Origin of the sequence: Pseudomonas azotoformans (genome assembly GCF_900103345.1) — a bacterium.
Classification (GTDB): Bacteria; Pseudomonadota; Gammaproteobacteria; order Pseudomonadales; family Pseudomonadaceae; genus Aquipseudomonas; species Aquipseudomonas azotoformans.
This window is the reverse complement of record NZ_LT629702.1, coordinates 1494472-1605574: the sequence shown is the minus strand read 5'-3', so window position 1 is coordinate 1605574 and position 111103 is coordinate 1494472. Positions and strand designations below refer to the sequence as shown.

Below are 111103 nucleotides of genomic sequence, written 5' to 3'. Positions count from 1 at the left end.
ATGCCGGGTGAGGGGCAAAAACAGTTCCCAAACCAAAATCGCCCCCCTTGCAGAATGCGGCCTGTAGCTTGGTTGGTAGCTGCGAGTTAAGGAACGCCGATGGCTTCTAAGGTACTAGCCCGCTTGATTTTGCATAGCGGTCTTGAAAAGCGGCGAATGCGGCCATGTCCTCAGGATGGCCACGTCTTTTTCAGGCAGATCTATCTGTCCTTGAGCATGCATCGTAAGGGGGGGAATCAACTAGGTGCATAAAAGTAGTTCCGCAACCCAAAGCGGCCAGCTTGGTCTGTCTGCGTTACAGCCACTGGAAAATAGTGCTGCTGCGGAATTTATTTCGTCTCAATATATTGATTTTTTAAGAAAATAGTGTGGATTGCAAATCCGCCTACGCCGGTTCGATTCCGACCTCGGCCTCCACTCTTGAAAACCCCGTAGATTAACGTCTACGGGGTTTTTTATTGCCTGGGCGAAAGTACGGGCGTGCCGATGAAGGTTTTTGCAGGCCCGTCCCGCAGGCGTAGAAAAGCCCGCAATTGCGGGCCTCTTGCACACGACTTTCCGGCTTATTTAAACAGCCCACCGATTGCATTGATCGCATCCGCTGCCTTGTTCACGTTTTGTTGGTGCTGCGGGTTGGTATCCACTTGGGCCTGGGCGTTGTAACTGGCGTTACTGCAGCTTTTGTTTGTCTGGGTCAGCGCAGCTTGATAGGCGGTTGCGCGCAAGGTATCGCCCTTGGCATTGGCTGCATTGATGTTCGCCTGCAGGTCGCGGACCTGTTGCTGGCAGGATGAGGCGTTATTGGAGTAATTGGTATTATTGGTGGTGTTGTTTGCACCACCCAGAGCAGAGGACAGAGCCCCTGTCAGGGCACTCAAGTCAGCGGCTTGTGCGGATAGGGCGATCATACTGAACAGGGCGGCGGATGGAGCGAGCTTGGAAAGACGCATGGCAAACCTCAATGTTTTATTGTCTGCACGCGCGTGGCTCCCGAGCTGGTGCAGAGCAATATCCGTATAAAGGTGTGTGCTCGGTTGCGGCAAAATATTATTTGGTCAAATTTTGAGCTTCAATATTCAGTGTCAATAAATGTGAGTTCTTTCACGTTGTTCGTCGGCTGCGCGCCATTGGGGTATGCCTCCTGTGATTACAGGATTTCAGACCTGGCGATGCGCTGGTCTTTCACCTCACCTGCGTACGCGTGAAGCCTTTCCTGTTGCGCTGCCAGCAACGCGCAGATTTTCATCAGCGCCAGCGCCTCATCCGGCGTGCGATCGCTGGCGGCCAAAGCGGTCAACTCAACCACCGACCACCCGATCACAGCGGCCGCATCCTCCAGGTCGTAGAACAATTCCTGCTGTGCCGTTCTGGGGCCGTCGAGCCCCTGGATCAGTTCTTTCATTTATTGCCCCTCCCGCTTCAGGTCAAACTCCATGATATCCATCCCGATCTCCGCCGGATCGGTCTTGAAAGGAATTTCTCCCATCAAACGCCTGATGTGTCACAACGTCCAGCCCAGCCCCAATGCCTTGTGCAGTGAAGCAAAGTCCTTGAGCAACTCAGCGTCCCCGGAAATCCGGCTCTCCTGGGCCTGGTAGCGGGTGCGCTCCGCATCCAGCCAGTCCAGGGTGCTGGCGGTGCCCGCACGGTAGCGTTGGCGGGTCAGGTCTGCCGCTCGCACTGCCGAGGATTCCACACTGCGCAACAGCACCACGTTCTGGCGTTGATGGCCGTACCGCGCCAGGGCCACATCGGCGTCGCGCAGCGCACTCAGTACGACACTTTTGTACTGTGCGAGCGCTTCGTCGCGACCGGCTTCGGCGCCTTTGACGCTGGCGGCCACGCGGCCGAAGTCCAGGGCGTTCCAGGTCAGGCGCGGCAGGATCAGCCAGGTGCCGTTGTCTTTGCGGGCGAGGTGGCCGGGGTCGCCGGCGGAGAACGACAGGTCGCCCATCAGGCTGAGCTTGGGAAACCAGTCGGCGGTTTTCTCGCCGATCTGTGCGTTGCTGGAGGCCAGTTTGCGTTCGGCGACACGGATGTCAGGGCGGGCCTTGAGCAGGGCGGCGGGGTCTGCCACGGGCACCACGCCGGGGATGGCGGGCAGGGCTTTGGCGGTGGCGAGACGGCCGTCCAGTTCACCGGGCTCCTGGCCGCAAAGCAGGCCGAGTTGGTCCAGGGATTCAACGATGGCGGCTTGCAACGGCAGGCGTTGGGCCTGGGTGTTTTCTGCCTGGGTGAGGACTTGTTCCAGTTGCAGCTGTGAGGCCACGCCACGGCTGCGACGTTGCTGGGTCAGGTCGAGGGCCTGGTTTTCGATGTCGACACTGGCGTCGACCAGGGCCAGGCGTGCCTGTTGGTCGCGCAGGTCGGTGTAGGCCTGCACCACTTCGGCGGCCAGTTGCACCTGGGCGTCCGCCAGTTGCGCCTGGGTGGCGTCGGCTTCGGCCTGCGCGGCCTCGACCGCACGGCGCGTGCCGCCGAACAGGTCAGCCTCCCAACTGGCATCGAAGCCGGCCAGGTAGAGCGTCAACGGGCCGCGACCGCCACCGCCGCCACCCAGTGCGGAGGTGTCGGGGGAGCGCAGTTTGAGCATCGCGGCGTCGCCGGTGACCTTGGGCAGGGCGTCGGCCCGTGCACCGCTGAGGCTGGCGCGCGACTGTTTCAGGCGGGCCTGGGCGGTGGCGATGTCGGGGCTGTTGTTCAGCGCCAGGTCGACCAGTTCATTGAGTTGCGGGTCATTCAACGTTCGCCACCACTGCGCCACGGCCGGTGCGCTGGGCGCTTTGTGATCGGCGTGGGGCAGGTGCCCGGCGGCCAGGGTTTTCGGCGCGGCGTCGGGTGCGCCCGAGTAGTCCGGGCCCACGGTGCAGGCCGATAGCAGGCCAACGGTCAGGAGCAGAGGAAACGAGCGAGCAATCATGGCTGTACCGTGCGCTTTTTAAGGATGAAGATCAGGGGCAGGCACGCCAGCATTGCGAGTCCCAATACGTAGAACGAGTCGTTGTAGGCCATCACCGAGGCTTGGCGGGCGATGTCATTGGCCAGTTGGGCCATGGCTTGTAACGAGGCGCTGGAGGCGTCGCCGGTTTGTGCCAGGTAGCTGGCGGTGTTACTGGCCATGTGGTCCTGGGTCAATTGGCTGTTGGCCAGGATGCCTTCGCGCAGCCGGTCGTCATGGAAGTGGCTGCGCCGGTCCATCAATACGCCGAGCAGCGCCAGGCCGATGGTGCCGCCAAGGTTGCGTGACATGTTGTAGAGCCCGGCCGCATCGCCGGCGTCCTTGGTCTCGACCGAACGCATGGACAGTTGGCTGAGGGGCATCATCACCAGGATCTGCCCGAAGCCACGCAGCAACTGCGACCACACAAAATCATGGCCGACGCTGTCGGCGGTCAACAGGGTGTCCACAAAGCAACTGGCCCAGTACAGCAGCAGGCCTGCGCCGACCATCCAGCGCAGGTCGTAGCGGCCGAGCATCCGCGGCAGGATCGGCATCAGCAAAAACGCCGGAATCCCCGACAGCAGCATGATCGCGCCGGATTGCTGCGCGTTGTAGCCGGACAGAATCCCGAGAAATTGCGGCACCAGATACGCCGTGCCATACAGCCCGGCACCCACCGCCGTACCGATCAGCAACACGCTGCCAAAGCTTTTGTTGAGCACCAGTGGCAGGCGCAGGATCGGCGTACTGGAGCGCAATTGCCCCACGGCAATCAGGAAAAACCCGGTGACCGTGGCAATGCTCAGCCACACGATCAGCAGCGAGTCGAACCAGTGTTCGCGCTGGCCTTCCTCAAGCACCACGGTCAGCGAACTCAAGCCCATGGCCAGCCCCAGAATGCCCAGCCAGTCGGCGCTGATAAAGCGCTGCAGGTTCATGCGTTCGCTGGGCAGGCCGGTGATCAGCAAGGTGATCAGCGCGATGCTGATGGGCAGGTTGAGAAAGAAGCACCAGCGCCAGTTGATGTTCTCCGTCAGCCAGCCGCCGATCACGGGGCCGAGCAAGGGACCGAGGATCACGGTCATGCCGAACATCGTGGTGCCGATGGCCAATTGGTGGGGCGGCAGGCGCGTGCGCACGATGGTCTGCGCGGTCGGGATCATCGCGCCGCCGGCGAAGCCCTGGCCGATGCGCCCGGCACTCATCGCGCCGAGGCTGGTGGACAGGCCGCAGAACATCGAGAACAGGGTGAAGGTGAGTGCGGTGCCGATCAGGAAGCGGCGCAGGCCGAAGACCCGGGTCAGCCAGGCCGCGAGGGGGATCATGACGATTTCCGACATCAGGTAGCCGGTGGCGATCCAGGTGCCTTCGGTGCCGGTGGCGCCGATCTGGCCCTGGATCTGCGGCAACGCCGAGTTGGTAATCGACACATCCAGGGTTGCCAGCAAGGCGCCGAGTGCACCGGCGGCGACGGCGATCCAGTCGGTCAGCGAGGCGTTGCGCGGTTTCTGCGCGGCGACCCCGGCCATGATCGTCTCAGCCATGGTTGGCGTCTGCTGCGTGGGTACGGGTGTCGACCTCCACCGTGGCCGAGAGGCCCGGCATCAGTGCAGCGCGCAGGTCGTCCGGCACGTCCAGGGCAATGCGTACCGGCACGCGCTGCACGATCTTGGTGAAGTTGCCGGTGGCATTCGACGGCGGCAGCAAGGCGAACTGCGCGCCGGTGCCCGGGGCGAGGCTGTCGATGTGGCCTTGCAGGTCGCGACCGGGCAGGGCGTCGACGTGCACGGTGACGGTCTGGCCGGGACGCATGGCACCGATCTGGGTTTCCTTGTAGTTGGCGGTGAGGTAGATCGCGCTGATCGGCACCACCGTCAACAAGCGCGTGCCAGGTTGCACGTACTGGCCCACGCGTACGCCACGGTCAGCCACGCGACCGTCCAGCGGGCTGCGGATGACTGCGTCGTCTACATCCAATTGGCGTTGCGCTTCGCTGGCCTTGGCCACGCCCAGTTGCGCCTGGGCCTGCTTGAGCTGGGCCTGCAGCGTGCCGTAGCGGGTCTGGCTGGAACGCAGCGCTGCGTGCTTGGCCGCCACGGTGCTGCGGGCCTGTGCCAGTTGGTTGTTCAGTTGGGCCAGGCGCTCTTCGGGTTCGGCGCCGGAGCGGGCCAGCGGCGCGTAGCGGGCGACTTCGGTCTGCGCATGTCGCGCATCGGCTTCGGCACCCTGCAATTGGGCGCGGGCTTCGGCGATGGTCGAGTCCTGTTGCACTAGGTCGGCCTGGGCCTTGGCGAAGTCGGCGTTGCGCGCGGCGATGGTCGCCGTGGCTTCGTCGCTCACGGCCTGGTACTTGCGCGCATCCAGGCGCACCAGCACGTCACCACGCTTGACGTTCTGGTTGTCGCTCACCAGCACATCGGCCACGTAGCCGTTGATCTTTGGCGCCACGCTGATGCTGTCGGCTTGCAGGTAGGCGTCGTCGGTGGTCTCGATAAACCGCCCGGTGATCCACCACCAGGCGCCCCACGACACGCCCGCCAGCACGGCAACGCCGGCCACGCCGAGCAGGATGCGCCGGGCCTTGCCGCGTTGACCGTTGACGGTTTCTTCAGGCATGACCTGAGGGGAAGGAGGTGCAGCCGACATCGAGGTCACTCCAGATTTATAACGGGTGGAATAAATTCCTTTTTTCGCGAATTTTTGTCAACTGGTATATTTTGGTCCGGTATTCGAAGGGAGCTGCACATGGCACGACACAAACCTGCCGCCGAGGGTGGTTACCAGCGCGGCGAAGAAACCCGCGCCCGCATCATCGAGGCCGCCGTCGAGGTGTTTGGCGCGCGTGGCTACGATGGCGCGTCCACGCGTGATATCGCCACGGCTGCCGGCGTCAACGCGCCTGCGATCCAGTACTACTTCGATGGCAAGGAAGGCGTGTACCTGGCGTGTGTCGAGCACTTGATCATGCTGCTGTGGCACAAGATGTCGCCGTCGGTGGAGGCGGCGGAAAGCGTGCTGGCCGATGCCGATTGCGGCGACAGCGCGCTGATCGACGCCTCGCTGGGCATTCTCGGTACCGTGGTTTCAACCATCCAGGACAGCCCGCAAACCACGGCATGGCGTGCGTTCATGGATCGCCACCAGGCTGGGTTGTGCCCGCAAAGCGCGACAATGGCCTTCGAGGAGCGGTTCAAGGCGCGTATTGCGCGGGTCATCCGCCAACTGATCGCGCGCGTGGCCGGCCTGGCGCTGGAGGATGAGCGCACGGTGATCCACTCCATGGCGCTGTTTACCCAGGGCCTGGCGTTCCGCATACAGAAGCCCAAGTTGCTGGAAGCCTTGAAGTGGAGCGAAGTGAACCAGAAGGAGATGGAACGGGTGCGGGAGGTGGTGCTGATGCAGGCGCGGTTTACCCTGGAAGGGCTGGCCCGGCACCGGGACCAGCAACTCTTCCGTTAATCGGCGGTTGCCGCTTACTTGCCGCCTGTCACATCGAGGAAGGTCCCGGTGATGAACGATGCTTCCTTACTGGCCAGCCACAGGATAGCGCGCGCCACCTCTTCGGGTTGGCCGCCACGGCCCATGGGAATGCTGTCCTTGACCCGGTCCACGCGACCTGGCTCGCCGCCGCTGGCGTGCATGTCGGTGTAGATATGCCCAGGCCGTACGCAGTTGACGCGTATGCCTTCACGGGCGACCTCTTTGGACAAGCCGATGGTGAATGTCTCCAGGGCGCCCTTGGAGGCAGCGTAATCGACATACTCGTTCGGGCTGCCTAGCCGGGCGGACGCCGAGGACACGTTGATCACGCTGCCACCCGTGCCGTTGTGGCGCAGCGACATGCGTTTCACCGCTTGCTGCGCGCACAGCATCGGGCCGATGGCGTTGATCGCGAAGACGCGCTGCATGCGGGCGAAGTCGAGGTCTTCAAAGCGCGATTGCAGGGCAATGATCGCGGCGTTATTGACCAGCACGTCGAGACGGCCAAACGTCTGGTCAATGGCAGCGAACAACTGCGCGACCTGTTCAGGGTCCGCATTGTCGGCACGAATGGCCAGGGCACGCCGCCCCATCGCTTGCACATCCGCCACCACGCCGAGTGCGGCTGCTTCGTTGCTGACGTAGCTGATGGCGACATCGTAGCCTTGCGCCGCCGCAAGCCGTGCGGTTGCTGCGCCGACACCGCGGCTGCCGCCGGTGATCAGAATCAGCGGTGTTGCAGAGACCTTGTCCATTGCTTGAACCTCCTGTGAGGGGTGAAAGATCAACCTATCAGCATCGTGCCGATCGCAATGACCAGGCACGCCAACACTTTGCGCACAGTCAGTGACTCGCCCAGGAAGCAATAACCGATCAATGCCGCGAACAGCACGCTGGTTTCGCGCAGGGCCGAAACGGCGCCCATCGGCGCGTGGGACATGGCATAAATAACAATACCGTAGGCCAGCAGGGACACCAGCCCCCCGATCAAGGCCGTGATGACGCCGGGGCGTGGTGCGAAGAGGCTGCGTGTGTCGCGCAGGCCGATGTACACCAGTGGCATCAATACGCCCCAGAGCGCACACATCCATACGGTGTAGGCCAGCGGTGCGCCGGACAGCCTCGCGCCAATACCGTCCGTGACGCTGTAGGCCGCAATGAAAAAACCTGTGCCCAGGGCGTAGGGCAGGCTGGGCACCGCCAGCCTGCGCTGTCTGAAGGCCAGTGAAATAATGCCGCCCGATACCAGCACGATGCCGATCAGCGCGTTTGTGCTGACCGTTTCACCGGCAAACACCAATGCGCACAGCGTGATCAGAATGGGTGAGGAGCCGCGGGCAATCGGGTAGGTCTGCCCCAGGTCGCCCACCTTGTAGCTTCGCACCAGGAACAGGTTATAGCCCACGTGCAACAAGCCCGACAGGATGGCGTAGGGCCAACTGGCTGGCGCGGGAGGGGCGAGAAACAAGGCTATTACACTGCTGGCGATGGCGACTGCCACGCACATCATGGTCATTGACCACAGCCTGTCGGCGCCGACGCGCAACAATGCATTCCAGCTTGCATGCAAGAGGGCGGCGAAGAGGATGAGTAGAACGATGGGTAAAGGCATGCGCCATGGTAAACACCACAAGGGCGTGTCTAACAGCGAAGTCTTTTCATCCGGTCATGAGTGATTCTTCATGCATCACTGATAATTCTGCTGTGCCTGCATCGACTCGGCCAACAACCAGTTACGAAAACTGATGATATGCGGCTGGGTTTCGATCCCTTTGGGGCACACAAAGTAGTAGCCGACGGGCGACGCGAACGGCAGCTCAAACAGCCTGACCAGGCGGCCGTCGTTGATTTCCGCTTCGACGTGGCCGCTTCGCGCCAGCGCAATACCTTGGCCCAGCAGCGCCGCCTCGATGGTCATGTTGGTGTCAGCGAACCTGACGCTTTCCTTGAGGGGGGCAATGCTGACGCCGATATGCTCGAACCAGGCTTCCCACTTGGGCACCAGGTCTGCGCCATCCCGCGTCAGCAATGGGTAACGCAGCAGCTCGGCCGGCTCGTGGGGAGCGCCGAAACGCTTGAGCAGGTCGGGGCTGGCCACCGGGAAGATCTGCTCGCGGAGCATGAACTCCGAGTGCAGGCCGGGGTAATTGCCGTTGCCCAGGCGGATGGCCACATCCGCGTCTGCGCTGGAGAACTTGATGGCCTTGTCGCTGGTCTCCAGCGTGATCAGGATTTGCGGATGTTGCTGCGACAGGCTGGGCAACCTGGGCAGCAGCCATTTCAAGGCGAACGAATACGTGGTGCTGACCTTCAGGCGAACCCGGCCTTTTTGTTCCCTGAGGTCAGCCAGCGTGGCCTCAAGGTTCATGAAAAACTCGCGCACAATCGGCGCCAGTGCGGCCCCGGCTGGAGTCAGCCGCAACGCCTTGCCGCGCTGGAACAACTGCAGGCCCCACAGGTCTTCGAGGTGCTTGAGTTGGTGGCTGACGGCGCTCTGGGTCACATGCAACTCTTCTGAAGCCGATGTGAACGTCGCGTGCCGGGTCGCGACTTCGAAAGCACGCAGCGTGGCGGTGGGTGGCAGGTCTCTCATGGCTGGGTTCCGGGTAGGGGGCTGGCGATCAATCAGCATGAATACCGGCTCATGGTAATGGATTCGCAGGCTTTCACAGAAGCCGCAGACCCTGGCCTTGTGAATTGTTGTGAAGCACAGATTAATGGCCCATTGCCCATGCTAACGTCTGCTCCTGGCTATCGTCAGCACGACGATTCGATTCGTACCATCAGGGGAGCAGCGCCGATGTCTACCACCGTAACGCCCGCCGGCAGTGGGGCAAACACGCCTAAAGCGTCACCGTCGGTGTTCGATGACAAGTTGAACATCGCCAAGTCCAGCAAAGTGATCGCCGACTACATGCGCCAGACCGGCAAGTCAGCCATTACCAAGCAGGAACTGACCCAACTGGCCAACAACGCCTCGGGCAAGGTGCCGGCCGAAGTCTCCGATGCGGCCAAGTACATGGAGCGTCATCCTGACGTCTTCACCGCCATCGAAACCCACGATGTGCCGGGTGCCGATAACCTCTCCGGTGTGTGGAACTTCGATTGGGCCGCCAACGGTGGGCTGAACGGCACGTCGACCGATGCGATTGCAAAAATGCAGGACACCTTCGATTTCGCGATTGCCAAGTCTGCGCAGATCACTGAGATTTCCACGGGTAAAAAAGCCGAGCTGGATTCGACCAAACAGCGGCCGCAGAACTAAAACAGCAGTTTGTACCGTCGACCCTACAAACCCTACCAACGGGTTACACGATAGCCGTGACGCACTTGGGTTTGCACTGTCATACCCAGCGAGAAGTCAATCTCGTCAAGTAAGAGAGTGTAGTCATGAAGTTGAGTTATCTAACCAAGGCGGCTGTGGTGGTCGCGCTGTTATCGACCTTGTCCGGCTGCTGGATGTTCATGCCGCCGGGTGGTGGCGGTGGTCACGGCGGTGGCGGGCATGGTCAGGGCGGCGGCCCTGGCCCTGGCGGCGGACCGCGTTAACCGATAGGCCAGACAGGCAAGCCGTGAAGCACGGCTTGCCTGTTTTTTTGCCTGCGATAAACCCAGGGCAAAGAAAAGCCCGCGTGGGGAGCGCGGGCTAAAGGGATGTTCATTAGGAGCTGAAGCCACCCTAGGCGCTTGTCTGTGAAAGGTTTGTGAAAACCCTGGCAAAAAAGTGTATGCCTCAATCCGGCCCTGGCTGTACGGGGCAGGGCAGCCGATAACCCTCTACTGTCGCAGGCATACCCCCGTCGTTTGGATGCCGCGTCATGTTCATGTCTACCAGCCTGTTGTCCGCCTTTGTGCTGTTCGCCTTCGTGTCCTCGATCACGCCCGGACCCAATAACACGATGCTGCTCGCCTCCGGGGTGAACTTCGGCTTTCGCCGCTCGATGCCCCACGCATTGGGGATCAGCATCGGGTTCATGCTGCTGGTGATTTCGGTGGGGCTGGGGCTGGGCGAAGTGTTCAAGGTGTTCCCGTGGGCGTACACGGTGTTGCGCTACGTGGGGGCTGCGTACTTGCTGTACCTGGCGTGGAAGATCGCGACGGCGGGTGGGATGTCCGACAGCGCAGATGAGCAGGGCAAACCCATGACCTTTCTCGGCGCGGCGGCGTTCCAGTGGGTAAACCCCAAGGCCTGGATCATGGCGCTGGGCGCAATCACCACCTACACGCCGGCCGAAGGCTACGTCACCAATGTGCTGGTGATTGCACTGGTGTTCGCCGTGGTCAACCTGCCCAGTGTGTGCGTATGGGTGGGATGTGGCAGCGGCTTGCGCAATGTGCTGCGTGAGCCGCGCTGGTTGCGCCTGTTCAACTGGACGATGGCCGGGCTGCTGGTGCTGTCGCTGTACCCGATGCTGTTTGCCGGCTGAGGGTCAGACCGGCGAGATGGTGGCTAGCAGGCCGATGCCGATGGTCAGCACCAAAAAGCCGAACAGGAAAAGTGCCATCTTGGTCATAAGGCCTCCGAAGGGAAGGGAGTAGGGATGTGGCCATTGTCCGCCCAGACGGCGTTTCGATACAGACGCAGATAGCAAAGAAAAAACCGTATCAGATGCGCTTGCCGCTGTTCAGCCGGGGGCTTGCAGCGCGCGCGACTGTTTCAGGATCAGCGCCTGAGGTAGCTAAGTCTTTAAGTAGAACAGGCGATAACTACTTTGTGGTGAGCGGGCTTGCCCCGCGCTGGGCTGCGAAGCAGTCCCAAAACCAGCAGCCACAGAGTGCCTGATTCACCGCATTCCCCCTTCCAGGGTCGCTTCGCAACCCAACGCGGGGCAAGCCCGCTCGCCACAGCTACAGTGTTCGCCCTTAATGGCGTGGTATCAGCCAGATATGGCCGGTTTTTCAAAGACCTGGCGATAACTACTTTGTGGTGAGCGGGCTTGCCCCGCGTTGGGCTGCGAAGCAGCCTCAAAACAGCGACCGAAGAGTGCCTGACTCACCGCATTCCCCCTTCCAGGGTCGCTTCGCAACCCAACGCGGGGCAAGCCCGCTCGCCACAGTTGCAGTGTTCGCCCTTAATGGCGTGGTACCAGCCAGATATGGCCGGTTTTTCAGAGACCTGGCGATAACTACTTTGTGGTGAGCGGGCTTGCCCCGCGCTGGGTTGCGAAGCAGCCCCAAAACAGCGACCGAAGAGTGCCTGATTCACCGCATTCCCCCTTCCAGGGTCGCTTCGCAACCCAACGCGGGACAAGCCCGCTCGCCACAGCTACAGTGTTCGCCCGTAATGGCCGGTTTTTCAAAGACCTCAACAATAAGAGTGGGCCAACCCTCGATGGAAAGACGTCAATTCAGCGGTGGCATGAAAGGCAAGAACCTGCGCTACCTCAACGAAACCCAACAGCGGGCGTCGGTCACCCGCGTCGGCTTCCTGTTGCTTGAACATTTTTCCCTGCCGGCATTCACCCAGACCCTCGACACCTTCGTCACCGCCAACCTGCTGCGCCCCGAACTGTTCGCTTCGCGCACCTTCGGCTGTGACGATGGCGAAGTCATCAGTGACCTGGGCCTGGTGATTCGCCCCGATGCGCGCCTGGATGCCGGGGCATTGCACGACCTGGACCTGCTGGTGATCTGTGGTGGTTTCCGTACCGAACTCAAGGCCGGCGAAGCCTTCATCCACCTGTTGCACACCGCCGCCGAACAGGGCATCAGCCTTGCGGGGCTGTGGAACGGCGCCTGGTTCCTTGGGCGCGCCGGCCTGTTGCAGGGCTATCGCTGCGCTATTCACCCCGAACACCGTCCGGCGCTGGCGGAAGTCTCCAAGGCGGCTCACGTTACCAGCGAACCCTACGTGATCGATCGCGACCGCCTCACCGCTTCAAGCCCATCCGGCGCCTTCCACATGGCGTTGGACTGGATCAAGGGCCTGCATGACAAGGCCCTCGTTGAGGGCATCGAAGACATCCTGGCCTTCGAAGAGTCGCGCTACCGCCGCATCAAACCCACCGAAAACGTCAGCGTCAGTGCGCCATTGCGTGAAGTGGTGAAACTGATGGACGCCAACCTCGAAGAACCCCTGGAGCTGGACCAACTGGCGGTCTACGCCGGCCGTTCGCGGCGCCAGTTGGAGCGCTTGTTCAAGGAACAACTGGGCACCACTCCGCAGCGGTACTACATGGAGCTGCGGGTGACCGAGGCGCGGCGGCTGTTGCAGCACACCGAGCTGTCACAGGTGGAGGTGCTGGTAGCCTGCGGGTTTGTGTCGCCGAGCCATTTCAGCAAGTGCTACAGCTCGTACTTCGGATATCGCCCCTCGAAGGAGAAGCGGTTGGTCAAGTAAAGTGCTGACTCACTCTCTTTCAAGGATGACAAATGTCTCTCACGCTTTTGGATCGTTACCGTGGCAGCCTGCTGGGCTTGGCCTGTGGCGACGCAGTGGGCACCACTGTTGAATTCATGCCTCGCGGCACATTCCCAGCGGTCACCGACATGGTTGGAGGAGGACCGTTCAACCTGAAAGCGGGCCAATGGACGGACGACACCTCGATGGCGTTGTGCCTTGCGGAAAGCCTGGTGCGTAAAGGTGGTTTTGATGCAGCTGACCAGATGGGGCGATACCTGAACTGGTGGAAGTGGGGTTACCTGAGCTCTACCGGTGATTGCTTTGATATAGGCATGACCGTGCGCACGGCGCTCACGGCGTTTGAGTCGCAAGGTGATCCGTTTGCGGGTTCGACAGAGCCTTTTTCCGCAGGCAACGGTTCGATGATGCGCCTCGCGCCGCTGGTGCTGTTTTACTTTCCAAACCTGCAAAGCGTTGATGACTTTTCCCGAGAAAGCTCCCGTACGACTCACGGAGCCCAAGAGGCAATCGAGTGTTGCGTGGTGTTGGCGAGAGCCATCGGTAACGCGTTGAGTGGAGCAACGAAGGAGCGTCTGTTGAATATCTCTTGCGCGGGTCTTTCTGCGCCCAAAGTCGTAGCGATTGCCCAGGGGGAGTATTGCAACAAGACCCGTGCGCAGATAACGGGTTCCGGTTACGCCGTGGCGTCATTGGAGGCGGCGCTGTGGTGCGTAAAACATACTGACAGCTTCGCCGACGCGGTGTTGGCTGCCGCGAACCTGGGTGACGACGCTGACACTACTGCCGCCATCGTTGGTCAGTTGGCGGGTGCATATTACGGCGTGCAAGGCATCCCGACGGGTTGGCTGGACAAGCTTTGTATGCGTGATGAAATTGAGGAAATGGCTGACGCACTCTACAGCATGGCTGCTCAAACCCCATGATTAAGCCCCCCGCTTGTGTGACCAGCGGACTTGCTGTGACCAGCGGGCTGCTGTGGCGAGCGGGCTTGCCCCGCGTTGGGCTGCGCAGCAGCCCCAATAGAAAACACCGCCGCCTCTCAGACAGAACGCGGTGTTTGTTTTCAGGGCTGCTTCGCAGCCCAACGCGGGGCAAGCCCGCTCACTACAAAAACCGCGTTGTCAGAAGCGGTCCAGGCGATAAGGCGTGAGTAACGGTGTTTGACCCTTGCTCGCCAATTCCCTAATCATCTCCGCCGTCACCGCCGCCTGCGTCAACCCCAGATGCTGGTGCCCGAACGCAAGCAGCACCTTGCCGTCACACACCCGGTCAATCACCGGCAACGAGTCTGGCAGCGATGGCCGAAACCCCATCCACGGTGTGGCACCCTCTGCGTTGAGTTCATCCCGAAACAACCCCTTGCTCAACCGATGCAACTGCCAGGCACGCTGCATATTTGCCGGGCGCTTCAGGCCGGCGAATTCCACCGTGCCGGCCAGGCGCAAGCCGTCGGTCATGGGGGTCATGATGAATTTGCGCTCCAGGGAGGTGACGGCAAACGGCAGGCGATGCGGCTCGTGGGGCAGCATCAGGTGATAGCCGCGTTCCGTGTCCAGCGGGACTTTTTTGCCGGTGAGGGCAGCGGTGAGTCTGGCCGAGTGGGCGCCACAGGCAATCAACACCTGGCGTGCGCTCAGGGTGCCTTGGTCGGTGGTGAGGGAGACGCCGTGTTCCTCAACCCGTCCATCCAGTACCTGGCGCTTGAGGAACTGTACGCCACTGGCCTGGGCAGCCTCGACCAGTTCGCACACCACCTGGTACGGGTCGAGGAAGTGCCCGGTGCTCGGGAAAAACAGCCCGCCCTGGATGCGCTCGCTCAACTGCGGCGCAGCCTGGCGAATGGCATCGCCGCTCCAGAACGCCACGGGCACCTGCTGCGCTTGCATGCGTTGCTGCAAGGCCTGGAGCGCGTCGCGTGAGTCCGCTCGCTCGAACACCAGCAGCGAGCCGTTCTCACGCAGCATTTCCGAGCGCCCGATGCTGTGCAGCAGGCGTTGCCACGCACCCAGGCTGCCTTCGTTGAGCACGCGAATAGCTGCGACGGTACGCTGATAGCGCGCCGGACGCAGGTTCAACAGCAGCCGCAGGAACCAGGGCAGGGCGCGCGGCAGGTATTTCCAATCCAGGCGCAGCGGGCCCATGGGGTCCAGCAGCATGCCGGGCAAGCGCTTGAGGATCGACACGTCGGCAATCGGGAACACCTGTTCGGTCGCCAGGTGCCCGGCGTTGCCATAGGACGCGCCCATGCCGGGTTCCTGTTGATCGACCACCACCACGTGCCGGCCCTGACGCGCCAGTTGCAGGGCGCAGGCGACGCCAATGATGCCGGCGCCGACTACGACGATATCGGGATCGGACATCGCTTATGCCTCTCTCTGGCCATCGAGAAGGCGTCGCAGCAGCAACGGGTTGCCGTGCTGGAGCGCGGCCGGCAGCAATGCATCGAGGAAATCCTGATAACACACTGGCCGCAAGAAACGCTGAATCGCCGCCGTGCCCACCGATGTGCTGCGCGCATCCGAGGTGGCCGGGAAGGGGCCACCGTGGACCATGGCATCACATACCTCAACGCCAGTCGGCCAGCCATTGACCAGCAAGCGACCGGCCTTGCGCTCCAACACTGGCAGCAGGGCCTTGGCATCGGGAAGGTCGTTCTCATCCATGTGTAACGTGGCGGTGAGTTGGCCTTCGAGATGCTCGGATACTTGGCGCACTTCTTCATTATCGACGCAGACGACCAGCAGTGACGCGGCGCCGAACACTTCCGCTTGCAGATGTTCATTGGCCAGGAACGCCTGCGCCTGGGTCACGAACAGATGGGCCTGGCCCTGGTTGGGGCCTGTCGCCGGCAAACCCTGTGCGGCAACCTTGGCATGTTCAGCGAGTGCGCCTACGCCGGCAGCGTAGGCACTGGCAATGCCCGGCGTGAGCATGGTCTGTGCCCCACAGGTCGGCAGCAAGCCACTGGCCAGGCTGATGAAGCGATCCAGGGCTGGGCCTTGCACCGCAATGACCAACCCCGGGTTGGTACAGAACTGCCCGGCGCCTTGGGTCAACGACGCCACAAAACCCTGGGCCAATGCTTCACCCCTGGCCGCCAACGCTGCCGGAAACAGGTACACCGGGTTGATCGAACTCATCTCCGCGTAGACCGGAATCGGCTCTGGCCGTGCCTGCGCTGCCTGGATCAACGCCAGGCCACCGCTGCGCGAGCCGGTAAACCCGACGGCCTTGATGCGCGGGTCGGTGACCAGCGCAATACCGACCTCACGGCCCGAACCGTACAACAGCGAAAAAACACCCTCCGGCAGACCGCACGCCTTGACCGCCTTCGCCACCGCACGCCCCACCAGTTCACTGGTGCCCGGGTGCGCGCCGTGGGCTTTGACGATGACCGGGCAACCGGCAGCCAGCGCAGAGGCGGTATCCCCACCGGCCACGGAAAAGGCCAATGGAAAGTTGCTGGCGCCAAACACCGCGACGGGGCCGAGCGCGATATGGCGTTGCCGCAGGTCTGGACGGGGCAGGGGCTGGCGTTGCGGTTGTGGGTTATCGACCCGCACATCCAGCCATTCGCCGGCACGCACGGTGCGGGCGAAGGTGCGCAGTTGCCCGCAGGTGCGCGCCCGTTCGCCCTGGATACGTGGGCGGGGCAGGCCGGTTTCGGCGACGGCGCGGTCGATCAGTTCATCGCCGAGGGCCTCGATGTGCGCGGCAATGGTCTCAAGGAAAGTGGCGCGGGCCTCCAGAGAGGTTTCGCGATAGGCATCCAATGCCGCCCACGCCAAGGCGCAGGCCTGGGTGACATGCTCGCCGTTGCCGCCGAGGTAGGCCGGTTCCAAGGCGGTATCGGTGGCGGGATTGATCGCCCGGATCGCTTCGCGAGTGCCGGCAGTAGCGTGCTGACCGATCAGCATCTTGCCCGTCAGAGTCATGGGGATTTCCTGAAAAAAAGAGGGTTGGCCGCTGCGAGAGCCGCAGCGGCGCGCAAGGGTTCAGGCGACGTTCTGTTCCGCCGACCAGTTGGCGTACCACTGGCGGAACAGGGCGTACTGGTTCTCTGCGTAACGACGCTGGGCATCGCTGAGGGCATCGGTTTCGTTGAAGTGCAGGGCGTAGCCCTTGTCACCGTTCAACACCATCAAGTGCTTGTAGTACAGCACCAGGTCGCAGCCTTCGTCGAAGGACGACAGCACCGCCAGCGCGGCCTCCAGCTCACGCGCCTGGCGGCGGGCCTTGGCATCGCCCTTGGCGGCTTTTTTACTCAGGGCCACCAGTTGCAGCACTTCCCGAGGCAGCGCGTTGCCGATGCCAGTGATGGCGCCGGTGGCATTGCAGTTGACGAAACCGTGCACCACCTGGGTGTCGACCCCGACCATGAGGGTCACGCTGTCGTCCTGGGAGGTGATGTGTTCGGCGGCGTAGCGCAGGTCGGCACCGCCACCGAACTCCTTGAAGCCGATCAGGTTCGGGTGTTCGCGGCGCAATTCGAAGAACAGGTCGGCGCGGGTCGCGAAGCCGTAGTACGGGCTGTTGTAGATCACCGCCGGCAGGTTGGGCGCAGCCTTGAGGATTGCCGAGAAGTGCGCCTTTTGTGCGGTGGCGGAGGCACCCCTGGACAGCACACGCGGGATGACCATCAAGCCATGGGCACCGACCTTGGCGGCGTGGGCCGCGTGGGCCACGGCTTCACGGCTGTTCACCGCGCCGGTGCCGACGATGGTCGGCACGCCGGCCGCCACCAGCCGTGCCACGCCTTCCTGGCGTTCGGCCTCGGTGAGCAACGGCCAGTCGCCCATGGAGCCGCAGTACACCACGGCGCTCATGCCGATATCGATCAGCTCGCGGCCTTTGGCGACCAGGGCGTCGAAGTCCGGCTTGCGCTCAGGCGTGCACGGGGTCATCAGGGCAGGGATGCAGCCGGTGAAGATGTTGTCGCTCATGGTGTTCACTCCAGTTTCCAGTAGGGGGAGGGCTCAGATGCCCCAGGCAAAAGGGTCTTGCGGGTCGATCAGCAAGGTGCTGTCGGCGGTCATGTGGGCACGGCCGGTGATGAAGGGGCGCACACGTTCGCCGTCCCATTCATAGCGGCCTTCGAATTGGCTGCCGGTGATGCTGGCTTGCACCCAGGTTTCGCCGGGCGCGAGTTTTCCATCGGCGGCCAGGCAGGCCAGCTTGGCGCTGGTGCCGGTGCCGCAGGGCGAGCGGTCGTAGGCTTTGCCGGGGCACATCACGAAGTTGCGGCTGTCGGCGTGGTCGTCGTCGGCGAACAGTTCGATATGGTCGATCAGTGCGCCATCGGCGCCGTAAATGCCTTGGTCTTCCAGGGCCTTGAGCATTGCCCAGGTGTAGTCGGTGAGGGCGTCGACGTTGTCCATCTGCAGGCGCTGGCCATGTTCCGACACCAGGAAAAACCAGTTGCCGCCCCAGGCGATATCGCCCAGCACTACGCCATGGCCCGGCACGTCCACCGCCACCTGTCGGCGATGACGATAGGCGGGCACATTGCCCAGGGTCACGGCGCCATCCGCGTGCAGCGTCGCTTCCACCAGGCCGACGGGGGTGTCGATGCGGTGCACGCCGGGGGTGATGCGACCCAGGTGATGCAGGGACGCGACCAGGCCAATGGTGCCGTGGCCACACATACCGAGGTAGCCGGCGTTGTTGAAGAAGATCACCCCGCAGATGGCACCGGGCGTGACCGGCGCGCAGTACAGCGCGCCGACCAGCACATCATTGCCTCGCGGCTCCAGGATGCAGGCGCGGCGCCATTGGTCATGCTCGGTGCGCAGGTGGTGCAGCTGATCGGCAATCGTGACGCCTTCCAGCGCCGGAAAACCGCTCATCACCAGGCGCGTCGGTTCGCCGCCGGTATGGGAGTCGATCACGTGCAATCGCTTCATAAAACGCTCCTGAATCAGTAAGTGGCGGGCGTCAGCTGGGCGTGAGGCTCGTCAACCGCTTCGCTTTCATCGGCTTCGTGTTCCAGCCGAACCAAGTGAGCTGGCACGCCAGTGGCGGCGCCCCAGTAGTAAATGCCGAGTGCGCATGCCGCGACCACAAGGGTGTCGAGCGGATGGCTGAGCACACCGATGCCGCCAAAACTGCCGAGCTTGGACAGCAGGATGGTCACCGCGTAGAAGCCGATCAGCCAGGCTGAGGAACGCACTTGCTGCTTGAGGTCGAGGTGCGCGGTCGGCACCCAGCGCGCGCACAACAGGTACACCACGAACATCAGGATTTGCAGGCCGAGCAGCCAGGACACCGTGCCCCAGCCGGACCAGTACACGATCAACGAGGCGATGATGAACGACAGCGGACCGAGCAGCGCCATGCCCTTGACCCGAAACGGTCGCACCATCTGCGGTGCATTGCGGCGCAGTGCGGCGACGGTCACCGGGGCCACGGCATAGCTGAGGATCAACGCGGCGGACACTACATTGATCAGCGCTTCCCAGGACGGGAACGGCAGGGTCCAGAACACCGACAAGGCAAACGTCAGCCACAGCGCCGGGCGCGGAATGCCGGACTTCTCGTCGATACGCGTGAAGATCTTGAAGAACGTGCCGGTCTGCGCCCAGCCATACACCACCCGCGGCGTGGCGTTCATGTAGATGTTGCCGCAGCCGCTGGGGGAGATCACCGCGTCGGCGACCACCAGGTAGGCCAGCCAGCCCACGCCCAATGCCAAGGCTATATCCCGGTAAGGCAGCGCCAGTTCCTTGCTTATCCCGGCCCAGCCTTTGGCGAGCATTTCCGTGGGCACGCCGCCCAGGAAGGCGGTTTGCAGCAGCACGTAGATCGCGGTCGACAGCAACACCGAGAGGATCAACGCAATCGGAATCGTGCGCTGCGGGTTCTTCACTTCACTGGCCACCGAGATAATCGGCGTGAGGCCCAGGTAGGCAAAAATCACCCCGCCCGCCGACACCGCCATCTCGATCCCGGACAGGCCGAACGGCGCAAAACCCTGTACCTGAAAGTTCGCCGGCTTGAAGAAGGTGAACAGCACACCGATCACCAGCAACGGCACGATGAACTTGAACACGCTGACCAGGTTATTGGCGATGGCGAAGGTCTTCACGCTGCGGTAATTGAGCACGAAAAACAGACAGAGCAGGGCGAACTGCACCAGCCAGCCGAGGGTGGTCGGGTCGCTGGAACCGACCTTGGTCAGCTCGGGAAACCAGGCCGCTGCGTATTGGCGCGAGGCGACCACTTCGATGGCGACCAGGCTGGAAAACGCGATCAGCGTGATAAAGCCCATCAGGTAGCCCAGTAACGGGCCATGGGAGTAGACCGGGTAGCGCACCACCCCACCGGCGCGGGGCAGTGCGGCGCCCAACTCGCAGTACACAATGCCCAGCAGCAACACCGCGAACCCGCCAATGAGCCAGGAAATGATCCCCGCCGGGCCGGCAATGGCCGACACATGACTGGCGGCGAACAACCAGCCCGAACCGAAGATGGCCCCCAGCCCGATAAAGGTGAGGTCCATCAATGAAAGTTGTTTCTTGAACTTGCCTTGACCTGACATAGCGTCGCCTTCTTGTGAGTTATTGGATAGGCATGCAGTGGCCATACAGTGAACTCACGGGCGGCGGCGCGATTGATGTTTTTTGCCGACATCGATGACGAAATCGGCACAGTTTTCGTGGCTCGACAGGGCGCCGGGCATCGTGCAATCTGCGTGCGTCGAGGCACTCAATGGGGATCGAAAGTCATGTTGCAGACTGCGTTTGCGGCCCTGTGCCAAGGGGATGAAGCGAATCGACCCCACAGCATCGAGCAGCTCCTGGCCGGTGTGGTGCAGCTGTTGCCGATGCTGGATGTGATCCCCAATGCGGCGATTTTCATCAAGGACACCCAGGCCCGCTATCTCCTTGCCAACCGTACGTTGGTACAGCGCTGCGGCCTCAAGCAGCTGCAACCGCTGCTGGGCAAGACCAGCGCGCAAGTCTTCCCCGCGCAACTGGGGCCGGGTTACACCGAACAGGACCGCCGCGTGCTGGAGCAGGGCTTTGTCCTGGAAGACCAGCTTGAACTGCACCTGTACGGCACCCGTGAACCCGGCTGGTGCCTGACCCACAAGTGGCCGCTGTACAACCACCTCGGCGCGATCATCGGCCTGGCCGGCATCTCGGTCGATTTGCAAACCGCCAGCGAAAGCCACCCCGCCTACCAACGCCTGGCCGCCGTGGACGCGCATATCCGTGCGCACTTCAACCGCCGGGTCACCCTGGGTGAGTTGACCCGCATCGCCGGGATTTCCGTGGCGCAGTTGGAGCGTTACTGCAAACGCGTGTTCCACCTCACGCCCCGGCAGATGATCCAGAAAGTGCGGCTGGAACACGCCCATCGGTTATTGCACAGCGACCTGCCGATCACCGAGGTGGCGCTGCAGTGCGGGTACACCGACCACAGCGCGTTCACTCGGCAGTTCAAGGCCTCGACGGGGTTTACGCCGAGGCAGTATCGGCAGGCGACGGCTGATTCGAGCGCTTTGACCAACGGCCTTTAGCCGGCGACGACGCTCATTCCTCCATCCGCCATGACCACTGAACCGACCAGGTAGGAGGCGCGGTCAGAGGCAAGAAATGCGACCACTTCGGCGATTTCTTCCGGTTGCGCGGCGCGCTTGATGGGGCTGGTCTTGCCGTGTTCCGCCAGGAAGGCCGGTCCGTCGGGCACAACGCTGTCGAGTATGTTCGTGACAACATCCCCGGAACCCACGGCGTTCACCCGAATGCCCTGCTCGATGACCTCAAGTGCAAGCGTGCGTGTCAGTTGCGTCAACGCGCCTTTGGATGCGGCGTAGGCGGCGATGCTGGGAAAGGCCTGGTAAGCCGCGTAAGACGCGATGTTGACAATGGCGCCGGAGCCATTGGCAATCATGGCTTTGATCGCCTCGCGGGAATGCAGGAAGGCGGCAGTCACGTTGACGTTTTGGATGTGCTCCCAGTCGTCCCGCGTCATATCGACCACCCGCTTGTTAATGATGATCCCGGCATTGTTCACCAGGATATCCAGACGCCCGAAATGCTCGATGGCCAGCGCGACCGCCTGCTCTGCGGCACCGTCCCGGGTGATGTCGGCCACCAGGGGAATAAGCCCTGGACGCCCCAGTGTGCGGACCATCGGGTTTTTGTCTTCGGCGATGACCTGCGCGCCGCGTTGGTGCATCAGTTCTGCGACGGCGCGGCCGATACCGCTGGCTGCGCCTGTGATGAGTACGACTTTTCCGGCAAACTCTTGATTGATAGTGCTCATTGGATGAGGCCTCCTGATGGGTTCACAGCACTTGCGCGCTGCGTGAGGGGGCACTGTCCGTCTTTGGCCGTGACAAATCTGAAGGTGTTTTGCGAGACTATCGCGGTTGTGCTTTTTTATCGCGGGTAGTCGGCTTCCAGCTCTCAAGCAGGTCCTCAAATGAACAGCTTCCGATCAACCGAAGAGTTTTCAGGCCCGGCACGGATTGCGGCAGAACAGATGCCGCGATACCTGCCTCATAGCGCCTGCGCAGGGCCGACACATTGGTTGCATCCTGATGTGCAAATGCAGGTTTACACCCACCGCAGCACCCTGCGCGATCTTGTCGTGCCGGCAGTGGCGGAGCCGCTTCTGGTCCTTGTACTGTCGGGCGCTGCGCGGGTCGAGGAGCGTGAGCGCGGGCAGGGCTGGCGGGTCAGCGACGTGGCAGCAGGTGATTTTTTTCTGACCAGGGCCGATGAGCCCTACGAAATGCGCTGGCAGACCATGGGGAGCGACGATTTCAAGGTGGTCCATCTTTACCTGAGCCAGCGCCTGTTGGATCTGGCCGCTACGGACATTCAGCAGGACGCCAGCCAGGTGCGTCTGCTGGAGCTTTCAGGGGCAAACGACTCGCATGTCGAGCGTCTGGTCAGGTGTATTTACGAAGAACTTGCCCAGCGTTCAACGCCGAGCGTGCTGTGTGCAATAGGCCTGGCGCAGGCACTCGCGGTGCACCTGGTTCGACAGTATCGGGATGATGCAGGTGTGAAAGGCCGCAATGCCTTACCGGCCTATCGCCTGCAACGTGTCATCAGGCGCATGCAAGCGTCGCTCGATACTGACCTCAGCATGCCGACATTAGCCCAGGAAGCAGGCTTGAGCCGTTATTACTTCAGCCGCCTGTTTCAGCAGGCGACAGGTCATTCACCGTCGCAGTTTTTCATTCAGTTGCGCATGACCCGAGCCCGCGAACTGTTGTCGAGCACCGATCAGAGCATCATTCAGGTGGCGCTGGACGTGGGGTACGGCAGCCCTGCGCATTTCGCCCAGGTATTCCGGCGTCACACCGGGATGACGCCACGCGAGTATCGCAAGCAATAGCCCCCCCGACCGAGCCCGAACCGGCAATACCGGATTCAATGCAACGAATGGCCCCCTGACGCCTCATATAAGGACAACCGATTGAAATCAGCCGGTTGGGCTGATTCACCACCACAGGTATCCGACTTATGACCGCGGCTGAAAACAACCATGTGAACTGGCTGGTGGAACAATCGATGCTCCACGCGGCCCGCCAGCGCGCCAAGCTCTATTCGGGCCAGGGCCGGTTGTGGCAGCAGCCTTACGCGCAGACCCGGCCTCGGGATGCTTCGGCGTTGTCGTCGGTATGGTTTACCGCCTACCCGGCGTCAATCGTGACCCGAGAAGGCGGTACGGTGTTGGAGGCGTTGGGGGATGAGGCGCTGTGGCATGCCTTGTCGAAGATCGGCATCCAGGGCATCCATAACGGCCCGCTGAAAAAATCCGGCGGTTTGAGCGGTATGCAGCACACGCCGACCATCGACGGCAATTTTGACCGCATCAGTTTCGAGATCGACCCGCAACTGGGCACCGAGGCGCAGTTGCAGGCGTTGACGCGCATGGCGGCGGCGCACAATGCGGTGATCATCGACGATGTGATCCCGTCCCACACCGGCAAGGGCGCAGATTTCCGCCTGGCCGAGATGGCGTACGAGGACTACCCCGGCCTGTACCACATGGTGGAAATCCGTGAAGAAGACTGGCCGTTGCTGCCCGACGTCGCCGAAGGGCGCGATGCGCAGAACCTCAGCCCGGTGCAGGTCGATGCATTGCGCGACAAACACTACATCGTCGGCCAGTTGCAGCGGGTGATCTTCTTCGAGCCCGGCGTCAAGGAAACCGACTGGAGCGCCACGGACGTGGTGCTGGGCGTGGATGGCAAGCCGCGTCGCTGGGTGTACCTGCATTACTTCAAGGAAGGCCAGCCATCGCTGAACTGGCTGGACCCGACTTTCGCCGCGCAGCAGATGATCATCGGTGATGCGCTGCATGCCATCGACGTGATGGGCGCGAAGATCCTGCGCCTGGACGCCAACGGTTTCCTCGGCGTGGAGCGCAAGCTGGACGGCACGGCCTGGTCCGAGAGCCATCCGCTGTCGATCACCGGCAACCAGTTGCTGGGCGGGGCGATTCGCAAGGCCGGCGGTTTCAGTTTCCAGGAACTGAACCTCACCGTGGACGACATCGCGTCCATGTCCCATGGCGGTGCCGACCTGTCCTATGACTTCATCACCCGTCCCGCCTACCAGCACGCGTTGCTGATGGGCGACGCCGAGTTCCTGCGCCTGATGCTGCGCGAGATGCACCGCCAGGGCATCGACCCCGGCTCGCTGATCCACGCGTTGCAGAACCACGATGAACTGACCCTGGAACTGGTGCACTTCTGGACCCTGCATGCCCATGACACTTTCCTGTACCAGGGCCAGACCTTTCCCGGGAACATTCTGCGCGAGCATATTCGCGAACAGATGTACGAGCGCCTGGCGGGTGAACATGCGCCGTACAACCTCAAGTTCGTCACCAACGGTGTGTCCTGCACTACCGTCAGTATCATCACGGCGGCGCTGGGGATTCGCGACCTGGATGCCATCACCCAAGCGGATACCCAGCAGATTCGCCAGATCCATTTGTTGTTGGTGATGTACAACGCCATGCAACCGGGGGTGTTTGCCTTGTCGGGCTGGGACCTGGTGGGGGCGCTGCCGCTGGCGGCGGAAGAGGTCGAGCACTTGATGCAGGACGGCGATACGCGCTGGATTCATCGCGGTGCTTATGACCTGGTGGATTTGAACCCGGATGCCGAATTGTCCGCCGGCCAGATGCCGCGCTCGAAAAGCTTGTATGGCAGCCTCAACAGCCAGTTGCAGGACCCCGAGTCGTTTGCTTCGCAACTGCAAAAAATCCTAGCGGTGCGCCGTGCCTACGACATTGCGGCCAGCCGCCAGATCCAGGTGCCGGAGGTGCAGAACCCGGGGTTGCTGGTGATGGTCCACGAATTGCCCGCCGGCAAAGGCATACAAATCACCGCGTTGAACTTTGGTGCCACGCCGATCACTGAGACCCTGTACTTACCGGATATTGGTGCGGGGATGGTGGTGGATATCATCAACGAGCGGGTCGAAGGCGATCTGACGGCGGAGGGTGAGTTTACGATCACGCTGGATGCCTATGAGGGCCTGGCGCTGCGGGTGGTGAGCAACTCGCCCCTGTAATTGTAGGAGCGAGCTTGCTCGCGAAGAACGTCAACGATAACGCGTGCAGCCTGAATGCACGCGGTGCCTTTGAGGTCTTCGCGAGCAAGCTCGCTCCTACAGGTTGCAGGTAACTCAGTACAGCTGCGGCACGATAAGCTCCGGCGGCGTAGGGCTGCGGGAATAATCTTCCTGCCTCACGCGTTGCGGCAACTCGATCACCGGCAGCTGCACTTCTTCATAGGGCATCTGCCCGAGCAAATGGTGGATGCAGTTGAGGCGGGCCTTCTTCTTGTCATCGGCTTGCACCACCCACCATGGCGCTTCAGCGATGTGGGTGCGTTCGAGCATGATTTCCTTGGCCTTGGTATAGGCTTCCCAGCGCCGACGGGATTCCAGGTCCATAGGGCTGAGTTTCCACTGCTTGAGCGGGTCGTGAATGCGGCTGAGAAAGCGCAGGTGCTGTTCCTGGTCGGAAATCGAAAACCAGTATTTGATCAACTGGATGCCGGAGCGGGCCAGCATGCGCTCGAACTCCGGCACGCTGCGGAAGAACTCTTCGTACTGGTCGGCGTTGCAGAACCCCATGACCTGCTCGACGCCGGCGCGGTTGTACCAACTGCGGTCGAACAGCACGATTTCGCCGGCGGCCGGCAGGTGTGAGACGTAGCGCTGGAAGTACCACTGGGTCTGTTCGCGGTCGTTCGGCGCGGGCAGGGCGGCCACCCGGCAGACCCTGGGGTTCAGACGTTGCGTGATGCGCTTGATCACACCGCCTTTGCCGGCGGCATCCCGCCCTTCGAACAGGATCACCACCTTGTGGCCGGTCTTGACCACCCAGCTTTGCAACTTCACCAGCTCGCCTTGCAGGCGGAACAGTTCGCTGAAATAAATCCTGCGCGCCGCTTTCTCGCTGCTTTCACCGACGTGTTCGTCAAACAGCGCGTTAAGGTCGTGACCGTCTTCGGACAATTCCAGTTCCAGCTCTTCGTCGCTGTGGTCCAGCAGTTCACGGTGGATGCGTTGCATCAAGGCGTCTTCGATTGAGGACATGGACGGAACTCGCGTGGTGGGAGATGGCAAAGTCTTAGTCTCAATTTGTTACGAACCAATGACGTCAAAATGCCTGATTGCGGTGGGAGAGGGGGACAACCAGGCGTTTTGCCACTCCACGTTCATAAAACCGTAACAAGATTGTTGCAGAGTTCTCCAGCCCGTAATTCACAAGGATTTTCCTGAATGAAACGTCTGATGAAGTCTGCTGCACTCGCCGTTGCGGTTTCTCTCAGTGCCACCTCGGTGTTTGCTGCCGAGAGCATCCGTCTGACTGGTTCCGGTGCGAGTTTCCCTGCGCCGATCTACCTCACCTGGTTCAAGGATTTCAGCAAGAAAACCGAGGGCGTTACCGTTGACTACCAATCCAAGGGTAGTGGCGCAGGTGTACAGGACTTCCTGAACAAAACCGTCGATTTCGCCGCCAGCGACTCGGCCATGAAGGACGAAGACATCGCCAAGGTGGCCGAAGGCGTGCAACTGCTGCCGATGACCGCGGGTGAAATCGTGCTGGCCTTCAACCTGCCGGGCAACCCTAAAGAGCTCAAGTTGCCTCGCGACGTGTACTCCAACATCTTCCTGGGCAAGATCACCAAGTGGAACGATCCGAAGATCGCCGCCGCCAACCCAGGCCTGAAACTGCCAGAGCTGCCGATCACCGTGGTGGTGCGTGCAGACTCCAGCGGCACCACAGCGGTATTCACCAAGCACCTGTCGGCGATCAACCCTGAGTTCCAGAAAGACCTGGGCGAAGGCAACACCGTCAACTGGCCTGCCAGCGACAAGTTCATCAAATCGCCGAAGAACGACGGCGTGACCGCCACCGTACGCCAGACCCCGGGCGCCATCGGTTATATCGAATACGGTTTCGCCAAACTGGCCAAGGTTGACTTTGCCCAGCTGCAGAACAAGGCCGGCAAGTATGTGGTACCAAACGCCGAAAGCGGTGCAGAAGCCCTGGCTGCGGTGAAAATGCCGGAAAGCCTGGTGGCCTGGCTGCCGGATCCGGATGGCGCCAAGTCCTACCCGATCACCTCCTACACCTGGATGATCTTCCGCAAGGACAACGGCAACCCGGCCAAGGCCAAGGCCATGCGTGAAATGGTCGAGTACAGCCTGACCGAAGGCCAGAAAATCGCCGACTCGATGGGCTACATCCCGCTGCCTAAATCGGTAGTCGACCAGGTTCGCAAAGCTTCCGCCAACATCCAGTAAGGCTCGCCACGCCACTCCCGGCATGGGCTGTCAGCCATGTCGGGAGCGATCCCCCCTTGTTCCGGAATCAACCAATGAACAAACCCTTTGTCGTACCGGTCAACCCGGATTCTGCGTGCCAGCCACCCTCTACCAAGGATTTCGTGGTTGACCGCACCTTCCGTGCGCTTGCACGCATAGGCGTGGTGTTGGTGCTGGCGCTGGTCTTCGCGCTGGTCTTCGAAGTAGGGCGCAAGGCACTTCCCGGCATGGAAAAGCACGGTTTCGATGTGCTGTTCGGCAGTGTCTGGGACGTTAACCAAGGCAAGTACGGCATTTTGCCAGCTATTTGGGGCACGCTTTACAGCGCCCTTATCGCGTTGCTGATCGCGGGTTTCTTCGGCGTCAGCATGGCGATTTTTCTCACCCAGGATTTCCTGCCAGCCAAACTGGCGGCGGTGTTCCGCACCATCGTCGAATTGCTCGCGGCCATCCCCAGCGTGGTCTACGGCCTGTGGGGCATCTACGTGGTGATCCCGGCCATCCGCCCGCTCACCGCGTGGCTGAACAGCGAACTGGGCTGGATTCCTTTTTTCGGCACGTCCCTCAGCGGGCCGGGCCTGTTACCGGCCGCGTTGGTGCTGGCGATCATGATTCTGCCGACCATCGCTGCCGTTTCCCAGGACGCCCTCACGGGTGTACCGATGAAAACCAAGCAAGCCGCCTACGGCATGGGCACCACTCATTGGGAAGCGATCCTCAAGGTGATGGTGCCGTCCGCTGCGACTGGCATTTTCGGTTCGCTGGTGCTGGGTCTCGGTCGTGCCCTGGGTGAAACCATGGCCCTGGCCATGCTGGTCGGTAACGCCAACAACATCTCGCTGTCGCTGTTTGCTCCGGCCAACACCCTCGCGGCCTTGTTGGCGCTGAACTTCCCCGAAGCCGGGCCCAACGAGATCGAAGTGTTGATGTATGCCGCCCTGGTGCTGATGTTCATCACGCTGCTGGTGAACATCATCGGTTCGATGATCATGGTCTACGCCCAGCGGGGGACTAAATAATGACTGACCTTTCTACGCCGATGACGGCCATGCCGAGCCTACAGCGCCGGTTCGAAGGCCGTGCCCTGCGCAGCCTGGTGCTGACCACCCTGGTGTGGTTTGGCGCGCTGCTGGCCAGCGTGCCGCTGATTTCCGTGCTCTACATGCTGATCACCCGTGGCGGTGCGCGCCTGAGCCTGGAGGTGTTCACCGAACTGCCACCTACCGGTTTCGAGACTGGAGGCGGTTTTGGTAATGCCATGGCCGGTACCTTCGTGATGGTCGGTATTGCCGCCGCCATCGCGGTGCCGGTCGGCATCCTGGCGGCGATTTTCCTCGCGGAATTGGGGCCGGACAGCAAGCTGGCGAACGCCTCGCGCTTTGCCGCCAAGATGCTCACCGGCTTGCCATCGATCCTGGCGGGCGTGTTCGCCTACGCCCTGGTGGTGATGACCACCGGCACATACTCGGCCCCGGCCGGTGGCGTGGCATTGGCCGTGCTGATGCTGCCGATCGTGGTGCTGACGGCGGAAGAGTCGATGAAGATGGTGCCCAAGATCATGAAGGACGCCGCCTACGGCATGGGCTGCACCCGCTCGCAGGTGATCTGGAAAATCGTCTTGCCCACCGGCATGCCCGCGATCCTCACAGGCGTCATGCTCGCCGTGGCCCGCGCCGCCGGCGAAACCGCGCCGCTGTTGTTCACCGCGCTGTTCAGCAACTACTGGATCTACCACGACGGCAGCCTGGCGGTGATGAATCCGACGGCGTCCTTGGCCGTGCTGATCTACAACTTCTCCGGCATGCCGTTCGACAACCAGCTGGAGCTCGCCTGGGCGGCTTCGTTGGTGCTGGTGATGATCGTGCTGGTCGTGAATATCGTGAGCCGTATTTTCGGCAAGCCCAAGTACTAAGAACGGGAGCATCTGAATTTTGAACATGTCAACTGCGCAAGTAGCCGCTCCGTTTATCACCCAGTCGCCTGTGGTCATGGACTGCAAGCTGGACAAGATTTTCTACGGCAATTTCATGGCGGTGCGTGACAGCCATGTGCCGATCGAGAAAAACAAGATCACCGGCTTCATCGGCCCGTCCGGCTGCGGCAAGTCCACGGTGCTGCGTAGCCTCAACCGCATGAACGACCTGGTGAAGGGCTTCCGTTTCGAAGGCCATGTGCACTTCCTCGGCCAGGACGTGTACGGCAAGGGCGTTGACCCGGTGGTCGTGCGCCGTTACATCGGCATGGTATTCCAGCAGCCGAACCCGTTCTCGATGAGTATTTTCGACAACGTGGCCTTTGGCCTGCGCCTGAACCGCTACAAAGGCGACCTCGGCGACCGCGTCAAGCACGCCCTGCAAGGCGCTGCGTTGTGGGATGAGGTCAAGGACAAGCTCAAGGTCAGCGGCCTGTCGCTGTCCGGCGGCCAGCAGCAACGCCTGTGCATCGCCCGCGCCATCGCCACCGAGCCGGAAGTGCTGCTGCTGGACGAACCCTGCTCGGCACTCGACCCGATTGCCACGCGCCGGGTGGAAGAGCTGATGGTCGAGTTGAAGAAGGACTACACCATCGCCCTGGTCACCCACAACATGCAGCAGGCGATCCGTGTGGCCGATACCACCGCGTTTTTCTCGGTGGACATCTCCCAGGGCACCCGTACCGGGTACCTGGTGGAAATGGGCGCGACCACGCAGATCTTCGAAAACCCGCGCGAACAAATGACCGGGGACTACATCAGCGGCAAGTTCAGCTGACCCGCCATTCATCGTTTTTCAGGATTGCCAATGACTGCAACACGTCGTCTTGATTTGCTCGCCATCGAACGCGCCCTGCGTGAGGTCCAGAGCCGTTTTGCCCAGCTCAGCCGGGACTTTACCGAGCCACGCGACCCGCTGACGGACGAAGTGCTGCAGAATGTGCTTGAAGGCTACGCCCTGATTGACGACTATGTGGCGCGCGGTGTCGATCTGTTCGACCTTCAGCAGCTGAACCTGATGCTGGAGATCAACGCCACCGTGCTGTGCGGCACGGACCCGGTACGCAGGCGTGAATACGCCCAGCACCTGGCGGCCACCGAAGTGCATTTTTTCAATAATGTCGAAGGTGGCATCAAGGATTTGTACAACTGGTACTGCAAGCACCACAGCGAGTCGGTGTGGAAGCGCGCAGCCGGGGTGTATGTGCGGGTGCTCAGCAAGCCGCAGTTGTTCATTGAAGGCAACCACCGCAGTGGCTCGCTGATCGTCAGCTACCTGTTGATGCGCGAGGGGTTGGCGCCGTTCGTGTTGACGCTGGACAACGCCGAGGGCTATTTCAACCCGTCTTCGGTCATACGCAACTCCGCCAAGCATGGCGTAATGGCCTTGTACGAATTGCCCAAGATCAAGAAAAAATATGCCGCGTTCCTGGAAGATAAGGCCCCTGATCCAATGGAGTTTTTCCTGAGCGACACACCTGTGCCTGTGTATCAGGGAAATCAATGATGGGAAGGTACCCAGTGCTCGACACAATCAAGCGGGTGTTCAAGCGTCAACGCATCCGTATCTCGTTCGATATCGATGACACGCTGGCCTGCCAGCTGCACCACAGCGCGACCGAACACAGCCGCTTGCCGGCGTGTGTGCACCGTTGGCTGGGTGAGCCGCTGCGCAGCGGCACCCGCAAGCTGACCCGCGAGCTGCGCCGCCAGGGCTGCAGCGTGTGGGTCTACACCTCGTCGGGCCGCACGCCGTCGTACATCCGTCGTTGGTTGCTGCTGTATGGCATCCATGTGGATGGCGTGGTCAACAGCGTGCGACACAACCAGGCTCTCACCGAGCGTGGGCTGACGAGCACACCGTCGAAATTCCCGCCTGCCTTCGATATCGACTTGCATGTCGATGATTCCGAGGGCGTGCAGCTTGAAGGCGTCGACCATGGTTTTCGCGTGGTAGTCGTCGACCCGGAAGACGAGCAGTGGGCGCAACGGGTGCTGGATGCGGTTGCGCAGGTCCAGGCGCAGCTTGCCCGGCAGCAACCGCAGCGGCACAAGGTGCCGGTGCGGGCGTATCCGGGGTTGACGCTCAACGGTTGACACAAAGGGAGCGACTGAGTGATCAGTCGCTCCCTTTTTCTTACTGGGCGCTCAACGCCCCAAGAAACTCGGTATGGCGCAACACCTTCGAAAACATCGGCAGCGTGAAGTTTTCGGCGGCCTTTTGTTGTTCGTCGGTGAAGGTGGCGGTGCAGTCGCTCAAGGTCACCACGTTGTAACCCTTCTCATAACCTGACCGCACCGTGCCCTCGACACAGCAATTGGTCAGGAACCCGGCCACCACCAGGTTCTGGACACCATTGTTGCGCAGCACCAGATCCAGGCCCGTGGTGGTAAAACCATCCAGCCCGCGCTTGCCTTCCACGAGAATATCCCCGGGTTCACGGGTAATCGCCTCGCTGATTTCGGCCCCCCAACTGCCGGTACGAAACGCGCTGCCGTCGGCTACACCTTTGAGAATCCCATAGTCGCGCAATGCCAGCTCCGGATAGCCTTCGGCGAACTGGATGGGCAGGTGAATGATCTTTACGCCCAGTGTGCGCGCTTGTTGCACGGTGGTGGCGGTGTTGGCCAGCATGTCGGACTGATGCATCACGTCTTTGACCGCGTCATGGAACACACCACCCGGGGTGGTGAAGTCGTTCTGGAATTCGATCAGGACAAGGGCGGTGGCGTTGGGATTCATCTCGAGTCTCCGATAAGGGGGATCACTGCGGGTATTCAGCTACCAGCCGCCGGGGAACCAGAGGCGGGCGAGCCTGACGTCTCGGATCAGGAACATCGCCTTAGCATAGTCGGCTTCAACATCAATGGGCAGCGACCCGCAGGCTCGTCAGGAAAGGCTGATGGTTCAGTAGGAATACAAGGCCTACAGTGTTAGATTCTTCGGGCTTCTCACCCCACAAGGACAGTGCAATGACCCGCTATTTCAAACATCCGGACAGTGACCAGGTTGAAGAGGTCGACGCCTTTCAGGTCCTGGCCGTATTGTTTCTCGGCCCTCTCTACCTGCTCTTCGCGGGCCTTTGGCGCCACTTGCTGATCTGGGGGGCCGCCCTCGGACTGGGCCTCTTGGCAGGCCCGCCCTGGGCGGCAATACCGATTGCAGTATTGCCCATCATCTACTGTTTCCTGATACGTAAAATCGTGGCAGGTGAGTATCTGAAGAAGGGCTGGGTCGAGGTGCCCGATCCAGCGCTGGCGCTCAAGAAGCCTGCGCCAGACGCTGCGTCTGTTACAGAGTAGCTACGTCAAAGTCGCCTTCGCCGGCCTTTTGAAGGATGAAGTCCGAATATACCGGCCCAGTTTCCACAGGCCGCTACCCAGAGCGGCCAAGGCAACGGCTACGAGCAAGTCGACCACCCCTTCGCCAATCTGCTCCGGCCTCACAAATCGGGAGAGCATCTTCACCGACGCAGTGACGATCAGGTAGACGGTCAATATCCAAAACACGGCAGACGTCGCGTAGACCGGTATCGACAGGGTTGTGCGTAGCCAGGTGGGGGAGTTGTGCATCAGCGATGACTTCCTTGTTGGGCTGAAGAGTCAGAGAGTCGTGGCAATAACCTGGGCCAACTGCATGTCAGACATTAGGGGCGCAGTGTAGTTTGAACGGTAGTAGCGCGATGCCTGTTCAAACTGCGCCCCACGGATCTCTCCCCCTGATCCGATATACGCAAGTGCATCGCTTCTGGAGGATTTGAACAGGTCAGGAATAGCGGAGGTTAACGCCAAGGCGCCGGAGGTCAGCACAAACGGAGCGACCGACGTGAGCATCAGCGCGGCCTGAAACGGGTTGTTGTTCTCGGCGGCCACGACTGAGTTGCCGAGCAATGCCAGGGCAATGATTGTAAGTGCCTTGCGTGAGTCCATTCTGCGATGTGTCCATTCCGTTGGGTGCGTCACAGTACCAGAGCGGGCGGGTTGCCGAGCAACAGGTCTCTTGGACTGGCTTCCAAAAGCTAATCTAGATCACTGATCTAACAAGCTTTTTTCATCCGTCCAGTTGTGCGATAAAGCTGTCTTGCGACCTTGCATCGAGGCGAAGGGATCTATATATTCCCAACCCTGCAACACGCGCTGCCGCCCGAATGGCGAAACTGGTAGACGCATGGGACTTAAAATCCCCCGCTCGTAAGGGCGTCCCGGTTCGATTCCGGGTTCGGGCACCATAGATATCAAGGGCTTGCCGGGGAAACCTGACGCAGGCCCTTATCTTTTTTAAGAACAAAAAAAGCCCCGGATCATCCGGGGCTTTTTTGCATGTGCGGCTTATACAAACGGCTGACCACTAAACCCCCGTGGCAAACGCTGCAACCCTGGCAAGTCCGTCAACCGTTGTGTCCATGCACTGCGCCAGTCGACGGCGGTGTGGCTCTTGGCCTTGCGATTGGCACGGCGGGCGGCATTGCGCTGGGTGCGGCGCGCTTCCTTGTAGGCTTCGGTATTGCGGCAGGTACGGCATTTGACCCGGTTCAGCTCGGTGCTGGAAGGCAGGTTGTTGCCGTGGTGACCACAGGCGAGGTGGCCGGCGACCTTGAAGTGAATGACCATGTAAGCGTCTCCTTCTTGGGGGTACGCGCATCGGTAGACCCACGATGCACGCGGGGAGGGCGGGGTAGTAAAACCCCGGCACCTAAGGTTACGACCCCAGGTGCAGCTCAGCGTTCGGTTGGGAGTATGGCCTGTTCAAGGTCGAGGTCGGACGTTAACCTGCCACCCACCCCATCCATGAAAGGAAGTGATGATGAGTGCCGACACCCTGCCGCAAGAGGGTAGCTGCCGTTGTGAACATGTACGTTTCAGCGTGAGTGCCGCCCCAGTGATCACCATGGCCTGTCACTGCACCGGTTGCCAGAAGATGTCCTCCAGCGCGTTCTCCCTGAGCGCGTTGATTCCCGCCAGCGGTTTTACGGTGACCCAGGGCTGCCCGGTGATCGGCGGCCTGCAGGGCGCGGACCGGCATTACTTTTGCCCGCACTGCATGAGTTGGCTGTTCACCCGTCCCCATGGCATCGATGAGTTCGTCAACGTGCGTGCGACTTTGCTGCATAACGCCAGTGCTTACGTACCGTTCATGGAAACCTGGACCTGCGAGAAACTGGCTTGGGTGTCCACGCCCGCCGTTGAAAGTTTTGCGCAATTGCCCGAACCTCAGGAGTTCCCGCGCTTGCTGCAGGCGTACGCTGAGTTCAGTCGATCAGCGCCAGCAAATCCGTAGTGCCCACATCCAGCCCGACTTGGGACAGCAGCGTGGTGGCCTGGCCCCGGTGATGGGTCTGGTGATTGAAGAAATGCACCAGCAGGCCGAAGAACGGCTTGTCGGCTGCGACGCCGCGCATGTTGCTGTAGTGCAGGCGCTGATCCAGGTCGGGCTCGCGCACGGCGTGGGCCCAGTCGATGATCAGTTGGTCCAGCCAGGCGCGGTAGGTGGCCAGTTCGCGGATATCGGCAAATGCCAACTGCCTCAGGTCGAGCGGTGCGGCAATCGCCTCCAGCGGCGCCAGCGCTGTGTAGCCGGCGGGGTGCCGGGCAAAGCGCTTGAGCCAGACGGTGTCGCCCAGCGCCAAATGGTTCAGTGTGCCGAGGATCGAGCCGAAAAATGCCTGGCGATCCATCGACAACTGCGCGTCCGACAACGTGTTGGCCGCGTCGTAGAGCTTGCGGTTCATCCACTGGTTGTAGTTGGCCATCAATGCGATGTGTTCAATCCGGTTCACGTGGGTGGTCTCTCGAAGGCGCGGTGACAGGATGATAAGCCGTGCCCGCCCGGCGGTCATGGTGTTCCGGCAAGGCCGGGCTATGGTTGTTAGACGCCAACACTGCGCCCTGGGAGGGTAGCACCATGAACACCAGCGACTTACTGGAACAACTCTTGCGCGCCGGGCAAGGTGGCCGTGCCTCCACAGGCGGCCTCGGCGGGTTGCTGGGCGGCTTATTGAAAGGCACCAGCACCGGCAATGCTTCAACCGGTGGCGGCCTGGGTGACCTATTGGGTGGCCTTGGCGGCATGCTGGGCGGTGCGACGGGCGCTCGTCCTGCCCAAGGGCGCACAGGCGGGATGAATTATGCGGCACTGGCCTCCCTGGGCATGGCCGCATTCCAGGCCTATCAAGCCTGGCAACGCCAGCAGGCCAACGCACCGCAGCAAGCCTTCCAGACAGTAGACCAGCTTGACGGCCCCGCCGCCGAAGCCCACAGCCACGCCATATTGCGTGCCTTGATCGCGGCGGCCAAGGCAGACGGGCGCATCGATGAGCAAGAGCAGCAGTTGATCTCCAATGAGCTGGGCCGGCACACCGACGACCCGCAATTGCAACAGTGGCTCGACGCCGAAGTGGCCAAGCCGCTGGATGCCGCAGATTTCGCTGAGTTTGCCAGCGACCCGGCCGTGGCGGCCGAGGTGTACCTGGCCAGTGTGATGCTGGTGGACGATCAGCAGGACGCCGAACGCAATTACCTGGACGACCTGGCAGGGCAGTTGCAAATCGACCCGCAATTGCAACTGCACCTGGAACAACAAGCCAAGGCCTAGAAACGCAGCGTGGCGCCGGTGGTCAACCACTGCGCCCGATCGCCGATCAGGCTGCGACCGACCACCAGGTCCACGTCGACGAATTCGCCCAAATGCAACCGGGGCCCGGCCTGCCAGGCCTGGTCGCCGCCTTCCTGGCCGTAGCGTTCGGCGATCAGCGTCAGCAACGGCGCCACCTGGTATTCAAAACCGGTGCCCCAGGTCAGGCGGTGTTTCTGGTCACCATCGTTGTAGGCATGGGACCAGCCGGCATTCAGGTTCAGCCGCAGGGGTGTCAGCGGTTGCCAGGTCAACGGGATATTGAAGTCCGCGCCATCAAACCCGTGATGACGATCCAGGGCAAAGTGCGCGCCGGCGGACAGGGCCAGTTCCAGGCCCAGAGCCTCCCGCGACCACAGCTGGGCCTTGAGCTGCGGGTTCACCTGGGTTTCTCCCTTGTCTGTGCTGGTTGCACGCGACAGGGCCGCGCCCCATTGCACCGACGGCAGCGCGGCGAAGGTGCAGGCCGGTGACAGCGTTTCTGTATGCGTACTGCTGTCGTGGCGGTTGGCGGTGTACCAGGCATCGACGTTGCATTCGCCTGGCGCGTTGATCGCGCCGTCGTCGACCACATAAGAGCCGCCGGCCGCGTGGGCTTTTGACAGCAAGGCAATCGCCAACAGGATGCCCAGGGTCAGGCCGATGAAGATCAAATTGCGCTGCAACGCGCGGCGTTTGGCCGGTGGCAGCAGCAGTAACGTGTGGCGTGCACCGCGGTAGTGACGCGCACGGTATTTGGCGAACCCGTCCTGACGGGCTGGGGTGTGTTTTTTGTGCATGATGCACCTCGCATGAATTCAGCTTTCTACGGTCAGTACCGAAATGCCGCTGGCTTTGGCCTGGCACACCAGCTCGCTGGTGTCGTCCCCGCCGGGCAGGGCGATGACCACATCGGGGCGGCTGTCGGTCAGCATGAAATGGTTGCGCTGGCGTTCCGCCTGTTTGCCGTGGCGTTGCCAGTTGGGCGGGTAGCGCACCACATCGATGCCCAGTTCCCGTGCCCATTCCTCGATGTCACTGCCGAGGAATTGATTGCCGCCGTGGATCAATACCTGCACCGGGCGCAGGCGGTGGTAAGCGTCCAGCACCTGACGGGACATTTTGGTGTCGGCGTAATGACGACCTGCACAGATCAAGACGCGCATAGGGTGTTTCCTTGTAGTGCACGGTGGCGGCCGGGCGACCGCCACCGTTTAAACGGCGGGAGAGATCAGTACCACTGCTTGAAGCGGCGGATGTAGATCGTCTTCATCAGTTGGGCCACGCAGCAGTAGCTGAGCAGAGTGCCCACCAGCCATGGGAAGTAGGCCAGCGGCAGCGGTTGCAGCCCCACCAGGGTGCCCAGCGGCGAAAACGGCACGTAGATCCCCAGTACGATCACCACGCAGGTCATCATCAACACCGGCCACGCGGCGGTGCTCTGGAAGAACGGGATCTTGCGGGTGCGCAACATGTGCACCACCAGGGTTTGCGAAAGCAGGCCCTCGATAAACCAGCCGGACTGGAACAGGGTCTGCATCTCGACGCTGTTGGCGGCGAACACGTACCACATCAGTGCAAAGGTGGTGATGTCGAAGATCGACGAGGTCGGCCCGATCCAGATCATGAACCGACCGATGTTCTTCGCATCCCACTTGCGCGGCTTGGCCAGGTATTCCTTGTCCATCTTGTCCCACGGCAGCGCCAGCTGGGAGATGTCGTACATCAGGTTCTGCAGCAGCAGGTGGATCGACAGCATCGGCAGGAACGGAATGAACGCACTGGCCACCAGCACCGAGAACACGTTGCCGAAGTTGGAGCTGGCAGTCATGTTCAGGTACTTCATGATGTTGCCGAAGGTCTCGCGGCCCTTGAGCACGCCTTCTTCCAGCACCATCAGGCTCTTTTCCAGCAGGATGATATCGGCCGATTCCTTGGCGATATCGGTGGCCGTGTCGACCGAGATCCCCACGTCGGCATCGCGCAGCGCCGGTGCATCGTTGATCCCGTCACCGAGGAAGCCCACGGTGTGGCCATTGGCTTGCAGCGCCTTGAGCACCCGGGATTTTTGCAGCGGTGTCAGCTTGGCAAATACCGTGCGTTCTTCCACGCGGCGCAGCAGTGTCGCGTCGTCCATGGCTTCGATTTCGGTGCCCAGCAGCGGCTGGCCTGGATCGAGGCCGACCTGGCGGCAGATCTTGCTGGTGACCACGGCGTTGTCGCCGGTGAGCACTTTGATCGCCACGCCAATCTGTTGCAGCGCGGCAATCGCAGGGCCGGCGGTTTCCTTCGGTGGATCGAGGAAGGTCAGGAAGCCCTGGATCACCAGGTTGCGCTCATCGGCCGTGGTGTATTGCTGACGCGCCAGGGATTTAGGGATGTGGCGGGTCGCCACCACCAGCACACGGAAACCGTCTTCGTTGTAGTCGTTGGCAATCGCCAGCAACTCCTCGCGGCGACGCTCATCCAGTGGCACCGCAGCGCCGGCTTCCATCACATGGGTGGAGATGCCCAGCATCTCTTCCACGGCGCCTTTGCACACCAACAGTTGATCGTCGGCAGCATCCTTGACCACGATCGACAGGCGACGACGGACAAAGTCGAACGGCAACTCATCGACCTTGCTGTAGGCAAACGGCAACTGGAACTTCGGATTACGTTCCGAGAACTCCACCACCGCCTGGTCCATCAGATTCTTCATACCGCTCTGGTGATGGCTGTTCAGCCAGGCCAGGGACAGCACCGCATCATCACGTTGGCCGAAGGCGTTGACATGGTGTTCGAGGATGATTTTGTCCTGGGTCAGCGTGCCGGTCTTGTCGGTGCACAGTACGTCCATCGAGCCGAAGTTCTGGATCGCGTTGAGGCGCTTGACCACCACTTTGCGCTTGGCCATGGCCGTGGCGCCCTTGGCCAGGTTGGCGCTGACGATCATCGGCAGCATTTCCGGGGTGAGGCCTACGGCCACCGCCAGGGCAAACAGGAACGCATCGCCCCAGTCACCCTTGGAGAAGCCATTGAGCAGGAACACGATCGGCACCATCACCAGCATGAAGCGGATCAGCAACCAGCTGACGCTGTTCACGCCCCGGTCGAACGCGGTTTGCACCCGCGAGCCGACAATCGCCTTGGCCAGGGAGCCAAAGTAGGTGCGTGCCCCGGTGGCCACGACGACAGCCTGCGCACGCCCGCTGACCACGTTGGTGCCCATGAAGCAGATATTGGGCAGGTCCAGCAGGTTGCCCTGGTCGGCGGCCATGGAACTGGCGGATTTCTGCGTGACATCGCCGAGGGTGTCGTACTTTTCCACCGGCAAGGCTTCGCCGGTCAGCACCGCCTGGCTGATGAACAGGTCACGGGACTCGATCAGGCGGATGTCGGCCGGGATCATGTCGCCCGCCGACAGCTGCACGATATCGCCGGCCACCAGCTCGCGCATCGGCACTTCCCGCAGGGTCGGTTGGGCGCCGACTTGCTCACGGCGCAGCACGGTGGCCGTGGTGCGGACCATGGCCTTGAGGGCTTCGGCGGATTTGGCCGAACGGTGTTCCTGCCAGAAGCGCAGCAGGCTGCTGAGCAATACCATGGTCATGATGATGATGACTTTGGTCGGGTCGGCGTCTTCGCCTTCCTGCATCGGCAGCCAGCAGTCGGTGAAGAAGCTGATGCCGCCCAGGGTCAGCAGTACATAGATGAACGGGTTGTTCAGTGCCTGCAGGAACTGCACGATGGCGTGAGGCGGCTTGTCATGCGCGACTTCGTTGTAGCCTTCGCGTTGCAGGCGCGCCTGGGCGTCCAGCTCGGTGAGGCCGTCTTTGGTGGCGCGGACGTTGGCCAAGGTGGCCGACAATCCGTTCTGGGCTTCGCGGGCGGCACGCATCGACAGTTTGGCGTCGGTGTTGCTGCTGCTCTTTTTGTTCAGTGGGGCGTTTTTTACGGCGCTCATGGTGTGTGCTCCTGTCGCCAATTTTTCGACAAAACATACCCGTTACCGGCCTGATGACAGGCGAGCGAAAGCATGCCGAGTCGCTAACTTCGCGATCGGTTTAAATAAGGTGTTCATATAACTTCTACAGCACCCGCTAACAGCGCGTTAATTAACTAGCGCGCAGCGGGCTGCTACTGGATGTGTTCATAAAGAACTCCAGAACATTAATCAGGAAGTTGCTGTTTCCAGCCGGGTCAGGCGGCGCGAGCGCTCACATACAGACCGAGCATCAAGCTGGCCTGGGCCAGGCTGGAAACCTTGGGTCTCTGTGGGTCTTGAGGGTCGGCGTGATCCCAGTGCTGGACCAGTTGGCCGCTGTCAGGGCAGATACGCCAATGCGCCAGCGGGTAGGCCGGGCGCACTTGAGGGGAGGGTGCAGCAAAGGCAGAGCGGGTAGGCGAAAAACCTACAGGCTCACGGCACAGCTTGGCACGCAGGGCGGCCGCGAGTGTGCGTACATCGGGCAAAGCAAGGGTTAGCAAGGTCATAACACACCTCGGGACCGGACGGGCGACCGGCGAGGCAGTTACGGTGGAGCATCAAGCTCTAGCGCAGCTTACCGGACCGGGGAGGCGAGTCCTGTCATGTTCTGGGTTTGGCGCCCGATGCCCGCCAAGGCGGTGCTCGGACAGCGACTAGATACTGTGTCCATTGGCTTCTTTTGTGAGGTTTAAAAAAGGCCCCAGTTGCAGGCACGGGCAATCTACTCAGGGCGATGCAGGATGTCAACGCTTAATGTATTAATTCATTACAAGTTCAGAGTTCGTTCAGATAGAAGGCCTGTTTCAGTTCTGCTTCGGCTGTATCGTTACTTGCACTAATTCAGCGTTGTGAGCAGTGAGCTAATTGTTTTGACGACGGAGATGAGCGGGCTTGCTGGTATCCTCCCTGGGGGGATATGATCAGGCTCCGTCGAAGGAGCCTCTCAATGAGCGAACATGTCCACCAAACCCATGAAGCCATCGTCAAACGCCTCAAGCGTGCCGAAGGTCATTTGCGCAGCATTACCAGCATGATCGAGGCGCAGCGCCCGTGCGTGGATATCGCCCAGCAACTGCACGCGGTGGAGAAGGCGGTCTGCCAGGCCAAGCGCACGCTGATCCAGGACCATATCGACCATTGCCTCGAAGGCAGTGTGACGCTGGATGGCCAGGCTTCGCTGGCTGAGCTCAAGCAACTGACCAAATACCTATAGGCAGCACGCCAGGGGGCGCCCATGTTCGATGTACTTGGCAACAAAACCTACCGTCGCCTGTTCTTCGCCCAGGTGATGGCCCTGATCGGCACCGGCTTGACCACCGTCGCCCTGGGGCTGCTGGTGTTCGAGCTGGCAGGTGATCAGGCCGGCACCGTGTTGGGGACCGCATTGGCGATCAAGGTGCTGGCCTACATCGGGGTAGCGCCGGTGGCGGCCGCCTTTGCCGAGCGCTTGCCGCGCCGGGCGATGCTGGTGGGCCTGGACCTGACACGCGCGCTGGTCGCGCTGGCGTTGCCCTTCGTCACCGAGGTGTGGCAGGTCTATCTGCTGATTTTTATGCTGCAGTCCGCTTCGGCGGCGTTCACGCCGACGTTCCAGGCGACCATCCCCGACATCCTCACCGATGAGGCGCAGTACACCAAGGCGCTGTCCCTGGCGCGCCTGGCCTATGACATGGAAAGTGTGGCCAGCCCGATCCTGGCCGCGATGCTGTTGAGCGTCATCAGCTTCCACAGCCTGTTCGCCGGGACCTCGATGGGGTTTGTGGTTTCGGCCCTGCTGGTGTCGTCGGTGCTTTTGCCGCAAGCCCAGGTGACGCTGCGGCGCGGTATCTATGACCGCACCACCCGAGGTTTGCGGATTTTTCTGGCAACGCCGCGCCTGCGCGGTCTGCTGGCACTGAACCTGGCGGTGGCGGCTGCCAGTGCGATGGTCATCGTCAACAGCGTGGTGCTGGTGCAGGCCGGGTTTGCCTTGCCGCAACGCTTCACGGCATTCGCGCTGGCCGCGTTTGGCGCCGGTTCGATGATGGCGGCGCTGGTGTTGCCGAGGTTGCTGGCGCGTCTCAGCGACCGTGTGGCCATGCTGTCGGGCGGTGGGCTGCTGATCCTGGGGCTCAGTGTAGGCGTGTATCTATCGGATTACCGGCAACTGCTGGTGCTGTGGTGGGTGCTGGGGCTGGGCTATTCCCTGGCGCAAACCCCGGGCGGGCGCTTGCTGCGCCGCTCCGCCCATGCCGAGGACCGGCCGGCGCTGTTTGCCGCGCAATTTGCGTTGTCGCACATCTGCTGGCTGGTGACGTACCCGCTGGCCGGCTGGCTCAGTGCCAACTTCGGCATGTCGCAGACGTTTGCCAGCCTGGCCTTTGTGGCCACCCTGGCATTGATCGCGTGCGCCAGCCTGTGGCGACCGGAGCATGAGCAAGCGGTGGTGCTGCATGAACACCCTGACCTGCCAGCCGGCCACCCGCACCTGGTCCACCCGGCAGCCGGTGTGCACAGACACGCGTATGTGATCGACGACCTGCACCGCCGCTGGCCAGCCTGATCAGAGGCCTTGCCAGGCCAGCAGCGCCAGGTAGATCAGCACCAGTCCACACGCGGCATAACTGATGCGCTGCCAAGTGGGCGAGGCGTTCTGACGCAACAGGTTGACCAGAGCGGCAATCAGAAAACATGACAAGATCGACGCGAGCATGAACCCGGCAAAGAACATCAGCGTCTGCCCGTGGCTGGGCGTGGTGCCGACAATCCCCGACAGCGCACTGCCCAGTGCGCCCCAGTAGACGATGTTCTTCGGGTTGGCCAGGGAAATTGCGGCGCCTACCGCCAGGGCATTTTGCCGGGTGCTGGCGGGCGCGCTGTCCGGTTGTGGCAGGTGCCAGGCATCGACCAGGCTGCGTACGCCCAGCCAGGCCAGGTACAACGCACACACCACCGTCAACGGCACACGCACCGCGTCATGCTGGATCAGCAGGGCGATCCCGGTCAGGCCGATCACTGCCCACACGGCATCGCCCACCAGTGAGCCGAACTGCACCAGCAGGGCCGGTGTAAAGCCATGCAGCAAGCCACGGCGCAGGGTCTCCGCGAGCACGGCGCCGGGGGAGAGGCAAAACACAAAACCGAATATCAGTGCATAAAAAAAGATCGTCAGCATGCCCGCATTTCCTTCAAGTGAGGCGGGGCAGTGTGAGGATGTGCAAACGCGGTGTCTTGGACCAGATTGCGCTGTTCAGCGTTTAACGGTGCTTTGGTAGTGGCCAGGGGTGATGCCGTAGGCCGCCCGGAAATGCCGGTTCAGGTGACTCTGGTCGGCGAAGCCCAGGTCGTGGGCCGCCTCGCCAGCGGGGACGCCATTGCGCAACAGGCCTTTGGCGCGACGGGTACGCAACTGCATGGCCCACTCCCGAGGCGTCAGCCCGGTTTCTTTCTGGAAGGCACGCAGCAGGTGGAATTTGGACAGCCCCAGTTCGCCGCCCAGGTGGTCCAGGGTCAGGGGTTGATGCAGGTGTTCGGCGAGCAATTCCTGGGCGCGGCTGATCAGAGGTTTGCCGAGGCTGGCGCTGCCGGGCAGGCGTACGCCGCTGATCTTGACCACCTCACCCAACAGCAGTACCAACGCGTCTTCATTCACGTCGCGAACCAGCGCGTCACCGCTTAGCGCTCCCTTGATCGCGGCGGCCAGTCGCAGGGCAAGCTCGGGCTGAACACACAAAGCACGGTCAAATTCCAGATGCACCAGCCCCAGGTCCGCCGCCAATTGATCCGCCGTGGCGTACAAGCTCACGAAGTGCCAGGGCGCACCATCGGCCGCACCGCCGCCTTGAATCTGGCCGGGATTGTACAAGGTGATGGCGCCGGGGCCGGCGTGGAACTCACGGCGATCCAGCCAGACCTTTTCCTCGCCTACCAGGTTCACGCCGATCACACATTCATCATGGCTGTGGCGGGCAAAGGTCAGGCCGGTGCAGGTGGTGCTGCTGACTTCATAGCTGCCCAGCCAGGCGTGTTGCACGGCGCTCATCGATTTCACTCAGTCGGGGGGACAGGCACGAGCATACGCTGGCAGGGGGGATCAGATCGACCGTTGATTGACCCGACGCGACAGGTCATCGGCGCTTTCCTTGCGCTCCGAGTAACGGTCCACCAGGTCGGGGCGGTCGCGCAGCAGCAGGGTGAAGCGCACCAGTTCCTCCATTACATCGACGACCCGATCATAAAGCGCCGAGGGCTTCATGCGGCCCTGTTCATCGAACTCCATGAAGGCCTTGGGCACCGAGGACTGGTTGGGGATGGTGAACATGCGCATCCAGCGCCCCAGCACCCGCAGTTGGTTGACGGTGTTGAAGGACTGGGAGCCGCCGGACACTTGCATCACCGCCAGGGTCTTGCCTTGAGTCGGGCGCACCGCGCCAGGGTCAAGGGCACCCAGTCCAGTTGCGCCTTGAACACCGCCGACATCGAGCCATGGCGCTCGGGCGAGCACCACACCTGGCCTTCGGACCACTGCATCAGTTCCAGCAGTTCCTGCACCTTGGGGTGATCGCTGGGCGCGTCATCGGGCAACGGCAGGCCACTGGGATTGAAGATGCGGGTGTGTGCGCCGAAGTGCTGCAACAGCCGCGCGGCTTCTTCCACCAGCAGGCGACTGAACGAGCGTTCGCGGGTCGAGCCGTAGAGCAGCAGGATGCGCGGCGGCTGGTCCGCGCCGCCGAGTTTTGAGTCGACCAGGGACAAGTCCAGGTTGGGCAGGGTGGTCATAGGGCCTCCGATTACAACTGCGCAATACGCGCAAGTTCCGCCTTGAGGTCGGCAGGGCTGAGTTCGTCGAAGGGCAGGACGAAAAACGCCCGGCAACGTGTGGCGATGGTCTTCAGCGTGGCGTCGAATGCCGCTTGCACACTGGCGTCGTCACCCTGGACATCCGACGGGTCGTCCAACCCCCAGTGCGCTTTAACTGCCGGCCCGAAATACACGGGGCAGGCTTCGCCGGCGGCCTTGTCGCACACGGTAATGACCACATCCGGCGGGCTGCCTTCGAAGGCGTCGTTGCCCTTGCTGTACAGCCCTTCGGTACTGATCCCGGCCGCCTGCAACGTACTCAAGCTGCGTGGCAGCACCTGGCCCTTGGGAAAGCTGCCCGAACTGATCGCCTCGAAACCTTCAGGCGCCAGGTGGTTGAACATCGCTTCGGACAAAATGCTGCGGCAGCTGTTGGCGGTACACATGAACAGGACTTTCATCGGGGTATCTCCGTTAGAAACTCAGGCGCAAGGCGAGGGCGGCGAGGGTGATCAACAGCACCGGCAGGGTCAGCACGATGCCGACCTTGAAGTAGTAGCCCCAGGTGATAGAGATGCCCTTGCGCGCCAGGATGTGCAGCCACAGCAACGTGGCCAGGCTGCCGATAGGGGTGATCTTCGGGCCGAGGTCGCTGCCGATCACGTTGGCGTAGATCATCGCGTCCTTGACTACACCCACGGCATGGCTGGATTCGATGGACAGTGCACCGATCAACACCGTCGGCAAGTTGTTCATCGCCGACGACAGCAACGCCGTCAGCACACCGGTGCCCATGGCCGCGCCCCACACGCCGTAGGTGGCGAACGTGTCGAGCCAGGTGGCCAGGTAGGTGGTGAGGCCGGCGTTGCGCAGGCCGTAGACCACCAGGTACATGCCCAGGGAAAAGATCACGATCTGCCACGGTGCTTCCTTCAGCACTTTGCGCGTGGAAATCTTGTGTCCCTTGGCAGCGATCACCAGCAACAGCAGGGCACAGGCGGCGGAAATCGCACTGATCGGAATGCCCAGCGGCTCCAGAGCGAAGCACCCCACCAACAGGATACCCAGCACCCACCACCCGGCGCGGAAGGTGGCGCGGTCGTGGACGGCGCTGGCAGGGTCTTCCAGGTCGGCCGGGTCGTAGGTTTGTGGAATATCGCGGCGGAAGAACCACAGCAGCACCGCCAGGGTGGCCGCGACGCTGACGAAGTTCACCGGCACCATCACGGCGGCGTATTCGTTGAAACCGATCTTGAAATAGTCGGCCGAGACGATGTTCACCAGGTTCGACACCACCAGCGGCAGGCTCGCGGTATCGGCGATAAACCCCGCGCCCATGACAAACGCCAGGGTCGCCGCCGGGGAAAAGCGCAGGGCCAGCAGCATCGACATCACGATGGGCGTCAGGATCAACGCCGCCCCGTCGTTGGCAAACAACGCCGACACCAGCGCACCCAGCAGCACCATATAAGCGAACAAGCGCCGGCCGCGCCCCCGCCCCCAACGCGCCACATGCAAGGCGGTCCAGGCAAAAAAACCGGCCTCATCCAGCAGCAGGCTGATGATGATCAGCGCGACAAAAGTGCCGGTGGCATTCCAGATGATGTGCCACACCACCGGAATGTCGGCCAGGCTGATCACGCCGCAGGCCAGGGCCAGGATCGCGCCCAGGGTTGCGCTCCAGCCGACGCCCAGGCCCTTGGGCTGCCAGATGACCAGAACAATGGTGAAGATAAAAATCGCAATGGCGACAAGCATGGATAAACGCTCCGATGGCTCAGCAGCAGCTGCTGGGCCGTTGTGGTCGGTCGCCCATTGCATCCAGACGCAGTGCGTCGTTGTGCAACCAGGGCTGGTTGGCTTGCAGGGTGGTGTGCAGCACCTGCGTCACCCACTCGGGCAGCGCAGGATTGATGCGGTAGTAGATCCATTGACCCTGACGACGGTCCTGCAGCAACCCGCAGCTGCGCAGTTGCGCCAGGTGCCGGGAGATTTTTGGCTGGCTGTCGTCCAAGGCATGGATCAGTTCGCACACGCAAAGTTCGCCTTCGCGCAGGATCAACAACGTCAGGCGTGCCCGGGTTGCATCGGCCAGGCATTTGAACAGGGCGGGTGGCGAGATGAGGTCCGACATGGTCAAGGCCTTCGTATATATGGTTATCCGAATATACGTATTTCCATATGTGCCGGTCAAATCCTAATTCAATTGACGTGGATCATATGTCTCGAAAATCACCACAAGTGTTTGAAATTAAAATGAAACACGAATGTCCTAAAGTGCCTGCCCATTGCTGATGAAGGAAGACCCCGCGTGACCCGTGCCACTCGCAACCTGCGCAAGACCCTGGATTCCGTCGCGGAAAATAACGAAACCGCGGCGTTCGACCTGATGCGCGCCGTCGAGAAACTCGGCGATGAAGTGCTGCGCCAGCGCCTGCTCAATACCATTCATCGGCTGAACCAGGATGCCCACGAACTGCGCGAAGCGCGTGATTCGGTGGAGCAGGTGTCGGTCCGGCTCGCCTGAGCAAGATCGTTCAAGACAACGCCATTGTTGCGCTGGCATGCTTGTCGACTGTCTGTCGATGAGCCGTTTCCATGCCTACTGCCTTACCTCATTACGCCTTCGCTCGCGGCGCCATTGCCGTGATTCCCTTGTCCCTGGCCTGCGCGCCCTGGGGACTGTTGGCCGGTTCCATGGCCATCGATGCGCAATTCAGCCCGTTGGAAGCCCAAGGCCTGTCTGCCATCGTATTCGCCGGTGCGGCGCAACTGGTTGCCATCGGCATGGTCAAGAGTGGCGCCAGCCTGATTTCCATCGTGCTGACCACTTTGCTGCTGACCTCCCAGCATTTGCTGTATGGCATGCACTTGCGGCCGGTCCTTTCTCCCCTCAAGACCCGCTGGCGCATGAGCCTGGGCTTTCTGCTGACCGACGAATTCTTTGCGCTGGTGAGTCACTATGACCGCGAGACCTTCAATCGCTGGTATGCCTTGGGCGTGGGCCTGACGTTCTATATCGCCTGGAACCTGTTCACCCTGGCCGGCATCGTGCTCGGCAAGAGCATTCCCGGTCTCGACCAGCTGGGCCTGGAATTCTCCATCGCCGCCACCTTCATTGCGTTGATTACGCCGGTGGTGCGTGACATTCCCACGGTGATCTGTGTGGCGGTGTCGTTGTTGTTCTCGGTGTGGCTGAGTTTCCTGCATTGGGAGTCGGCGGTGGTGGTGTCCGGCCTGTTGGGCATGAGTGCAGGGTATGCCTGCAAGCGACTGGGAGTGGGGCAGCAATGATCTACATCATGATTGTGGCCATGGGCCTGGTGGTGTTTCTCAACCGTTACCTGTTTATCGAGCCGCGCCTGCCGGTGCGCCTCAACCGTGGCGCGCGGGAGTTTCTGGGATTCGCGGTGCCGGGGATGCTCACGGCGATTTGCGGGCCGATCATTTTCCTGGCTGACCACCAGCTCAACCTGAGCCCGGCCAACCCTTACCTGCTGGCGGGTATCAGCGCCGTGGCGTTAATGTTCTGGACGCGCAATGTGTTGATGACGGTGCTGCTGAGCATGGGGTTGTTCTATCTGTTCCGCTGGCTGCTCTGAGCGCAACCGGGGCGAAAAAAAGCCCGCGGGAGAGCGGGCCGAAGGGAGGCTTCTAAAAATGAGCGTGATCACTGTAGGTCGCGCCTTGCGCCTTTACAGTGAAACAAAGTTCATGCGGCGATCAGTCCGGCCTGCGGCAATGGTACAGTCGCGTTTTTTTCCAACGGAGCAATGGCATGCACAAGGTGGTAATTGGCGCACTGGTACTGGCGGCCCTGGCCGGTTGCGCGGGTTCGAAGATGAAAGAGGCGCGCGCGGGCACGCCTTACAAGACCCTGGCTTCGGACAAGGCCACCCTGGTCGTTGCCGAATGTGTGCAATTCGGCTGGCAGGACGAAAGTGTGTTCGGCGTTGATGCTGGCGGCTTCAAGGAGCCAATCGGCGCGGGTGGCTTCACGGTGTACACCACCGCCGGCGATTACTTTGTCGATGTGCAGAGCGCGGGCAGCGGTTCCACCATCAAGTACTACGCCATCGAAGACAACATGCCGGCCAAGCGTCGTTTGGCCGCACTGGCGACCTGCCTGTAATCCGTTGCCTTAGTCGATTTAGGAAATGCCTGGCACGACAGCCGCGAGGCATTCGCTTATGATTCACCCGCTCGCCCGACATGATGGCTCTTTACCAGTACACGGACGTCGAGGCCTAAACGTCGGGCGAGCTCCTTTCTATCCCTCAGCGTGGCATGAAGCCCAGGTGCCAGCGCCGAGGGATCTTCAGCGATACCAGCCCCAGCAGCCCCGCCAATACACCGCTGACGATCAGCGCCTTGAGCCCCAGTTGCTGCTCCAGCAGCGCACCGATCACCGCCCCCACGAACATCCCGGCCCAAGGGATCAACTGCACGCGCCAGCCATTGCGGCGCTCGCCCAGCAGCCAGCGCCCCAGCCCGCGACCAAAACGTGACAGTGCACCAGTGACGTAAGTCAGGCCCACCGGCAGCCCGTTGACCTCTTCCACCGCAGCATTGAGCATGCCCATCGCGATGATCGCCGCCAGCAGCGCGGGCAATGTATCGGCGAAGGGCAGCAGTGCACCGCCGCACAGCAAGGCGGCAATACACAGCAGCAAGGGCAGGGCATGGCGACGGCTGAGTCGGCTGACCACCACGCCCAGCACGTTACCCACCACAAAGGTCGCCACCAGTGACAGCAGCCGCCCTGTCAGGCCGAGATCGCCTGCACTGATTGCCACCGCCAGCCGCGTGGTATTGCCACTCATGAACGAAACAAAGTCGCCGCTGGCCATGAAGCCGATGGCATCGGTCATGCCCGCCAGCACCGACAGGCTGGCCACCAGCATCAGCCCGACGCGGCCCTGCCAGCGCTGTCGATGGACCAGTGCCGCATTGGCGGAGGGTTTGCGCGGCGAAGGCAGCATAGGACCGGGTTCCTCGGTGAGATTATCCGGCCACTACGGTAGGACGCTTTCAGCGCGCATGCAATGACCTCAGGCAGGGTCCAGGGTCCAGCCCGTGTGCTGCCGGTCCAGGAAATGTGTCGGTTTGATCGCCTGCACAAACGCTGCGTCATGGGACACCACCAGCATGGCCCCGGTGAAACACTGCAGCGCCTGCTCAAAAGCCATCACCGACTCCAGGTCCAAGTGGTTGGTCGGTTCGTCCAACAACAGCAATTGCGCTGGCACTGCACGCCACAGGGCTACCGCCATCGCGGCTTTCAAACGTTCGCCGCCGCTGAGTTGCCCGGCGGGTTGGGTCACGCGCAGGGCATCCAGGTGCAGTAGGGCCAGGCGCGTGCGTAATTCGCCTTGCGCCAGCGGGGTGTCCAACAGGTTAAGTTGTTCGACGATGGAGCGATGGTCGTCGAGCAGCGCGAGGTGCTGATCGATGTAGGCGCTGGGTACGTGCACGTGGCATTCGCCGCGTTCTGCATGCCATTGTCCCGCCAGCACTTTGAGCAGCGTGGATTTGCCGCAACCGTTGGGCCCACGCACCGCCACACGCACCGGGCCGGCGAGGTGGACGTTGAGGCAGGTCGACGGCAGCCAGGGTAATTGCGCGTCGATCAACGACAGCACCTGTCGCCCGTTGGGCACCGCTGAAGCAGGCAATGCCAACAGCGTCGGTGTTTCATCCTCGACCCGTGCATAGGCTTGGCGCACCTGGGTATCCAGCGCCTGTTTGTGTTGCTCATGCGCGCTGCGTACGGTGTTGAGGATTTGCGTGGCGGCGCCTTTCCAGCGCGCTTTGGTGAAGCGATCGACGTTGGCCGTTTCCGCATGTTTGCGTGAGCGGGCGGCATGGCGTTGCAGGTTGTCGTGGTCGTGTTGCAGGCGCCGCTTTTCGCGGCTGCGTTCCAGGCGAGCGTGTTCCAGCGTGGCGACGGCGGCGGTTTGTTCAGCCTCGCGCTGTTGTCGATAGGCGTCATAGTTCCCGCCATACAGGTTTACGCCGAGCGGCGACAGTTCAATGATGCGCCCCATGGCATTGAGTAATTGCCGATCATGACTGACCACCACCAGGCCGCCACGCCATTCGTCGAGGACACGCAGCAGCCAGGCGCGGCCATCGCCGTCGAGGTGGTTGGTAGGCTCATCGAGCACCAGCAACTGTGGCGCGGCCAGCAGCGCGCCAATGACCGCAACCCTGGCTAACTGGCCGCCGCTGAGTTGATAGGTCGGAGTGTCAAAAGAAAGCTGCGACAACCCTGCGGCATTCAAGTCACTGCGCAACCGCTCGGCCAAGTCCCAGCGATCATCAATCAATTCGAGGTCATCGATCTGTGGGGTGCCACGGGCCATGCGCTCAAGGGCGTTCAATATCGCTGCCGTGCCGGTAATATCGGCGACAGTATCGCCTGGCGCTACCACGGCGTTCTGCGCTATATACACCACGCTGTGCGGGCAATTCAACGAGCCGGAGGAGGGCGACAACCGCCCCGCGATCAATTTGGCGAGTACGCTTTTACCTCGACCATTGCGCCCCACGATGCCGGTGGGGGTGTAATCGATGGACAGGTTCAGGTCATCCAGCAGCGTGTCGCCATTGGCGAACTGGAAGGATAAGTGTTGCAGGGAAACAAGCACGGGCAGCCGGTTGACGTCAGTCATCAGCACCTCCAAAAAAATGTCGGACAGGCCAACAAGCACGCCAGGCGGCTCGTTGCAGATACATTTTGGAAGGCTTAGTGGTTCACGTCGGCGGTCGTCCTGCGTTTCAGAAGGGAGGCAGAGCCTAACCCGCCTTGGCTTTTTTCGGCAAGTCCGCCGCCAGTTGCTCAAGGAACATCGCCAACGCTACTTCTTCGGCCTTGAGCCCTTTGCGCAGTCTCGGCTTGGGCAATTTGGAGAGTTCACCGAGGCTGAAGTGCTCCAGCACGGCAGGGTGGATGTAACACTTGCGACACACCGCCGGGGTGTTGCCCAGTTGCCTGGCGACATCCTTGACCATCGCCACCACATGGCGCTTGGCATCCGACTCAGGCTGCCATTCCAGCTCGCGCAACACCGCCAGCGCCATGGCCGTGCCGGCCCAGGTGCGGTAGTCCTTAGCGGTGAAGTCCGCACCGGTCAGGCGATGCAGGTAGTCATTGACGTCCTGGGAACTGACGGTGTGTCGCTCGCCGTCTTCGTCCAGGTACTGAAACAGGTTCTGCCCCGGCAGCTCCATGCAGCGCTTGACCACCGTGGCCAGGCGCCGGTCCTTGACGCTGATCTGGTGCTCGACGCCGCTCTTGCCGCGAAACTGGAACTGGATTTCGCTGCCTTTCACGTCCACATGACGGGTGCGCAGGGTGGTCAGCCCGTAGGATTTGTTGTCCCGCGCATATTGTGTATTGCCGACGCGGATCAGGGTGGCGTCCAGCAGCATCACCACGGTGGCCAATACTTTTTCGCGGTTGAAACCGGGTTCGGCGATTTGCGCTTCCAGCTGTTTGCGCAGCTTCGGCAAGGCGTTGCCGAATTCCTGCAGGCGCGAGTACTTGTCGCTGTCGCGCACCTCACGCCAACGCGGGTGATAGCGGTACTGCTTGCGCCCGCGCGCATCGCGGCCGGTGGCTTGCAGATGGCCCTGCGGGTCGGCGCAGATCCACACGTCGGTGTAGGCCGGCGGTACGGCCAGGGCATTCAGGCGCTTGATCTCGTCTGCGTCGCGGATGCGCTCGCCCTTGGGATCGAAGTACTGGAACTTGCCTCGCAGCGTCTTGCGACGGATGCCGGGCTGGGTGTCGTCAACGTAATGCAGGTCGCGGGGCAGCGCAGAGTCGGACATGGGGCGGATTCCTTGGCAACACATCAGGCCGGTATGTCTGATTGACCGCAGCCGTATGCGGTCGTGCCAAAAGATTGCTCAAGCCAGCACGGCGACCGCCTTGATCTGCGCCCAGAGCGTTTGGCCGGGGCGCAGTTGCAACTGGTCGCGGGAGAAGCGCGTGATGCGCGCCAGCAACGGCGTGCCTCCCGCGTCCAGGCGCACCAGCACGTGGGCGCTGTTGTCCGCGGCAATTTCCTGGGTGACGGTGACCGGCAGGCGGTTGAGGATGCTGCTGTGCTCCTCGGCTTGCAGGCTGAGGCTCACATCCCGTGCCTGCACCTTGATGCGCAGCGCCTTGCCCAGCGCCAGCGGTGCGTGGGCCACGCGCATGTGCAGGGCGCTGGCGGGCAGTTGCAGGGTGAGCAATTGGTAGTGGTCGTCGTAGGCGCTGACCGTGCCATTGATGACCACACCGGCATCGTCACCCCGCGCCAGGGGCAGGTCGAGCCGCGCCAACGTTTCACCGATGGGGCCGCTGGCCAGGGCCTTGCCGCCGCTGAGCAGCACGATGTGATCGGCCAGGCGTGCCACTTCATCCTGCGCATGGCTGACGTACAGCACCGGGATATCCAGTTCATCGTGCAGGCGTTCGAGGTACGGCAGGATTTCACCTTTGCGCTGACTGTCGAGGGCAGCCAGCGGCTCATCCATCAGCAGCAGGCTCGGGCTGGTGAGCAAGGCGCGGGCGATGCCGATGCGCTGACGCTCACCGCCGGAGAGGTGCTGGGGGTGGCGGTCGAGCAGATGGCCGATGCCCAGCAACTCAGTCGCCTGGGCCATGTCCACCCGGCGCTGTTGGCGCGGGATGCGCTTGAGGCCAAACTCCAGGTTGGCGCGCACTGACAGGTGCGGGAACAGGCTGGCCTCCTGAAACACGTAGCCCAGCGCACGCTTATGCGGCGGCACGTACAGCCCGTTACGACTGTCTTGCCAGACCTCATCATTGATCTGGATAAAACCGTCCTCGGCGCGCTCCAGCCCGGCGATGCAACGCAGGCAGGTGGTCTTGCCGGAGCCGGAATGCCCGTACAGCGCGGTCACGCCACGGCCGGGCAGGTGCAGGTCCACGTCGAGGGCAAAGCCCGCGTACTTGAGGTTAAGGCGTACATTGATCATCGACATCAGCTCCAGCCCATCCTAGTTTTACGGCTGGAGTAGAGCGCCAGCAACACAAGGAACGCGAACACCACCATGGACCCGGCCAACCAATGGGCCTGGGCGTATTCCATGGCTTCCACATGGTCGTAGATCTGCACGGAGACCACGCGCGTCTTGTCCGGGATATTGCCGCCGATCATCAGCACCACGCCGAATTCGCCGACGGTGTGCGCAAAGCCCAGGATCGAGGCGGTGATAAAGCCGGGTCGGGCCAGGGGCAACATCACCGTGAAGAACGTGTCCCACGGGTTGGCACGCAAGGTCGCGGCCACTTCCAGCGGGCGTGTGCCGATGGCGGAGAAGGCGTTTTGCAACGGCTGCACCACAAACGGCATGGAATAGATCACCGAGCCAATCACCAGCCCGGCGAAGCTGAAGGTGAGGGTGCCCAGGCCCAGCCATTGGGTGAACTGGCCGAAGTAGCCATTGGGCCCCATAGTCAACAACAGGTAGAAACCGATCACCGTCGGTGGCAGCACCAACGGCAAGGCGACGACCGCACCGATGGGGCCGCGCCACCAGGAACGGGTGCGCGACAGCCACAAGGCAATCGGAGTGCCGATGACCAGCAGGATCACGGTGGTCAGTGAAGCCAGTTTGATGGTCAACCAGATAGCGGAAAAATCGGCACTCGATAACGGCATTTACTTGGCCAGCTCGTAACCATAGGACTTGATGACGGCAGCGGCTTTAGGCCCTTTGAGGTATTCAACCAACGCCTTGGCAGCGGCGCTGTCTTTGCCCTTGTTGAGAATCACCGCGTCCTGTTTGATCGGGTCGTGCATGGACGCCGGAACGATCCACGCCGAACCGCTGGTGACTTTGCCGTCTTTATAGATCTGCGACAAGGCCACAAAGCCCAGCTCGGCGTTGCCGGTGGACACGAACTGATAGGCCTGGGTGATGTTCTGGCCTTCGACAATCTTGTCCTTGACCTTGTCGGTCAGACCTTCCTTGGCCAACACCTGGGTGGCCGCCAGGCCATAGGGTGCGGCTTTCGGGTTGGCAATCGACAGGTGCTTGAACTGGTTTTTCTTCAGCACGTCGCCTTTGGCGTCGACGTAACCGTCCTTCGCCGACCACAGTGCCAGGGTGCCGACGGCGTAGGTGAAGCGCGAACCCTTGACGCTGTCGCCTTCGCTTTCAAGCTTCTGCGGGGTGGTGTCGTCGGCGCTCAGGAACACTTCGAATGGCGCGCCGTTCTTGATCTGGGTGTAGAACTGGCCGGTAGCACCGTAGGCCGCGACCAGCTTATGCCCGGTGTCTTTTTCGAAGTCGGCGGCAATCGCCTGGATCGGCGCGGTGAAGTTGGCGGCCACGGCCACCTGGACTTCATCGGCGTGGGCGGCGGTGGCCATCAGGGCGATCCACGTCGCCAGGCAGGTCGATACTAAACGCGGGGTGGTGCTGAAGGTCATATACGGCTCCGATGCCTGTGTAGTTGGAGAAGTGCTGGAGGGCTGCAAGTCGCTGTATGTATAGGTATATAGCGAATAAATGGCAAGCAGAAAAAAAGCCGTCGTCGATGCGCCGAGATTTCTCTGCAACGCTCTAAGGGTGACCTACATCCATGGGCCGCCGATGCAAGGATAGTGAGGCGCTTTCGGGAAGGAACAACCCATGGAGAAAAGCTACGCCTATGTGAGCGTCGGGGCGACCAGCCTTGCCTCGTCCGAGAGCCAGATACAGCACTGGATCGATGACCGTGTCCTGCAACGGTCCAGGCTGGCGCCAGAGGCCAAGGCGCTGATCAAGACCACTTCCAGGGTGCCGGTGAAGTTCTCGGTCTACGCCGACCGTGACGACACTGACCAGGCGCCGATTATTGAGGCCTGGGAAGAAGTGCCGCTGTGGCATTTGCTTAATGATCGTTATGACTGGAAGAACTTCGTTGGCAAATGGCAAAAAACCGCAGTACGGGTCGAACCCCGGATGCCACGCTATTACGGGGCCGTCGCCGAGCAACTGACGTTCACTCGATTCTTTCTCGACAGCATCCGTACCGCCAGTCAATCCAGGGTTACCACCGGCACGTCCTATACCCTGGTGTTGCCCGAGAGGAACCTGGTGAAGACCGAAGTGGTGCTGTGCAGTGTCTGGAGTACCACCAACCGGTTGCTGGCGAAGATCTGGTTCGATGTGCCGTTGATCGCGTTGTCGTTAAAGGATTGGCCCAAGGCTATCAGTACCGCGTGGCCCGGTTTGCGGATTGGCGCGCGGTCGGGGGACTACATCGACTATTCCAGGGACCCGACAAAGAACCAGGTTTGGCTTGTACCCTTCGACGAGCCCGTCGCCGATGTCGACTTTATGATTCTGCCCCGCTGGGTCTCCGGTTCAGTGGTGCTGCCCGACATCGATATCGGCGTCGATCAATGCGTGGTCGTGACCCTGCGGCGACTGCCAGGAACACCTGCGGAACAGACCTACACCGTCAATATCCCGCAGGCCTATTGGTCGCGAGCCAAATGGGGCTATTACTTGAGCGTCTACATGAATCATCGCTGCCAATGGGTCAACTGTGGCGTGCTGGCCGACGACCAATTGATCTCGGTCAGCAGCGATCAGGAAAACCACTGGTATGTGCGAAATGATGCGGCGCAGGCATTGATTACTGTACAGATCGTCGCCCGGGACTTCACCCAATGGCCACAACGCCTTCCGCCCGTCGATCAACTGCCGAGAGCTCCCAGGGCCTGGCAGAAGTGGGACGGACTGGCCCGAAGCGTGGGCAACGCCCAGCTCACCGAGACCTACATTCAATCGCTGGTCAAACGTTGCCTGGCCAAGACCGGCCTGCCGAACGGAACCACCGAGCGGATCAAGACCGGGAAACGTTTTCGCTACAAGTACCTGGTGGGTTACCCCATGCATTCGTCGGGCATGTCGGCCTACAGTCCACCGCGCTACAAATATTTCTCCTTCGCCCAGGTGATGATCGGCGAGCCACAGCGCAGTGCGTTTTACCGGGAAAAAGTCGGCGAAATACATTTGGACGGCGAGCCGCTGTCACCCTCCGAAATCAAAGCGTTGTCCGGTTTGCGGGATACCCTGGTCGCGGAATTCCTGGTCGATGTCGACAGCCTTTCCCATAGTGCAGACTTCAAGAAGTTGTTCGATGACACCTGCGATGCCGTCGCCCGGGTTCGAGTTGGCCAGTTCCTGGCGGATACCAAAGAGCAGGACGCTGAATTGCGCTCAGTCGCCTTTCGATACCTGAAGGGCGACCTCAAGCCACAGGCGTTGCTGTTCAAGGAGAAGGTGGTGCCGAACGCCTTGGTCGTGGCGTTTTCGTCGAACAAAGCGTTGCTGGTATCGCTGAATATCGCAGGCCCCAAGTGGGTTGAATGGCAGCCCAGTACGGCGCCAGGTCAACCCAGTGAGAAGCTGATGGCCTTCATCGGTGCGCACCTGCCGCCGGTGGATAAATTCAGCCTGACGCGCAAGGATTTCCACCCTCGAAAAAAACGCTATGGCTATCACTACCGACGCTTTCCACCGCAACCGATTACGTTTCGAACCACCGAAGACCTTGCGCTTGAGTTGCGCCAGGCGGCCATCGCGGAAATCAAGCAGCAGATGGACTACGCCGTGTTTTCTTCCGACGAAGAGCGGCGCCGCGCAAAAACAGGCATGTTCAAAAGCCTTGTGCGGGTGGTGTCGGCATTGGTCATCGCGTCCATTGGCCCCACCGGTGGATTGGGTGCGCTGTTACTGTCAGGGATGATCCGGTTCGTCGCCAACATCAGCGACGTGAGCTTTGACTATGCACTGGCGCAGAACAGTGATCGCCCGGAGGAGTACGCGGCCTACATTCATGAGTGCAAATTGGGGGTGTTGCTCGGGCTAGTCGATCTGGGGGTGGACGTGACTGTCGCCAGCCGCAAGCTGCGTGTCCTGCTCAAGCAGTCAACCCTGGCCGCCAAGTTTGCCGTGCCCGTGCTGAACGTACCGCAGCCCGTCGATACACCGGCTAGCGTAGCGCTCAATGACGACAGCCAGGATGTGTTCCTGCTTACGCCCACCTGGCTGGCAGCGATGCGTGAGCGCTTGCGCAAGACTTTCCGTAGTGACAATGAGTTGGCCGAGCTGACGGGCTACCGTGAGGTTTCCAGCACCTGTGGTTACACCCAGGCCAGCCGCTGCGCCGAACACCTGTTGAAGAACGGCTGGGAGGTCCAGGGGATTGGCCTGCTGGTTTTTTCCGAACTGCATGACAACCAACCGCAACCGCACTTTGCGCTCTGTCTGCGTCACGAGGGTGATACCGCCATCATGGACAGCGCCCTCAGCCATCTTGATCCGGACGCCGACAAGCGCATCTATTTCGGCACGCTGGGTAGTTGGGAGCAGTACCTCAAGGCGCTGCCTGGATTGCAGAATAAAGTGGTCTGCTACAAGTTCTATGAATCGCTGGCACACGCCAGTCATGAGGTCGATGGCGTCTTTGCACTGGGCATCAGTTGGGCAGGGTTTTTCAACCAAGGCAGTTGCAGCGTGATCAACTTGCCGTCGCGTTATACGGAACAGATCCACCGGCAGATCCAGCGACTGTGGAGCGAGGTGTTCCACCAACTCGGCCCTAGCCCGTTCGACAACTCCGCGCCCGCACAGGAAACGCTCCATTCGTTCAGCCAGGCTGACCTGTTGAGCCAGGTCAGTAACCTCACCAGCCTGGTGAACGAGTCGGAGGAGTTGTTGCGCCGTACCCTTGGCGTCGAAGCCGTTCGCGACCTGCGGACGCAACTGTTGGGCCTCCTGCAAACCTGGCAAGGGGAGCCGAAGCCGGAGATTCTCGACCTGATAAGCGAGGTCATGAGCGCAGAAGCTGCCATGGTGCAACACGCGCTGATGCACCTGGAAATGCTGCAATCAGGATTGCCGGCGAACCTCACCGCAGGCGGTGACGCGTTAGTGGACTGCATTGATTGGATCGCCATGCGCGCCGAGCAGGAAGATGACAAGTGGCGCGAAGGCGTGCGCCAACTCGTGCAACGGTATGTCACTGGCGACAAGGCCTCCGTCAGTCTTTTCGCGATAGAAGCACTGGACCTGTTGTACGAGCAGGCCAAGACGGACGCCGAGCTTGCCTTTCATCATTCCCGTTCGGTGAGTTTCGGGCGCTTGTCAGCCGCCAGTGGCCGCGCGTTGTTCGCCACAGGGCTGGCGTCCATTCGCGGCGCGGACCTTGCTCGTCAGCCCGAGTGCTTTTTTGCCCTGATCCTGCGCAGCCAGCCCTATGCCCAGGACAACGAGCACTTTGCGCGGGTGGTGTATGGCATCAGCGCACTGCGCCAGAACCGTTTTGCGGTGCTGAGCCCGGCCCACGAAAGCCGGCTCAGTGGGTTTGAGCCGGTTGACGCGGTGCTGTTCTAGCGGCCGAAGCGGGCAAGGCGCTGTAGCGTTTGCTCCGCCAATTCGCGGGTCAGTTCATAGGTCGTGGTGTCTTTGCCCAGGCGCAGTGCCTGGCCGGACCATAGGTTGCTGAAGCCCGCTTCATCCTTGGCCTTGAGCGGTATCAGCGCACCGCCGGAGGTGGGGAACGCCGGTGCGGCCGGGTTGATCGCGCCCAACTCGCGCATCACCCGGTTGACGATGCCCCGTGCCGGGCGACCGGTGAACAGATTGGTCAGCGCGGTTTGGCTGGCCTGGGCATGGCGCAATGCATAGTGATGTGATGCCGTGACGTTGGCTTCGGGAGTAAACAGATACGCCGTGCCAATCTGCACCGCCGAGGCGCCAAGCGCAAAGGCCGCGACAATCCCACGCGCATCACCGATGCCCCCAGCGGCAATCACCGGCACGCTGACGGCGTCGACGACTTGCGGCAACAGGGCGAACAGACCGATCTGAGTATTGAGGTCATCACTGAGGAACAAGCCACGGTGCCCGCCGGCTTCACTGCCCATGGCGATGATCGCGTCGCAACCGTGCTGTTCCAGCCAGATGGCTTCCTCAACAGTGGTCGCCGAGGACAGCACTTTGGCACCGGTGGCTTTAACACGGTCCAGCAGGGACTTTTCCGGCAGGCCAAAGTGAAAGCTGACCACCTCTGGGCGGAATTCTTCGACGACCTGGCACGCCGCGTCATTGAACGGTTCGCGATTGGAAACCGGGGTGGGCGCATCAAAGTCGGCGCCCAGTTCGCGGTAGTAGGGTTCCAGCAGTGCCTTCCAACGACGATCACGCTCAGGGTCTGGCGCGGGCGGTTGGTGGCAGAAGAAATTGACGTTGATCGGACTCGGGCTGGCCTGGCGAATGGCGATCAGCGCTTCGCGCAGTTGCGAGAGGCTCAGTGCCGCTGCCGGCAATGAGCCCAGCGCGCCCGCCTGGTTGGCGGCGATGACCATGGCGGTGGTCGTGCCCACCGCCATGGGAGCCTGGATGATCGGCAATTCAATGCCCAGCAGGTCGAGAAGGCGGGTGTCTGGCCAGGTGCTCATGGGATGCGTCTCCAGCGTTAGTGAGGCTTTTCGCTGTTTTAGCAGGGCCCATGGCCCCCGGCCACTCTGTTTTATTCACTGGACGAACGCGTCGTTTCGTGGTGCATCATCAATCGATGGCGTCGCCCAGCACGGCGTGAATGCGTTCGGCGATATGGGTTGCATGGGTTTCCAGCGCGAAGTGGCCGGTGTCGAGCAGTTCTACCACGGCATTCGGGTTGTCGGTTTTATAGGCATGGGCGCCTGGCGGGATAAAGAATGGGTCGTTCTGGCCCCAGATCACCAGCGTCGGTACGTGCGTGGCCTTGAAGAACGCCTGGAACGCCGGGTAAAGCGCAAGGTTGTTGCGGTAGTCGAGGAACAGGTCCAGTTGGATCTCGTCATTGCCGGGGCGCTGCATGAGCAGTACATCGAGCATGTAGGATTCCGGGGCTACCCGCTCTGGCTGCTTTACGCCGTGCAGGTACTGGTAGCGCGTGCCTTCCAGGCTGATCACTGCGTTGCGGATCACCTCGCGGTTGGCCTGGCTCGGCTCGGCCCAATAGGTACGAATCGGCGCCCAGGCATCACCCAGGCCTTGCAGGTAGGCGTTACCGTTCTGCGACACCAGCGCGCTGACCCGTTCCGGATGTGCCACGGCCAGGCGCAGGCCCACCGGCGCGCCATAGTCGAAGACATACAGAGCGTAACGGCTCAACGCCAGCGCATCGACAAAATGCCCGACTGTGATTGCCAGGTTATCGAAGCTGTAGACGTAATCGCGCTCGGCCGGCACCTCGGTGAAACCGAAGCCTGGCAGGTCCGGCGCAATGACCCGGAAGCGCGTGGCGAGCAGGGGGATCAGGTCGCGGTACATGTGCGACGAACTGGGAAAGCCGTGCAGCAGCAAGATGACCGGTGCCGTTGCAGCGCCAGCTTCGCGGTAGAACATGCGCACGCCGTCGGCATCGATGTGGCGGTAGTGAATGACAGGGGTTTGAGTGGTCACGATGGAGAGCCCTTTGTAACTTGATTGAATTGATTTACGGGTTACAGTTTTAAAAAGCTGCGCCGAATTTCGTAACCTGTCAAATAATTTATTCAGGTTAGCTTTTTGTGTTTGGTAACTATCTTGATATTGAAATAGCGGTTACGATGTAGGCGCTCACAAGAGGATTGCCCATGACCCTTTCCCCACCCACTACCGCCCCCTCGGAACCTTACGTACTAGCCGACGATCCGGTGCTGGACATGCTCAACACTCTTGCGAATATCGACGGCGTGCCGTGGGATTTCTGGCAGACCGATGCCGACGTAGCCGCCTGGCTGGTGCGCCTGCATTGGGTTGAACAGAACGGCATCCCGTTGTTTGAACCGGACGCCTTGCTCAGCGCCGCACGGGAGCTGCGCGAGGTGATTCGTGCGCTGGTGGCTGCGCGCAAAGCGCAACAACCCGGCAATCCGGCGGCGCTTAACAGCTTTTTACGCAAGGCAGTGAGCCATCCGCAGTTGGTATGGCGTGCTGGCGAGACGCCAACGCTTGAGCGCCAGCGCAAGCAGCAGACGGCAGAACAGTTCCTGGCGCCGATTGCCGAGGCGGCCGCCACGTTGTTGGTGGAAGGGGATTTCAATCTGATCCGGCGCTGCGAGCATCCGGAATGCATCTTGTGGTTTTATGATCGCACCAAGGCCCACAAGCGCCGCTGGTGCAGCATGGCGTTATGTGGCAATCGGCATAAGGTCGCTGAATTTCGTAAACGCAAACTGAAGCTTTAAAGGAGATGGCTTTGCACAACATTCAGGAGCAACACATCGCGGCAATCCGCGTCTCGGGCTTGAAAGTACGTACGCGCAACGCGGATGAGATGACACCGTCCAGTGCGAAGATCGGCCCGATGTGGCAGCGATTTTTCAGTGAGGGACTGCACGAGGGCATCCCGGGAAAACTGCCGGCGTCACCCGTTTATGGGGTGTACAGCGACTATGAGTCGGATGCGCATGGCGAGTTTGACGTGACAGCGGGCGTTGCCACCGTTGAGCCGGCGGATGGGTTCGAAAGCCTTATGATAGTACCCGGACGCTACCTGGTGTTCGAAGCCCGTGGCCAGATGCCAGAGGCGATCATCAGCACCTGGCAACAGATCTGGACCTACTTCCAGCAGCCTGGCGCGCAGGCCCGTGCCTTTGTCACTGATTTCGAGGCTTACCAGGCGGACGACCTGGCGTTGATCCACATCGGGATCCGCTAGGTCTTCGACGCCTGTTCTCGGGCGAGCAACTGCTGCTTGCGTTCCACACCCCAGCGGTAGCCCGACAGCTCGCCATTGCTGCGCACCACGCGGTGGCAAGGGATTGCCACCGCCAGGCTGTTGGCGCCACAGGCCTGGGCCACTGCACGGAACGACTTCGGTGCGCCGATGCGCTCGGCGATCTGCGCGTAGCTGGCCGTGCTGCCCGCTGGAATCTCGCGCAAGGCTTGCCATACCCGTTCCTGGAATGCCGTGCCGCGCAGGTCCAGTGGCAGGTCCAGGCCGAGCGCGGGTGCTTCGATAAACCCCACGACCTGCGCAATCAGTTGCTCGAAACTCGGATCGGCGCCCACCAGTTCGGCGTTGGGAAATTGGTCCTGTAGCTCGCGCACCAGTTGGTCCGGATCATCCCCCAGCAGAATCGCGCAGACGCCGCGAGCGCTCTGCGCCACCAGGATCGCTCCCAGTGAGCACTGCCCGACGGCGAACAGGATCGCCGTATTGGTGCCGCCGGCCTTGTAGTCGCTGGGCTTCATGCCAAGCAGTTTGTCGGCGGATTCATAAAAGCGACTGTTGGAGTTGAAGCCGGCGTCATACAGTGCATCCGTCACCGAGTGCGCGCCCTTGAGACCCTCGCGCACCTTGCGCGAGCGATGGGCGCTGGCATAACCCTTGGGTGTCAGGCCAGTGACGGCTTTGAACACACGGTGAAAATGAAAAGGGCTGAGGTTGGCGTGCTGCGCCAACGTGTTCAGGCTGGGCGGGGTGTCGGCCTGTTCGATATGCCGACAAGCGTCGGCCACCAGTTGTGCATGCTGCGCTGCGAGCTGGGTCTGGTCGCCGGCCGCGCGTTTGCTGGCACGATAACCGGCGGCTTCGGCCTGCGCCGGGGTGTCGAAGAGCTCGATGTTTTCCGGACGCGGCAAGCGCGACGCGCTACTGGGGCGGCAGTACACGCCGGTGGTCTTCACACCGTAGACGAACAGCGCATCGGCCTTGGGGTCGCGGGCCAGTATGGCAGCCCAGCGCGGGTCTTGTTCGGTAGTCATGGTCGGCACTCTTGACGGATCCCGGCCAGATTAGCCGGGTCGCGAACACCTGGCACTCTGAAGCTTGCGGTCAAATCAGCCGGCGGTGCGAAAGGTCAGGTTGATGCGTTGCGGACCCATTACCGGGTGCATGCCTTCCTTGATCGGCATCACACCATGAAAGCGCAGGCGGTCCACGCCGCCCCAGACCACCACGTCGCCATGGAACAGCGAGACTTTGCGGGTCTTGTCGCTGCGCGCGTGCCCACCAAACAGAAAAATCGCCGGCAGGCCGAGCGAGACGGACACCACCGGTTCGCTGTAGCGACGCTCATTCTTGTCTTGATGCAGCGACATTTTTGCGCCGGGTACATAGCGGTTGATCAGGCAGGCGTCCGGGGAAAAGTCAAGGAAACCGGCCTCTTCAGCCGCCTGCACGGCCAATTGGCGCAGGGTATCCGGCATCTGCGGCCAGGATTGCTGGCTACGTGGGTCCACGGGTGAGTAACGGTAACCGGAGGTGTCGGTAGTCCAGCCCAGCTCGCCGCAACTGCTCAATGCCGCCGACATGGTAAAACCACCCGGTGTGACCATTTGCCGAAACGGTGATTGAGCCAATACCCGTCGCAGTTCTGGCAGAAGACGCTCAATCCAGGGCAGGGCGAAGCCCTTTAATACGTAGGACTGTTCACCAATTTTTTCGCACCCAGCGGGTTGCTGCAAGGCGTCGTCGGCGAACAGATCTTCGGTGGGGCCGGACATCGGCTTACAGCGCCTTGCTCACATTGATGTCGGTGATTTCATCACTGGCATCGTGAATTTTCGCCAGCGCTTGCTTGGCTTCTTCGACGCTGTTGGTTTGCAGTTGTGCGAACTCAAAACGGCGTTCGCCGTTGAGCTTGTACTTGATCACGTATTTGGTAGTGGCGGTCACGGTCATGTCCTGTGGGGTGTTCGGGTCAGCTCAGCTTGGAGCTGGTACGGCGCACAATGCGGATCTTGTGGGACAGCGCAGGTTTGCGGGTCACGCTGATGGCTCGGCGCGTGACCACGTCCAGGGTGATGTTCCAGAACCCAGTGCTCGGTGCGGTGATTTTGGCGGGGAACTTGTCGAATGCGCCACCGTGGTAAGTGTGACGACCGCCATTCTTAAAGCTGCGAAAATTCGCATCGCTCATCAGACGGATATTACAAGTCTGCGAGCATTCGATGACAACAATGTCTCCCTCGTTGAGGTGCTCGCGCTGGTGGATGAATTTCATGGGGGGTGTCTCCAGAAGGGCTTTTTCTGAAAAATCAGAACGATACGTAGGTTAAGATGGAGTTTATCAGCCCCAGCGCGTTTATTATCGGCCCGTCTTCAACGACGTCGACAATTTAAAACAGTTATTTACCGAGTTATCAGGGATAAATCCTACGTGGGCGGGAGAAAAATACCATCCCCGCTGTCGTAGGATCTTTATCGGAGGTTTTGTATGAAGTGGAGTGTGTTGGTTCTGGCCTTGGCGATTGGTGGGTGTGCTTCGGTTGCAGATATCAAGCAGACCCCGCCGACCCTAGCGGTCATTTCCGGGAAGAAGCCGCAGGAATATGCTGCCTGTGTCGTGCGCAAACTATCCGCCACGCGCCGCCCGCCGCAGATCGAGCCCCATAAGGACGGTGTGCAGGTGATCGTGCCGCAGAAATTCTCGGCTGACCCGTCGGCGATTTTCGAGATCGAAGACCGTTCCAGTGGTAGCAGTATCAAGCTCTACGAGAGCATGTCCAATGTGCCGATCCGTCCCGGTGATGTGAAGAAGGCCGGTGAAGAGTGCATTTCCGGCTCATAACGCCGTTTTACCCAGCCACTTCGAATCCGATCAAAAAGCCTGGCCCCGCCATTGTGGGGCCGGGCTTTTTTTGATGGCGCGTTTTGGGAGTTGTCGCGAGGGGCTCATTCCCCTACCATTTGTAGGCTTATGCCATAAACGCCTAAGCATATAACTATAAAAATGGAGTCGTGATGATGTCTCTGGAACGAGTACTGGTGGGCAGTGCGCTGATGTTGCTACTGGGCAATGCCAGCGCGTTGGATGGGAAGAAGATCTTCACCGAAGGCGGTTCGCAGCCCGGCGCCATGCCCTGTGTCGCCTGCCACGGTGCCGATGGTGGAGGGCTGGCCGCAGCGGGTTTCCCCCGGTTGGCGGGCTTGCCTGCACCCTACCTGCGTAAACAACTGGAAGACTTCAAGCGCGGCAGTCGCGCCAACCCGGTGATGCAACCCTTGGCGACTGCGCTCACCGACGCTGAAATCGACGCGGTCAGTCAGGCGCTGGCGGTCATGCCTGGCGCGGTCCCGCAAGCGGTTCATCGCAGCGAGATGCCTGTCGACGCTGCGCAAAAACTCGCGCAGCAGGGGGCGTGGGAGCGGCAAATTCCAGCGTGTGCCAGTTGTCATGGCCCAGCTGGTACGGGTGTCGGCGATGCGTTTCCACCGTTGGCCGGTCAGCCTGCCGCTTACTTGGCGGCCCAGTTGACGGCTTGGCAAAACGGAACCCGTCACAATGATCCGAATGACTTGATGGGGCATATCGCCAAAGCCCTGACCCCGGCAGAAGTGCAGGGTGTCGCCCAGTATTTCGCAGCGTTGAAGTGGGAGGCCAAGCCATGAGTCCGCTGATATTGGCCTTGGGTCTGTTGGGCATGCCGTCCGCCCACGCGGCCACGATCGCGATGGAAGACCAATCGCAGTTGCAACCTGTCGCTGGCCACGCACCGGTCACTCAATTCCAGCCACCTCAGGAAAGTGAGCTGCCCGACAACGCCTACGGCAAGCTGGTCAAGGATGGCTATGCGCTGTTCGTGGATACCCGGCGTCTGGCGCCGAAATTTGTCGGCAACGGGCTCAATTGCAGCAATTGCCACCTGGACCAGGGGCGCCTGGCCAATTCGGCGCCGTTGTGGGCGGCTTACCCGATGTACCCGGCGTACCGAAAGAAGAACGACAAGGTCAATACCTTTGCCGAGCGATTGCAGGGATGTTTCCAGTTCAGCATGAATGGCGGTACGCCGCCGGCCGCTGACAGCCCCGAAATCACTGCACTGTCGGTGTATGCCTACTGGCTGGCCAGTAAGGCGCCTTTAGGCGTTGAGTTGCCGGGCCGGGGTTATCCCGACGTGGCGCAGCCGGCCAAGGGTTACGACATCGCCCAAGGCGCCGAGGTGTACAAAGGGCAATGCGCGGTCTGCCATGGCGTCGAAGGTCAGGGCCAGAAGGTCGGTGACAGCTACGTGATGCCACCGTTGTGGGGTAAGGATTCCTACAATTGGGGCGCCGGCATGCACCGCATCAATACGGCGGCGTCCTTCATCAAGCACAACATGCCATTGGGCAAGGGCGGCAGCCTGAGCGACCAGCAAGCGTGGGACGTTGCGGCCTACGTCAACAGCCACGAACGACCGCAGGACCCGCGGCTAGTTGACGGCTCGGTGGAGAAGACTCGGGTTAAATTCCACGCCAATGACGGCATCAATCTCTACGGCCAAACCGTAGAAGGCGTGCTGATTGGGCAGGGCATCCGTTAAACTCTCGGCCATTCAATGCAAAAATGCCGCGCAAACCCTCGGTTTGTGCGGCATTTGTTTTTTCGGGAAGTCTTTTATGAAGCGTGAACACGTCAGGGCTCGCCAGGCCGAAGGCCAGATATCAGCCACTCATATCATTCAGAATCCGGCCGACTTGGGGGAGTGGATCGTATTCTTCAAGAAAAGCGGCGGCCGCAGCTTTTTCCTGGTGGACGATCAGGATGAAGTCGAGTCTTTCCCACGGCTGGATGACTTGGTGGAGACCATTCGTGGCCTGGGTATCAAGTTCGCCGATATCCAGCTGTAGCCGCGACGCTTACTTGCACACCACCACGACACTACGGCTTTTGAAGTTGCCGACGTCCTGGCCCAGGGTCTTTTCACTTTCCTTGAGCGAAGGTGTGCCTTCGGTGCCGACGATACGGTAACCGGTGCCTGCGCAAGAAGCGTCGGCCTTTTCATAGCAACTGGCCCAGGAATTGGCTTCACCCGAGCAGTCGATGGTCAGGCCTTGCTCACCGTTTTTCAGGTAGACGTCAGAGGTGGTGGTGCATCCGGCGAGCGCCAGTGCTGCAGTCAGTGCCAGAATCTTGTTCATGTAGGTTCATCATCGAGGGTGTTGGAAGGGCGCTGACACTGTCGTGGGGCGTTTCGGCGAGATTATAGCGAACTGCCATCTACGTACAGACAAACACAAAAAAGCCCCGTTCACCGGGGCCTTTTGCACAGGGCGTTGACGTTTACTTGCCCTTGGGCCGTTTGCTCGAAGCGTGGCCCGCTTCATCCACAAACACCTCAGCTACAGCGATAGCCTGGCTTTCGCTGGCGAATGCGCCGGCGACGCTGTCGCCGTGGAAGTTGATCAGGTGCCAACCGTCCGCTCGCTTGGTGATCAGGTAGCCGTTCACGCCTTTTGGTTCTGACATCTATCAAGTATCTCGTGGTCTGGTTCAAGGGCCTAATGATAGCGCCAAATGTCGCGGGCACGCGCAAGTTATTCTAGGTCAGTGTTGCAGCCGTAAAAGCATGCTAAAAAGGTCGTAGCCCTTGGAAATACGGAGGTGCAGGCTTTTTTGGCCGTGCCGGTGCCGATGCGCTTCGTAAGATGCGCGGAACTTACGCCGACATTTTTTCTCTATGATGACATCGCAACGCCAGCAGGACCCATTGTAAGGTGACTGCGGCCTGATTAGACTGCGCCGAATTCCGTACGCACAGCCCTTTGTAAGGACCCATATGATCAAGAAATGCTTGTTCCCAGCAGCCGGTTACGGCACTCGCTTCTTGCCAGCGACCAAGGCCATGCCCAAAGAGATGCTGCCGGTGGTGAACAAGCCACTGATTCAGTACGGCGTCGAAGAGGCACTGGATGCCGGTTTGAACGAAATTTCCATCGTGACCGGCCGTGGTAAGCGCGCGCTGGAAGACCACTTCGACATCAGCTACGAGCTGGAAAACCAGATCAAGGGCACCGACAAGGAAAAATACCTGGTCGGCATCCGCAAACTGCTGGACGAGTGCTCGTTCTCCTACACCCGCCAGACCCAGATGAAAGGCCTCGGTCACGCGATCTTGACCGGCCGCCCGCTCATCGGTGACGAACCGTTCGCCGTGGTCCTGGCGGATGACCTGTGTGTGAACCTGGAAGGCGACGGCGTACTGACCCAGATGGTCAAGCTGTACCAGAAGTATCGTTGCACCATCGTTGCGGTCCAGGAGGTCGACCCTCAGGAAACCAACAAGTATGGCGTGATTGCCGGCGACGACATCGGTGATGGCCTGATCCGCGTACGTGACATGGTCGAGAAGCCGGCGCCGGAAGATGCTCCGTCGAACCTGGCGATCATCGGTCGTTACATTCTGACTCCGGACATCTTCAAGTTGATCGAGGAAACCGAGCCAGGCAAGGGTGGCGAGATCCAGATCACCGACGCCCTGTTGAAGCAAGCCAAAGACGGCTGTGTGATTGCCTACAAATTCAAGGGTCGTCGTTTCGACTGCGGTGGCGCCGAGGGTTACATCGAGGCGACCAACTTCTGCTACGAGCACTTCTACAAGACTGGCAAGGCTTACTGATTCACCGTGTAAGCAGCCTGTTCCAAAAAAGCCACCTTCGGGTGGCTTTTTCGTTTTTCAGCCCCATGTAAGTCGGTATGCTGGTTGCCTGCCGAGGAGAGAGAAATGGCCTACGATTTTGACCTGTATGTAATTGGCGCCGGTTCCGGCGGTGTGCGTGCGGCACGTTTTGCCGCAGGCTTTGGTGCCAAGGTGGCCGTGGCGGAAAGCCGCTACCTGGGCGGCACATGTGTCAACGTCGGCTGCGTGCCGAAAAAATTGTTGGTGTACGGCGCACATTTTGCCGAGGATTTTGAGCAGGCCAGCGGTTTTGGCTGGTCGTTGGGCGAGGCGAATTTTGATTGGGCCACCCTGATCGCCAACAAGGATCGCGAGATCAATCGCCTCAATGGCATCTATCGCAACCTGTTGGTCAACAGTGGCGTGACCCTGCATGAAGGGCATGCGCGCCTGGTGGACCCGCATCAGGTCGAAATCAATGGCCAGCGCTTTACCGCCAAGCACATCCTGATCGCAACGGGTGGTTGGCCGCAGATTCCGGAGATTCCGGGGCACGAACACGCCATTGGCTCCAATGAAGCGTTTTTCCTCAAGGAATTGCCCAAACGTGTGCTGGTGGTCGGCGGTGGTTACATCGCTGTTGAGTTTGCCGGTATTTTCCACGGCCTGGGTGCCCATACCTCGTTGCTGTATCGCGGCGACCTGTTCCTGCGCGGCTTCGACGGTTCGGTACGCACGCATTTGAAGGAAGAGCTGACCAAGCGCGGCCTGGACCTGCAATTCAATGCCGACATCGCGCGCATCGACAAGCAGGCCGATGGCAGTCTCAAGGCCACCCTGAAAGACGGCCGGGTGCTGGAGGCTGATTGCGTGTTCTACGCCACGGGGCGGCGTCCGATGCTGGATAACCTGGGGTTGGAGAACACCGGCGTCAAGCTCGACAAGCGGGGCTTCGTTGAGGTGGATGACCTGTACCAGACCGCCGAGTCCTCGATCCTCGCTATCGGCGATGTAATCGGTCGTGTGCAATTGACCCCGGTTGCCCTGGCGGAAGGCATGGCCGTGGCGCGTCGCCTGTTCAAGCCTGAGCAGTATCGTGCGGTGGATTACAAGATGATCCCGACGGCGGTGTTCAGCCTGCCGAACATTGGCACCGTGGGGCTCTCCGAAGAAGACGCGAAAGAAAAGGGCCACAAGGTGCAGGTCTTCGAAAGCCGTTTCCGGCCGATGAAACTGACCCTGACCGAGTGCCAGGAAAAGACCCTGATGAAGCTGGTGGTCGACGCCGACACCGACAAAGTGCTGGGTTGCCACATGGTCGGCCCGGATGCGGGGGAAATCGTGCAGGGCCTGGCGATCGCGCTCAAGGCGGGCGCGACCAAGCAGCATTTCGATGAAACTATCGGCGTGCACCCGACGGCGGCGGAAGAGTTCGTCACCATGCGCACGCCTGTAGCGGGCTGATCAGGCCTTGGGTGTTGCCTCTGGCGCCGCTGCAACGGCGGCAGCCAGGCGCAACGCCTCGACACTGGCCTGGGCCTTGATCAGCGCCAGTTCCAGGGTTTTATTGACGTGCTGCTGTTCGCCCAGCGCTTCCTGGCATGACTGGCTCTCCAGCGCCGCTACCCGCAGGCGCTCCTGAAGCAGGGTGCGTTCGCTGTCAATCAGGCTTAGCTGTTCAGTCAGCTTGAGTTGCTGGGCCTGATCCTTGCGGGATTGCTCCTGCAGTGCGGTCAATTCCTTCGCTGTCACCCGATGCTCAATCAACAGCCGCTCATTGTCGCGATGCAGTTGGGTGATTTCATCCTGGCGCACCATGGCGTTCTGTTGGGCCTGGCGCAGTTCTGCCTGTACCTGTTGCAACTGGCCTTCATGGCGGCGCTGTTCCTGCTCGCGCTGCTCTTTTATGGCATTGCGGTAATGCTCCAGCGCGTCCCGGGCATGCAGGTGCTTTTCTTCCAATGAACGAATCTGCTCGTCCTTGTCGTTGATCCTTAGCTCGTAGTCACTGCACGCCTGGCTCAGCCCGGCGTTGCGGGTTTGCTCGGTTTGCAGGCTGGTGCTGGCGGTTTGAAGGGCGGCGCTTTCTTCTGTCAGGGCGGCGGCCTGGATATCGAACTGCTGCTGGAGTTGGCCATGGATCTCCTCAAGGGCTTGCACCTGGGCGAGCAGGGCGGCCTTCTGCTGTTCGAACTGCGCCAGGGCCAGGTCGATTGGCTCCTGGGCTTTCTCTTTCAGGCGCTGGGCTAGTCGCGCCACCAGTTCGCCAAGCTCGTCGTCGATCGGCGCTTCGGTGATGGTGGTGCGGGTTTCGCTTTCATCCAGCTCTTTCAAATAACGATGAATGGTGGTTTTCGAGCCGGTATTGCCCATCTCGATACGCACTGCGTCGATGCTGGGGTTCTCGCCGCGAGCGAGGATTGCCAAGCGGGCCGTTTGAACTACTGCTTTGTTGATGCCGCCGCGAGCCATGGGGTCTCCGTCGATTTCGTAATGTGGTACGTGGTATGTATATACATACTATATCACGTATAAAAACTTGTTTAAATTCATCATTTAACAGATAGGATATTGGCGTATTATCCCGTGTCACACGTCGTGAAACCGCGAAAGCGCAACCAGCAGTACGAATAGGCTTCCGATGAGCGATCTGGATCGTTACCTCAACGCTGCCACCCGCGATAACACGCGGCGTAGCTACCGCGCGGCAATCGAGCATTTCGAAGTGAGCTGGGGCGGGTTCCTGCCGGCGACCAGCGACAGCGTGGCGCGCTATCTGGTCGCCCATGCCGGTTTGCTGGCAGTCAACACGCTGAAGTTGCGGCTCTCGGCACTGGCGCAATGGCATACGAGCCAGGGGTTTCCTGACCCCACCAAGGCGCCCGTGGTGCGCAAGGTACTCAAGGGCATTCGTGCTGTGCACCCAGCGCAGGAAAAGCAAGCCGAACCGTTGCAGCTCAAGCATCTGGAGCAGGTCGTTGCTTCTCTTGATGCTGAAGCGAAAGAGGCGGTGCTAACACAGGACCAGCCCCGATTGCTGCGTGCCAAGCGTGATACCGCGCTGATACTGGTGGGATTCTGGCGTGGCTTTCGCAGCGATGAGCTGTGCCGGCTCTCTATCGAGCATGTGCAAGCCATGCCCGGTGCAGGGATCAGCCTGTACCTACCCCGCAGCAAAAGCGACCGCGACAATCTCGGCAAGACCTATCACACCCCGGCACTGTTGCGCCTGTGCCCGGTGCAGGCCTATAGCGAGTGGCTCAGTGCCTCGGCTTTGGTACGTGGCCCGGTGTTTCGCGGGATTGATCGCTGGGGCAACCTGGGGGAGGAGGGCTTGCACCCCAACAGTGTGATCCCGTTGCTGCGCCAGGCCCTGGAGCGTGCCGGCATCCCCGCCGAGCACTACACCAGCCACTCGCTGCGCCGGGGCTTTGCCACCTGGGCTCATCGCAGCGGTTGGGATTTGAAGTCGTTGATGAGTTACGTCGGCTGGAGCGACATGAAATCCGCCATGCGCTATGTTGAAGCGACGCCCTTTCTCGGCATGACCCTGGCGAGCCAGCCGCTGCTTTGAGATTTCTTCTATTAATACAGTCACCTGATAGGGAAAACCAATCGTCAGCATCAGGTTTGCCAATGAGCCATCGGCGTAGAGAGTGGGTAGGATTCACCTCATCAACTTACAAAGCCCTTCTACAAACCTGACGGAGAGTCAACGATGCCTATCATCAACAGCCAAGTAAAACCGTTCAAAGCTACCGCCTACAAAAACGGCAACTTCGTAGATGTGTCTGACGCTGACCTGAAAGGCAAGTGGTCTGTTGTGTTCTTCTACCCAGCCGACTTCACCTTCGTTTGCCCAACCGAGCTGGAAGACCTGGCTGACAACTACGCCGAATTCCAGAAGCTGGGCGTCGAAATCTACAGCGTTTCCACCGACACCCACTTTGCCCACGCTGCCTGGCACAACACTTCGCCAGCCATTGGCAAGATCCAGTACACCATGATCGGCGACCCAACCCTGACCATCTCCCGCAACTTCGACGTACTGATCGAAGAAGCTGGCCTGGCAGACCGCGGTACTTTCGTTGTCAACCCGGAAGGTCAGATCAAGATCGTTGAACTGAACGACGGCGGTGTTGGCCGTGACGCGTCCGAGCTGCTGCGCAAAATCAAGGCCGCTCAGTACGTTGCTGCCCACCCAGGCGAAGTGTGCCCAGCCAAGTGGAAAGAAGGCGAGGCCACCCTGGCTCCGTCCCTGGACCTGGTCGGCAAGATCTAAGTCTGTGAAGTCTCAAGGGCGGGAATCCGCACTTAAGTAAGCTGCATCCGCCCCCAAAAACGCCCGGGCGAAATTCGCTCGGGCGTTTTTTTGTCTGCAATAAACCGAATGAACAGGAAATCGCCCGTATGTTGGACGCCAATCTTAAAGCTCAGTTGAAGTCATACCTGGAACGGGTCACCCAGCCGATCGAGATCGTCGCCTCCCTCGACGACGGCGCGAAATCCCAGGAAATGCTTGCTCTTTTGCAGGACGTGGTCAGCCTTACGACGCTGATTACCCTGAAAACCGATGGCAACGATGCGCGCAAGCCTTCGTTCTCCATTAACCGCCCGGGTGCCGAGATCAGCCTGCGTTTTGCCGGCATCCCCATGGGCCATGAATTCACTTCGCTGGTGCTGGCCCTGCTGCAAGTCGGTGGCCACCCGTCGAAGGCCAGTGTCGAAGTGATTGAACAGATCCGCGCCCTCAAAGGCGAGTTCAGCTTCGAGACTTACTTCTCGCTGTCCTGCCAGAACTGCCCGGACGTGGTCCAGGCGTTGAACCTGATGGCCGTGCTCAACCCGAACATCCGCCACGTCGCCATCGACGGTGCACTGTTCCAGGCTGAGGTTGACGAACGCCAGGTTATGGCGGTGCCCAGCGTGTACCTCAATGGTGTGAACTTCGGTCAGGGCCGCATGGGCCTGGAAGAGATTCTCGCCAAGCTCGACACCAGCGGCATCGAAAAAGCCGCCGAGAAAATCAGCGCCAAAGAGGCCTTCGATGTGCTCGTCGTCGGCGGCGGCCCAGCCGGTTCGTCGGCTGCGATCTACGCGGCACGCAAAGGTATTCGCACCGGCGTCGCCGCCGAGCGTTTCGGCGGGCAAGTGCTGGACACTATGTCCATCGAGAACTTTATCTCGGTACAGGAAACCGAGGGGCCGAAACTGGCCAGCGCCCTGGAAGCCCACGTGCGTCAGTACGACGTAGACATCATGAACCTGCAGCGCGCCAGTGCCTTGATCCCGGCGAAAAACGCCGGTGACCTGCACGAAATTCGCTTCGAAAGCGGTGCGACCCTCAAGTCCAAGACCGTGATCCTGGCGACCGGCGCTCGCTGGAGAGAAATGGGTGTCCCGGGCGAGCAGGAATACAAGGCCAAGGGCGTGTGCTTCTGCCCGCACTGTGACGGTCCGTTGTTCAAGGGCAAGCGTGTGGCAGTGATCGGCGGTGGCAACTCCGGCGTGGAAGCCGCGATCGACCTGGCTGGTATCGTCAGCCACGTAACTTTGCTCGAGTTCGACAGCAAGTTGCGCGCCGACGCTGTGTTGCAGCGCAAGCTCTACAGCCTGCCGAACGTCGACGTCATCACCAGCGCGCTGACCAGCGAAGTGAAAGGCGATGGCCAGAAAGTCACCGGCCTGGCGTACAAGGACCGGGACAGCGGCGAGTTCAAGACCATCGACCTGGAAGGTATCTTTGTCCAGATCGGTCTGCTGCCCAACACCGACTGGCTCAAAGGCACCGTGGAACTGACGCCTCGCGGCGAGATCATCGTCGATGCGCGTGGCGAGACGTCACTGCCGGGTGTGTTCGCTGCCGGTGACGTCACGACGGTGCCTTACAAGCAGATCGTGATTGCGGTGGGCGAGGGTGCCAAGGCTTCCCTGAGTGCGTTCGACCACCTGATCCGGACTTCTGCCCCGGCGTAAGGACGGCCGCGCAAATGAAAAACCCCATGAGCGATCATGGGGTTTTTTCGTTACAGCGGCGCGGGCTGGATAATTTCGACCCAGTACGCATCCGGGTCCTTGATGAACGCCAGGCTCTTCATGCGGCCATCGCTCAGGCGCTTCTGGAAATCGCAGCCCAGGGCTTCGAAGCGCTCGCAGGCGGCGACGATATCCGGCACCGAGATGCAGATATGGCCAAAGCCACGCGGGTCGGTATTGCCGTTGTGATAGGCGAAGTCGGCGTCGTTTTCGGTGCCGTGGTTGTGGGTCAGTTCCAGGATGCCTGGAATCGACTTCATCCATTGGGTGCGCGCGGCAGCATCGGCCGGGATCTGGGACTTATCCACCAGGGCGAGGAAGTACAGGCTGAACTCGGCTTCCGGGAAGTCGCGTTTTTCAACCAGGGAAAAGCCCAGGACGCGGGTGTAGAAGTCCAGCGACTTGGTAATGTCCTTGACCCGCAGCATGGTGTGGTTGAACACGAAGTTCGCGGTGGCGGTATCAGGTTGGGCAGTGACGCCCGGGAAGGTGTTCAGTTCGTGCAGGCTCATGGGCCCTCCAGAAAAAATGGGGCAAACGCGGCTCTGAAATGTGAGCGGTTCCTTGGCTTGCGGCTGGCATCCGTGCAGCCGGGCCATGATACGCAAGGCTCGGTCCGGTCGCCAGATGAAAAAGCCACGCAGGCCTTGCGGCCTGTGGAGGCTGGGGCTCAAACTTTGGCCATTGAACCTTGGGTGTTTTTCGTAATGACCGAATTTCGTAAACCGCTGTTGAGCATGCTGTGCTTGTGGTTGGGCAGTTCCTGCGTAGTGGCCGCCGAGCCCGAAATTCATTGGCCTAGTGGGTGGCAGGTTGAAGAAGTCGTGGCGGATGACCAGGCACCTGCCAAACCCCAGGCAGTGTCGCGGCAGCGGGCAATCAAGAATGATGAAAACGGTACGACCCTGATGGTCATGGAGTTGACCGGGACGCCGATTGAAGTTGGTCATAAGGTTAATCTTCAAGGCGTACTGCTGGAGATGCGCAAATCCATCCAGAAGGATTTCGCCCAAGGTGGTTATCAAAGCGTGTGCAGCAAGATGCACGCTACAACATTGAGCCGTCTTGAAGCGTTGGAAACTACTTGCGTGATAACCGAGAACGGGCGACACGTGCTCTCGCAAACATTGGTGGGCGCGGTTGATACCGATAAGGCGTATGTTTTTTCATACGCAGGTCAGGCCGAGGCGTACGAAGCCAGCAAGCAAGAAGTCAGTTCGGTGCGCGACAGCCTGAAACTTTAAGTGCGTGAGGCCTGTCGATTTTGAACAAAGTGAAATGTTATTTAAGTTCGATTTCGAACCGATAAAATAAAAAAGCCCCGCGTCAGCGGGGCTCTTTATAAGTCCGGTACGATCAGCCGCGAAGCCAGGAATCTACAGTGGCAGCGCCGTACTGTTCTTTCCATGCCTTGAGGCCACGGTGGTTACCGCCTTTGGTTTCGATCAGTTCACCGGTGTGCGGGTTCTGGTAAACCTTGACCACCCGCGCACGGCGCTGTTTAGGTGCGGTAGCGGCGGCGCTGGATTTGCCCGGGTTTGGATCAAGGATGGAAATGATGTCGCGCAGGCCTTTGCCATAGCTCTTCATCAGGGCTTGAAGCTTTTCTTCGAATTCGATTTCTTTCTTCAGGCCAGCATCGTTCTTCAGGGATTCCAGCTGGGCAAGCTGCTCTTGAAGGGCTTTTTCTGCTGCGCGAAATTCGGCGAGTCTGGACAAAATCTGTACTCCAATAGTGTAGTTGGCTGATATCAACTGCAGACAAAGCTATAAGCCAAGCGCTTTAAGGCGACCCAGGAAAGAAGTCATCCCGCGAGTTCTGCACAGGCAGGAAAAATTGTAGTAGTTAATGCGTCACGAGTAAATCATGTCTTTTCTCTAGACCCAACTATTTCAGTGCAGGTAGTGCATGGCTATTCAATGACGCGCCAGCGATTTAATAAATTCATCACAGGGTAAAGGTTTTCCAAACAGGTAACCTTGCAGGAAGTCCACCCCTTGAGCGGCCAGGTATTCACACTGTTCGCGCGTCTCCACACCTTCTGCAACGATGCCCAAGTCGAGCTTGCCCGACAGCGCTATGATGCTGTCCAGAATATGCCCCGATAGTGCATCTGCACCGATCATGGCGACAAAACTCTGGTCGATCTTCAAGTAGTCCACATTGAAGTTGCGTAAATAACCCAGGCTGGAATGACCGGTGCCGAAATCATCAATGGCAATCATCACGCCCAATTGATGCAACGCGTCGAACAAGCGGCGGGTAATGTCTGTGGGTTCGATCAGCTCGCGCTCGGTCAACTCCAGCACCAGGGTCACCTGGCCCACGGGAAAGGCGGCGAGAAACTCGCGGCAGTCCTCCACCAGTGCCAGGTCGTGGCAGTGGCGTGCGGTGATATTCACACCAATATGGAATCCCGGGCTGAAACGCGTGGCATGAGGCGCCAGTTGCGCGGCGGTCTGGCGCAGGAGGGCACGAGTCATCGGCACGATCAGGCCCGAATGCTCGGCCAGGGGAATAAACAGATCGGGTCGCACCAGCCCTTCCTTGGGGTGTTGCCAGCGCATCAGCACTTCGCAGCCCGCCCATTCACGGGTATCGCCGCGCACCACGGGCTGGAAGTACGGAATGAATTCGTTGGCACCCAATGCCCGTTGCAGTTCGTGGGTGGGGGCCGAAGAGCGCTTTTGCAGCCAATGCGCCAACAGCCCAGCCAGTACCCCAAAGAACACCAGCAGGCTGAACAACGCCGGGTATCGTGCCTGCATGTATCGCCAGACTTCGCCGGCAGGCATGCCCGCGTCGACGCTGTAGTGATAACGCGCGGATGCAAGATGATGGTGGGCCACGGCAAAAACCGGAACCGCTGTGTCATGCACTTTTCCATCGGCCCCCAGCCAATGGGTCCCCACTTGCAGCACCAGGTCGGCGTAACGGCTGATCAGGCGCAGGGCGTTGGTCAGGTGGTAGCCGTCGATCGACGCAAAAGTGGCCTTGTCACCCTCGACCAGCCGGTACACCAGCAGAGCGGTATCCGGTGTCACCGGGTTGCCATTCATCAACCACAACTTGCCATCCACGTAATCATCCGGATTGACCGGTGACGCGTATTGATCGCCAAACAGCGAGCTGCAGTAGATGTTTCTCTGCCAGGACAAGGTGGTTGCCCGCACGAAGGGGCGGCGCGTGACCTGTTCACGCAAGGCCAGCTGTGCGCCGTTATCGCACGGTTGACCTGCCAGCGGCAGCAATGCCTGGGCGGCGAGGGCGGTGTTATCGAGCATCAAATCGAATTGGCGCACGGCTTCCTGTGCGGTCTGGGTGGTGCTTTGTTCCAGGGTGCGTTCGGCTTGCCAATGGAGGATCGCCATGCCTAGTGCAACTGGCACCATGGCGCAAAACACGCTGATCAGGTTGCGGGTGGCACGGCTGCGCGGGCCTTGGACGGTCAGGGGCATGGGGTATAAAAGCCTGTTACGAGATGAGAAAGCCGTCAGCACAGCAGTCGGACTAGATTCGATGATAGTTGCAGTCGCCGCAATAAGCTCGGGCTACCTAGCCGTTCGGTCAGTAGGCAGCCTTGCGGGCGTTACTTATGATCAAAACGTCGGTTTTCCAAGGCGGACTCATCATGAAAAGCAAAAGGCTGGCAGCGGCGTTTCTCGCATTCATGGGTATCACCGTCGGGCCTGCCATGGCAGCAGACGGCACCATCACCCTCAGCGGCGATATTGTTGGCAGCACGTGCCCGATTACCGGGGGGACCGGACCTGGGCCGGGCGCCGGCGCGAGCTTTCCGGTAGCGCTGGAGAAAGTGCAAGCCTCCGCGCTGAAGGCTGCCGGGGATACTGCCGGCAGCAAGCCTTTTTTCATCTATGTTGGCGGCACGGCATCCCCTTGCGCGGCGTCTTCGGTGGCGGTGTTGTTCGAGAGCACCAGCCCCGGGGTCAACCCGCTGACGGGGAATCTGCTCAACACGGCCGCCTCCGGCGCGGCGAATGTGGAGGTGCAAATCATCGATGGGGCCGTGAACCGTCCCATCGACCTGCGGCTGGGGACGACATCCACCCCCGCAATTCCGGACGATGGCATTGCAACGTTGCCATTTGCAGCGCGGTACATTGCTACTGGCGCGGCTGGCAACGGGCCAGTCCAGGCGGCGGTGCAGTACTCCGTGACCTTTCCCTGAGCGAGCCGGGAACAGGAGTGCGCAGCCATGGTGTGTTCGACAAAGGCCCGGCGCTACCTGGGATTGCTGCTGGCCGCACTGTTGCCCGGCGCACCGGTGACGGTCGATGCCGGCGTGATTATCAACGGAACGCGCCATATCTACCCTGAGCGCCAGGCTGAGATCACCATCCAATTGACCAACGAAGACGCCGCAGCACCGCGCCTGGTGCAAGCGTGGGTCGAGCCCGCTGATCGGCGGACCGGGCCGGAAGACAGTCATGTGCCTTTCAGCCTCTCGCCACCGGTGTTCCGTATCGACGCAGGCAAGGGCCACGCCATGCGCCTGGTGTATTCCCGAGAGCTATTGCCCAAAGACCGCGAAACACTGTTCTGGCTCAATGTGCTGGAGGTGCCGCCAAGGTTTCACTCATCGGCTCCGCTGGACGACGAGCAAGCCAATCAACTCCGGTTTGCGTTCCGCATCCGCACCAAAGTTTTCTTCCGTCCTGACCAGCTGCCGGGGAAGCCCGATGACGCTCCGCGGCAATTACGCTGGTCGCTCTACAAGACGGCGAGGGGACAGGGGCTGGAGGTGCATAACCCGTCGGCCTTTCATGTCACGTTCAAAGAGGTTGCGCTGGCCTTGGGGCCACGGGCCGATGCCCGCCTGTTGCGCGGCGACACCGGCATGGTTGCGCCGGGCGACACCTTGCGCCTGGTGGTCCACGAAGCCGCCCCGCACATCCCGGCCGATGCCCAGGTGCATTTCCAGTACATCAACGACTATGGCGCGTTTTCACCGCCGCAGCGTGCTGCGCTGAGGCTTTGACCGTGAACAGGCAGTCGATGCTTGCCGGGCTGATCAGTGCAGCATTGACGTCGACTGAACATGCGACAGCCGCGGAGCCGGTGTTTGACCTGCAAGCCTTTTCCAGCGAGGGCGCGGCCGTCGATGTATCTCGGTTCAGTCGCTACGACCTGATGAGCCCTGGCACCCATCTTATGGAGATCATTGTCAACGGCCAGCCCATGGGCCGCCGCGAAGTGACCTTCCTGGCCTCTGACGCGCAAGCCGATGCAGTGCCCTGTGTCGACCGCGACTTGCTGCTGCAACTCGGTGTCGCACCGGAGCGCATCGGCACGCTGCTCAAGGCGTCCGAGTGTCCCGCGCTGGCGGATTGGCTGCCTGCGGCGACAAGCCGTGTAGACGCCGCCGCGCTGGAGTGGACGGTGAGCCTGCCCCAGGTGTACGTCAGACAACTACCCCGTGGCTTTATCGACCCGTCCTACTGGGATGAAGGCATCAACGCCGGCCTGCTTAATTACACCCTCAGCACCACCCGCATGACGGCGGGCACGGGCACCGACCGTGCTTACCTGGGCCTGAATGCGGGCCTCAACGTCGGCCGGTGGCGCCTGCGGCACCAAGGCGCGCAGACCTGGGACTCCGCGACCGGCCAGCCGCCCTATCAAAACACCTCGACCTTTGCGCAACGCAGCCTCCCGGTATGGCAGGCGCAGTTGCGAGTCGGCGACAGTTTCAGCAGCGGGCAGATCCTGGAAGGCGTACGCGTACGGGGCCTGACCCTGGCCAGCGACGAGCGGATGATGGCCCCGTCCCGTCAAGGTTATGCGCCCCTGGTGCGTGGCGTGGCAGAAGGCAATGCCACCGTGACCATTCGCCAGAATGGCTACACGCTCTACGAGACAACGGTGGCGCCAGGTCCGTTCGAGATTAATGACCTGCCAGCCACCGGGTATGGCGGTGACTTGACCGTCAGCGTGACCGAGGTGGATGGGCGCCGGAACACGTTCACGGTGCCGTACTCCGCGACCCCGCTGTTATTGCGGGCCGGGGCTCGCCAGTATCATGTGAGCATGGGGCAGGTGAACCAGCTCGGCGTGTCCGCAGGCATGCCAGCGATGGTGCAGGGCACGCTTGCCCACGGTGTGGCGGACGGGCTGACGGTGTACGGTGGCGGCACCGGCACCCAGGGCTATCACCAGGGCAAATTGGGCGTCGCGGCAAGCACTGCGCTGGGCGTATGGTCCCTGGATGCCACCGGCTCCCGCACACAGCTGGACGGGCAGGGCAACCGCTCGGGGCACAGCCTGGGCCTGGGTTACTACAAAAGCGTGCCGACCTCCGGTACTCACTTCGCACTGGGCATGTACCGATACTCCACGCCGGGGTATTTCAGTTTGTACGATGCCTTGAGCGCACAGGAAGGCCTGAGAAAAGGCTATGGCGCGGACCGATTGGCCAGGCAGAAAAGCCGCCTCGATCTGAATGTCAGCCAGCAATTGGGCGGTGGCACGTTAACCCTGTCCGGCAGTTCCACCGCCTATTGGCGGCGGCAGCAGGGGCGCCAGACCACCTTTTCAGTGAGCTATGGGGCTACCTGGAAACGCCTGGGTTGGAATGTCTCGATGCAGCGTTCACGTATCGAAGACACTCGCCTGCGCGACGAGGAGCGGCGCAGCCCGAGGGAACACAGCGACGCGCTCTTCTTTGGTGATGTTGGCCAGCGCGGGCGGCTGGATAACCGCATCACCCTGACTTTGTCGATGCCGGTGGGTGCGGGACTGCGCGCCCCCACATTGAGCAGTACCCAGCATTGGGACCGTGGCGACCGGCGCGGCAGCCAGCAACAACTGGGTATCAATGGCCTGTTGGGGGAGGACGCCAGCGCAGACTATGGCGTCTGGGCCAGCCGCAGCACGGCGGCAGGTTCACGGGCCAGCGCAGTGAATGCTTACACCGGCTATCGCGGTGAGGCCGTGGCGATGCGCCTGGGTTATGGCCAATCCAGCCAGGGTGCGCAACTGGCATTCAGCGCGGATGGCGCGCTGGTCGCTCATCCAGACGGGTTGATCCTGTCCCAGAGCCTGGGCGAATCCGCCGCCCTGGTACACGCCCCAAACGCGCAGGGGGCGGCACTCAACAACGGCAACGCGCGTATCGGCGCGGGTGGTTATGCGGTGGCGCCCAATCTGCAAGCGTTCCGTCGCAATGTGGTGACGCTTGATCCCAATGGCATGCCCGTGGACGTCGAGTTGCTGGAGTCCAGCCAAAGTGTCGTGCCCACCCTGGGCGCATTGACGCTGTTGCGCTTCAAGGTCGCCAGCGGTCGCGCCGTGATCGTCAAGGCGCGCCGGGACAACGGCAAGCCCTTGCCGTTTGCCGCGCAGGTGTTCGATGAACAAGGGCGCGAAGTCGGAGTAGTGGGGCAGGCGAGCAAGGCATTTGTCAGGGATATCAGCGACAGCGGCCAGCTCACCGTCCGCTGGAGCGATGCAGCGGATGGACGTTGCGTCATTGTCTACCAATTGCCGTCCAGGCCTTCCGCCGAGCGCCAGCGCAGCGCGCAGGTGTGGGAAGGTCGATGCGTGGCCATCCCATGAAGCGCCTTGCCGCCTGTGTCCTGGCGCTGCTGTTAACGGCACTGACACTGCCCGTGGCCTGGGCGGGTGGCGACTGCGATGCCGCCGCCCCGACACTGATCAACGTGCCCGCCATCGACCCGCTGCCCGTTAACCCCAGTCCAGGGCAAGTACTGGGCAACCCGGATGGCTATACGTTCGACGTCCCCAACGCGATGGTTTGCCGATACGACGATGTGTTCAGTGAGTATTGGAGCTACATATCCCTGAGCAGTGACCTGAACTTCACGGGTAGCTTCTTTTTTCATTACGGGGTGCGGATGCCCATCTACCGCACCGGTGTCACGGGAGTCGGGATGGGCATGATTGCCGAAGACCGTGACAACAGGTCACCCCAGGCGGTCAGTACCGGTATCAGCGTCTTGCATCCACCCATATACCCGGGGATACCGAGCTGGGGCTTGCGGGGGCGGTTGTTTTTCTTTGTCACCGGTCCTATCCAGGGCGGCCTTATTGCCTCCCGCCCGATCGCCCGCTTCGCCGTTCGCTCGGCGACGGGCGAGCACATGATCACCCTGGGCAGCACGTTGATCGGGCCGCCGCGCAAACCGACCTGTTCCGTCTCGACACCCAGCCTGGCAATGCGCCTGGGGACGGTGTCGGCGCGTGATTTCAGCGGCATCGGCAGCACCGCCGGAGCCGTCACCGAGACCATCATGTTGCAATGTGCCGGCGGCACCGGTGCCAGCCTGGATGTGCTGGTGACCCTGACCGACCAGACCGCACCGGCCAATCGCAGCAATCGCCTGTCACTCACTGGGGAGTCGACGGCCCGGGGCGTGGCCCTGCAGTTGCTGCACCAGGAGCGATTGTTGAGCTACGGTCCGGACTCCAGCGCAATCGGCACGCCCAACCAGTGGTTGGCGGGCACCACGGATAACGGCACCTTTACCATTCCACTCACGGCACGCTACGTGCAAACGGCTGCACGCATCCAGGCCGGTACGGCCAATGGGCAGGCGACGTTCACCCTGAGTTATCGATGAGTACGGGCTTACTCTGCTGGACGGCGGCGTGTTTCAGCATGTTGTGGGCTACCATCGCCAGTGGTGACGTGGTGTTGGACCGTACACGCATCATCTACCCCATGAGCACCCGTGAAGTGAGCCTGCAACTGACCAATGAAGCCGACAGCCCGAGGCTGGTCCAGGCCTGGATCGATACCGGTGACGCGCAGTTGCCGCCGGAATACAGCGACGTGCCGTTCACCCTCATGCCGCCGATCAAGCGCATCGACCCGGGCAAAGGCACGCCGTTGCGTATTGTCTACCAGCCAAGCGAAGCTCCTGTGCCGATTGCCGACCAGGAAGCGCTGTACTGGCTCAACGTGCTGAGTGTTCGACCCTCTGCCACCGACACCACGGGCGGCAATACCCTGCAATGGGCGATTCGGACGCGGATCAAGCTGTTCCTGCGACCGCTGGCGCTTGCCAACGACGCAACGGATGCCGCGAGCGGATTGGCCTGGCACCTGATCGGCGGGCAGCGAACAGTTGTGCAAGTGCGCAACCCCAGCGCGTTTCACGTGACCCTGGCGTCGGTGGTACTGGTTGTCGAAAGCGTCGAATACCCACATCACAACCCACCCATGATCGCCCCGCGGTCTGCTACTCGCTTGTACTTCGACACGGTGCTGAAGGCGCCATCCGGCGGTACCAGCTTGCGCTTCAGTACCGTGGATGACAGCGGAGCGCTGCGCCATCACCGCCAGCCGCTGTAACGGTAGGCCCTTTCAACGTCTTTCATTAATGGCGAACACTGCAACTGTGGCGAGCGGGCTTGTCCCGCGTTGGGTTGCGAAGCAGCCCCAAAAAAGCTGGGAGCGCTACGCACTCCAACGCGGGACAAGCCCGCTCACCACAGCAAGCCCGCTCGCCACAGGGTACTTATCGCCTGTTCTGCCTAAAGACCTTGAACGGGCTCGCTATGACGGTGCGACAGGTACGAAGTCCAGGCCCTGCGCCACGCGTATGAACGCCAGGGTGGCGGGCGACGCCTGGCGGCGATCCAGGACTGCCAGGCCGATCGAACGGGTAATGCCCGGTGCCAGTGGGCGCGCCACATAACGCGGGTCGGGTGTGGCCGGTAGGGAACCCTGGGCCACCACGCTGACGCCATCGCCACGGCTCACCGCTTCCAGTGTGCTGAGCAGTTGCGCGTAACGGTAACGCACCTTCGGCGCCAGCCGGGCGCTGGCGAACAGGCGTGAGACCAGCTCCGACGAGCCGGCCTCGGTCAGGATGAAGGGCGTCTCGCACAGGTCTTCAAGGCGCAGGGCAGGGTGTTCGGCCAGGGGATGGTTGGCCGGCAACAGCGCGACCATCTGATCGGTGAACAACGCGAAGGTGTCGAACCGCTCCTGCTCCAGCACCACGAAGCCCACGTCGATGCGCCGCTCATCCAGCCATTGGATGACCTGGCGGTCCGGGCCTTCATCCACATGCACCTCAATGTCAGGGTAGGCCTGGCGAAACGGCCGAAGAATCTGCGGCAACAGCCGATTGGACGACGTTGGCCCGAAGGAGCCGATACGCAGCGTGCCGCGCTTCAAGCCCCGGGCATCGGCGGCCTCCTGCTCCAGGGTGTTGGCCAGGCCGAGCATGGCGCGGGCGCGCAACAGCAATTGTTCGCCGATGTCGGTCAACGCCACATGGGCTTGATGCCGACGGAACAACTCCACCCCCAGTTCCTGCTCCAGACCCTTGATGGCATGGGACACCGCCGATTGACTGATACCCAGGCGGTTGGCGGCATGGGTAAAGCCTTGCAGCTCAGCGACGAGAGAGAAGATTTCCAGTTGGGTCAGGGTCATGAGTGTTTACTCATTTTACGATGATCAGGTATTGGGCAAACACTAGGCTAACCCGTCCAACGCCAGAGCAATACCCCGATGAAACCTTCCACCGATTGTTTGACCTACCTGAAGCTCGCTGCCGTCTCCATGATCTGGGGCGGCACCTTCGTCGCCGGGCGCTACTTGTCCGGTGCCGTCGACCCGCTGCTGGCGGCCAGCCTGCGTTTTGTGCTGGCCAGCGTCGCGCTGTTGCTGTTCATGGCGTTTGCGCGCATTCCCCTGGCACGTCCAAACCTGCCGCAGTTGGGGCGACTGGCATTGCTGGGATTTTTCGGCATCTTTTTCTACAACCTGTGCTTTTTCTATGGCTTGCAGTACATCGGCGCCTCACGGGCGTCGCTGATCGTCGCCTTGAACCCAGCGGTGATTGGCCTGTCATCCTGCCTGTTATTCAAGGAGCGCCTGGGGCCTGGCAAAGCGTTGGGAATTGCGTTGTGCCTGGCGGGCGCGGCGGTTGTCATCGTCAAGCGCGACCCACTGGGGCTGCAGGGTGCGACCGACGCCTGGCGCGGCGATCTGCTGATCGCCGGCTGCGTGGCGGGGTGGGGCATCTATTCATTGGGCGCACGCACGCTTAACCAGAGCCTGGGGCCCTTGCAGACCGTCACCTGGTCGGTGTTGCTGGGAACGCTGATGCTCACGGCCACCACGCTGCTGAGCGGACGGCTGACGCTGGTTGCGCTCAATGCTATCCACCTGCCGCAGTTGTACAGCCTGCTTTACCTCGGCGTACTGGGCTCGGCGCTGGCGTATATCGGCTATTACGATGGCATCCGGCGTATTGGCGCGACCCGCAGCGGCGTGTTCATCGCGCTCAATCCGCTGACGGCGGTGATCTGCGGCGCCGTGCTGCTGGACGAGCCTTTCACCGTGCCGATGCTGCTGGGCGGGGCGGTCATCCTGGCGGGCATCTACCTGTGCAATAAACCCCTTGCACCGGTGCGGGGAATGGGGATTTGATAAGAGTACGGACAAACGTGGTTACGCTGTGTAGAATCGATTTACGCATACAATAATATGGACTTGCGCTCACGCAAGCCTAAGCCGTCAGAGACCGATGACATCATGAAGCTACTCGGCTCCCCCCTCATCTTTGGTGACTTCCTCGCCCGCAGTGTGCGAGGTCTTTCCTGTGCGCCGCCCGTGCGCCTCATCCTTGCTGGCAATTGAAACCTTCAAAACACAAGAATGATGAGGCGCCAAATCATGGCAGATCTATACGAAAACCCAATGGGCCTGATGGGCTTTGAATTCATCGAATTCGCGTCGCCGACGCCGGGTACCCTGGAGCCGATCTTCGAGATCATGGGTTTCACCAAGGTTGCGACCCACCGTTCCAAGAACGTGCACCTGTACCGCCAGGGCGAGATCAACCTGATCCTCAACAACGAACCCAACAGCATCGCCTCCTACTTCGCGGCCGAACACGGCCCGTCGGTGTGCGGCATGGCGTTCCGTGTCAAGGACTCGCAAAAAGCCTACAACCGCGCCCTGGAACTGGGCGCCCAGCCAATCCACATCGAAACCGGCCCGATGGAGCTGAACCTGCCGGCAATCAAGGGCATCGGCGGCGCGCCGCTGTACCTGATCGACCGTTTCGGCGAAGGCAGTTCGATTTACGATATCGACTTCGTCTACCTCGACGGCGTGGAGCGCAACCCGGTGGGCGCCGGCCTGAAGGTCATCGACCACCTGACCCACAACGTCTATCGCGGTCGCATGGTCTATTGGGCGAACTTCTACGAGAAGCTGTTCAACTTCCGTGAAGCGCGTTACTTCGATATCAAGGGCGAGTACACCGGCCTGACGTCCAAGGCCATGAGCGCCCCGGATGGCATGATCCGCATCCCGCTGAACGAAGAGTCGTCCAAGGGCGCCGGGCAGATCGAAGAGTTCCTGATGCAGTTCAACGGCGAGGGCATCCAGCACGTGGCGTTCCTCACCGACGACCTGGTCAAGACCTGGGACGCGCTGAAGAAGATCGGCATGCGCTTCATGACCGCGCCGCCGGACACCTACTACGAAATGCTCGAAGGCCGCTTGCCGAACCACGGCGAGCCGGTGGATCAGCTGCAGGCACGCGGCATTCTGCTGGACGGTTCCTCGGTTGAAGGCGACAAGCGCCTGCTGCTGCAGATCTTCTCGGAAACCCTCATGGGGCCGGTGTTCTTCGAGTTCATCCAGCGTAAAGGCGATGATGGTTTTGGCGAGGGCAACTTCAAGGCGTTGTTCGAGTCGATCGAGCGTGATCAGGTGCGTCGTGGCGTATTGACCACCGACTGACGCACACAAAAAAGCCCGGCCGAGGGTAACCTGGCCGGGCTTTTTGCTGCCTGCGCGTCAGGCTTTGCGCTGGCGTACCAGGTGTTTGAAGCCTTCGAACACCAGCACCATCACCGCCAGCCAGATCGGGATATAGGTCAGCCATTCGCCGCCCTTGATCCCTTCACCCAGGATCAACGCCACCCCCAGCAGTAGCACTGGCTCAACGTAGCTGAGCAGCCCGAACAGGCTGAATGCCAGCAAGCGGCTGGCGATGATGTAGCTCACCAGCGCCGAAGCGCTGATCAGGCCCAGCATCGGAATCAGCGCGTACAGCTTGGGGTGCGCATCCAGCACCGCAAAGCCTTGCTCGCCGCTTTGCACAAACCACCAGGCCACCGGCAGCATCAACGCCATGTCCAGCCAGAGGCCGCCCAGGTGGTCGGTCTTGAGGTACTTGCGCACGATGAAATAGACCGGATAGCCGATGATCACCACCAGCGTGGCCCAGGAAAACCCGCCAGCCTGGTACAACTCGTTGAGCACCCCCAGGCCTGCAAAAAAGACGGCGATCTGTTGCAAGTACGACAATTGTTCGCCCCATACCAGGCGGCCGGTCAGGACCATGGTCAGCGGCAACAGGAAGTAACCCACCGACACATCCAGGCTGCGCCCATTCAGCGGTGCCCACATGAACAGCCACAGCTGCACGCCCAGCAGGGCGGAAGACACCAGCACACCACCAATCAATGCGGGCCTGGCAGCCAGCATCCGCAGCAGCTCCCACACTCGTCGCCATTCGCCACTGACAATCATGAACACCGTCATGCACGGCACGGTGAGCAACATGCGCCAGCCGAAAATTTCCAGGCCGCTCAAGGGCGTGAGCAGCGACGTGAAGTAATACATCACGGCAAACAGCACCGAGGCCAAGACCGATAACACGACACCTTTAGACACGCTGTCCTCGCGAAGAACCATTGATACGAAAAGAGGGTGATTTGAACAGGGGATTATGGTGCTTTTAGCGCGAGAGGGTTGCGCTGTTTTGGGGCATTTTTCAGCAAAATTTCTGGTTAGCGCCCTGTAGGAGCGAGCTTGCTCGCGAAAAAGCGTCAACGATGACGCAGCGCTTCAGATAGCCAGCGTTGTCTGTGCGTTCTTCGCGAGCAAGCTCGCTTCTACAGGGTGGGCGTCGTTATGGTTGGGCGATGCGCCCCGACACAAAATGCCCGACATCATTGAACCCCGGCGTCGACGAATGTCCCGGCGTCACCAGCGAATCGATGAACGCTTCATCCTCCGCCGTGATCTTCACCTCCAACGCCCCAAGGTAGGCATCCCATTGCGCCTCGGTGCGCGGTCCGACAATCGCCGAGCTCACCGCCGAATTGTTCAATACCCAGGCAATCGCAAACTCCACGATCCCCACGCCACGCCCTTGGGTGTATTGCTGGATCTGCTGGGCGATGCGCAGCGATTCCACGCGCCATTCGGTTTCCAGGATGCGTTTGTCCTGGCGCGCCGCACGGCTGCCGGCCTCGGGAGTGACGTCCGGCGCGTATTTGCCACTGAGCACGCCACGGGCCAATGGGCTGTAAGGCACCACACCCAGGCCGTAAGCGGCCGCCGCGGTGATCTGCTCGACTTCGGCCTGGCGGTTGACGATGTTGTACAGCGGCTGGCTGATGATCGGCTTGTCGACACCCAGGCGTTCGGCCACGCGAATCACTTCGGCAATGCGCCAGCCGCGATAGTTCGACAGGCCCCAGTAGCGGATCTTGCCCTGGCGGATCAGGTCGCCAATCGCCGACACCGTCACTTCCAGCGGGGTGTTGTGGTCTTCGCGGTGCAGGTAGTAGATGTCCAGGTAATCGGTATCGAGCCGGGTCAGGCTGGCTTCCAGCGCGTTGAACATGCGCTTGCGGCTCAAGCCGCTGCGGTTGGGCAAACCGTCCACCGGGCCGATGCCGACCTTGGACGCCACCACCCAATCCTGGCGATTGCGCACGATGGCTTCGCCGACGATTTCCTCGGAACGTCCGCCGGTGTAGACGTCTGCCGTGTCGATGAAATTGATGCCCTGGTCCCAGGCCTTGTCGATGATGCGCAGCGAGTCCTCGGTGTTGGTCTGTTCGCCAAACATCATGGTGCCCAGGGTCAAGGCGCTGACCTTCAACCCGGACTGGCCCAATGTGCGGTAAATCATGGATAACTCCTCAAGGCGGGGGAACGTACCCCATGCAATACCAGACTCGGCCGCTCTGGGACAAGCCCTGGGCGCGTTTCTTCATGGACTCAGCAGGGTCTTGCAGCGCGCTTGTAAAAAACGATGCAGCACCTTCACCCGTTCCGATACTTGAAGACGGTGGGGGCACATCAGGTTGAACGGCGTGGGCTCCCCTTGCCAATCCGGCAGCAACGGCACCAGCCGTCCGGCCTGGATGTCCTGGGCGATATCCAGGTTGGCCTTGTAGGCGATGCCGTGACCAGCCAACGCCCAGCGCCGTACGATTTCACCGTCATCGCTCAAGTAATCGCCCGACACCTCGACCTCTTGCAGTACCGCACCCTGGCGGAAATACCAGGTGGTGTTGGCGCGGCCCTGACGCATGTAGCGCAGCGTGTTGTGTTGTGCCAGATCGGCCGGAGTCCGGGGCGTGCCGTGACGCGCCAGGTAATCCGGGCTGGCACAGGCGATGCGGTGGTGGTCGGGTACCACCGGTAGCGCCACCAGGCTGGAGTCCCGTGGGACGCCAAAGCGCAGGGCAATGTCCACGGTGTCGCGGAACAGGTCGGCATTGCTGTCGTTGAGCAGCAATTGCAGGCGAATGTTCGGGTGTTCGAGCTTGAACGCATCCAGCCAGCCCAGCAGCACATTGCGCCCGAAGTCCGAGGGCGCTGCCAGTTGCAGCAAACCGCTTAGGCTCTGGCCCTGCTGCTTGATCGCCTGTTCGCCCTCGGACAGCGCTTCCAGTGCTACGCGCACGCTCTCCAAGTAGCGGCGACCTTCTTCGGTCAGGCGCATGCTGCGGGTGGAGCGCGCCAGCAGGCGAATGCCCAGGCGGGTTTCCAGGCGCTTGAGGGCAATACTCGCGGCGGCCGGGGTCAAGCCGAGCCCGCGGGCGGCGGCAGACAGGCTGCCGGTGTCGGCGGTGCGCACAAAGACTTCAAGGTCGAGGGTCGAGCTCATTTGTAAAAATCCTTTAAAGATCTTGTCGTTTTACCGGGATTTTTCGTCGATTGCCAAGCTGGGAAGATGAACCCTCACTTTATCGATCAGGAATTTCCCCATGACTTCTTCCCTCAACGGCAAAACCGTCATCGTGATTGGCGGCAGCAGCGGAATCGGCGCGGCCGTGGCCAAGGCCGCTGCTGCGCGGGGTGCACAGGTGGTGTTGGCTGGACGGCGTTTGACCAGCGGCGTGGTAAACGGCCTGCGCAGCGAACCGGTGGACGTCACTGACGCAGGGTCCTTGCAACAATTGTTCGAACGCGTGGGGCGGTTCGATCACCTGGTCTACACCTCAGGGCCAACCGTGCGTGCCAAGCCCCTGATCGAAACCGATCTGAGCGAGGCCCAGGACAACTTCAACGTAAAACTCTGGGGCTCGCTGCGGGCGATCCAACTGGCGCTGCCATTCCTGGATGAGCAGGGCAGCATCAGCCTGACCTCCGGGCAACTGGGACGTAAATTGGCGCCGGGCCAGTTCATCAAGACCGGCATCAACGCCGCCACCGAAGCGCTGGGCAAGCAGTTGGCGAAGGAGTTGGCACCGCGACGGGTCAACGTGATCAGCCCAGGGGTGATCGATACACCGGCGTATGCCGGGCTTGCAGAGGAGCAGCGCCTGGCGATGTTTGCCAAGGCCGGCGCCGCGCTGCCGGTCGGGCGAGTAGGGCAAGCAGAGGAAGTGGCGGCGGGGTATGTGCTGGCCATGGAAAATGGCTTTATGACCGGCGCCGTGATCGATATCGACGGCGGCGGTCTGCTCTGATTGCCGCAGCGACCTAAGCCTTCAGGGTACGCGTCATCCGCAACGCCAATACGCTGCCGGCGACAATCACCGCCGCCAGCAAGTACAGCGCCACATCCGTGGACCCGGTGGCATCCTTCACAAAGCCCACGATGTAGGGGCTGAGGAAGCCGGCCATCTGGCCCATGGAGTTGATCAATGCCAGGCCACCTGCCGCCGCGCCTGCACTGAGCATAGCGGTGGGCACCGGCCAGAACATTGGCAGGCCGGTCAGCGCCCCCATGGTCGCGATGGTCAGGCCGAGGATCGCAATCGCCGGTGTCGTGGCGAAGTTCACCGCAATCACCAGGCCAATAGCGCCCATCAACATCGGTACCACCAAGTGCCAGCGGCGCTCCTTGCGCAAGTCGGCGGAGCGACCCACCAGCAGCATGAATACCGCTGCCAGCAAGTAGGGGATTGCACTGAGCCAGCCGATCACCAGGTTATCGCTGAAGCCCAGGTTCTTGATGATCGACGGCAGCCAGAAATTGATGGCGTACACGCCGCTCTGGATGCAGAAGTAGATCAGGCCGAACGCCCAGATTGCGGGGTTCTTGAACACTTCGGCCAGCGAGTCGGTGGTGGTCTTCGGCTTGTTGGCCAGGTCGGTCGCCTGGTCGGCTTCCAGCACCGCGCGTTCGTGGGGCTTGAGCCACTTGGCGTGGGCAAAGCTGTCGCTGAGCAGGAAGTAGGCGAGGGCGCCCAGGATCACGGTCGGGATGCCTTGCAGCAGGAACATCCACTGCCAGCCGGCAAGGCCGCCTTGGCCGGCAGCAAAGTGGTTGAGGATCCAGCCCGAGAACGGGCTGCCGAGCAAGCCGGAGACCGGGATAGCCGACATGAACAGCGCCATGATCCGCCCACGGCGGAAGGTCGGGAACCACTGCGAGAGGTACAGCACCACGCCGGGGAAGAAGCCCGCTTCAGCGGCACCGGTGAACAGGCGCAGGGTGTAGAAGTGCGTCGGCGTGTTGACGAACAGCAGGCAGGTGGACAGCGTGCCCCAGACGATCATCATCAACGCAATCCAGCGGCGTGGACCGAATTTGGTCAACGCCAGGTTGCTCGGCACGCCGCACAGCACGTAGCCGATAAAGAAGATCCCGGCACCGAGGCCGTACACGGTTTCGCTGAATTTCAACGCGTCGAGCATCTGCAACTTGGCAAAGCCGACGTTTACCCGGTCGAGGTAGTTGAACAGATAGCAGATGAAAATGAAGGGGATCAGGCGCAGGGTAATGCGCTTGTAGATGGCGTTTTTATCGTCATCGGTGGCCAGTGTGGCTGCGGCGCTCTGTGACATGGGAGTCTCTCTTTATTATGATTTTTCGCGATGCGAGGGTAACGTTGATCGCCTGAAGAGTCTCGGCCCTCCGGCGGGCCGCTGTCTTTGTGCTTGCGCACAGCGAACCCTGCTTTGCGCTGTGCCGATGAACAACCACCCTTTCAAGGAATTTAGCCGCATGTTCGAGCTTGATCATGACCTGGCGCAGGATATCGTCGATCGGACCATGGCGATCCTGCCCCACAACGTCAACGTCATGGACAGCCAGGGCCTGATTCTCGGCAGCGGCGAACCCGAACGTATCAATACCCGCCATGAAGGCGCGCAACTGGTGCTCGCCAATGGCCGCGTGGTGGAAATCGATGGCCAGACCGCCAAGCACCTCAAGGGCGTGCAACCGGGCATCAACCTGCCGCTGCTGCATGATGGCCGCCTGATCGGTGTGCTGGGCATCACTGGCGAACCGGAAGGCCTGCGCACCTACGCCGAACTGGTGCGTATGACCGCCGAGATGCTGGTGAGCCACCGCCACCAGCAGGCCGAGCAACAGTGGCGGCGCCAGCGTTGCGATGACCTGCTGGCCCTGCTGCTGGCAGAAAGCGGCGACTCGCCGCGGCTGGTGGACGAAGCCCAGCAACTGGGGCTCAAGCCGCAGATGGCGCGCACGCCGTATCTATTCGAACTCGGCCCGGGGCAATCGGCAGAGGCCTTGAGTGCCTGGCTGACTTCGCGTTATCCGGACAGTTGGTGTGTCAGCTCGGCGCAGTACTCATTGTTGTGGTGCCGGCCTGCCGCGGTGCCGGTCGACAACCCACGCCTGCTGGAAAAACTCGAAGGCCTCGGCTGGAGCATCCTGCGCGTCGCTGTTGGCGGGCAAGCCGACGGGCTGGCGGGGCTGCGCCGCTGCTATCGACGCGTCGGTGATTTGCTCGCTTACGGTCGCGATGTGCTGCCGCAGTCACGGCTGCTCACGCTCAACCGCTATCGCCTGCCAGTGATGCTCTGGCGCCATCGCAACGACGACGCCCTCGATGAACTGCTCAACCCGCTGCGCAAAGTACTGGCCAAGGACGGCAACGGCCAACTGCTGGCCACGCTGCGCAGTTGGTGCGAACACGACGGGCAAAGCCAGGCCTGTGCCGACGCCCTGGGTATTCACCGCAACAGCCTGCGTTACCGCATGGAGCGGATTGCCGAACTCAGTGGCGTCGACCCGTTGACCCTGGACGGCATGCTCGCCCTGTACCTCGGCGTACAGCTGCTGCCCCAGCCTTTGTCGGAATGAACAACAAAGCACCGCCGCACTTGTGCATCGGACCGGCGTCAGCGGCGGTGGCAACTGGCAGCATGGGCGTCATAAAAACCGGAGAAAGCCCATGAAAATCATCATCGCCCCCGACTCGTTCAAGGACAGCCTGAGTGCCGAAGGCGTTGCCCAGGCCATTGCCGAAGGGCTGACCCAGGTGTGGCCTGATGCCGAACTGGTCCAATGTCCAATGGCGGATGGCGGTGAAGGTACAGTGGATGCGGTGCTTGCGGCCTGCCAGGGCGAGTTGCGTCGCCACACCGTGCGCGGCCCGCTGGGCACAGCGGTTGAGGCGCGTTGGGGCTGGTTGGCCGACAGCCACACCGCAATCATCGAAATGGCCGAGGCCAGCGGCCTGCAATTGGTGCCGTCGGGCCTGCGCGACGCATGCACAACCACCACCCATGGCACCGGCGAACTGATCCGAGCCGCACTGGATGCCGGCGCTGAACGCATCATCCTGGCAATTGGCGGCAGTGCCACCAACGATGGCGGCGCTGGCGCGATGCAGGCACTCGGTGTGCAACTGTTCGACGCCGACGACCAACCGCTGGCACCTGGTGGCCTGGCCCTGGCACGCCTGGCGCGGGTCAGCCTGGAACAGCTTGACCCACGCCTTTCGCAGGTACGCTTTGAAATCGCCGCAGACGTCAACAACCCGCTGTGCGGCCCCCACGGCGCCTCGGCGATTTTCGGCCCGCAAAAAGGTGCGAATCCCGAACAAGTCCAACAACTCGACGCCGCCCTTGGCCGCTTTGCCGATCACTGCGCCAACGTGCTCTCCAAGGACGTACGCGACGAACCCGGCAGCGGCGCCGCAGGTGGCTTGGGCTTTGCCGCCAAAGCCTTTCTCGGCGCACAGTTCCGCGCCGGTGTAGAAGTGGTCGCTGAACTGGTTGGCCTGGACGCCGCCGTACGTGGCGCCGACCTGGTGATCACCGGTGAAGGCCGCTTCGACGCCCAGACCCTGCGCGGCAAAACCCCGTTCGGCGTGGCGCGCATCGCCCGGCAGCACAACGTGCCCGTTATTGTGATCGCCGGCACCTTGGGTGAGGGCTACGAGCAGATGTATGCCCATGGCGTGGATGCGGCATTTGCCTTGCCTAGCGGGCCGATGAGTCTGGAGCAGGCGTGTGCTGAGGCGCCGCGTCTGCTCAGCGAACGGGCGGCCGATATTGCGCGGTTGTGGCGCACCGCAGGCAAGCACTGACGGACAACCCCGAACATGGGACAATCCGCGCCTTTTCGACACGGAGAGTCCCCATGCTGCGCCCCGCATTCCTGGCCCTGTTGCTCACCGGCGCCACCGTCCCGGTCTTTGCACAACCGTCCTCCGAAACCGTACCGCTGCTGCGCGAGATCAAGCAGTGGGTGGTCGGTTGCGACAACCTGCGCAATTGTCATGCCCTCAGCGCGCCCAGCGGCGTGGATGATGAGGACTACAGCTCGTTGACGTTGCACATCTGGCATCAGGCCGGTCCGCAAGGGTATCCGCGTTTGCGCTTCGATCATCGAGGTCAGGACGTGGACCTTTCCACCTTGCTGTTGGACGGCCAACCCCTGGGCCTGGAGCTGACGCGGGAGTTGCACGTTGAGCTGGATGACCAGGGCGGTGATCCTGAGGTGCAGTCGTATGGAGTGATTGATGACGCAGGTGCACGGCGCTGGTTGCAGCGGCTGCGCAATGGCCAACGCCTGCAGTTACCGGGTGATGAACAGGCGCATGTATCGCTGAGCGGGTTGAGTGCTGCGCTGCTGTTGATGGATGCAGTGCAGGGTCGCGTGGACAACGTGACGGCCCTGGCACGACCCGGCAAGGGCGCGGCCAGCGAGGTGCCGCCACGGGTGCCGGCGCCGGTACTGCGCAAGTTTACGGCTGCACCGCCGTTGACCGCGCAGGAGCAGGCCGGGCTGGTGGCTGCCGCCTTGCAGGCCGTCACGCCGGAAGAGGGGGATCCCGAGGCAAAAGCGGGTGCCCTGACGGCGCGCCAGGCCATGACCGTGACACGTTATGACTGTGCGGCCTACAACTGCGAGTTCAATGTCAGCAGCCGTGAGCGCCAGGCACCCTATACGGAAACCTTGATGGACCTGCAGCCGCTGCCTCTGGAAGACGCCGCGCTGCAGGGCTCGGTCGGGTACGACGAGGCTTCCGGCACCCTGAGTTACTTCTACAAGCAGCGTGGCATCGGTGATTGTGGTGGCGGGGCCTCCTGGGTGTTCGACGGCAAGCGTTTCCAGCTCAGCGAATTCCACCGGATGCCGCGTTGCACCGGAGTCGGCTACGGTGACTGGCCACCGCTATGGTCAACCGTGCCAGCCCCCTAGCCATCGGCTCAATGTCGCCCCTACACTGGTCGGCCACGTGTCTTTCAAAGGATGAAACACCATGCACACGCCTGAACCCCATATCGTGATCCAGCGCTTCACCGAGGCTCACCTTGAAGGCGTCGCTGCGCTCTACAACGAACCGGCCGTGTGCCGTCAGGTGTTGCAAATGCCTTTCCAGTCGGTCGAGATGTGGCGCAAACGCCTGGTGATGGACAACGAGCGGCGCCTGCAACTGGTGGCGGTGCATGGCGGTGAGGTGATCGGCCAATTGGGCCTGGAACAGTACCTGCGCGTGCGCCAGGCCCATGTCGGTTCGTTCGGCATGGGCGTGGCAACGGCGTGGCAGGGCAAGGGTGTTGGCTCACGGCTGTTGACGGCCGCGCTGGACGTGGCCGACAACTGGATGAACCTGCACCGGGTGGAACTCACGGTGTACGCCGACAACGAAGCGGCGCAGCGGCTGTACCGCAAGTTCGGGTTTGAGGTCGAAGGCGTATTGCGTGATTACGCCCTGCGTGACGGCCGGTTTGTCGACACCGTGAGCATGGCGCGCCTGCGCAAGTTGGCTTAGCCCTGCAAAGCAAACGCCACCGCAGCCTGCGCATGCAGCTCGGTGGTGTCCAGCAGCGGCAGGTGGCTGTGTTCGGGCTTGATCAGCAAGCCGATTTCCGTGCAGCCGAGGATGATGGCCTGGGCGCCGCGTGCGGCCAGGGACTTGATCACACCTTGGTAGACCTTGCGTGACGCTTCGCTGATCACGCCGACGCACAACTCCTCATAGATGATCCGGTGCACGGCCTGGCGCTCGTCGGCCTCCGGCACCAGCACGGTCAGGCCTTGGGCGGCCAGGCGCGACTTGAGGAAATCCTGTTCCATGGTGAACGCCGTACCGAGCAGGCCGACCGTCAGCGTGCCGGCTTCCACGGCAGCCGCACCCGCTGCATCGGCGATATGCAGGAACGGAATCGACACCGCCGCCTCGATACGCGATGCCACCAAATGCATGGTGTTGGTACACAGCACTACACAGTCGGCGCCACCGGCTTGCAAACGGCGCGCGGCGTCTTCGAGGATCAGTGCGGCGTCATCCCAGCGCCCGGCGTGTTGCGCCTGTTCCACCGGGCCGAAGTCCACGCTGTACATCAACAGTTGCGCCGAGCGTAGCGGGCCGAGCTGGTCGCGTATGCGCTGGTTGATGATGCGGTAGTACTCGGCGCTGGACTCCCAGCTCATGCCGCCGATAAGGCCGATGGTACGCATGCGATGCTCCTGACAAGGAAAGTCGCTTCACCTTACCCATCGACCATTGATTAGTCATACGCAGTTGCCCACGAAATGACCGGTGCAGTTTCACATGTCCAGGTTGGTCCACCCGGGCTTGGCTTCCTCCGGTGCGACCGAGTGCACCCGTTTGCCGGTCGCCAACTCCACCCGCCGTGCCACTTCCGGGTCATCGGCGAAAGGCATCAGGCTGGCGTCGTCCAGGCTTTTGTCCGATTGACCGCGCAAGCAATACTCCACCGCGCCATACAGGCATACCACCATCAATAGGCCCCACATCTCAGGCGATCCGCGCATCAAGCTGCGCCACTTTCAGGTCCGCGACACGCACCGTGCGCCAGGTGTTGTAGGCCATCAGCAGCATACCGGTCAGAAAAAACACGCCACCGGCAAAGCGCACCACAAACCCCGGGTGGCTGGCCTGCAAGGCCTCGACAAACGAATAGGTGAGGGTGCCGTCATCGTTGACCGCGCGCCACATCAAGCCCTGGGTGATGCCGTTGACCCACATTGACGCGATGTAGAGCACGGTGCCGATGGTCGCCAGCCAGAAGTGCAGGTTGATCAGCCCCACGCTGTGCATCTGCTCGCGGCCGAACACCTTGGGAATCATGTGGTACAGCGAACCGAAGGTGATCATCGCCACCCAGCCGAGGGCACCGGCGTGTACGTGGCCGATGGTCCAGTCGGTGTAGTGGGAGAGGGCGTTGACGGTCTTGATCGCCATCATCGGCCCCTCGAACGTCGACATGCCGTAGAACGCCAGGGACAGCACCAGGAAACGCAGGATCGGGTCGGTGCGCAACTGATGCCAGGCCCCGGACAAGGTCATCATGCCGTTGATCATCCCGCCCCAGCTTGGCGCCAGCAGGATCAGCGACATGGCCATGCCCAGCGATTGCGCCCAGTCGGGCAGGGCGGTGTAGTGCAAATGGTGCGGGCCGGCCCAGATGTACAGGGTGATCAGCGCCCAGAAGTGCACGATGGACAAGCGATAGGAGTACACCGGGCGTCCGACCTGTTTCGGCACGAAGTAATACATCATCCCCAGGAAACCGGTAGTCAGGAAAAACCCTACGGCGTTATGCCCATACCACCACTGCACCATGGCATCGGTCGCACCGGAATACACCGGATAGGACTTGAACCAGTCCACCGGGATCGCCAGGTGGTTGACCACATGCAACATGGCGATCACCAGAATAAACGCGCCGAAGAACCAGTTGCCCACGTAGATGTGCTGTGTCTTGCGCCGCACCACGGTGGTGAAAAACACAATGGCGTACGCCACCCAGACCACTGCCATCCACACCGCGCCGGAGAATTCGATCTCGGCGTACTCCTTGGTGGTGGTGTAGCCCAGCGGCAGGCTGACCAGCATGATTACGATCACCGACTGCCAACCCCAAAAGGTAAACGCCGCGAGGCGGTTGGAAAACAGCCGCACCTGGCAGGTACGCTGTACCGCGTAATAGCTGGCGGCAAACTGTGCACTGCCGGCAAAACCGAAAATCACCAGGCTGGTGTGCAGGGGGCGTAAGCGGCCAAAGGTGGTCCAGGGCAGGTCCAGGTTCATTTCCGGCCAGACCAGTTGCGAGGCGATCCAAACGCCCATGGCCATGCCCACCACGCCCCAGGCGATCGTGGCGATAACGAATTGGCGGACGACCTTATAGTTATACGCCTGTCCGATTGCTGCGGTGTTCATGCTCAGTCCTCCCACGGTTCCAAGTGGCGGCACTGTAGGAAGCATGGGTAAAACAAAACAGGCTCAGAAAAACCTCATTGTTGCGGATCAGTTTTAAGCCGTACGTCGAATGGCTGCATCTGCCATGATCAGGCTTCGCAACCAGGCTCACCCCAAGGAACTCCGCAATGGATGATGTACAGCAACTGGGCGAGATGCTTCGTCATTACGCCGACAGCGAAGCGCACAAGAAGCAGCAGTTCGACGTGCAGTCGGCCCGTTGGGCGCAGAAGCTCGATGAGCTGTTCGGGCAGATCGAGCAGTGGCTTGAGCCGGTGAAGACGGTGGGGTTGCTTGAAGTCCGCCGCGAAGCTTACGTAGCCAGCGGCCCGAGCGTGCCGGTGGAGACCTCGACATTCAAGACCGAGAAACTGACCGTACAGATCACTGGCAAACCGGTGGAGTTCGTACCGGATGTCATGGGTGCGGGCGGCTTGATCTCCGTGTCGGTCATGGGCCTGACCGCGGCGCGTCACGGCAGTGTGTCGTTGGTATTGCCCGCGGATAAGAACGACTGGTTGTGGAAGAAGACCAATGGCCTGAAAGACCCGGACACCTTTGGCTTCGACGCCAACTTCCTGGCCTCGCAGTTGCAAAGCCTGATCCCCCGCGAACGCACCTGAACCGTCGGTTGTAATGTGCGGGCTTGTCGTGGCAAACGGTCTTGTTGTAGTGAGCGGGCTTGCCCCGCGTTGGGCTGCGCAGCAGCCCCAGCAAGATCACCCAGTCGCTTCAGACAGAACGGCGGCGCCTGGTTTTAGGGCGGCTTCGCCACCCAACGCGGGGCAAGCCCGCTCACCACAATAAACCCCAACAAGCCCCAACAATCCCGGCCACCACAGCAAGCCCGCTCACTACAAGAGCCCAGGGTTATTTCAGGGCGGGGTCGCCGGGGTTGAGTGCCCTCCAGCTTTGCATGACGGCCTGAGCCTTGGGCTCCCGGCCGTTCTCCAGGTAGTACTGGATCAACGACAGCCGCGCATTGCGGTTGTACGGCTGGCGCTTGAGCAGGTCTTCCAGCTGCTCACAGGCGGCGTCGACATCGCCGCTGTCATGCAACGCCACCGCCAGCACAAAGGTGAACTGGCCGTTGGCGGGCTCCAGGCGTGCGGCGTTGCGCAAGTAGGGCATGGCCTGCGCCGTATCGCCTGAGCGAATCAGCATCAAGCCCTGGGTGTGTTGCAACAGCGCTGCATCCGGCCGCCGGGCCAACTCGTCGGCAATCAGACGGCGCGCCTCTGGTGTGCGGCTATTGGCTTCCAGCCACTGTGCCAGCGTGACAAGCGCAGGGAAGAAGTCGGGGTCGCGCTGCAAGGCCGTACGCAATTGCGCTTCCACCTGGTCGCCACGGCCACTGGCCTGGTAGAGCATCGCCAGGTTGAGGTTGGCTTCGGCACGCTCCAGCAGGCTGAGCTGCACCTGTTCGTACTCGGCGATGGCACTGTTCCATGCGGGGCCCTGGCCGGGGACACCCAACAGGTCCCGTGCGGCAATGATCCGCACGGCGCGCACCGGGTCTCGCAGCAAGGGACCATAGAGTGCACTGCGTTCCGACGGCGGCAGAAGGGCGCTGACGGCACGCACGGCACTTTCGCGCACTTGCGGGGCTGGGTTGGCCAGGTCCCTGGTCGCCAGCTTCAATGCCTGTTCACTCGGATAGTTGGGCAGCTCGACCAACAGCGTCGCCCGCTGGATCGCCGGCAGATTGCCGCGTGCCAACTGCTCATACAGCGCCTGGGCGGCACCGGGCTGGCCGCCACGAATCAGCGCCATGCTCTCGGCGTAAGTCGCTGCCTTCAGCACGTCGCGTGCGCCGGCAGGGATGCTGAAACTGTGGTCATGGCGCAAGTCGTTGCCCATGTACACCTTGCCCGGCATGTGGCAGTCGACACAGAACGAACCTGGCTGGCCGACAGGCTTGCCCGTGTGTTCGTCCGAATCGTAGTTTTTTGCTTGCAACCCGCGCCCATCCACCGTGGCAAATGGGGTTTTGCCCGCAGTGTTATGGCATTGCAGGCACACCGCGTTGCCCGGCGCCTTGAGTGCGTTGCTGTGGGGGTTGTGGCAGTTGCTGCACCGCACGCCTTTCTCGGCCATCTTGCTTTGGGCGAAGGAGCCGTGTTCGAACACTTCATCCTTGATCTTGCCGTCCAGGGCATAGAGTTCGCGGGTCAGTACGCTGGGCAGGTAGTCGTCCATCAGGCGCTTGCCCACGGTAAAACCGTCGCCCAAGGGCGCGCGCCGTGCGTGGCAGCGGGCGCAGGTTTCCAGTTCGACGGTGGCGTCCTTGTCTTTGAGGTGCACGGCGAAACCGGCGTGCAGCAGGTCGCCCTTTTTTGCGGCCCATTGCAGGTGGTTGGAGGCCGGCCCATGGCAGGCCTGGCAGCCGACACCCAGGCTGTTCCAGCGGCTGTCGAAGGTGTTGTTCTGCGCGTCGAAATTGCGCGTGTAACCGGTGGTGTGGCATTCCACGCACATGAAATTGGCATTCTGACTGGGTTTGCTCCAGTGCAGCGGGTTCTTGAAGGTCACGCCCTGGCCGGGGTAGAGGTGAAACCAGCGGTTCTGCTGGGTATCCCAGGCCACGCCGAGGGCTTGCAGGCGACCGCCGCCGACCTCGATCAGGTATTGCTGCAACGGTGCGATGCCAAAGGTGTAGGCCAGCTTGAAGTCAGCGGCGTGGCCGTCGCTGCCAGGGGTGTTGACCCAGAATTCGTCGCCGCGTCGAAAGAACCGGGTGGTTTCGCCTTCGCCGGTAAAGGTGGCGTCGTTGAAGTCCGCCGGCACGGTCTGCGGCGTGGCCAATTGCATCGCCAGTTGATGGTGGGAGCCTTGCCAGTCCTTGGCCTGTGCCTGATGGCAGCCTTGGCACTGTTGCTCATCGACCATCCTCGCCGGGGCGCTAGTCACAGGTTTGGCGGCCACGACCGGCGCCGGCAAGCGAGGCGTACCGGCCTGCAGGAAAACCCAGATTCCGGTCAGGGCCAACAGCAGCAACACAATCAATACGGGGTAAAGCAAACGACGGCGGGCGGCTGGGTCTTTTTTGGGCTTGGGCATTCCGACTTCCGTTGTCTTGATGCGTGGACGCTCTGTGGCGTGCTTGAGCTTCGTGCAGCTTTGACGCTGGGGGCAGGTCTGTCAAACCCGTGCCGGAAATAAGGCTAATTCCCCAGGATTGGCTATACCTACAGCTCACTGTTTCGATGATGACCGCCAGGGAGTTCAATGATGAAGCTAAGGCTAATGATCAGCACACTGTGCGTTGCCTCAGTGGCAATGGCCGGCTGTGCCAGCAAGGTGACTCAACCGGACGAGTACTCCGGCTTTCTCTCGGACTACAGTCAGCTCAAGCAAGCCAAGTCACCCTCGGGTGCCGACGTGATGCGCTGGGTCGACCCCAAGCTGGATCTGAGCCGCTACCACGCGGTGTTCGTCGAGCCGACCCAGTTCTATCCCAAGCCACAGGCCACCGCAAAAATCCCCGAAAGCACCCTCAATGGCATCAACACCTACTACAACCAGGCGCTCAAGCGTGAGCTGGAAAAATCCATGCCCCTGGCGAATGCGCCGGGTCCTGGCGTGATTGTGGTACGTGCGGCGATCACCGCTGTGAGCAGCAAGACCGAAGGCCTCGCCCCGTACGAGTACATCCCGGTAGCGTTGGTCGTCGCGGCAGTGAGTACCGGCACTGGCCACCGTGATCAGGAAACCACCCTGGGCACCGAGGCGCAGTTCCTCGATGGCGCCAGTGGCAAGGTACTCGCCCAAGTGGTGCGCAAAGGCACCGGCAAGCCACTGTCCAACGAGTCGCAGGTGATGAAGGCCGACGACGTGAAAAGCGTGATCGATGGCTGGGCGTCGGACCTGCATCAGTCTTATGTGAAGCTGAAACACTAGAACGGCCCGGGACGGTGAGGGCGCTATGCCCTCACCACCGCCTCAGTTGCCGCCAAACCATCGGAAATACGGGTTGGCCCCGTCCCCACGCAACACCTCGCGCATATCCCGTCCCCAGGCATCGCGGTCACCGTCATAGGCATGCAGGCTGGCACGGTAGAACTGCATCAGGCGCTGCTGTTCGGCGGCCAGCGTACGGGCAAAGGCCGCATCGGCGTTGATCAACGGCACAGGCACCCGCAGGTCGAGCAAGGCTGGCAGGACCCGGGTGATTTCCTTGCTGCGTACCCACGGCGCGTATTCGATACGCGGTTGGTCGTCGGTGACCGGCAGCGCCTCCCCGGCAAAACGCTCAAGGCCCTGGCGATCGGTGACCCAGGTCGCCAGCAGGGTTGCCGCCGAATCGATCCCCACCTCTGCCAGGGCGCTGCGCACGCCAGGCTGTTCAAAGCGCTGGCGAATGCGTTCGGCATCCAGTGTGATCGGCTCAAGGGAGCCCACCAGCAGCATTTCGTGGAACTCGCTGGTCCACAGCGACGCGTAGGGGAATACATTGAGGAAGCTGCGCACCAGGGCGCGGGAGTCGTCGATGTTCTGGGTCGGCAGCGGCAGCCATTGGGCGAGCAGGCCGTGTTTCTCAAGACGTGTGGCCGCCAGTTGGTAGAAATCCTGGGAATACAGGTTCACTACACCGGCGGCGGAGGGTGGTGGCGGTTCCAGGGTGATCAGGTCATAGGTTTGCGGGTTGCGCAGCAGTTCCTGGCGACCGTCGCGCAGGCGCAGGTCGATGGCTGGATCGCCGGCGGCGTTGAAGTTGCCTTTGAACAGGGGCGCGGCTTGTACCACGGATGGCAATAGTTCAGCGACCACGCGATGTTCCAGGCCTGGATAGCGCAATAACGCACCGGCCGTAATGCCGGTGCCAAAGCCGATCACCAGGGCGGATTTCGGCTCGGCGTTGTGAACCAGCAGCGGCAATAGCGCCTGGATGCGCATATAGCGCAATGACGGCATGGCGTCGCCGGTATTGGATACGCCCTGGATATACAAACGTTGAAAGGCCCGTGAACCCTGGCCTTGGGTAACAACTGCGACCGTCGCACCACGGCCTTCCTGATAAAACGCGAGGCTGGCGTTACGCGCACCGGGCAGCAATTTTGCCAGGCGATCCACCGGGGTCAACAGTGCTATCACCAGCGAGATCAAGCCCAAGGCGACTACCGCCTGCCGCCGACCTTTTTTCACCCCGTGCCCACGGCGCACGGCTAAATACCCCACGCCATCTGCGATCACAGCAAGCAATCCCAATGTCCGCACCAACCCCAACCAGGGAATCAGCACAAACCCGCACAGCATCACCCCGATGATCCCGCCCAAGGTATTGAAGGCCACCACCGCGCCCACGTCGCGGCCGACATGCCGATCGCCCACGCTCAGGCGCAACGCCACGGGAAACGCCGCGCCCAGCAACACCGTCGGCACGAACACGATGCACAGCGCCGCCACGGCAAACCGCGCGCTCATCCCCGGCAGCTCATGGCCGCCCAGGCTCAGCACCAGTGCTTCAGCCTGGGTTTGCAGCAACACCAGCCAACGCCCCAGCAGGGCGATCTCCAACAACGCGACCAGGCCCGCTCCCGCGATCAGCAAGCCGAACACGCCCCAGGGATCACGCAGGCGTTCTACCCGGCGCGACATCAGTTGGCTGCCAACCAACAAACCGGTGAGGTAGGTGGCGAGTACCACGGCAAACGCATAGGTGCGCGTGCTCATGAACTGCACGATGGACTGCGACCACACCACTTCATAGCCCAGCGCCACGCCACCGGCGATGGCGTACAGCACCAACGCCAGCCGCGCCGGTTGCACGGTGCGTGTCGGCGCTATCGCTACGGGCGCTTGATGACGCACCGCCAGCAACGCACCCACAGCAGCCAGCAGGTTCAGCATCGCGGCAACCAACGCACTGCCACGCACGCCCAGTTGCGCAATCAAGACAAACGCGGTCAGCAGCGTCCCGGCAATCGCCCCGGCCGTGTTCGCCGCGTACAGCCGTCCACCGGCCCGGCTCAAGCCCTTGGCATCGATGCCCAACGAGCGCACCAGCACCGGCAGTGTGCCGCCCATCAACATCGCCGGCAGGCCCACCAGGGCAAACGGCAGTGTCCAGGCCGTGAGGCCGAGGCGTTGTTCCAGCCAGGCAAACGGCTCGGCCGCCACGCCCAGGGCCAGCGTCGCGCCAACCCCCAGCACGGCGACCAGAAATTCCAGTCCTGCATACAACAGCAGCGGCCGCGCAAAGCGATCCGCCAAACGTCCGAACAGCCAGCCGCCCAACGCCAGCCCGGCAAAAAATGCGCTGATACCGGTGGTGATCGCATACACCTCCACGCCGACTACCAGGGACAGTTGCTTGATCCACAGCACCTGATACACCAGCGCTGCGCCACCGGAGATGAACAGCAGGAGGGCGGGGATCAACAAGGATGAGGGCGTGCTTCGCTCGATGACTTTGTGGGTGGTACGTGAAGACATGGGGATAACCTTGTGCAGGTACTCGGTCACAAATGTGTGAACGGGCTTATGTGGGAGCGGGCTTGCTCGCGAATGCGGTGGATCAGTCAATGAATCTGTTGACTGGCACTCCGTATTCGCGAGCAAGCCCGCTCCCACACAAACCCTGTCACAGGGGGCTGTGTTGTGGCCGTTATGACGCAGGTGCGGCCTTCATCTTCGCTTCGATCTTCTTGTCCACCGCCTCGCGAATCTGGTCGATGCCGAAGCTCGCCGGTTTCTGGCTGGGTGGGTACTCGACAAAGGTTTCGAGGAACTTCGCCGCCTTGGTCACCGCCACAGCCGCCAGATAGACGTTTTTGGTGGTCCAGTCGTAATACTGGTCGCTCACGACATCCGCGCGCTCATACGGATCCATCCTCAGGTTGAAGATCTTCGGCACCCGCAGTTGCACGAACGGTTCGCTCCAGACCCGGAACCCCCCTGGCTGGCGCTGCTCGGCGAACACCACTTTCCAGTTGTCGAAACGCATCGAGACCAGCATGCCGTCGTCATTGAAGTAGTAGAACTCGTTGCGTGCGCCTTTGGGTTGTTGGCCGGTCAGGTAGGGCAGTTGGTTGTAACCGTCCAGATGCACCTTGAAATGGGTGCCGCCGGCAGTGGGCGCCCAGCCCTTGAGCAACTTGTCCTTCACCTGTGCATCACCCGCGGCGGCCAGCAAGGTCGGGAACCAGTCCATGCCCGAGACCATTTCGTTGGACACCTCGCCCTGCTTGATCTTGCCCGGCCAGCGAATGATCGCCGGCACCCGATAGGCACCTTCCCAGTTGGAGTCCTTCTCGTTGCGGAACGGCGTGGTCGCCGCGTCCGGCCAGGAGAACTGGTTCGGCCCGTTATCGGTGGTGTAGACCACGATGGTGTTGTCGGCGATCTTCAGGTCGTCAAGGGTTTGCAACAGCTTGCCCACATCGCCGTCGTGTTCCAGCATGCCGTCGGCATACTCGTTGCCGGGCATGCCGCTCTGGCCCTTCATCGAGTCACGCACGTGGGTGAACAGGTGCATGCGCGTGGTGTTCATCCACACGAAGAACGGCTTGTTGGCTTCGGCTTGCTTCTTGATGAAGGCCTGGGCCGCCGCCGTGGTTTCGTCGTCGATGGTTTCCATGCGCTTGGTGGTCAAGGCGCCGGTGTCTTCGATCTTGCCGTCGGCAAAGCTGTGGATCACCCCACGCGGGGTGTTGGCCTTGACGAAGTCCGCGTCGTCCTTGGGCCAATAGGGGCGTTCAGGCTCCTCTTCGGCGTTGAGGTGGTACAGGTTGCCGAAGAATTCGTCGAACCCGTGGTTGGTCGGCAGGTATTCATCCCGATCACCTAGGTGGTTCTTGCCGAATTGCCCGGTGGAGTAACCCAGTGACTTGAGCGCCTGGGCAATGGTGATATCGCGTTTTTGCAACCCCACCGGCGCACCCGGGATGCCCACCTTCGACAGGCCCGTGCGCAACGGCGTCTGGCCGGTGATGAAGGACGAGCGCCCGGCGGTGCAGCTGTTCTCCGCGTAGTAGTCGGTGAACATCATGCCTTCTTTGGCGATCCGGTCGATGTTCGGGGTCTTGTAGCCCACCACGCCCATGGAATAGGCGCTGATATTGGTTTGCCCGATGTCATCGCCGAAGATCACCAGGATATTCGGCTTTTCGGCCGCCCAGGCGGATGCCGAGGCGCCGAGTACCGAAACTGCCACCAGGGCGAGTTTCGGCAGCCACTTACGTATGCGAGTCATAAGACTTGCTCCTTTGTAGGGCTTGAGTCGCATTGCCTGCGACCAACGTTTTTAACAGTCCATCGCGACGTCTTTGCTTATTGCACCTTCACTTGCACAGCCGGATCGAAGGGGTAGATACGACGCCAGTCGCTCGCCATGTCCACCACGGTCCAGTTCTGTTGCCTGGCCAGGTCCAGGGCCTTGTCCAGGCGCCCCACCTGAGCATTGCGGTCGTAGGCCCACTCGCGCCGGGCGTCGGTGTGGTGCACCAGGCCCATCAAGCGTTTGCCAGGGCCTGCGGCGGTCCACCGCAGCATTTGCAGGTCGCCGTCGGAGTTGCCGAAGGCCAGGATCGGCCGGCGCCCGATCATCGCGTCGATGCTTTCCGGCTTGCCCGGGCCGTCATCGTTGTGCGCGAGTTTGGCGGTGCGCAGCACTTGGGGCTGGCCCTCCTTGATCTGGTATTGGGTGACGAAGCGGGAGCCGATCACTTGCTCCGGCGGCACGCCGTACACCTCTTCGGCGAAGGCGCGCATGAAAGCGGTATCGCCACCGGAGACGATGTAGGTCTTGAATTGCTGGCTGCGCAGGTAGTCGAGCATCTCCAGCATGGGCTGGTAGATCATCTGGTTGAACGGCTTGCCGGTCTTGGGGTGGCGGGCCTGCTTCAGCCAGTGCCTGGCATTGTCGATGAAGGCCTCGGTGCTGACCCCGGTGTGGGTGGCGCCGATGATTTTCAGCAGGCCGTCCATGCCGGCAGCGGCGAGGGCCTTGTGATCGCCTTCGAGCACGGCCTGGAACGGCTGGGTGGTTTTCCACTCGGGGTGCTGGGGCGCCAGGCGCTTGACTTCATCGAAGGCGAACAGCACCTCGAAGTACGCCGGTTGTTCGGTCCATAGGGTGCCGTCGTTGTCGAACACAGCGATGCGTTCGGCGGGTTTGACATAGTCCTTGGAGCCTTTGGCGGTTACCGCCTGGACGAACTCGATGATCTGTTGTTTATTCGGGCCTTCGTTCCAGGAAGGCAGTGGGTCGGCCGCGAGGACAGGCAGGCTGAGCAGGAACAGCAGGGGCAGGGCAGAACGCAGCGACGTCATGGGAAGTCCTTTTCGTGACGAGGGTTCAGTGGGAGCAAGCGTAGTTGACGACAGGCCCAGCGCAATGCTGGCCATGCCTTTCGCCACAATGACCCGAGGCGCGGCCACACGGCGCGGATCAGATAGGCCGCCAGTGTCAGGGCGACCACGGCGGCCATAGCTGCAAGCAAATGCCGCGATAGCTGCCAGCGTGTGTGCTGCCCGAGGGTTTTCAGGTCATCGGTGATGGAAAACGCTGGGGTATAGGCACTGGTGGCCTGGGCATCAAAGACGAGCGCGGGCACCTGCGCGATTTGCAGGCGATGGTTGCGACTGTCCCACCATTTCACCTGGACGGCCGGCAAGGTGTAATGGCCGCCTTGCGTGACGCGATACACCAGGTGGTCGATGCGTTGACCGCCGGTGACGGTGCCGCGTCCGTCATCCAGATTGCGGATGTCGGGCGCCTGTGGGTAGAGACGCAGCCCATCGATGGGCGCCAGCGTCGGCGGTGGCAGGGACAGCCCCGGCGTGTTGTCGGCTTGCAAGGTCAGGGTTCGCGTCAGCGTATCACCGACTTTGAGGTCGCTGGCCGCGAGGGTCTGGCTCAATCGTAGGCCGCTGGCGACCAGCACCGTTTCACCCGGTGCAAAGCCGGGTGGCTGGGTGGCATCGAAACTCAACGGTGCACTCTGCGCGCTCAACGGCGCGCTGGCCTGGCCCGGCTGGGCGCTGACCGTCAGCGCAGGCACGCTGAAATGTTGTGCTGCCATAGGCGTGACCAGGTAGGCGTAGCGCAAGCCATAGAAGGTTTGCCCGTCGATCACCTGGCTGGTGTGTTCGGCTTCGCCCCCCGGAGGTTGCACGCGTGCACCGGGAATTTTCAGCTCCGGCAACGTCGCAGCGGCGGTGAACCAGGTGTCGGTGAGTACCTCGACCTGCACTTGCAACTGTTCGCCTACCATCACCGAAGCGCCGGGAACCAACTGCGCCTTGACGCGCAATTGCGGCTCGGCGGCGCACAACGGCGCGGCCAGTAACAGCAATACGCAACCGTAGCGATTCATGGCCGCGCCTCCTGATCCTGCAGGCTGAATTTGCGCCGCAGAAAGGTCGCCGGTGAGGTGGTCAGGTTTTGCAGCCACAGGGCGTCGTTGTTCGCCTGTTCAGTCTGGATCGCCTTGCTCTGGCCCTTGCCTGGCGCCTTGTCGAACTTGATTACGTCGGGTTTGACCTCGGGGGTGTTGTTGGCGGCGCTTTCGGTGTCTTTTTTCAGGGCCATCGCCAGGGCCAGGTTGGCGCTGGCTTCGGGAAAGTCCGGTTGCAGCTGCAAGGCGCGCTGATAGGCAACGATGGCGTCATCGAACTTGAAGCGGCGCACCAGTACGTTGCCCAGATAAAACGCGGCGGGCGCGGTGTTCATGGCGGCAAAGGTGGTTTGGGCCAGGTCGTAGTCGGCGGCGTTATAGGCGGCAATGCCTTTCCAGTAAGGATCGACAAACAGCGCTGCGGCCTCGGGGTAATGGTGGTGTTCGAAGGCCCAGCGGCCTTGCTGGTCGGGTGTCAGAAACGGATTGGCCTCAGCCTGCGTCGGCCCCAGCAACAGGCCCAGCAGCACAACGGCGGTCCAGTTCAGGCTCCAGCCCTTGCGCACGCCGAACAACGCCACCAGCAGCAACGGCCAGCACAGCCAGTAACCGGCATCCTTCCACTGCAACAGCTGTTGCTGTTCGTCGGCGGCCTGGAAATGCTGCTGGGCGTGCAGTTCGATCCAGTCCAGGTCATCGTCATTCAGGGTCAGGCTGCCCAGC

112 protein-coding genes, 1 tRNA gene and 1 pseudogene (1 of these 114 cut by a window edge) are annotated in these 111103 nt (G+C 61.4%); 52 read left to right on the top strand and 62 right to left on the bottom strand.

What is annotated here, in order from left to right:
- Positions 1 to 563 precede the first annotated feature (563 nt).
- The 5 genes from BLR69_RS06730 to BLR69_RS06710 all read right to left on the bottom strand — a co-directional run bounded on the left by BLR69_RS06730 (position 564) and on the right by BLR69_RS06710 (position 5587).
- On the bottom strand, positions 564 to 950 hold the full coding sequence (locus BLR69_RS06730) for a DUF1090 family protein (RefSeq protein WP_071495502.1): 387 nt from the start codon (positions 948 to 950) through the stop codon (positions 564 to 566).
- A gap of 197 nt (positions 951 to 1147) precedes the next feature.
- Positions 1148 to 1402, bottom strand: a complete 255-nt coding sequence (locus BLR69_RS06725; RefSeq protein WP_071495503.1) for a hypothetical protein — start codon at positions 1400 to 1402, stop codon at positions 1148 to 1150.
- 99 nt (positions 1403 to 1501) lie between these two features.
- Positions 1502 to 2920, bottom strand: a complete 1419-nt coding sequence (locus BLR69_RS06720) for an efflux transporter outer membrane subunit (RefSeq protein ID WP_071495504.1) — start codon at positions 2918 to 2920, stop codon at positions 1502 to 1504.
- Complete coding sequence (locus BLR69_RS06715) at positions 2917 to 4485, bottom strand: DHA2 family efflux MFS transporter permease subunit (protein WP_083365779.1); 1569 nt, start codon at positions 4483 to 4485, stop codon at positions 2917 to 2919. The genes BLR69_RS06720 and BLR69_RS06715 overlap by 4 nt, the downstream gene beginning before the upstream one ends.
- Positions 4478 to 5587, bottom strand: coding sequence for an HlyD family secretion protein (locus tag BLR69_RS06710; protein WP_071495505.1), 1110 nt, complete (start codon positions 5585 to 5587; stop codon positions 4478 to 4480). Before BLR69_RS06710 ends, BLR69_RS06715 begins: the two co-directional genes overlap by 8 nt.
- A gap of 99 nt (positions 5588 to 5686) precedes the next feature.
- Between BLR69_RS06710 and BLR69_RS06705 the strand changes: the two genes are divergently transcribed.
- Entirely contained in the window at positions 5687 to 6400 is a 714-nt protein-coding gene (locus BLR69_RS06705; RefSeq protein WP_071495506.1) for a CerR family C-terminal domain-containing protein, read from the top strand.
- Between the two features lie 14 nt (positions 6401 to 6414).
- On the opposite strand, the gene BLR69_RS06700 is transcribed toward BLR69_RS06705, so the two are convergent.
- The 3 genes from BLR69_RS06700 to gcvA form a co-directional block, all read right to left on the bottom strand.
- On the bottom strand, positions 6415 to 7176 hold the full coding sequence (locus tag BLR69_RS06700) for an SDR family oxidoreductase (protein ID WP_071495507.1): 762 nt from the start codon (positions 7174 to 7176) through the stop codon (positions 6415 to 6417).
- A 29-nt stretch (positions 7177 to 7205) separates the two neighbouring features.
- Positions 7206 to 8033 carry a DMT family transporter gene (locus BLR69_RS06695; RefSeq protein WP_071495508.1) on the bottom strand — a complete coding sequence of 276 codons (828 nt, stop codon included), beginning with the start codon at positions 8031 to 8033 and terminating at the stop codon, positions 7206 to 7208.
- Positions 8034 to 8108: 75 nt separating this feature from the next.
- Positions 8109 to 9014, bottom strand: a complete 906-nt coding sequence (gene gcvA, locus BLR69_RS06690; RefSeq protein ID WP_071495509.1) for a transcriptional regulator GcvA — start codon at positions 9012 to 9014, stop codon at positions 8109 to 8111.
- A gap of 207 nt (positions 9015 to 9221) precedes the next feature.
- On the opposite strand from gcvA, the gene BLR69_RS06685 reads away from it, so the two are divergent.
- The 5 genes from BLR69_RS06685 (at position 9222) to BLR69_RS06670 (ending at position 13708) form a co-directional block, all read left to right on the top strand.
- Positions 9222 to 9686 carry a hypothetical protein gene (locus BLR69_RS06685; protein ID WP_071495510.1) on the top strand — a complete coding sequence of 155 codons (465 nt, stop codon included), beginning with the start codon at positions 9222 to 9224 and terminating at the stop codon, positions 9684 to 9686.
- Between the two features lie 125 nt (positions 9687 to 9811).
- A complete protein-coding gene (locus tag BLR69_RS30910; protein WP_166794298.1) occupies positions 9812 to 9970 on the top strand; it encodes a hypothetical protein in 159 nt (52 codons plus the stop codon).
- A 269-nt stretch (positions 9971 to 10239) separates the two neighbouring features.
- Complete coding sequence (locus BLR69_RS06680) at positions 10240 to 10848, top strand: LysE family translocator (RefSeq protein ID WP_071495511.1); 609 nt, start codon at positions 10240 to 10242, stop codon at positions 10846 to 10848.
- A gap of 932 nt (positions 10849 to 11780) precedes the next feature.
- Positions 11781 to 12761, top strand: coding sequence for a GlxA family transcriptional regulator (locus BLR69_RS06675; protein ID WP_071495512.1), 981 nt, complete (start codon positions 11781 to 11783; stop codon positions 12759 to 12761).
- Positions 12762 to 12793: 32 nt separating this feature from the next.
- On the top strand, positions 12794 to 13708 hold the full coding sequence (locus BLR69_RS06670) for an ADP-ribosylglycohydrolase family protein (RefSeq protein ID WP_071495513.1): 915 nt from the start codon (positions 12794 to 12796) through the stop codon (positions 13706 to 13708).
- A 198-nt stretch (positions 13709 to 13906) separates the two neighbouring features.
- Here the strand turns inward: BLR69_RS06670 and BLR69_RS06665 are convergent, their stop codons facing one another.
- From BLR69_RS06665 to BLR69_RS06645, 5 genes are read right to left on the bottom strand one after another with little or no spacing between them, the layout of a single operon-like run.
- Positions 13907 to 15145 (bottom strand): NAD(P)/FAD-dependent oxidoreductase, encoded by a 1239-nt coding sequence (locus BLR69_RS06665; protein WP_071495514.1) that lies wholly within the window; start codon positions 15143 to 15145, stop codon positions 13907 to 13909.
- Positions 15146 to 15148: 3 nt separating this feature from the next.
- Positions 15149 to 16720: an aldehyde dehydrogenase (NADP(+)) gene (locus tag BLR69_RS06660; protein WP_071495515.1), complete on the bottom strand. Its 1572-nt coding sequence runs from the start codon at positions 16718 to 16720 to the stop codon at positions 15149 to 15151.
- A gap of 60 nt (positions 16721 to 16780) precedes the next feature.
- Positions 16781 to 17728, bottom strand: coding sequence for a dihydrodipicolinate synthase family protein (locus tag BLR69_RS06655; RefSeq protein ID WP_071495516.1), 948 nt, complete (start codon positions 17726 to 17728; stop codon positions 16781 to 16783).
- 33 nt (positions 17729 to 17761) lie between these two features.
- Positions 17762 to 18688 carry a 4-hydroxyproline epimerase gene (locus BLR69_RS06650; RefSeq protein WP_071495517.1) on the bottom strand — a complete coding sequence of 309 codons (927 nt, stop codon included), beginning with the start codon at positions 18686 to 18688 and terminating at the stop codon, positions 17762 to 17764.
- 14 nt (positions 18689 to 18702) lie between these two features.
- On the bottom strand, positions 18703 to 20322 hold the full coding sequence (locus tag BLR69_RS06645; RefSeq protein WP_071495518.1) for an APC family permease: 1620 nt from the start codon (positions 20320 to 20322) through the stop codon (positions 18703 to 18705).
- A 186-nt stretch (positions 20323 to 20508) separates the two neighbouring features.
- Between BLR69_RS06645 and BLR69_RS06640 the strand changes: the two genes are divergently transcribed.
- A complete protein-coding gene (locus BLR69_RS06640) occupies positions 20509 to 21306 on the top strand; it encodes an AraC family transcriptional regulator (RefSeq protein WP_071495519.1) in 798 nt (265 codons plus the stop codon).
- On the opposite strand, the gene BLR69_RS06635 is transcribed toward BLR69_RS06640, so the two are convergent.
- On the bottom strand, positions 21303 to 22055 hold the full coding sequence (locus BLR69_RS06635) for an SDR family NAD(P)-dependent oxidoreductase (protein ID WP_071495520.1): 753 nt from the start codon (positions 22053 to 22055) through the stop codon (positions 21303 to 21305). The genes BLR69_RS06640 and BLR69_RS06635 overlap by 4 nt on opposite strands.
- A gap of 159 nt (positions 22056 to 22214) precedes the next feature.
- Here BLR69_RS06635 and BLR69_RS06630 point away from each other — a divergent pair, with 159 nt between their 5' ends.
- Positions 22215 to 23138 (top strand): helix-turn-helix domain-containing protein, encoded by a 924-nt coding sequence (locus BLR69_RS06630; protein ID WP_071495521.1) that lies wholly within the window; start codon positions 22215 to 22217, stop codon positions 23136 to 23138.
- 128 nt (positions 23139 to 23266) lie between these two features.
- On the top strand, positions 23267 to 25330 hold the full coding sequence (gene treS, locus BLR69_RS06625; RefSeq protein ID WP_071495522.1) for a maltose alpha-D-glucosyltransferase: 2064 nt from the start codon (positions 23267 to 23269) through the stop codon (positions 25328 to 25330).
- A 114-nt stretch (positions 25331 to 25444) separates the two neighbouring features.
- Here treS and ppk2 read toward each other — a convergent pair whose 3' ends face one another.
- On the bottom strand, positions 25445 to 26362 hold the full coding sequence (ppk2, locus tag BLR69_RS06620; RefSeq protein ID WP_071495523.1) for a polyphosphate kinase 2: 918 nt from the start codon (positions 26360 to 26362) through the stop codon (positions 25445 to 25447).
- Between the two features lie 186 nt (positions 26363 to 26548).
- On the opposite strand from ppk2, the gene pstS reads away from it, so the two are divergent.
- The 6 genes from pstS (at position 26549) to BLR69_RS06590 (ending at position 31667) form a co-directional block, all read left to right on the top strand.
- Positions 26549 to 27577, top strand: a complete 1029-nt coding sequence (pstS, locus tag BLR69_RS06615) for a phosphate ABC transporter substrate-binding protein PstS (protein ID WP_058427834.1) — start codon at positions 26549 to 26551, stop codon at positions 27575 to 27577.
- Positions 27578 to 27651: 74 nt separating this feature from the next.
- Positions 27652 to 28617 carry a phosphate ABC transporter permease subunit PstC gene (gene pstC, locus BLR69_RS06610; RefSeq protein WP_071495524.1) on the top strand — a complete coding sequence of 322 codons (966 nt, stop codon included), beginning with the start codon at positions 27652 to 27654 and terminating at the stop codon, positions 28615 to 28617.
- Positions 28617 to 29510: a phosphate ABC transporter permease PstA gene (gene pstA, locus BLR69_RS06605; protein WP_058427836.1), complete on the top strand. Its 894-nt coding sequence runs from the start codon at positions 28617 to 28619 to the stop codon at positions 29508 to 29510. The genes pstC and pstA overlap by 1 nt, the downstream gene beginning before the upstream one ends.
- Positions 29511 to 29586: 76 nt before the next feature.
- Positions 29587 to 30348: a phosphate ABC transporter ATP-binding protein PstB gene (pstB, locus tag BLR69_RS06600; protein ID WP_217649954.1), complete on the top strand. Its 762-nt coding sequence runs from the start codon at positions 29587 to 29589 to the stop codon at positions 30346 to 30348.
- Positions 30349 to 30378: 30 nt separating this feature from the next.
- Positions 30379 to 31077, top strand: coding sequence for a hypothetical protein (locus tag BLR69_RS06595; protein ID WP_058427838.1), 699 nt, complete (start codon positions 30379 to 30381; stop codon positions 31075 to 31077).
- Positions 31077 to 31667: a hypothetical protein gene (locus tag BLR69_RS06590; protein ID WP_058427839.1), complete on the top strand. Its 591-nt coding sequence runs from the start codon at positions 31077 to 31079 to the stop codon at positions 31665 to 31667. Before BLR69_RS06595 ends, BLR69_RS06590 begins: the two co-directional genes overlap by 1 nt.
- 40 nt (positions 31668 to 31707) lie before the next feature.
- Here BLR69_RS06590 and BLR69_RS06585 read toward each other — a convergent pair whose 3' ends face one another.
- A complete protein-coding gene (locus tag BLR69_RS06585) occupies positions 31708 to 32313 on the bottom strand; it encodes a cysteine hydrolase (RefSeq protein ID WP_071495525.1) in 606 nt (201 codons plus the stop codon).
- A gap of 230 nt (positions 32314 to 32543) precedes the next feature.
- Between BLR69_RS06585 and BLR69_RS06580 the strand changes: the two genes are divergently transcribed.
- Entirely contained in the window at positions 32544 to 32873 is a 330-nt protein-coding gene (locus tag BLR69_RS06580) for a hypothetical protein (RefSeq protein WP_058427841.1), read from the top strand.
- Here BLR69_RS06580 and BLR69_RS06575 read toward each other — a convergent pair whose 3' ends face one another.
- Together BLR69_RS06575 and BLR69_RS06570 are read right to left on the bottom strand one after the other, a co-directional pair.
- Positions 32874 to 33143 carry a hypothetical protein gene (locus tag BLR69_RS06575; RefSeq protein ID WP_071495526.1) on the bottom strand — a complete coding sequence of 90 codons (270 nt, stop codon included), beginning with the start codon at positions 33141 to 33143 and terminating at the stop codon, positions 32874 to 32876. It lies immediately after the preceding gene.
- A 30-nt stretch (positions 33144 to 33173) separates the two neighbouring features.
- Positions 33174 to 33500, bottom strand: coding sequence for a DUF2388 domain-containing protein (locus BLR69_RS06570; protein ID WP_071495527.1), 327 nt, complete (start codon positions 33498 to 33500; stop codon positions 33174 to 33176).
- Positions 33501 to 33712: 212 nt separating this feature from the next.
- Between BLR69_RS06570 and BLR69_RS06565 the strand changes: the two genes are divergently transcribed.
- Positions 33713 to 33799: transfer RNA gene (locus BLR69_RS06565), tRNA-Leu, on the top strand.
- A 100-nt stretch (positions 33800 to 33899) separates the two neighbouring features.
- On the opposite strand, the gene BLR69_RS06560 is transcribed toward BLR69_RS06565, so the two are convergent.
- Positions 33900 to 34181: a hypothetical protein gene (locus tag BLR69_RS06560; protein ID WP_071495528.1), complete on the bottom strand. Its 282-nt coding sequence runs from the start codon at positions 34179 to 34181 to the stop codon at positions 33900 to 33902.
- 193 nt (positions 34182 to 34374) lie between these two features.
- Between BLR69_RS06560 and BLR69_RS06555 the strand changes: the two genes are divergently transcribed.
- A complete protein-coding gene (locus tag BLR69_RS06555) occupies positions 34375 to 34848 on the top strand; it encodes a GFA family protein (protein WP_071495529.1) in 474 nt (157 codons plus the stop codon).
- Here the strand turns inward: BLR69_RS06555 and BLR69_RS06550 are convergent.
- Positions 34820 to 35347 (bottom strand): DinB family protein, encoded by a 528-nt coding sequence (locus BLR69_RS06550; RefSeq protein ID WP_071495835.1) that lies wholly within the window; start codon positions 35345 to 35347, stop codon positions 34820 to 34822. The genes BLR69_RS06555 and BLR69_RS06550 overlap by 29 nt on opposite strands.
- Positions 35348 to 35472: 125 nt before the next feature.
- Here BLR69_RS06550 and BLR69_RS06545 point away from each other — a divergent pair, with 125 nt between their 5' ends.
- On the top strand, positions 35473 to 36162 hold the full coding sequence (locus tag BLR69_RS06545) for a tellurite resistance TerB family protein (protein ID WP_071495530.1): 690 nt from the start codon (positions 35473 to 35475) through the stop codon (positions 36160 to 36162).
- Here the strand turns inward: BLR69_RS06545 and BLR69_RS06540 are convergent.
- The 4 genes from BLR69_RS06540 to BLR69_RS06525 form a co-directional block, all read right to left on the bottom strand.
- Positions 36159 to 36980 carry a hypothetical protein gene (locus tag BLR69_RS06540; protein ID WP_071495531.1) on the bottom strand — a complete coding sequence of 274 codons (822 nt, stop codon included), beginning with the start codon at positions 36978 to 36980 and terminating at the stop codon, positions 36159 to 36161. The genes BLR69_RS06545 and BLR69_RS06540 overlap by 4 nt on opposite strands.
- An 18-nt stretch (positions 36981 to 36998) precedes the next feature.
- Positions 36999 to 37346, bottom strand: a complete 348-nt coding sequence (locus BLR69_RS06535) for a DUF2493 domain-containing protein (protein WP_071495532.1) — start codon at positions 37344 to 37346, stop codon at positions 36999 to 37001.
- A 65-nt stretch (positions 37347 to 37411) separates the two neighbouring features.
- The gene (gene mgtA / locus BLR69_RS06530) at positions 37412 to 40126 is read right to left on the bottom strand and encodes a magnesium-translocating P-type ATPase (protein WP_071495533.1); all 2715 of its coding nucleotides are present in this window, start codon (positions 40124 to 40126) and stop codon (positions 37412 to 37414) included.
- A gap of 236 nt (positions 40127 to 40362) precedes the next feature.
- Entirely contained in the window at positions 40363 to 40656 is a 294-nt protein-coding gene (locus tag BLR69_RS06525) for a hypothetical protein (RefSeq protein ID WP_071495534.1), read from the bottom strand.
- A gap of 440 nt (positions 40657 to 41096) precedes the next feature.
- Between BLR69_RS06525 and BLR69_RS06520 the strand changes: the two genes are divergently transcribed.
- Complete coding sequence (locus BLR69_RS06520) at positions 41097 to 41363, top strand: metal-sensing transcriptional repressor (protein ID WP_071495535.1); 267 nt, start codon at positions 41097 to 41099, stop codon at positions 41361 to 41363.
- 21 nt (positions 41364 to 41384) lie between these two features.
- On the top strand, positions 41385 to 42692 hold the full coding sequence (locus BLR69_RS06515) for an MFS transporter (RefSeq protein WP_071495536.1): 1308 nt from the start codon (positions 41385 to 41387) through the stop codon (positions 42690 to 42692).
- Here BLR69_RS06515 and BLR69_RS06510 read toward each other — a convergent pair whose 3' ends face one another.
- The 6 genes and pseudogenes from BLR69_RS06510 to BLR69_RS06485 form a co-directional block, all read right to left on the bottom strand.
- Positions 42693 to 43304, bottom strand: a complete 612-nt coding sequence (locus BLR69_RS06510) for a LysE family transporter (protein ID WP_058427853.1) — start codon at positions 43302 to 43304, stop codon at positions 42693 to 42695.
- A gap of 75 nt (positions 43305 to 43379) precedes the next feature.
- A complete protein-coding gene (locus BLR69_RS06505; protein WP_071495537.1) occupies positions 43380 to 44171 on the bottom strand; it encodes a helix-turn-helix transcriptional regulator in 792 nt (263 codons plus the stop codon).
- 51 nt (positions 44172 to 44222) lie between these two features.
- A pseudogene (gene arsH, locus BLR69_RS06500) lies at positions 44223 to 44908 on the bottom strand (arsenical resistance protein ArsH).
- A gap of 11 nt (positions 44909 to 44919) precedes the next feature.
- Entirely contained in the window at positions 44920 to 45390 is a 471-nt protein-coding gene (locus BLR69_RS06495) for an arsenate reductase ArsC (protein WP_071495538.1), read from the bottom strand.
- A 13-nt stretch (positions 45391 to 45403) separates the two neighbouring features.
- Positions 45404 to 46687, bottom strand: coding sequence for an arsenic transporter (locus tag BLR69_RS06490; protein WP_071495539.1), 1284 nt, complete (start codon positions 46685 to 46687; stop codon positions 45404 to 45406).
- Between the two features lie 19 nt (positions 46688 to 46706).
- The gene (locus tag BLR69_RS06485) at positions 46707 to 47063 is read right to left on the bottom strand and encodes a metalloregulator ArsR/SmtB family transcription factor (protein ID WP_071495540.1); all 357 of its coding nucleotides are present in this window, start codon (positions 47061 to 47063) and stop codon (positions 46707 to 46709) included.
- Between the two features lie 177 nt (positions 47064 to 47240).
- On the opposite strand from BLR69_RS06485, the gene BLR69_RS06480 reads away from it, so the two are divergent.
- The 4 genes from BLR69_RS06480 to BLR69_RS06465 all read left to right on the top strand — a co-directional run bounded on the left by BLR69_RS06480 (position 47241) and on the right by BLR69_RS06465 (position 49061).
- Positions 47241 to 47456 (top strand): hypothetical protein, encoded by a 216-nt coding sequence (locus BLR69_RS06480; protein WP_025856028.1) that lies wholly within the window; start codon positions 47241 to 47243, stop codon positions 47454 to 47456.
- A gap of 71 nt (positions 47457 to 47527) precedes the next feature.
- Positions 47528 to 48223 (top strand): AzlC family ABC transporter permease, encoded by a 696-nt coding sequence (locus tag BLR69_RS06475; RefSeq protein WP_071495541.1) that lies wholly within the window; start codon positions 47528 to 47530, stop codon positions 48221 to 48223.
- A complete protein-coding gene (locus BLR69_RS06470; RefSeq protein WP_071495542.1) occupies positions 48220 to 48531 on the top strand; it encodes an AzlD domain-containing protein in 312 nt (103 codons plus the stop codon). Before BLR69_RS06475 ends, BLR69_RS06470 begins: the two co-directional genes overlap by 4 nt.
- 176 nt (positions 48532 to 48707) lie before the next feature.
- Complete coding sequence (locus tag BLR69_RS06465) at positions 48708 to 49061, top strand: hypothetical protein (protein WP_058427861.1); 354 nt, start codon at positions 48708 to 48710, stop codon at positions 49059 to 49061.
- Between the two features lie 145 nt (positions 49062 to 49206).
- On the opposite strand, the gene BLR69_RS06460 is transcribed toward BLR69_RS06465, so the two are convergent.
- From BLR69_RS06460 to modA, 6 genes are all read right to left on the bottom strand, one after another.
- Positions 49207 to 49911, bottom strand: a complete 705-nt coding sequence (locus BLR69_RS06460; RefSeq protein WP_071495543.1) for a YoaK family protein — start codon at positions 49909 to 49911, stop codon at positions 49207 to 49209.
- A 69-nt stretch (positions 49912 to 49980) separates the two neighbouring features.
- Entirely contained in the window at positions 49981 to 51603 is a 1623-nt protein-coding gene (locus BLR69_RS06455; RefSeq protein WP_071495836.1) for an ABC-F family ATP-binding cassette domain-containing protein, read from the bottom strand.
- 124 nt (positions 51604 to 51727) lie between these two features.
- Complete coding sequence (locus BLR69_RS06450) at positions 51728 to 52765, bottom strand: DNA topoisomerase IB (RefSeq protein WP_071495544.1); 1038 nt, start codon at positions 52763 to 52765, stop codon at positions 51728 to 51730.
- A gap of 78 nt (positions 52766 to 52843) precedes the next feature.
- Positions 52844 to 53923: a molybdenum ABC transporter ATP-binding protein gene (modC, locus tag BLR69_RS06445; protein ID WP_071495837.1), complete on the bottom strand. Its 1080-nt coding sequence runs from the start codon at positions 53921 to 53923 to the stop codon at positions 52844 to 52846.
- A 5-nt stretch (positions 53924 to 53928) separates the two neighbouring features.
- Entirely contained in the window at positions 53929 to 54609 is a 681-nt protein-coding gene (modB, locus tag BLR69_RS06440) for a molybdate ABC transporter permease subunit (protein ID WP_071495545.1), read from the bottom strand.
- Complete coding sequence (gene modA, locus BLR69_RS06435; protein WP_172832148.1) at positions 54610 to 55323, bottom strand: molybdate ABC transporter substrate-binding protein; 714 nt, start codon at positions 55321 to 55323, stop codon at positions 54610 to 54612.
- Positions 55324 to 55585: 262 nt separating this feature from the next.
- Here modA and BLR69_RS06430 point away from each other — a divergent pair, with 262 nt between their 5' ends.
- Positions 55586 to 59341, top strand: a complete 3756-nt coding sequence (locus tag BLR69_RS06430; protein WP_071495547.1) for a hypothetical protein — start codon at positions 55586 to 55588, stop codon at positions 59339 to 59341.
- On the opposite strand, the gene BLR69_RS06425 is transcribed toward BLR69_RS06430, so the two are convergent.
- Both BLR69_RS06425 and BLR69_RS06420 read right to left on the bottom strand, forming a co-directional pair.
- Complete coding sequence (locus BLR69_RS06425; protein ID WP_071495548.1) at positions 59338 to 60408, bottom strand: NAD(P)H-dependent flavin oxidoreductase; 1071 nt, start codon at positions 60406 to 60408, stop codon at positions 59338 to 59340. The two genes, BLR69_RS06430 and BLR69_RS06425, sit on opposite strands and share 4 nt — an antisense overlap.
- A gap of 109 nt (positions 60409 to 60517) precedes the next feature.
- Positions 60518 to 61339: an alpha/beta fold hydrolase gene (locus tag BLR69_RS06420; protein ID WP_371858620.1), complete on the bottom strand. Its 822-nt coding sequence runs from the start codon at positions 61337 to 61339 to the stop codon at positions 60518 to 60520.
- A gap of 230 nt (positions 61340 to 61569) precedes the next feature.
- On the opposite strand from BLR69_RS06420, the gene BLR69_RS06415 reads away from it, so the two are divergent.
- The gene (locus BLR69_RS06415) at positions 61570 to 62163 is read left to right on the top strand and encodes a CGNR zinc finger domain-containing protein (RefSeq protein ID WP_071495550.1); all 594 of its coding nucleotides are present in this window, start codon (positions 61570 to 61572) and stop codon (positions 62161 to 62163) included.
- 11 nt (positions 62164 to 62174) lie between these two features.
- The gene (locus BLR69_RS06410) at positions 62175 to 62636 is read left to right on the top strand and encodes a GyrI-like domain-containing protein (protein WP_134434908.1); all 462 of its coding nucleotides are present in this window, start codon (positions 62175 to 62177) and stop codon (positions 62634 to 62636) included.
- Here the strand turns inward: BLR69_RS06410 and ada are convergent.
- The 4 genes from ada to BLR69_RS06395 all read right to left on the bottom strand — a co-directional run bounded on the left by ada (position 62633) and on the right by BLR69_RS06395 (position 64926).
- Positions 62633 to 63685, bottom strand: coding sequence for a bifunctional DNA-binding transcriptional regulator/O6-methylguanine-DNA methyltransferase Ada (ada, locus tag BLR69_RS06405; protein ID WP_071495552.1), 1053 nt, complete (start codon positions 63683 to 63685; stop codon positions 62633 to 62635). The genes BLR69_RS06410 and ada overlap by 4 nt on opposite strands.
- Positions 63686 to 63760: 75 nt before the next feature.
- The gene (alkB, locus tag BLR69_RS06400) at positions 63761 to 64426 is read right to left on the bottom strand and encodes a DNA oxidative demethylase AlkB (protein ID WP_071495553.1); all 666 of its coding nucleotides are present in this window, start codon (positions 64424 to 64426) and stop codon (positions 63761 to 63763) included.
- A 4-nt stretch (positions 64427 to 64430) separates the two neighbouring features.
- Positions 64431 to 64598 (bottom strand): hypothetical protein, encoded by a 168-nt coding sequence (locus BLR69_RS30905; protein WP_012724160.1) that lies wholly within the window; start codon positions 64596 to 64598, stop codon positions 64431 to 64433.
- Positions 64599 to 64623: 25 nt separating this feature from the next.
- Positions 64624 to 64926 carry a DUF1883 domain-containing protein gene (locus BLR69_RS06395; RefSeq protein ID WP_003191319.1) on the bottom strand — a complete coding sequence of 101 codons (303 nt, stop codon included), beginning with the start codon at positions 64924 to 64926 and terminating at the stop codon, positions 64624 to 64626.
- Positions 64927 to 65139: 213 nt separating this feature from the next.
- Between BLR69_RS06395 and BLR69_RS06390 the strand changes: the two genes are divergently transcribed.
- The 4 genes from BLR69_RS06390 to BLR69_RS06375 all read left to right on the top strand — a co-directional run bounded on the left by BLR69_RS06390 (position 65140) and on the right by BLR69_RS06375 (position 67535).
- Positions 65140 to 65493: a hypothetical protein gene (locus tag BLR69_RS06390; protein ID WP_058427873.1), complete on the top strand. Its 354-nt coding sequence runs from the start codon at positions 65140 to 65142 to the stop codon at positions 65491 to 65493.
- A gap of 173 nt (positions 65494 to 65666) precedes the next feature.
- Positions 65667 to 66314, top strand: a complete 648-nt coding sequence (locus BLR69_RS06385; protein WP_071495554.1) for a c-type cytochrome — start codon at positions 65667 to 65669, stop codon at positions 66312 to 66314.
- Positions 66311 to 67228 carry a c-type cytochrome gene (locus BLR69_RS06380; RefSeq protein ID WP_071495555.1) on the top strand — a complete coding sequence of 306 codons (918 nt, stop codon included), beginning with the start codon at positions 66311 to 66313 and terminating at the stop codon, positions 67226 to 67228. Before BLR69_RS06385 ends, BLR69_RS06380 begins: the two co-directional genes overlap by 4 nt.
- Before the next feature lie 76 nt (positions 67229 to 67304).
- On the top strand, positions 67305 to 67535 hold the full coding sequence (locus tag BLR69_RS06375; protein WP_058427876.1) for a hypothetical protein: 231 nt from the start codon (positions 67305 to 67307) through the stop codon (positions 67533 to 67535).
- A 9-nt stretch (positions 67536 to 67544) separates the two neighbouring features.
- Here the strand turns inward: BLR69_RS06375 and BLR69_RS06370 are convergent, their stop codons facing one another.
- Together BLR69_RS06370 and BLR69_RS06365 are read right to left on the bottom strand one after the other, a co-directional pair.
- On the bottom strand, positions 67545 to 67826 hold the full coding sequence (locus tag BLR69_RS06370; RefSeq protein ID WP_058427877.1) for a hypothetical protein: 282 nt from the start codon (positions 67824 to 67826) through the stop codon (positions 67545 to 67547).
- A gap of 142 nt (positions 67827 to 67968) precedes the next feature.
- Entirely contained in the window at positions 67969 to 68154 is a 186-nt protein-coding gene (locus tag BLR69_RS06365) for a hypothetical protein (RefSeq protein WP_012724166.1), read from the bottom strand.
- Positions 68155 to 68464: 310 nt separating this feature from the next.
- On the opposite strand from BLR69_RS06365, the gene galU reads away from it, so the two are divergent.
- Together galU and gorA are read left to right on the top strand one after the other, a co-directional pair.
- Positions 68465 to 69304, top strand: a complete 840-nt coding sequence (galU, locus tag BLR69_RS06360; RefSeq protein WP_003212579.1) for a UTP--glucose-1-phosphate uridylyltransferase GalU — start codon at positions 68465 to 68467, stop codon at positions 69302 to 69304.
- Positions 69305 to 69409: 105 nt separating this feature from the next.
- On the top strand, positions 69410 to 70768 hold the full coding sequence (gorA, locus tag BLR69_RS06355; RefSeq protein ID WP_071495556.1) for a glutathione-disulfide reductase: 1359 nt from the start codon (positions 69410 to 69412) through the stop codon (positions 70766 to 70768).
- Here the strand turns inward: gorA and BLR69_RS06350 are convergent, their stop codons facing one another.
- Positions 70769 to 71776, bottom strand: a complete 1008-nt coding sequence (locus BLR69_RS06350) for a DNA-binding protein (RefSeq protein WP_071495557.1) — start codon at positions 71774 to 71776, stop codon at positions 70769 to 70771. It lies immediately after the preceding gene.
- 169 nt (positions 71777 to 71945) lie between these two features.
- Here BLR69_RS06350 and BLR69_RS06345 point away from each other — a divergent pair, with 169 nt between their 5' ends.
- The 3 genes from BLR69_RS06345 to ahpF all read left to right on the top strand — a co-directional run bounded on the left by BLR69_RS06345 (position 71946) and on the right by ahpF (position 75280).
- The gene (locus BLR69_RS06345; RefSeq protein ID WP_071495558.1) at positions 71946 to 72878 is read left to right on the top strand and encodes a site-specific integrase; all 933 of its coding nucleotides are present in this window, start codon (positions 71946 to 71948) and stop codon (positions 72876 to 72878) included.
- 144 nt (positions 72879 to 73022) lie between these two features.
- The gene (gene ahpC / locus BLR69_RS06340) at positions 73023 to 73586 is read left to right on the top strand and encodes an alkyl hydroperoxide reductase subunit C (RefSeq protein WP_071495559.1); all 564 of its coding nucleotides are present in this window, start codon (positions 73023 to 73025) and stop codon (positions 73584 to 73586) included.
- A 128-nt stretch (positions 73587 to 73714) separates the two neighbouring features.
- Positions 73715 to 75280 (top strand): alkyl hydroperoxide reductase subunit F, encoded by a 1566-nt coding sequence (gene ahpF / locus BLR69_RS06335; protein WP_071488244.1) that lies wholly within the window; start codon positions 73715 to 73717, stop codon positions 75278 to 75280.
- 50 nt (positions 75281 to 75330) lie between these two features.
- On the opposite strand, the gene gloA is transcribed toward ahpF, so the two are convergent.
- Positions 75331 to 75852, bottom strand: coding sequence for a lactoylglutathione lyase (gloA, locus tag BLR69_RS06330; protein WP_071495560.1), 522 nt, complete (start codon positions 75850 to 75852; stop codon positions 75331 to 75333).
- Between the two features lie 195 nt (positions 75853 to 76047).
- Here gloA and BLR69_RS06325 point away from each other — a divergent pair, with 195 nt between their 5' ends.
- Complete coding sequence (locus tag BLR69_RS06325; protein WP_071495838.1) at positions 76048 to 76584, top strand: DUF4946 domain-containing protein; 537 nt, start codon at positions 76048 to 76050, stop codon at positions 76582 to 76584.
- Positions 76585 to 76696: 112 nt separating this feature from the next.
- Here the strand turns inward: BLR69_RS06325 and BLR69_RS06320 are convergent, their stop codons facing one another.
- Entirely contained in the window at positions 76697 to 77059 is a 363-nt protein-coding gene (locus BLR69_RS06320; protein ID WP_071495561.1) for a histone-like nucleoid-structuring protein, MvaT/MvaU family, read from the bottom strand.
- Positions 77060 to 77257: 198 nt separating this feature from the next.
- The gene (locus BLR69_RS06315) at positions 77258 to 78799 is read right to left on the bottom strand and encodes an EAL domain-containing protein (RefSeq protein WP_071495562.1); all 1542 of its coding nucleotides are present in this window, start codon (positions 78797 to 78799) and stop codon (positions 77258 to 77260) included.
- A gap of 137 nt (positions 78800 to 78936) precedes the next feature.
- Here BLR69_RS06315 and BLR69_RS06310 point away from each other — a divergent pair, with 137 nt between their 5' ends.
- Genes BLR69_RS06310 through BLR69_RS06290 form a run of 5 tightly spaced genes read left to right on the top strand, consistent with a single transcriptional unit; the run spans position 78937 to position 84675 of the window.
- Positions 78937 to 79530, top strand: coding sequence for a fimbrial protein (locus tag BLR69_RS06310; RefSeq protein WP_169716625.1), 594 nt, complete (start codon positions 78937 to 78939; stop codon positions 79528 to 79530).
- 27 nt (positions 79531 to 79557) lie between these two features.
- Positions 79558 to 80340 carry a fimbrial biogenesis chaperone gene (locus BLR69_RS06305; RefSeq protein WP_071495563.1) on the top strand — a complete coding sequence of 261 codons (783 nt, stop codon included), beginning with the start codon at positions 79558 to 79560 and terminating at the stop codon, positions 80338 to 80340.
- Positions 80341 to 80342: 2 nt separating this feature from the next.
- Positions 80343 to 82916, top strand: a complete 2574-nt coding sequence (locus BLR69_RS06300; protein ID WP_134434909.1) for a fimbria/pilus outer membrane usher protein — start codon at positions 80343 to 80345, stop codon at positions 82914 to 82916.
- Positions 82913 to 83941: a fimbrial protein gene (locus tag BLR69_RS06295; RefSeq protein WP_166794299.1), complete on the top strand. Its 1029-nt coding sequence runs from the start codon at positions 82913 to 82915 to the stop codon at positions 83939 to 83941. The genes BLR69_RS06300 and BLR69_RS06295 overlap by 4 nt, the downstream gene beginning before the upstream one ends.
- Positions 83938 to 84675 (top strand): fimbrial biogenesis chaperone, encoded by a 738-nt coding sequence (locus tag BLR69_RS06290; RefSeq protein WP_071495566.1) that lies wholly within the window; start codon positions 83938 to 83940, stop codon positions 84673 to 84675. The genes BLR69_RS06295 and BLR69_RS06290 overlap by 4 nt, the downstream gene beginning before the upstream one ends.
- A 204-nt stretch (positions 84676 to 84879) precedes the next feature.
- Here the strand turns inward: BLR69_RS06290 and BLR69_RS06285 are convergent, their stop codons facing one another.
- Positions 84880 to 85767 (bottom strand): LysR family transcriptional regulator, encoded by an 888-nt coding sequence (locus BLR69_RS06285; RefSeq protein WP_071495567.1) that lies wholly within the window; start codon positions 85765 to 85767, stop codon positions 84880 to 84882.
- Between the two features lie 78 nt (positions 85768 to 85845).
- On the opposite strand from BLR69_RS06285, the gene BLR69_RS06280 reads away from it, so the two are divergent.
- A complete protein-coding gene (locus BLR69_RS06280; RefSeq protein WP_071495568.1) occupies positions 85846 to 86769 on the top strand; it encodes a DMT family transporter in 924 nt (307 codons plus the stop codon).
- Between the two features lie 246 nt (positions 86770 to 87015).
- Positions 87016 to 88092, top strand: coding sequence for a 4-hydroxyphenylpyruvate dioxygenase (gene hppD / locus BLR69_RS06275; RefSeq protein WP_071495569.1), 1077 nt, complete (start codon positions 87016 to 87018; stop codon positions 88090 to 88092).
- A gap of 57 nt (positions 88093 to 88149) precedes the next feature.
- Here hppD and rarD read toward each other — a convergent pair whose 3' ends face one another.
- From rarD to BLR69_RS06260, 3 genes are all read right to left on the bottom strand, one after another.
- On the bottom strand, positions 88150 to 89031 hold the full coding sequence (gene rarD / locus BLR69_RS06270) for an EamA family transporter RarD (protein ID WP_071495840.1): 882 nt from the start codon (positions 89029 to 89031) through the stop codon (positions 88150 to 88152).
- Positions 89032 to 89269: 238 nt separating this feature from the next.
- Positions 89270 to 90280 (bottom strand): aldo/keto reductase, encoded by a 1011-nt coding sequence (locus tag BLR69_RS06265; protein WP_071495570.1) that lies wholly within the window; start codon positions 90278 to 90280, stop codon positions 89270 to 89272.
- Positions 90281 to 90361: 81 nt separating this feature from the next.
- Positions 90362 to 91264: a LysR family transcriptional regulator gene (locus tag BLR69_RS06260; protein ID WP_071495571.1), complete on the bottom strand. Its 903-nt coding sequence runs from the start codon at positions 91262 to 91264 to the stop codon at positions 90362 to 90364.
- Between the two features lie 100 nt (positions 91265 to 91364).
- Between BLR69_RS06260 and BLR69_RS06255 the strand changes: the two genes are divergently transcribed.
- On the top strand, positions 91365 to 92069 hold the full coding sequence (locus BLR69_RS06255; RefSeq protein ID WP_071495572.1) for an SDR family oxidoreductase: 705 nt from the start codon (positions 91365 to 91367) through the stop codon (positions 92067 to 92069).
- Positions 92070 to 92082: 13 nt separating this feature from the next.
- Here BLR69_RS06255 and BLR69_RS06250 read toward each other — a convergent pair whose 3' ends face one another.
- Positions 92083 to 93393, bottom strand: a complete 1311-nt coding sequence (locus BLR69_RS06250) for an MFS transporter (protein WP_071495573.1) — start codon at positions 93391 to 93393, stop codon at positions 92083 to 92085.
- 160 nt (positions 93394 to 93553) lie between these two features.
- Between BLR69_RS06250 and BLR69_RS06245 the strand changes: the two genes are divergently transcribed.
- From BLR69_RS06245 to BLR69_RS06230, 4 genes are all read left to right on the top strand, one after another.
- Entirely contained in the window at positions 93554 to 94660 is a 1107-nt protein-coding gene (locus tag BLR69_RS06245) for a sugar diacid recognition domain-containing protein (RefSeq protein ID WP_071495574.1), read from the top strand.
- 91 nt (positions 94661 to 94751) lie between these two features.
- A complete protein-coding gene (locus BLR69_RS06240) occupies positions 94752 to 95891 on the top strand; it encodes a glycerate kinase (RefSeq protein WP_071495575.1) in 1140 nt (379 codons plus the stop codon).
- A gap of 53 nt (positions 95892 to 95944) precedes the next feature.
- A complete protein-coding gene (locus BLR69_RS06235) occupies positions 95945 to 97009 on the top strand; it encodes a DUF1176 domain-containing protein (protein ID WP_071495576.1) in 1065 nt (354 codons plus the stop codon).
- Positions 97010 to 97070: 61 nt separating this feature from the next.
- Entirely contained in the window at positions 97071 to 97583 is a 513-nt protein-coding gene (locus BLR69_RS06230) for a GNAT family N-acetyltransferase (RefSeq protein WP_071495577.1), read from the top strand.
- Here the strand turns inward: BLR69_RS06230 and BLR69_RS06225 are convergent.
- The 3 genes from BLR69_RS06225 to ccoN form a co-directional block, all read right to left on the bottom strand.
- Positions 97580 to 98272, bottom strand: a complete 693-nt coding sequence (locus BLR69_RS06225; RefSeq protein ID WP_071495578.1) for an aspartate/glutamate racemase family protein — start codon at positions 98270 to 98272, stop codon at positions 97580 to 97582. The genes BLR69_RS06230 and BLR69_RS06225 overlap by 4 nt on opposite strands.
- Positions 98273 to 98362: 90 nt before the next feature.
- Positions 98363 to 98572 (bottom strand): cbb3-type cytochrome c oxidase subunit 3, encoded by a 210-nt coding sequence (locus tag BLR69_RS06220; RefSeq protein ID WP_071495579.1) that lies wholly within the window; start codon positions 98570 to 98572, stop codon positions 98363 to 98365.
- A gap of 1 nt (position 98573) precedes the next feature.
- Positions 98574 to 100001, bottom strand: a complete 1428-nt coding sequence (gene ccoN / locus BLR69_RS06215) for a cytochrome-c oxidase, cbb3-type subunit I (protein WP_071495580.1) — start codon at positions 99999 to 100001, stop codon at positions 98574 to 98576.
- Between the two features lie 167 nt (positions 100002 to 100168).
- On the opposite strand from ccoN, the gene BLR69_RS06210 reads away from it, so the two are divergent.
- On the top strand, positions 100169 to 100663 hold the full coding sequence (locus BLR69_RS06210) for a hypothetical protein (protein WP_071495581.1): 495 nt from the start codon (positions 100169 to 100171) through the stop codon (positions 100661 to 100663).
- A gap of 247 nt (positions 100664 to 100910) precedes the next feature.
- Here BLR69_RS06210 and BLR69_RS06205 read toward each other — a convergent pair whose 3' ends face one another.
- Positions 100911 to 103100 carry a tetratricopeptide repeat protein gene (locus BLR69_RS06205; protein ID WP_071495582.1) on the bottom strand — a complete coding sequence of 730 codons (2190 nt, stop codon included), beginning with the start codon at positions 103098 to 103100 and terminating at the stop codon, positions 100911 to 100913.
- A 171-nt stretch (positions 103101 to 103271) separates the two neighbouring features.
- Here BLR69_RS06205 and BLR69_RS06200 point away from each other — a divergent pair, with 171 nt between their 5' ends.
- The gene (locus tag BLR69_RS06200) at positions 103272 to 103940 is read left to right on the top strand and encodes a DUF3313 domain-containing protein (protein WP_071495583.1); all 669 of its coding nucleotides are present in this window, start codon (positions 103272 to 103274) and stop codon (positions 103938 to 103940) included.
- 42 nt (positions 103941 to 103982) lie between these two features.
- On the opposite strand, the gene BLR69_RS06195 is transcribed toward BLR69_RS06200, so the two are convergent.
- The 5 genes from BLR69_RS06195 to BLR69_RS06175 form a co-directional block, all read right to left on the bottom strand.
- Positions 103983 to 106475 (bottom strand): fused MFS/spermidine synthase, encoded by a 2493-nt coding sequence (locus BLR69_RS06195; RefSeq protein ID WP_071495584.1) that lies wholly within the window; start codon positions 106473 to 106475, stop codon positions 103983 to 103985.
- A 172-nt stretch (positions 106476 to 106647) separates the two neighbouring features.
- Positions 106648 to 108234 (bottom strand): arylsulfatase, encoded by a 1587-nt coding sequence (locus BLR69_RS06190; RefSeq protein WP_071495585.1) that lies wholly within the window; start codon positions 108232 to 108234, stop codon positions 106648 to 106650.
- 77 nt (positions 108235 to 108311) lie between these two features.
- Positions 108312 to 109313: an HAD family hydrolase gene (locus BLR69_RS06185; RefSeq protein WP_071495586.1), complete on the bottom strand. Its 1002-nt coding sequence runs from the start codon at positions 109311 to 109313 to the stop codon at positions 108312 to 108314.
- Positions 109310 to 110359 carry a BatD family protein gene (locus tag BLR69_RS06180; RefSeq protein ID WP_071495587.1) on the bottom strand — a complete coding sequence of 350 codons (1050 nt, stop codon included), beginning with the start codon at positions 110357 to 110359 and terminating at the stop codon, positions 109310 to 109312. Before BLR69_RS06180 ends, BLR69_RS06185 begins: the two co-directional genes overlap by 4 nt.
- On the bottom strand, positions 110356 to 111103 hold the 3' portion of the coding sequence (locus BLR69_RS06175) for a VWA domain-containing protein (RefSeq protein ID WP_071495588.1). It continues 707 nt past the right edge of the window; 748 of the gene's 1455 nt are visible here — the last part of the coding sequence; the start codon falls outside the window, past its right edge — the gene reads right to left on this strand; its stop codon occupies positions 110356 to 110358. Before BLR69_RS06175 ends, BLR69_RS06180 begins: the two co-directional genes overlap by 4 nt.

Coding starts and splice junctions, on each gene's coding strand:
- BLR69_RS06730 (WP_071495502.1), bottom strand. CDS start 950: ATGCGTCTTTCCAAGCTCGCTCCATCCGCCGCCCTGTTCAGTATGATC.
- BLR69_RS06725 (WP_071495503.1), bottom strand. CDS start 1,402: ATGAAAGAACTGATCCAGGGGCTCGACGGCCCCAGAACGGCACAGCAG.
- BLR69_RS06720 (WP_071495504.1), bottom strand. CDS start 2,920: ATGATTGCTCGCTCGTTTCCTCTGCTCCTGACCGTTGGCCTGCTATCG.
- BLR69_RS06715 (WP_083365779.1), bottom strand. CDS start 4,485: ATGGCTGAGACGATCATGGCCGGGGTCGCCGCGCAGAAACCGCGCAAC.
- BLR69_RS06710 (WP_071495505.1), bottom strand. CDS start 5,587: ATGTCGGCTGCACCTCCTTCCCCTCAGGTCATGCCTGAAGAAACCGTC.
- BLR69_RS06705 (WP_071495506.1), top strand. CDS start 5,687: ATGGCACGACACAAACCTGCCGCCGAGGGTGGTTACCAGCGCGGCGAA.
- BLR69_RS06700 (WP_071495507.1), bottom strand. CDS start 7,176: ATGGACAAGGTCTCTGCAACACCGCTGATTCTGATCACCGGCGGCAGC.
- BLR69_RS06695 (WP_071495508.1), bottom strand. CDS start 8,033: ATGCCTTTACCCATCGTTCTACTCATCCTCTTCGCCGCCCTCTTGCAT.
- gcvA (WP_071495509.1), bottom strand. CDS start 9,014: ATGAGAGACCTGCCACCCACCGCCACGCTGCGTGCTTTCGAAGTCGCG.
- BLR69_RS06685 (WP_071495510.1), top strand. CDS start 9,222: ATGTCTACCACCGTAACGCCCGCCGGCAGTGGGGCAAACACGCCTAAA.
- BLR69_RS30910 (WP_166794298.1), top strand. CDS start 9,812: ATGAAGTTGAGTTATCTAACCAAGGCGGCTGTGGTGGTCGCGCTGTTA.
- BLR69_RS06680 (WP_071495511.1), top strand. CDS start 10,240: ATGTTCATGTCTACCAGCCTGTTGTCCGCCTTTGTGCTGTTCGCCTTC.
- BLR69_RS06675 (WP_071495512.1), top strand. CDS start 11,781: ATGAAAGGCAAGAACCTGCGCTACCTCAACGAAACCCAACAGCGGGCG.
- BLR69_RS06670 (WP_071495513.1), top strand. CDS start 12,794: ATGTCTCTCACGCTTTTGGATCGTTACCGTGGCAGCCTGCTGGGCTTG.
- BLR69_RS06665 (WP_071495514.1), bottom strand. CDS start 15,145: ATGTCCGATCCCGATATCGTCGTAGTCGGCGCCGGCATCATTGGCGTC.
- BLR69_RS06660 (WP_071495515.1), bottom strand. CDS start 16,720: ATGACTCTGACGGGCAAGATGCTGATCGGTCAGCACGCTACTGCCGGC.
- BLR69_RS06655 (WP_071495516.1), bottom strand. CDS start 17,728: ATGAGCGACAACATCTTCACCGGCTGCATCCCTGCCCTGATGACCCCG.
- BLR69_RS06650 (WP_071495517.1), bottom strand. CDS start 18,688: ATGAAGCGATTGCACGTGATCGACTCCCATACCGGCGGCGAACCGACG.
- BLR69_RS06645 (WP_071495518.1), bottom strand. CDS start 20,322: ATGTCAGGTCAAGGCAAGTTCAAGAAACAACTTTCATTGATGGACCTC.
- BLR69_RS06640 (WP_071495519.1), top strand. CDS start 20,509: ATGTTGCAGACTGCGTTTGCGGCCCTGTGCCAAGGGGATGAAGCGAAT.
- BLR69_RS06635 (WP_071495520.1), bottom strand. CDS start 22,055: ATGAGCACTATCAATCAAGAGTTTGCCGGAAAAGTCGTACTCATCACA.
- BLR69_RS06630 (WP_071495521.1), top strand. CDS start 22,215: ATGAACAGCTTCCGATCAACCGAAGAGTTTTCAGGCCCGGCACGGATT.
- treS (WP_071495522.1), top strand. CDS start 23,267: ATGACCGCGGCTGAAAACAACCATGTGAACTGGCTGGTGGAACAATCG.
- ppk2 (WP_071495523.1), bottom strand. CDS start 26,362: ATGTCCTCAATCGAAGACGCCTTGATGCAACGCATCCACCGTGAACTG.
- pstS (WP_058427834.1), top strand. CDS start 26,549: ATGAAACGTCTGATGAAGTCTGCTGCACTCGCCGTTGCGGTTTCTCTC.
- pstC (WP_071495524.1), top strand. CDS start 27,652: ATGAACAAACCCTTTGTCGTACCGGTCAACCCGGATTCTGCGTGCCAG.
- pstA (WP_058427836.1), top strand. CDS start 28,617: ATGACTGACCTTTCTACGCCGATGACGGCCATGCCGAGCCTACAGCGC.
- pstB (WP_217649954.1), top strand. CDS start 29,587: ATGGACTGCAAGCTGGACAAGATTTTCTACGGCAATTTCATGGCGGTG.
- BLR69_RS06595 (WP_058427838.1), top strand. CDS start 30,379: ATGACTGCAACACGTCGTCTTGATTTGCTCGCCATCGAACGCGCCCTG.
- BLR69_RS06590 (WP_058427839.1), top strand. CDS start 31,077: ATGGGAAGGTACCCAGTGCTCGACACAATCAAGCGGGTGTTCAAGCGT.
- BLR69_RS06585 (WP_071495525.1), bottom strand. CDS start 32,313: ATGAATCCCAACGCCACCGCCCTTGTCCTGATCGAATTCCAGAACGAC.
- BLR69_RS06580 (WP_058427841.1), top strand. CDS start 32,544: ATGACCCGCTATTTCAAACATCCGGACAGTGACCAGGTTGAAGAGGTC.
- BLR69_RS06575 (WP_071495526.1), bottom strand. CDS start 33,143: ATGCACAACTCCCCCACCTGGCTACGCACAACCCTGTCGATACCGGTC.
- BLR69_RS06570 (WP_071495527.1), bottom strand. CDS start 33,500: ATGGACTCACGCAAGGCACTTACAATCATTGCCCTGGCATTGCTCGGC.
- BLR69_RS06560 (WP_071495528.1), bottom strand. CDS start 34,181: ATGGTCATTCACTTCAAGGTCGCCGGCCACCTCGCCTGTGGTCACCAC.
- BLR69_RS06555 (WP_071495529.1), top strand. CDS start 34,375: ATGAGTGCCGACACCCTGCCGCAAGAGGGTAGCTGCCGTTGTGAACAT.
- BLR69_RS06545 (WP_071495530.1), top strand. CDS start 35,473: ATGAACACCAGCGACTTACTGGAACAACTCTTGCGCGCCGGGCAAGGT.
- BLR69_RS06540 (WP_071495531.1), bottom strand. CDS start 36,980: ATGCACAAAAAACACACCCCAGCCCGTCAGGACGGGTTCGCCAAATAC.
- BLR69_RS06535 (WP_071495532.1), bottom strand. CDS start 37,346: ATGCGCGTCTTGATCTGTGCAGGTCGTCATTACGCCGACACCAAAATG.
- mgtA (WP_071495533.1), bottom strand. CDS start 40,126: ATGAGCGCCGTAAAAAACGCCCCACTGAACAAAAAGAGCAGCAGCAAC.
- BLR69_RS06525 (WP_071495534.1), bottom strand. CDS start 40,656: ATGACCTTGCTAACCCTTGCTTTGCCCGATGTACGCACACTCGCGGCC.
- BLR69_RS06520 (WP_071495535.1), top strand. CDS start 41,097: ATGAGCGAACATGTCCACCAAACCCATGAAGCCATCGTCAAACGCCTC.
- BLR69_RS06515 (WP_071495536.1), top strand. CDS start 41,385: ATGTTCGATGTACTTGGCAACAAAACCTACCGTCGCCTGTTCTTCGCC.
- BLR69_RS06510 (WP_058427853.1), bottom strand. CDS start 43,304: ATGCTGACGATCTTTTTTTATGCACTGATATTCGGTTTTGTGTTTTGC.
- BLR69_RS06505 (WP_071495537.1), bottom strand. CDS start 44,171: ATGAGCGCCGTGCAACACGCCTGGCTGGGCAGCTATGAAGTCAGCAGC.
- BLR69_RS06495 (WP_071495538.1), bottom strand. CDS start 45,390: ATGAAAGTCCTGTTCATGTGTACCGCCAACAGCTGCCGCAGCATTTTG.
- BLR69_RS06490 (WP_071495539.1), bottom strand. CDS start 46,687: ATGCTTGTCGCCATTGCGATTTTTATCTTCACCATTGTTCTGGTCATC.
- BLR69_RS06485 (WP_071495540.1), bottom strand. CDS start 47,063: ATGTCGGACCTCATCTCGCCACCCGCCCTGTTCAAATGCCTGGCCGAT.
- BLR69_RS06475 (WP_071495541.1), top strand. CDS start 47,528: ATGCCTACTGCCTTACCTCATTACGCCTTCGCTCGCGGCGCCATTGCC.
- BLR69_RS06470 (WP_071495542.1), top strand. CDS start 48,220: ATGATCTACATCATGATTGTGGCCATGGGCCTGGTGGTGTTTCTCAAC.
- BLR69_RS06465 (WP_058427861.1), top strand. CDS start 48,708: ATGCACAAGGTGGTAATTGGCGCACTGGTACTGGCGGCCCTGGCCGGT.
- BLR69_RS06460 (WP_071495543.1), bottom strand. CDS start 49,911: ATGCTGCCTTCGCCGCGCAAACCCTCCGCCAATGCGGCACTGGTCCAT.
- BLR69_RS06455 (WP_071495836.1), bottom strand. CDS start 51,603: ATGACTGACGTCAACCGGCTGCCCGTGCTTGTTTCCCTGCAACACTTA.
- BLR69_RS06450 (WP_071495544.1), bottom strand. CDS start 52,765: ATGTCCGACTCTGCGCTGCCCCGCGACCTGCATTACGTTGACGACACC.
- modC (WP_071495837.1), bottom strand. CDS start 53,923: ATGATCAATGTACGCCTTAACCTCAAGTACGCGGGCTTTGCCCTCGAC.
- modB (WP_071495545.1), bottom strand. CDS start 54,609: ATGCCGTTATCGAGTGCCGATTTTTCCGCTATCTGGTTGACCATCAAA.
- modA (WP_172832148.1), bottom strand. CDS start 55,323: ATGGCCACCGCCGCCCACGCCGATGAAGTCCAGGTGGCCGTGGCCGCC.
- BLR69_RS06430 (WP_071495547.1), top strand. CDS start 55,586: ATGGAGAAAAGCTACGCCTATGTGAGCGTCGGGGCGACCAGCCTTGCC.
- BLR69_RS06425 (WP_071495548.1), bottom strand. CDS start 60,408: ATGAGCACCTGGCCAGACACCCGCCTTCTCGACCTGCTGGGCATTGAA.
- BLR69_RS06420 (WP_371858620.1), bottom strand. CDS start 61,339: ATGTTCTACCGCGAAGCTGGCGCTGCAACGGCACCGGTCATCTTGCTG.
- BLR69_RS06415 (WP_071495550.1), top strand. CDS start 61,570: ATGACCCTTTCCCCACCCACTACCGCCCCCTCGGAACCTTACGTACTA.
- ada (WP_071495552.1), bottom strand. CDS start 63,685: ATGACTACCGAACAAGACCCGCGCTGGGCTGCCATACTGGCCCGCGAC.
- alkB (WP_071495553.1), bottom strand. CDS start 64,426: ATGTCCGGCCCCACCGAAGATCTGTTCGCCGACGACGCCTTGCAGCAA.
- BLR69_RS06395 (WP_003191319.1), bottom strand. CDS start 64,926: ATGAAATTCATCCACCAGCGCGAGCACCTCAACGAGGGAGACATTGTT.
- BLR69_RS06390 (WP_058427873.1), top strand. CDS start 65,140: ATGAAGTGGAGTGTGTTGGTTCTGGCCTTGGCGATTGGTGGGTGTGCT.
- BLR69_RS06385 (WP_071495554.1), top strand. CDS start 65,667: ATGATGTCTCTGGAACGAGTACTGGTGGGCAGTGCGCTGATGTTGCTA.
- BLR69_RS06380 (WP_071495555.1), top strand. CDS start 66,311: ATGAGTCCGCTGATATTGGCCTTGGGTCTGTTGGGCATGCCGTCCGCC.
- BLR69_RS06375 (WP_058427876.1), top strand. CDS start 67,305: ATGAAGCGTGAACACGTCAGGGCTCGCCAGGCCGAAGGCCAGATATCA.
- BLR69_RS06370 (WP_058427877.1), bottom strand. CDS start 67,826: ATGAACAAGATTCTGGCACTGACTGCAGCACTGGCGCTCGCCGGATGC.
- BLR69_RS06365 (WP_012724166.1), bottom strand. CDS start 68,154: ATGTCAGAACCAAAAGGCGTGAACGGCTACCTGATCACCAAGCGAGCG.
- galU (WP_003212579.1), top strand. CDS start 68,465: ATGATCAAGAAATGCTTGTTCCCAGCAGCCGGTTACGGCACTCGCTTC.
- gorA (WP_071495556.1), top strand. CDS start 69,410: ATGGCCTACGATTTTGACCTGTATGTAATTGGCGCCGGTTCCGGCGGT.
- BLR69_RS06350 (WP_071495557.1), bottom strand. CDS start 71,776: ATGGCTCGCGGCGGCATCAACAAAGCAGTAGTTCAAACGGCCCGCTTG.
- BLR69_RS06345 (WP_071495558.1), top strand. CDS start 71,946: ATGAGCGATCTGGATCGTTACCTCAACGCTGCCACCCGCGATAACACG.
- ahpC (WP_071495559.1), top strand. CDS start 73,023: ATGCCTATCATCAACAGCCAAGTAAAACCGTTCAAAGCTACCGCCTAC.
- ahpF (WP_071488244.1), top strand. CDS start 73,715: ATGTTGGACGCCAATCTTAAAGCTCAGTTGAAGTCATACCTGGAACGG.
- gloA (WP_071495560.1), bottom strand. CDS start 75,852: ATGAGCCTGCACGAACTGAACACCTTCCCGGGCGTCACTGCCCAACCT.
- BLR69_RS06325 (WP_071495838.1), top strand. CDS start 76,048: ATGACCGAATTTCGTAAACCGCTGTTGAGCATGCTGTGCTTGTGGTTG.
- BLR69_RS06315 (WP_071495562.1), bottom strand. CDS start 78,799: ATGCCCCTGACCGTCCAAGGCCCGCGCAGCCGTGCCACCCGCAACCTG.
- BLR69_RS06310 (WP_169716625.1), top strand. CDS start 78,937: ATGATCAAAACGTCGGTTTTCCAAGGCGGACTCATCATGAAAAGCAAA.
- BLR69_RS06305 (WP_071495563.1), top strand. CDS start 79,558: ATGGTGTGTTCGACAAAGGCCCGGCGCTACCTGGGATTGCTGCTGGCC.
- BLR69_RS06295 (WP_166794299.1), top strand. CDS start 82,913: ATGAAGCGCCTTGCCGCCTGTGTCCTGGCGCTGCTGTTAACGGCACTG.
- BLR69_RS06290 (WP_071495566.1), top strand. CDS start 83,938: ATGAGTACGGGCTTACTCTGCTGGACGGCGGCGTGTTTCAGCATGTTG.
- BLR69_RS06285 (WP_071495567.1), bottom strand. CDS start 85,767: ATGACCCTGACCCAACTGGAAATCTTCTCTCTCGTCGCTGAGCTGCAA.
- BLR69_RS06280 (WP_071495568.1), top strand. CDS start 85,846: ATGAAACCTTCCACCGATTGTTTGACCTACCTGAAGCTCGCTGCCGTC.
- hppD (WP_071495569.1), top strand. CDS start 87,016: ATGGCAGATCTATACGAAAACCCAATGGGCCTGATGGGCTTTGAATTC.
- BLR69_RS06265 (WP_071495570.1), bottom strand. CDS start 90,280: ATGATTTACCGCACATTGGGCCAGTCCGGGTTGAAGGTCAGCGCCTTG.
- BLR69_RS06260 (WP_071495571.1), bottom strand. CDS start 91,264: ATGAGCTCGACCCTCGACCTTGAAGTCTTTGTGCGCACCGCCGACACC.
- BLR69_RS06255 (WP_071495572.1), top strand. CDS start 91,365: ATGACTTCTTCCCTCAACGGCAAAACCGTCATCGTGATTGGCGGCAGC.
- BLR69_RS06250 (WP_071495573.1), bottom strand. CDS start 93,393: ATGTCACAGAGCGCCGCAGCCACACTGGCCACCGATGACGATAAAAAC.
- BLR69_RS06245 (WP_071495574.1), top strand. CDS start 93,554: ATGTTCGAGCTTGATCATGACCTGGCGCAGGATATCGTCGATCGGACC.
- BLR69_RS06240 (WP_071495575.1), top strand. CDS start 94,752: ATGAAAATCATCATCGCCCCCGACTCGTTCAAGGACAGCCTGAGTGCC.
- BLR69_RS06235 (WP_071495576.1), top strand. CDS start 95,945: ATGCTGCGCCCCGCATTCCTGGCCCTGTTGCTCACCGGCGCCACCGTC.
- BLR69_RS06230 (WP_071495577.1), top strand. CDS start 97,071: ATGCACACGCCTGAACCCCATATCGTGATCCAGCGCTTCACCGAGGCT.
- BLR69_RS06225 (WP_071495578.1), bottom strand. CDS start 98,272: ATGCGTACCATCGGCCTTATCGGCGGCATGAGCTGGGAGTCCAGCGCC.
- BLR69_RS06220 (WP_071495579.1), bottom strand. CDS start 98,572: ATGTGGGGCCTATTGATGGTGGTATGCCTGTATGGCGCGGTGGAGTAT.
- ccoN (WP_071495580.1), bottom strand. CDS start 100,001: ATGAACACCGCAGCAATCGGACAGGCGTATAACTATAAGGTCGTCCGC.
- BLR69_RS06210 (WP_071495581.1), top strand. CDS start 100,169: ATGGATGATGTACAGCAACTGGGCGAGATGCTTCGTCATTACGCCGAC.
- BLR69_RS06205 (WP_071495582.1), bottom strand. CDS start 103,100: ATGCCCAAGCCCAAAAAAGACCCAGCCGCCCGCCGTCGTTTGCTTTAC.
- BLR69_RS06200 (WP_071495583.1), top strand. CDS start 103,272: ATGAAGCTAAGGCTAATGATCAGCACACTGTGCGTTGCCTCAGTGGCA.
- BLR69_RS06195 (WP_071495584.1), bottom strand. CDS start 106,475: ATGTCTTCACGTACCACCCACAAAGTCATCGAGCGAAGCACGCCCTCA.
- BLR69_RS06190 (WP_071495585.1), bottom strand. CDS start 108,234: ATGACTCGCATACGTAAGTGGCTGCCGAAACTCGCCCTGGTGGCAGTT.
- BLR69_RS06185 (WP_071495586.1), bottom strand. CDS start 109,313: ATGACGTCGCTGCGTTCTGCCCTGCCCCTGCTGTTCCTGCTCAGCCTG.
- BLR69_RS06180 (WP_071495587.1), bottom strand. CDS start 110,359: ATGAATCGCTACGGTTGCGTATTGCTGTTACTGGCCGCGCCGTTGTGC.